The following is a 115,343-nucleotide window of genomic DNA, read 5'->3' as shown; positions in this document are numbered from 1 at the left end:
AAGATTCTCCTACTACTTCAATATCGCGTTTAAATTTTGTAAAAACTTGACTACCATTATTTATATAATAAAGTAAATCTGCTGTTTCTGTTTTTGCTGAAGCTACTATATCCATATCTCCATCATCATCTAAATCTATAGCAAATACACTATGTAGCGTATTTACATCAGCACTAGAATCAATAATATTTGCTGTAAAATTTTGATTTCCATCATTTTCATACCACATTAATTTGTTTCCTAGGTCTAAAGCTCCTAAAATATCCAAATCACCATCGCCATCTAAATCTATAGTATAGATAGATTTTAAACCACCAGTATTAACACCGCTTGCAATAGTGGTTTTAATAGGCGTTGTTGGTAAATTATAATAATCTATAGCTGCTGTACCTACTGTAAATTGAATAGTATAAGCACTTGATAAGGGCTCATTAGTAGCTAAAGACTGTAAACCAGTTAACAATGTTATAGTAATTAATTCACCTGGTTTAAATTCTGCTGAGGGAATAATGGTTAATTGTGCTGTGTCTTCTCCACTAAAAGTTGCAGCTAAATTACCTGTTTGACTTCCACTAATTTTAATGTTTGTTGCATCTATAGTTCCAGAAGAAATTGCTTCACTAAAGTTAAGTACAACATTTGCACTTTTTGAAATGCCAGTTGCTCCATTTTCGGGTATTGAAGAAACAAAATTTGGTGATCCAAAAGACGCGTTTTTAACTTTTTTAATTGAGGTAACTTCTATTAAACCAAGAGTCGATCCTGATACATTGTGACTAGCAAAAACCCCAGAAAAGGTAAGTAAGCACAATACTAAAGCAGTTGAATACCACCTATTTTTTTTACGCGTGTAATTAATCATTTTTTTAAATTAATTGGTTAGAAATAAAATGGCGGAAATAGTTGTATTTATTTAACAGATTCACCTTATAAATAAACATCTGGCAATGGTACAATAATTTTATTGCTTTTTAGCTAAAATAAAAACAAATCGCAAACAACTGAATATCAACAAATAAACTTTTTACCTATTAAAAAATAAAGAACTTTATTTTAAGAAAAAGCTCTAACATTTTAACTATAAATAATATTTTTTTTTTAAAAAGTAATTTAAAACATCAAAAAATCAATTGTTAAAAACAAGTCCAACTTCCATGAGAGCGTTTTCTTTTTTATATATTGTTGCCAAATTCAAATTCAATAAATCTTACACAATGAGAAAACTACTCACCTTACTTTTTTTATGCACTTCTACCCTATTCTTTTCACAAGAATTTTCTATGGATTTAGTCAAAAACATGAAACCAAGAAATATTGGTCCTGGAGGAATGTCTGGACGTGTAACATCTATAGATGTTGTAGAATCTAACCCAGAAATTATGTACGTTGGTACAGCTTCTGGTGGAATCTGGAAATCTACTTCTGGTGGAGTAAAATGGGAACCAATTTTCGAAAAAGAATTAACAGCTTCCATTGGTGCTGTTGCCATTCAACAATCGAACCCAAGTGTAATTTGGGCAGGAACTGGAGAAGGAAACCCAAGAAATAGTTTAAATGGTGGTTTTGGAATTTATAAATCTTTAGATGCTGGAAAAACATGGACAGCAATGGGTTTAGAAAAAACTAGACACATTCACAGAGTAATTATTCACCCAACAAATCCTGATATTGTATATGTTGGCGCTATTGGAAGTCCTTGGGGACAACACAAAGAACGTGGCGTTTATAAAACTACAGATGGTGGAAAAACGTGGAAACAAATTTTATATAATAATGATAAAACAGGTGCTGCAGATTTAATTATGGATCCAAAAAATCCGAATAAAATTATTGCTGCAATGTGGGAACACAAACGTGATCCTTGGTTTTTTAAATCTGGTGGAGAAGGAAGTGGTTTATATATTACACATGATGGAGGAGATACTTGGAAAGAAATTACAGAAAAAGAAGGTTTTCCAAAAGGCGAATTAGGTAGAATTGGGGTTGCAATTGCACCTAACAATCCAGATGTAATTTATGCTTTGGTTGAAGCTAAAAAAAATGCACTTTATAAAAGTGAAGATGGTGGTTTTAAATGGACAAAGATAAACGAAAAACCAGGAATTGGAAATCGTCCTTTTTACTATTCAGAAATTTATGTAGATCCACAGAATGAAAACAGATTATATACCGTTTTTACATATATTAATGTTTCAAATGATGGAGGAAAAAACTTTACTGAATTAATGCCTGCTTATGGTGTAGATAATGGTGTGCATCCAGATCATCATGCTTGGTGGATTCATCCAACCAATGGAAAATTTATGATTGATGGTAATGATGGAGGTTTAAATATTACAAGAGATGGAGGAAAATCTTGGCGATTTATTGGCAATATTCCTGTTGCTCAATTTTATCATATTAATGTAGATAACGAATTTCCATATAATGTGTATGGAGGAATGCAGGATAATGGTTCTTGGAGAGGTCCAGCGTATGTTTGGAAATCGCAAGGAATTAGAAATTCTTATTGGCAAGAAATTAGTTTTGGAGATGGTTTTGATGTAGTTCCAGATAAAGACAATTCTAGATATGGTTGGTCTATGAGCCAACAAGGATCTGTTTCTAGATTCGATTATGTAACTGGAAATAATTATTCTGTTCAGCCAACGCATAAAGATCCAAATGTAGAATTACGTTTCAACTGGAACTCTGCCATAAATATAGATCCTTTTGATAATAATACCTTGTATTTTGGAAGTCAGTTTGTACATAAATCTACAGACAAAGGGTTAACTTGGGAAGTTATTTCGCCAGATTTATCTACCAACAATCCAGAAAAATTAAAACAATCAGAAAGTGGTGGTTTAACAATGGATGCTACTGGTGCTGAAAATCACTGTACAGTTTTGGTTATTGAACCATCACTTTTAGAAAAAGATGTTTTATGGGCAGCAACAGATGATGGTCAAGTTCACATCACTAAAAATGGTGGAGAAAATTGGACAAATGTTGCCAATAATATTAAAGGTTTGCCAGCATTTAGTTGGATAACGCAAATTAAAGCATCAAACAAAAACAAGGGAGAAGCACTTTTAATAGCAAATGATTATAGACGTTTTAACTATACTCCTTATGCTTATAGAACTAAAAATTACGGAAAAACTTGGGAACGTATTGTAGATGAAAATGATGTACAATCTTACACATTATCTATTATTGAAGATCCAGAAAATGAAAATTTATTATTTTTAGGTACAGATGATGGTTTGTATATTTCTTTGGATGCAGGAAACAAATGGACAAAATGGACTAATGGTTTCCCAACAGTTCCTGTAAAAGATTTGGTAATTCACCCAAGAGAACACGATTTAGTAATTGGTACTTTTGGAAGAGCAGCTTGGGTTTTAGATGATATTAGACCTTTAAGAGCTTTGGCAAACAAAAATGCAACTGCTAAAAAATTACATTTATTTGAACCTCCAACAGCATATCAAGCAGCAACACAACAACCAACAGGAAGTAGATTTGGTGCAGATGCAACGTATCAAGGTGAAAACAAAAAAGGTGGCGCAATTATTTCTTATTATGTTGATGTTCCTAAAGCTGATAAAAAAGAGGAAAAAGGAGACAAGAAACAAGAGGATGCTGATGATGAAACTCTGAAACAAGTTCAGAGTGACAAGAACAAAATTAAATTTGATTCTATTACATTAGAAATATATGATGGTGCAAGACAAATTAGAACGCTAAAGTTTAAAACACCAAAAGAAAGTGGAGTTCATAAAACTACTTGGTATTTAAGAGAAAAAGGCGTTGATAGAGCTTCAAGAAGCATTCGAAAATCTACAAGAGAACCTGGAGGAGTTTCTGTAAAACCAGGCACTTATCAATTAAAAATGACTTTTGGAGATGTTGTTTCTGAACAAACCATAAAAGTTGAATTCGATCCTAGATTACAAATTTCTGAGGAAGCTATCAATCAAAAATATAATGCAAGTAAAGAGCTTGAAAAATATCAAGAGAAAATTGCTGCAATTGTAAAACAATTAGTGGAAAGTAAAAATTCTGCGACAGCAATTAAAGCTGATTTATCTAAAGAAGATAAAGTTAAATATAAAGAGGAAATAAAGTCATCAACTAAAATTATTAAAAAAGTTGATAGTTTAATGGCAATGTATTTGGGCACAATCGATAAAAGACAAGGAATTACTAGAAATCCAGAAATAACCGTTAATCAACGTTTTGGACAGGCAAGTAGATATATTCGTTCACGTTTTGGAGAGCAAACAGCAACAGAGCAAATATTAATGAATCAGTTTGTCGAAGAATTTAAAAAAGCAGTTTCAGAAACAAATACTTTTTTTAATAATGATTGGATTGCTTTTAAAAAGTCTGTAGAAAATATTAATATTTCTCCTTTTAAGGAAACTAAAATTTATAGTGCGAACTAAAACAACGAAATGAAAAAAATAGGAATTCTATTTATTTTAATTCTTATATGTTTAAAAACAAATGCCCAAAGTGCTGCAGAAGATAAATTAGGAGCTTGGTATATGTATAATGGTTCTCATAAATTAACCGAAAAATATTCGCTGCAAACTATGGCGCATTTTAGGTATTATGAGGTTACTAGCAATTTTCAGCAAGAGATTTATAGATTAGGTGTTAATTACAAGTTTAATCCTAAAATGAACCTTACTTTGGGCGCCAGTTATGCAACAGGAGATTTGGCTTATAATGTTTCTTCTCCACATTTATACGAATGGCGTTTGTACGAAGATTTCAACATCAACAGTAAATGGAGGGAATTTAAAGTAAGACATCGTTTGCGTTTAGAACACAGATTTATACATAAAAATATAGATACAGATGAAACTCAAAATTGGTTTCGTTATGATTTAAATGTAAACTATCCAATAACGGATTCTTGGAGTGTGTATGTTTTTAATGAAATTTTCTTAAATTTAGATAGAAGTGAAGTTTTTGCTCAAAATTGGATAGGTGCTGGTTTTCTTCGAAAAATAAATAAAAACTTAAAAATAAAATTTGGCTATTTTCAAATTAAACAAAATAGCCAAACTTTAAAAAGAGTAAGAATTGGCTTACTTTTAAACACAGATTTCTTTTAAAATTATTATATATGTCTCAACCCTTATTTACAAATGATGCCATTGTTTTTGGTGTTTTAATGATTTCTTTAGGATTTGTTTTTTACACAGAAAGTAAAACTTCTGGTTTTTGGTTCAAATTTTATAAAATTGTACCAGGCTTATTTATGGCGTATTTTATTCCTGCAATTTTTACGACAATTGGTGTAATTTCTCCTGAATGGGAATCTGAAAATACTTTGGGGGAAGTTGTTAAAAATGAATCGCAATTGTATTATGTTGCAAGCCGATTTTTATTGCCTGCAGCTTTGGTTTTAATGACGTTAAGTATCGATTTAAAAGCTATTTTTAATTTAGGTTCTAAAGCCTTAATTATGTTTTTTACAGGAACTGTGGGGATTATTATTGGTGGGCCAATTGCTATTCTATTAATTTCAATTTTTTCACCAGAAACAGTTGGTGGTTCAGATTTTGATGCTGTTTGGAGAGGACTTTCCACACTTGCAGGAAGTTGGATTGGTGGTGGAGCCAACCAAACTGCCATGTTAGAAATTTACAAATTCAATCCTGCAAAATATGGTGCTATGGTTTTTGTTGATATTGTAATCGCCAATATTTGGATGGCAATCATATTAATAGGAATTGGTAAAAAAGATAAAATTGATAAATGGCTTGGAGCTGACACTTCTGCCATTGAAGATTTAAAACAAAAAGTAATTCTTTTTTCTGAGAAAGTAAAAAGAAACCCAAGCTTAACAGATTTAATGATTATGCTAGCAATTGCTTTTGGAACAGTTGGTTTTGGACATTTTGCTTCAAAATATCTTGGTGCTTTTTTTAGTGATTTTGTTGCTTCGATTGCATCACAAACTTGGCGAAATATTTTCTCCTTTTTAGGTTCAGGTTTTTTCTGGTTGATAAGTATCTCAACAATTGTCGCTATTATTTTATCATTTACAAAAGCTAAAAATTACGAAGGTGCAGGTGCTAGTAAATTAGGAAGCATTTTTATTTATATTTTGGTAGCCACTATTGGTATGAAAATGGATTTATTAATGATTTTAGACAATGTTGGTTTAATTGCCATTGGTTTAGTTTGGATGTCTATCCACGCAGGTTTATTAATTTTGGTTGCAAAATTAATAAAAGCTCCTTACTTCTTTTTAGCAGTTGGTAGTCAAGCCAATGTTGGTGGTGCAGCCTCTGCTCCTATTGTTGCACAAGCTTTTCATCCATCATTAGCTACTGTTGGAGTTTTATTGGCCGTTTTTGGCTATGCAATAGGAACAATTGGAGCAATTGCTTGTACTATTTTGATGGAATTATCAGCAACTTTATAAAAAAAAATCAGCATATTTGCACTCGAAAAATAAACAATAAATGAAAAAAATTCTTGCAGTTTTAGCAATCTCTATCATTCTGTATTCTTGTTCATCAAAAAAAGATGGGAATATGATTGTAGAAGGACAAATTAAAGGTCTTAAAAAAGGAAAATTATATTTACAGAAAATGGTAGACACTGTTTTAGTTTCTGTAGATTCTGTTGCATTATTAGGTACAGATACTTTTAGATTGACTGACAATGTAGATTCGCCTGTTTTATATTATTTAACTTTTGATGGAAATACTACTGATAAAAGAATTCTTTTCTTTGGTGAAGCAGGAACAATTACTATAAATGATAAAGTAGAATTGTTTGGATTTAATCCAGAAATTAAGGGTTCAAAAAATCAAGAACTTTTAGATAAATACAATTTGGTTAGTAAAAAATTCCAAAGTCAACGTTTAGAATTTATCAAAAAAGATTTTGATGCAAAAAAAGCAAATGATAAAGATTTAATTCAAAAACTAGAAGCGGATTATCAAAAAATGGTAAAAAGAAGAGTTTTATACACTACTAATTTTGCCCTTTCTAACGCAGATACTGAAGTTGCTCCTTACATTGCTCTTACAGAAATGTATGATGCTAGTTTACAAATGTTAGACACTGTAAATAATAAATTGTCTCCAAGAGTTAAAGAATCTGATTATGGAAAACGTTTTCAAGAATATTTAGACAATATTAAGGCGAATCAAGAAAAGTAGATTCCTTTTTTTTTAAAGATAAAAACGAGGAAGTAATTCAATATTACTTCCTCATTTTTTTTGTTTTAAAGTTATTGATGTTGATAATATTATTATGTAATAATATCTTTTATTGTTTTTAAATGATGTTTAAGTTGCTTGGTTATTATTCATAAGATTTTTAAAGTGAGCTATTGATTAAGTTTTAGGCATCTTTCAAAAATCAAGATAAAAAAGACTTTGATAAAACTAAAAAACCGAACATTGCTGTTCGGTTTTTGAATTCTAAAAATATACTTTTAATACTTATTGCTTGATAAATTTAGCAGTACCTGTTGTGTTACCAACATTGTATTTCACTAAATAAATACCAGAAGATAAGTTAGAAACATCAATTGAAGCTTTTGTATCATTCACATTAACACTCATTACTTTTTTACCTAATACATTAAATACATCTGCATTCTGAATAGTTTCTTTTGCAGAGATGTTTAATTTATTAGTTGCTGGGTTTGGATACATTGAGAAACCTAATAATTCATTATTTTCTACACTTGCAGTTGCTGCTCTGTAAATATATAAATTATCATACCAAACTTGATTTTTAAGATTATCAGCAGTTATACCAAATTCTTTAAAATTTGCCATTGTAGATAAATTCACAGGAATATCGATACTTAACCAAGTACCAGCAACTAAAGCTGGAGAAGAACCTGCATTAAATGGATATTCTACAAAGATTGAACTTGGTACACCTACGAATTTTAAATTAAATACTTTAGAGGTAACATCTACAGTTTCATCAATATAAACATCTACGTGGATGTGAGTAAAACCAGTTACATCTACTGCATCATCTAAAACGATTCCTTGGCAATTATTTCCTTTAAAAGCAACAATATTATCACCAGCTACTTGAATTGTTTCAACAGAATTATTACCACACCAACCAGCATCAAAATTAAGAGCAGTATTTGTATAAGCATCACTGTAAAGTGAAACAACATCCCAAGCATTTCTGGCTGGTGGTGTTGGGGCTGCTGTTGTAGGAGCTTTATCTAATTCAAAAGAAACAGTATATGTTTTTGTTGAAGTCCCATTTCCAGCAGTTACTAAAATAGTAGTATTACCAGGTATTGAAGTTGCAGCAGTAACCACAGCAATCGCTGATGCCTCTGTTACTGTAGCAGTTACAACTGGAACCGAACCTCCTTGTACTACTCTATATGCATAAGTATCTGTAGCTGAAGAAAATCCAGACACAGTAGTTCCATCAATTTTAATATCGCTTAACGTAGCAACAGTATTCGCTGCAACTTTTGGTCCAGAAATATTATCAATCATAAAAGTTCTTTCATCTTTAGTAACATCACCGAAAACAGTTGCATTTTCAGCCCAATAAGCATGAAGAACAAAATTATTATATTGACCATTGGCAGCAGCAGCTTTATTATCTTTTGCAGAGTTAAAAGTAAAAGATAAAGTCTGCCAAGTTCCATCTCCATTATGAGTAACTTCTGCAGCTGCTTCAGGAGCTCCATTTAAACCACCATTAACTTTTACTAAAAAAGTAATTGCTGTAGATGATTTTACATCGATAGTCATTGTTTGAGTATTTGTCAAATCAACAATCTGAGATAAAGTAAAATTAGTCCCTTGCCAAACTTCTGTTGCTGAATTACCAACTACCTGTAAAACTTGAGATGTATTTGATCCTGTTCCAGTTACAACTGTTGGTTTTGCCATCCCTCCAAATGGGTCTCCTAATAAACCTCCACTTTCTCCAGTTTCAAAACCTATTAAAAGATCTTGCGAAAAACCAATTGAACTAATCAATAAGGCTAATAATAAAGTAATTTTTTTCATAATTATGTATTTAAAAGATTATGAAACAATATTAACCTTAATGTGTACAATATTATCATTTTACACCTCAACAAAAAACATACAGCCCTCAAAAAAATCAAGTATTATTGATAAAACTACAGAAATACCTTCTGAAAGTAAGAGATTCAAAAAAAAATATAAGTTATTAATTATTAATTAATTAGCAGTATTTTTTTTCTTGTATGGGTAATGTATGGTTGTAAAAAACAATGTTAAGTTGCTGTAAATGATAGTATAGTTTTAAAAAAAAGAAAACTCTATAAATAGCCAGTATTTATAGAGTTTAAAAAAATTAATGTAGTAAGTAATCTAGAATTTCACTTTTTCGTTTTTATCCCACAAGCCCCAATAAGCACCAACAATTCCTTCTGCTCCAACTTTCCAAGACTCATCAAAAGAAGAAAAATAAAAGGTTTCTATATTATTTTTATTTGCCCAAGTTTGTGTATTTATAAAATATTTCATGGCATTTTCCTCAGTAGAATGTGCCCCTTTTAAACTTTCGCCTTTGCTTGGCCAACCTGTTTCAGTAATAATTACTTTTTTTCCATTTCCAGCAGCACTTGCTTGTCCAAACATATTTTGCATGTGGTTTAAAGAATGCTCTATACTACAACCTTCCCAATAAGGATAGCAGTTAGACAAAATAACATCACAAACCTCAGTAATGTTTGGTCTATGAGAAAATTCATAATACGCATCTACATAACCTACAGGAATATCCATTCCTTTTAAAGCATCTTTTACTCTATGTATGTATGTTAATAATTGCTCTTCTGTTAAATCTTTACGATACATTACTTCGTTACCAACAGCTGCAATATCTACACAACCTTCTTTAGCTAATTGAATTAAACCTGCTATTTCTAGTTCGTTTTTTTCCATGTCATCTCCTAACCAAGCACCAACCATATTTTTAATTCCATGCTTTTTTGCCATTCTTGGAATGTGTTCATTTCCTTCAATACAAGAAAAAGAACGAATCCATTTTGTGTAAGGTTTTAGAATTTTAATTCTTCTTTCTACCTGTTCTTCTGTAATTGTGTCTCCTGGTTCTTGGCCATCTTCATACATACTAAAACAAATTCCATGCATTCCTTGCTTTAAAGTAGTGTTCCAAAGTTTCGCTAAATCTTCAGTTTCTTCGTATTTGGTAAAATCTACTCCAACGCTTTCTTTAAAATCTGGACTGCTAGCATTAGTTTCTAAATTCTGAAACGAAAATTTACGTTCTTCTCTATATGACATTGTGTTTGGTTTTATTGTGTAATTCTGATATTATTAATAGTATTTCATTTTTTCATCTTTATCCCAAATACCCCATCTTGCACCTAATTCTCCTTCTATTTTAACTTTCCAAGATTCATCAAAAGAAGAAAAGTGAAATAGTGTAATATTTTCTTTTTGCGCCCATTCTTGAGTTTCAATAAAATACTTCATCGCATTTAATTTTGTTGGGTTTGCTTTCTGAACAGTTTCTCCTTGACTTGGCCAACCAGTTTCTGTAATAATTATTTCTTTTCCGTTTGCTATTTTTTGAGTAATCGCGTGAATTTGCCTTAATTGAAACAACGAATCTTCGATGCTTGCTCCTTCCCAAAATGGGTAACAGTTTGTTAGAATAATGTCTGAAGCTGCTACCAAATTAGGTCTTTTAGAATATTCATAATAGGTATCTACATAACAAACAGGAATATTTAAACCTTCTAATTCCTTTTTAACTCTGCTGATGTAGGCAATAATTTCTATTTCTGATAAATCTCCTCTTAATAAAACTTCATTACCAACAGCTGCAATGTCTACAGAACCTGTTTTCGCTAAACGAATTAAACCTTCTATTTCTTTTTCATTTCTTTTTTTATCTTTTCCTATCCAAGCACCCACTAATGTTTTTAATCCTTTTTGCTTTGCTATTTGTGGAATTAATTCATTACCATTTGTACAAGAAAAAGAACGAATGGAAGTTGTATAGGGTTTTATAATATCCATTCTTCTACTAATTTGAAGCTCGCTCAAAACATCATTTGCATCTTGCCCATCTGTATAAGGACTAAAACATAATCCTCTTAATCCGTTATTTAGTGTTTTAGAAAACAAGTTGGTAATTTCTGCTTCTGAAAGGTTTGAAAAATCTACACCTTGATACTCTTTTAAAACAATATTGTTTGCCAATGATGTTAAATTTCCTGCTCCATAACCAGATGACGTTTTAGGCGCATTTTTTAGTTGTTTTCTTTTTGATAACTCTGCACTAATTTCTAAAGATCTTTCTTCTGTTAAATTATAACCTCTCATAATCAACATAGCTCCAAGCGTTCCTAAAATTGGTAAACCTGAATAAAATAAACGGATTCCTGTAATGGAAGCATCTGTATTTACTGTGTCTGGAACAAAACCAACCAAAGTCATAATTGCACCTGTTAATAGACCTGCAATTGCAAAACCAAATTTCACCATCCACCAATAAATTGCTCCAAAAACACCTTCTCTTCTCTTTCCTGTGTTTAATTCATCAATATCAATTACATCAGAAGTCATGGACATCATTAATGTAAATAAACTACCAATACCAAAAGAGAAAAATGGCAAAGCAAACAAAAACAAATAAGGTTTACCTGGTACAAATAAGAACCAAAGCATTACATACCCCAAAACAGAAATTCCTTGCGAAACCATAAATGCTTTCTTTTTACCTATAGTTCTAGATAATTTTGCAACAATAGGAATCACTAAAAAAGTGGTTGATAATGCACCAATACTTCCTAATAATGTTGGCCAAAGACCAGCTGCTCCAGCATCTCCATTAAATAAATAATAAACTACTATAAAAAATGAAAAACCAGCAACTACATTAAAAGCATTGTAAATTAAAAAAGTCGAAAAACATAGTTTCCTAAATTGTTCAATTTTGAAAGCTTCTTTAAAGTTTTCAATGATTTCTTTTAAACTCCCTCCAATTGTTTTTAACGTTAAAGGAGTTAAACTATCATCATCTTTTGTAGATTTACTTTTGATAAAAAAAGCTGGCACCATTGCTAAAACGGCAAAAACAACACCTACCCAAATACCTAAAGATCTTGTAGTTTCTGTGGTAGTTCCAAACCAATTATCATCATACATTACCACCCAAAACCAAGGTGCAATTACCCAAGCCCACTGACCAATCCATTGTGCAGTTGCCATAATATTTGTTCGTTCATGAAAATCATCACTCATTTCATAACCCATGGCAACATAAGGAACAGAAAAAATAGTTAGTCCTAAATAGAAAATTAAAGACCAAATTAAGAAATACGTGAAATTATAACTTACCCCATCAATTATATACATTTGCCATAATAATGAAAAGGAAATCCCCATTATTAATGCTCCTAAAAGCACATATTGTCTTCTTCTTCCCCAAATTGATTTTGTATTATCAGAAATAAAACCCATGATTGGATCTGTAATAGAATCGAAAATACGAGGAAGAAAAAATAAGATTCCCCACATCCAAGTTGGGAACTCATAATTCTGAATTAAAACAACCATAAAAATCCCCAAAGCTGCTGGAAACATTTGATTTGCAAGCATTCCTAATCCAAAAGCAATTTTTTGTCCCATAGGTACTTTGCCAGATTTTGTTTGATTGTTACTCATAATTTTATGGTTAAGTTTATTTAATTAGTTTGTAATTACAAGTGTTTGAATTGCTTGTCCTTGAATTTGTATTGCTACATTTTTATCATTTAGAGATAAACTGATGTTTTTTGAAGTTGTTCCCTCATTAAAAAGAACAACTGCAATGGTTCCATCTAAATTTTCTGCTGCTGTTACCAGTAAATCTTTATCAGAATTTTCTAAATTGATAACTTTTGCTTCTGGTCTAATAAATTTACTGAAGTGTGCTAATGTGTAATAAATTGGTGTAAAATAAACTTCGTCATTTTCTTCATCAACAATTATTGGAGCCACACACCAGTTTTTAAACCAATTTGGACCTCCTTGCTTGTTTAAAACCATATTCCAATCGATCCAACCATCCACATAATTGTTTAGACAACCAATAATATCTCTTGCATATCTGTTTACAGGTGCATATTTTGGGTGAAAATGTTTGTCTTGTTCTGGAGCCCAATCCCAACCCCAATCTGTTGCTTCTTTTTTCCAATACCAAGCATCATCTTTCCATTTTGGAACTTCAGAATCTACACAAGCTTCTGATTGAATTAAATATTTATTAGGTGCTTTGTTATAAGCATATTGAAGTTCTTCTGGAAAAATTTCATACGTACTTGCATACCAATGAATGGCTGTTCCATCAAAATATTTTGAAGTTTCTTCGTTTTTATATTGAGAATCTATCCATTCTTTTAAATGTTCCCTATTTTGATCGTATCCTAAAATTTTTACTTCAGGATGTGTTTTTTCTAATTGAGGCCCTAAATGATTTTGAACGAAATTGGTCATTTCATCAGGTGTATAATGCATACTCTCCCAATTATTACCATTTCCTAAAGGTTCGTTTTCTACTGTAAAACCCCAAATATCGATTCCTTCTGCTTTATAAGCATCTACGTATTTAGAGAAAAACAATGCCCAAGTATCATAATATTCTGGTAATAATTTACCTCCAACCCATTCTTTATTATCTTTCATCCAAGGTGAAGCTGTCCAAGGAGAAGACAATATTTTAAAACCGTCTTTAGATACTTTCATAGCATCTTTAATCATCGGAATTATATCGTCTTTATCTTCATCAATTGAAAAATGTTTTAGTTCTTTATCACCTTCAACAGGTGCATACGAATACTGACTCAATGAAAAATCAGAGGAATTCATGTGCGTTCTTGACAACGAATATTTTGCACCACTTTCTCCAAAATAGGCTTCAATTATGGAGTCTCTATTTTTTTTACTGATTTTATTTAACAAATACGCAGAAGATTCTGTAAACGAACCTCCAAAACCAGTAATCGTTTGTCTTTTTTCTGATGGTAATAGTTTTATTTTAACGACCTCTTCTTGATTTTCATCCGAAGAAAAATTAGTTAGTTTGGTTAAATTATTTCCACTTGCAGAGGTTTCGTAAACCTCTACATTTAATTGGTTTTGTTTCGAATTGCAATTGATCATTGTAAAAAGTAAAACTAGATAGATAAAATTTTTAATGATTTTCATAATTTATTATCTTGGATATTCTGTATTCGGCACTAAAACTGTATTCATTAAAGCATCTTTATTTCCGTTAAAAGTTTTAATTATTGGATTTCCACCTCTTTTTAAATCTTTAAAAACGCCATCATCAACTAAATTCCATAAAGCATATTTAGCTTCACCTTTTAATGTGAATAATCCAAAGTGATTTTCTGAACCTTCAGGATTTCCTGCATCTTTCCATTGCTCATCAAAAGCTTCAAAATAGAAACACGAAATGCCTGCTTCTTTGGTCCATTCTCTTAAATGTTTGTAGTATAAACCTTGTTTATATTCATCACTAGCTCTAGAACCTGGCACTCCATATTGTCCATCAGAAATAGATGCCCAACCAGTTTCACCAATATGAATTGTTTTAGTTGAATCGATACTTTTTACATAATTAGACACATTTTTATATTGTGTTTTTGCAAAATTCAAAGAACGAATCATCGCAAAATCTATTTTTTCTTGGTCAGATAATCCTTGTTCATATGCTGGAACTCCCCAAAATTCTGAATTGTAATGTGTATTATGATATGCATATGTGTGCATAGAAACATAATCTACAGCTCTAATTAAAGCTTCTAAATCTTTAACTCTATAACTTGGGTCTCCTCCTCCCCAAGAAGCAAAATCGTCTGAACTTGTAATCCATAAATCTTTAGAAAGTTTACCTTCCTTTTTAAGATTTTGCAAATGATTTACCCATTTTAAAATTACATTTGGTTGCACATAATAACTTTCTGCCCAACGAATCATGGCTTCATTACCAACAGCAATTATCTTTACTATATCTGGGTATTTATTAGCCAATGCAACAGCTCTTTCAATTTCCCCTTCATTTTGAGCGCTTTCAACTTCGTGATTTGGTGCTTTGTCTGTCCAAGCATTTAAACAATCTATCCAAGCACCTAACATTACATACATTTTAAAAGTTGCATCTTCTTTTTTAAGTTGATGAATTGCTTCTAAAACATTTTTTGCATGAGGTAATTTTGGTTGCACATTATAGGTTCTAATAATTCGAATTCCCATAGCATGCATCAATTTTAAATCTTCTTTTAATTGTGCTATTGTGGGTTGTGCTTCTCTTGATTTTTCTCTATAACCTCCATAAGAAATTGCTACATATGCTGGATTTCCAAGAATATCTTTTGCTGTTAATTCTTTCTTCATTACTGTCTTATCTGCTGTTTTAACTTCTTTTTTTGAATTACACCCCATACAAAACATCAATATTATAACTGTAACTATATTTCTTATTGTTGATGTCATTTTATGAATGTTTTAAATAATTTTATCTTTTTTAATATGATAAACCAAACCCAAAAGGAAATAGTGGTTTTATGGAATCATCCCAAAAATTAGGTCCATATTTTCCTTTATAATCTTCAGTTGATGTTGGCCAAGAATGAGGCAATTTTCCTTTAAAATTATAATCTCCAAACAAAACTTCTGCAACTCCATCTCCTTCTGAACCCAACAACCAAGCTGCCACAAAAGCATCTGATTTTTCAATTTGTTCTGTTACTACCAAAGGTCTTCCAGAAACTAAAACTACAATCGTTTTTACTCCTTTCTCTTGATATGTTTTTATGTATTGTTGATGTTCTTTTGTTAACATTAACTCTAACTGATTCGATTCGTGACCAATATCTCCAAAGAATTCTGCATACGGATTTTCGCCAACCACAATAATGGCAACATCTGCATCAAACTGCTGTTTTGTGGCCTTTTCATCGAAGACAACTTCGCCCTTTGCGTGTTGTTTAATTCCGTCTAAAATAGTAGTTGCTCCCTTGTAATTCTCTTTGGTTCCTTGCCAATGAATCGTCCATCCTCCAGATTGTAAACCAGCTGAATTTGCATGCTCACCAACTACCACAATTTTCTTTGTTTCTTTTGATAAAGGCAAAATTTGCGTCTGATTTTTTAACAAAACCAACGATTCTCTAACTGCTTGTTTTGCAATTTCTCTATGTTTTTTGGTTCCAATTTCTTTTACTAAATCTGCATTTGGAAAAGGATTTTCAAATAAACCCAATCTAAATTTCTGGCGTAAAACTCGTTTTACAGCATCATTAATTCGAGAAATCTCAACAGATCTGTTTTTAATTCCCGCTTTTAGACCTTTATGAAAACTCCCTAAATCGCCATCAACAGCCATTACCACATCAATTCCTGCATTTATAATATCATTTCCACCAAAACGTGAATACGCTTTCCAATCAGAAACTAGAATTCCATCGAAATTCATCCCAACTTTTAAAGTATCTGTTAATAATGCTTTGTTAGCATGCATTGATATTCCTGTAATTGTATTAAAAGAAGCCATTATTGCACCAATATTTTCTTTTACAGCAACTTTATAAGGTGCCAATAAACGCTCTTGTATTTCTTTGGTTGATAATGATGTTTCTCCACCTTCAACACCAAAATTGGTTGCACCATCACCAATAAAATGTTTGGCAGTTGCCATGACCGTTTTTGGATCTGATAAATTTCCTTGATGTCCATTTACTGATGCTTTGGTTAATTTTTCTGTCAATTCTGTACTTTCTGAAAATGCTTCATAAACTCGTCCCCATTTATCATTATAAGGAATTGCAATACAAGGCGAAAAAACCCAATTAAAACCTGTTGCAGCACTTTCTAACGCTGTAATTTTTGCAATTTCCTCAACTAAAGCTGCATTTTGAGTGGCACCTAATCCAATATTATGTGGAAAAATAGTAGCACCTTCAAACGTATTTTGACCATGAACAGCATCAACAGCAAATAATAAAGGAATGCCCAATCTTGTAGACAATGCCTTCTTTTGTAATTCTGTAAATCTTTTTTGCCAATCCAAAGCCGTTTTTCCTGGAGTTGGTCCTTCTGTATGAATGATAGAACCAATATATTTTGAAGTAATATGAACGTCTGCATCTTCTTCAAAATGCCTAATTTGAGACATTTGCCCTATTTTCTCTTCTAAAGTCATTAACTTTAGAAGAGCATCTACTTTTTTTTCTATTTGTTCATTTTTACTCAAACTAACTTCTTCTTTACATGAAAAATTCATCAATAAAAAACAACAAACTAAAGATTTAAAAGTGCTGTTTTTCATCAATCTTATTTTATAATTGAAACTTTTATATGGTTCACTTTATCAGTTCTATCAAATAATAATGAACTTGTTGCTTTGTCTAATTCTAACGATTCAAAACTTTTAGTTGAGCCATCGTTAAAAACAACTTCTACCTTTTCTGTTTTTGATAGATTATAAATAACTGGAACTTGACAATATGTAAAACACAGTTGATTTTTATCAATCTTTATTTCTTGATTTTGGCTGTTAACAGTAACATATTTAAAAACTTGCGGATTTTCTAAAAACTCCGATTTCTTTAACAAACGAGGTTTAAAAATAACTTTACCTTCTTTTACAAAAACACCTAATTCACCAAATCTGGAAACCAAATCTTCTTTAACTTGACCTGTCATTCCTGGTTGTTGTGCGCCTTTTCCTGCTGGTGTATGAGAATAGGCATCTGTTGGAAAAGCACCATACAATTTTGGAGATTTGTGAACACCAACTCCTGCATTTATTTCGTAATAATGGTCAAATAAGCGACCAATAATTTCCTCACTTTCGTTTGTATTTACTGCCAATAAACAGTTTTCTTGAACTGCAACTAATAATTTAGAAACCATGTGCCAATAAATAGATCCTAAACCTTCATATCCAAAGAAAGTTCCTGAACGACCTGTAAAAGATTTATGATCAAAAATATCTTCGAAAATTTCTAAAACCTTTTTGGTGTCTTTTTCTACTAAAGTTTTATACTCATCAGAAAGATTTTCCAACGCTTTTTTAACGCTCTCTGCATTGTTGAAATTTCCATTAAAATGATAATTCCCTAAAACGTCTTTTTCAACAACTGTATTATTTCCGTTATTTATTAATTTTTGTAATAATTCAGAGCTTTCAACTTTGGCTGAAGCAATGTTATTTTTATCCGTAAATCTTGGTAAATTTTTATTCGGATATAAAATATAACTGTATTGATCAGGTCTAAATAATGCTGATGCTTTTAAACCATCCATTAAAGCTAACGCTTGTTTTGGCGTTAAATAGCCAGAACTTAATGCAGAAACTTGCCCTTCTAACATTTCTGATAAATAAGAAATAGAAACTTCCTCCTTATTTTCAATCGTCATTAAATTATAAGCATGATACATATTATCTTCACGCTTATTCGCTCTAATACTATGCTCTAAGTAATTTTTGGTGATGGCAAAAAAGTGTAATAATGCTGTTTTAGAAACTGCCGATTTTTTAGTTGAAAATCCGGTTTTATAGATAAATTCTCTATACTCGCTTGCAGGTTTTCCCAAACCATCTAAAACCGTTTTTCTATTTTTATTGGATACTTTGTTTGATAAAATTGCTGCATTTGTATCCAACGTTTTTAAAATATCGTTGAATAAAGTTGCTACTTCATCAGAAATTTCAATCGAATTGATATCTGCATTTTTTACAATACCTTCAAAGAAATTAATAAATCTTCGCAAATAATATAAGGTTACCATAGAAACGCCATTCCCAACTAAAGCATTGTTGGCATCATTCCATTCTGGCCTTTGTGTGTTTAACCAAATGCCACCTTCTGGAATAAAATTAGAAACTTTCGCTAAAACAGTTACTAATAACTTTTCGATTAAATTTACTTTGTAAGGATTGTTATTTTTATCTCTTAACAAAGATCCATCTGCACCTACTTTTGCTCTTCTTTCTTCAATTTTTGCTTGTAGTTGATGATCAAAATCGATGGTATCTTTTGAGTTTTTTAGAATATCAGCATAACTCTTTATTTTATAAGGCACATTTGCATACACAAAAATATCGTCATTAAATAATGCTGCTAATTTAGATGGATAATGTTTTTCGATAAATTCTAAAAACTTCAACAAATAAATAATTTGATGATCTCCCCAATAACCAATATAGCTCCAAGGATCATGTTCTTCGATTACTTCCCAATCAAAACCATCTTTGGTAACTCTGTAAGGATTGTACCCCTCAAAAGTAGTTGCGTTTAAAAATTTATGAATCATACTCTCAATAAATTGAGGATATGAATGTGCTAGAACTTCCCAATTCTGGAAAATATCTCTCCAGTTTCCTTCGTAATCTAAAATTTTAGAACCATCAATTTCGCTTTTTGTGTTGATAGAAAACTTGTTCCAAGGTCTACTTGGATCTCCATGTCTTCTGCTAAATTTTAATGGTAAATATTCTAAACACAAACGTTTAAAGTCTTTGTTTGCATCTTTATCTGCTAATTCTTTAATAAAATCTAACGTGAATTTTTCTGGTAATTTTGCTAAAGATTCCTTTTTATCAGCAAATAATTGTTTGTTTGCTTTTGATACATAAGTTACAAAATCGTCTTTTTCAATCGTGTAATTATGATCAAAAATTCCACCTCTCATAATATTGAAAAGTGTGTTCGAGAAATGTCTTGTATTGATTAATTTATCATTCGATAATTGCAAACCATCAGAAGAAGCAACTAATTCAATTAACTTTTCTGTACCAATTTCGATACTTTTATTTAGCTTTTCTTCTAAATTATCGTTGGTTTTTATCATTTCTGATAAACGTGCAACATCAGAAACTGTTTGATTTACGTTGGCAACTTGTAACCAAGATTTCTGTTCTTTGGATGATAAATGAATAGTTGCATTTAAAAGATAGGCTCCTTTTTCTGCTTTTACATCTATTTCTTGATGCAAATCAATTCCTCTTCTAAAATTATTAATTTGTGCAGAAGACAATAAATAGGTAGGATTTTCCAACCCTAAAGACCAAACTAAGTTTGCTTTTAAAGCTTCACTTGGTTCAGCTTTATCAACAATAATGGCACTTAACGCATAAATACCTAAACCAGAAGTTGCTTCTAATTCGCATTTTTTATAAGCATCTACTAAATTACTACGAATTCCTTGAATGTCTGAACCTACTCCATAAGGCAATAAATCTTGAAAGCCATCCAACAATGAAATTTCCAAATTTTCATCAGAATTGTTTATTAAGGTTGCTTTTCTTACAAAACCAAACTCATCACTAGAATTCCATTGATAGGTAAAAGTGATGTTTAAATCTTCGTTTACTTCTTCAAAAATAATTTTGTTTCCGTAAATATTCTTGTATAAATTTCTTTTGATATTGTATAAACCAGCTTGTCTTTCAGAAAATGGTTCCCACAATTGTGTTTTATTATCTTTCGTAATTCTAAAAATAGATTTACAACCTGTAGTTTCTGCTAACGCTGTAATTTTATCATCTGTATAATAAGGAAAAAGAGAAAATTCTGCATTTTTTCTCCCAGCAGTTAAACCTCCATTACTTGATATAAACATCCAATGGTTTGAATCTGAAACAATCGTCATAAAAAAAGGACGCATTGTATGGCTGTTGGAAATCTTGTAAAAAGACTCGTTGTTGATCGTTACTAATTCTCCTTTAACCTCTACAGCTGGATTCTTTGCAATAGTATTACTCATTCTAAAATAATTCTAAAAACATATCTAGAGATATGAAAAACAATGTTTTTATTTTTAAATTTTAATGTTGGTTTTACCTAAGGTTAGAACGTTTAAGTAAAAAGTGTTTGAATTAAATTAAGCTGAGAATTCTTATTAAGAAAACTCAACCTATTTTTTTTTATTCTTGCGTGATATCATCAAAATAATAGACATCTCCATCACAAACTCCATTTCTTTCAAAATAGATCACCATATTTTTAAAAGTACCTGAGTTTACATCAGAAAAATCGAAGGATAATTCTTGCCATTTACCAATTTCTGTAATTGTTGCAACTCGTTGAATGAATGGATTGTTGTTAGGAAACGGATTTTCCTCTAATAGCAACGTTACTTCTGTAACTTGGTTTTCTGCTAAAACTTTTATTTTAAATATTTTATTTTGAATCGTTGCAAAATTTAAAGGTGTATTTAAAACAGCGCCTGCACCAGACCAAGTTTCACAGCCTGTAGCTTTTGTATACGCAAAAACATTGCAGCTAGAGTTTACTGCATCTAAAACTGGATTGTTAACAATACCTCCACCAATATTTCCAAAAGCGTCAAAAGAAGCATTCCCATTTTCATTGAAAAATGTCCAATTTAAGCTTCCATTTGCTGGGTCAATATTTTCTGATGTTTCATCTACACAGCCATCAATAATAAAAGAATCGCTAAAAGTACTTGATTCTCCATTTGTGTTTTTAGCGGTTAATGAAACTGTGTAATTCCCATTTAAATAGGTTTTTACAGGGTTTATTAATGTTGATGTTGTACTATCTCCAAAATCCCAAACATAAGAAGTAGCATTTTCTGATATGTTGATAAAAGTTATTGTTTTAGCGTTTATAGTTCTTGTAAACCTTGCTACTAATGTTTGATCTACTGTTTCAACATCATTATCACCTTCACAAGAAGCAAACACTAATGAGAAAATCACTAAAGAAAAGATGCTTATTTTTTTTATTAAATGTTTCATATTCTTTTTTTTTAGTTATAAACTCTTACATAATCGACTAACATTCTTTGAGGAAAAACAGTGTTTTCATTTGGTGAACCTGGTAAATTACCACCAACAGCAATGTTTAAAATGATATAAAAAGGTCTGTTATAAACCCATTCTCCTGTTCCATTTGTTTTTTCTCTTACTGTTTCAGGTGTTATGGATTGATATAAATCGCCATCTACATAATAATTAATTGCATTAGGACTCCATTCAATTCCAAAAACGTGAAAACCATTATCAAACCTATCATTTAGAATTTCGTATTCTTTAGTAATTGCATTAGCTCCAGAATAATTGGGTCCATGAATAGTTCCCAAAACTACAGTTGGTGCATCTCCTAGGTATTCCATAATATCAATTTCACCAACTTGTGGCCAAGAAAGTGTTCCATTTTCATTATCTCCTAAAAGCCAAAAAGCTGGCCAAATACCTTTACCAGTTGGTAATTTTATTCGAGCTTCAAACCTACCATATTGTTGTTGGAACAAACCTTTAGTTGTAAGTCTTGCTGAAGTATATCCAGAACCTTGATACGATTCTTTATCTGCAGTTATAATTAAAACTCCATTTTGTACAGTTACATTTTCTGCTCTGGCAGTGTAAGTCTGTAATTCGTTATTTCCCCAACCAGGAATTCCTTCTGCAGTTCCATCACCTTCTACTAAATTCCACATTGTTGGGTCTGGAGTTCCATTCACATCAAATTCGTCTTGCATTATTAATTTAGTAAGTGTAGTCACAGTTTGAGTTTCATCTGAATCGCAACTTGTAAAACCCACTGAACTTAAAAAAAGTAAGATTAGAAGCTGTGATTTTCGTTTATATATATGTTTCATCTTTTCTTATTTTATGTTGTTAGTTTGTATAAAAATATACGTTATCTACCCAAATATCTGCTACAGTATTGTCTGATATAAAGAACAATTGTCCTAAATTAGTTCTGCTATTAAAACCGGGGAAACTTGACAAAGGAATGTCTAAACTTACCCAGCCATTTGCGTCAGCATTTCTTAAGGCAGTTGCATTTATAGTGAAAGAACCTCCTGAAGTAGCACCTGAACCTGTACCACTTTCTAATTCAATTCTTATAAAATCTCCATTATCGATATTTTCTCTAACATTTATATCTATATGTAAGGTATTTGAAGCGCTAACATCGATATTAGACACAGCTTCATACATACCTATACTAACAAAATTAAGTTTCGTATAATTTATAATATTATCTAAATCTCCATTTGCAAAAGGCGCTTGAATATCAACATTATTTGGATCTGCACCTGCACCACCTTCTGTGGTTTGATAAGGTGCAAAAAAACCATTATAATGTCTTACAGGAACATTTGAATACACATCACTAAAAATAGACACCACATTATTTGTAGCAGTTGGAATTGGTGCATGAGGAAAATCTCCTTGTCCGTTTATTATTAAAGATCCTTTAGCAAGCACATTTGCAACTTCTGCTGAAACTGTAGCTGCACCTTGACCTATAATTGTTGTAACAACTTCTCCTGCCTCATTTAAACCAAATACACTTGTTACATTCGAATTATCAGAATTAAAATCGAAATAATTTGGAGATATTGTTATTGTTTGTGATTGACCATTTGCTAAATCATAAATAGCGCCTAAACCTGTAATTCTTTGATTAACTCCAGTAAAAACATTTACTTCAACATCATTTCCATTTTGGATAAAATACTTCTGTAATTTTAGGGTTCCTAGTTTTTCAAATTTAATTTCATCAATCCAAAAAGTAAAACCAACTCCTCCTGTACTTTCTGTACCTGCAGAAAAAACAAACATTCCTTTTTCTTGCGTTAATCTAGAAGAATCAGGAATTGGAATAATTACTTTTCTCCAATCTGTAGAGAGTTGTTTATTTGCGATACTAACTGGAAATTTATCTTCCATAAAATCTGTTCCAAAACCTAGTAAACTCACTGAAGCTGTTGTAGAACCTTTCATCCAAAAAGTTAAAGCATCATACCCAGATAAATCTCTACCTTCTCCACGATCTCTAAAAATTCCACCTATAAAACCTCCATTTGGATCGTTAGGTGCTGGTACATCAATTCTTATAGAACTTGTACCTTGATAAGCTTCATTATCATCTGTACCAAAACCCTCTGTGTTTGCTCCTTCTGCAGGATTAAAAGAGATAAAAAATTCATCTGTAAGCCCAGCAGGAGCATCCATAAAAACGTCTGGATTTGTTTGAAATGTTGCTAAATTATTTTGGTCCGTTATTTCTCTTTCACAACTTGCTATTGTTATCATTAAAACAAATAGGAAAGTAATTTTACAATAAGTATATATTTTTGTTTTCATCTTTTTATGGTATTATTTTCCAATATTAATATGAATGTATGTTCTAATTTCCCACTCTGAACCATTAGGAAAACCTACTGGACTTAAAATTGGTGCAGTTGCAAACTCGTTGGCTGTTTCGTTTGGAGAATATCTTGGTGAATATTCATTTAGTGATCTCCAAGTTCCTCTTAAACCAACTTTAGTATCTGGTAAAATAAACCAACTTGGTTTTCCTATTGATGTTGATACATCTAACATTAACTGTAAAGGATATGTCAAGTTAAAATCTCTATGATAATCAAAAGGTCCCCAGTCGTTTACTTTAACCATTCCTGTAATTTTCATTTTATTTAAGATCATTCTTAAATCCGCTCCACCTCTATAAATAAGTCTTTCACTATCTCCATTTGCTTGACCTGTTCCATAGTACAAATTGGCAATTAAACCTAAATCTGGATGTACTTTAGATACAATTCTCGAATTTACTTCCCATAAATCTTGTGCTGGTGCAGATTTTTCGAAAGGGAAAAAAGTACGATCTGCTAAGAAACCAATTGCTGCATCTTGAGTTGTTGGTAAACTTCTATATACAAAACCTAAATTCATTGCAAACTTTGCATCTTCTGCTCTATCATTATCAAACTCATACATATATGTTGCAGGAGTAGGATCGTACGTAAAAAGAATTTCTCCTGCAGTCATTTCTCTATTTCCTGCTCTTACAGCAAATGGATCATCAATAACATTTCTTAATCTTCCAGGAGCATCAACACCATTTGGCATTGCAGCAATTAGTGGTTTTTGATATAAAAAATTTGGTGCAATTTGAAATTTACCTCCAAAATTATAAGCAATACCCGTTAAAAAATTGGTCATGTTTCCACTACCAGAATCTTTCAATTTCCAACCTGTAAAAACTAATGTTGGGTCTCCTCCTCCATTTGCAACTAATCCCATAACAGAACCTTGTGCATAGAAATTAAAACCACCATCAGTAAAAGTTAATTTTGCTTTTCCACCCCAATTATCTTTAGACTGGATTTTATCATTTACAACTTGACCATTGTCATTTATATCTTGATAACTTCTACCATTTAAAGGTTTACCACCCCACATTGCGCCTAATGTTATTCCAAATTTATTTAGTTTTCTTTCGATAGCAAAAGTTGCTCTTTCTGTTGGTAATGGAGGTATAACACCTGATCTTGATTGTTCTGGATCTAAAATTCTACTTCCTGTAGCATCAATTCCACTTCCTTGAACAATATCTTTATGATAAATTGCTGATAAACCATAGCTACCAACTTGTTTTTGATATTTTAAAAATACTGCTGGATTTGCTCCCCAAAAAAGTTGTGGTCCAAATGCAGCTTTTAATCCTTCTAAAGCTCCTTTACCATCAACTTCAACACCTAGAATTTCTCCATTATAGATATCTAAATTTGGTCCATAATAAGCTTCTGGATAAAGATTAAAGAAATCTCCTTCATAACTCCAATGATAATGCCCAGTTCTATAAAAACCTCTCATATCAAAATCTTTGGCATTCCATTCAAATTCTGCGTTATAAACTCTTAATCGATTGTTATCTGTAATTGTTGTAGTACCATTTGGAGTTTCTACTTGTATTGGTCTCCCTACATTTTCATAGAAAATATCATCAATTGGGTTACCTGCAACATTTCCTAAAATGTTAAAATTAACTTCAGCTTTCATGTTTGCAGAAGGCTGTCCTTTTACCCCAACATAATAAGATTGCATGTGATCAAAACCTCGTCTGTCTGGAATTGTTTGACCTGTACCATCTGAAAATTTAGGCGTTGTTAACAAAGTTCCACCTGTATTAAAAGTTGTAAATTCTGCTCTTAAATTGGTTAGTTGAATTTTATCTGTACTACCCATAGATGCTTTATCTCCTCTTGCCCTTAAAACAGCATCCATTAGATTGATGTTTTTAAAGTGATTTTCAACGGTTATTGGTGTACTTTCAAACACATTTAATTGATGCGCTTCTTTTAAAGCGTAATAAGATGCTCTTGGGTATAATGTATAAAGACCTCTAATATCTGTTGGACCTTTTGCAGCGATTCCAAACCATTCTTCATTCATGTTTTTATCATTTGCTGCTGCTTGATCTCTGCTATATCCATTACTTGGCCAAGATGCTTTTGTATCATGTACTTCTGCATTTTTACGTTCATCAAAACCTGCTTTGAACCAACCATCACTAGATTGAAAAGTAAAACCTCCAATAGAATTTTCTGCTTTCCCTAAACCATATCCATTTTCATAAATTTCTTTCCAATTATTAACCATATAATAGGCTTGCATTAATTGGTCTTCTTTATTATCTTTTGCGTTAAAAGCATCAGCACCAAATTCTGTAAATAAAATAGGTTTGTTAAATTCTTTATCAACTCTAGAAAAAGCATCAGAAAAGGATACTCCTCTATACATATTGGTTCCATAGATATCTATATCTTTACATTCATCTGCAACAATATCTAAATACAATAAATCTCCATTACAAATACCAATTGGATGAGAGGTATCCACTTTTTTCATTGCGATAGCAGCATCGTTAAATGTTTTATACATGGCTCTAGCCTCATTTTGTTTTGCAACATCATCATCATTAATAATAATGCCTTCATCAGTTTCAGAACCTTCCCATGTTAAGTGATAATTATTTTCATTCCCCAACATAAAAAGTAACAATCCAGGAGTGTCTTTGTATAGGTTTAACATATTTACTGCTTCATCAATAAGATGTTTACGAACCTTTGGATCTGAATATTGTGTTTTTGGATTATACACACCATTTATTGTAGTTCCATAAGCTCCAAATTGATGATTTATCATTGTATAAATTCCGAAATTCTCATAGATATAAGTAATCCATTTTGGAGGCATTCCAATATATGTTCTTATGGCATTAACACCCATATTTTGCCATACAGGCATTTCTTCATCTAAACCAGCTTTAATAGTTGCATCTGATTTTTCCCAAAATTTTGCATCTAAAACATTGTAGCCAATTGGCACATAATCCCAATTAATTCCATTTACCATAAATGGCTCTCCATCAACAGTTAGCATCATTCCTTTGGCATCGTTTACAATGGATACTTTTTGGGTTTGAGAATACAAACTTATAGTGAATAAGAAAAGTAACAATCTTAAAAAAATATTCTTCATAATTTTCTTTTTTAAATTAAGATTGTGCTTTATTGTTAAGAAGTAAGAAAAGCAAAATCAATTATATTAGTTGAATTATTAGTGATTCATAAATTTAAAGATTTTTTTTTGTCAATTTGATAAAATAAACCTTAACAAAAAGTATACATGATAATATTTACAATGAATCCTTACAGATTAAAGGCTTTAAAGCTGCATAAAAAACTTATTGAATAATCGTTATTTTAGGAATGTTGTGGTATTGTATTGTAAAATAACTGAATGATGTGGTCTTTTTTTTTAATTCTATTCTTGGTTGCAATCAAAACTGAACAAAAAACATGTTAAAAAGTTAAAATTATAATTTAAACGTTAACAATTTTAACTTTTGATTTTTATCACTAATTAACGAATAGAACTATTTTACCTATCATTAATGCTCAAATTTTTATTACTTTATAAATTTCAACATCTAAAAGAACACATTACTGAAACACTTTTACGTAATCAATTTCCATTGTAGATTCTGTGAAATTTTCATCTATTGCTCCACCAAAACTTCCTCCCATTGCTACATTTAAAATGATGAAAAAATCGTGATTAAAAGGCACATTACCATTATTTGAAAATGAGTGAATTTCAGTTCCATCCACAGTAAAAAGTATGGTGTCTTTATCCCAAACTACTTCGTAAACATGAAATTCAGAAGATACATTTGCAACAGGAATACTGTTTCCATTACCATTTCCACCAAAATTATTAGGGTAATGTAATGTTGAATGAATTTTATTTTGATCATTCCCAACATGTTCCATAATATCTATTTCACCACAAGCAGGCCAAGGAGCTGTTTCGAAATTGGCACCTAACATCCATATTGCAGGCCAAGTACCTTTCCCAGTTGGTAATTTTGCTCTTACTTCTACTGTTCCATAAGTGAAATCGAATTTTCCTTTAGACAATAATCTTGACGATGTATAATTAGCGCCTTGAAAACTTTCTTTTTTCGCTGTAATTTTTAAAAGTCCGTTTTCTACAATTACATTATTGGAACTATTTGTATAATATTGAGACTCTCCATTTCCCCAACCATTATTTCCAGTTCCAATATCATAGCCCCAATTATCTGGATTTGGTGCACCATCAACATTAAATTCATCAGACCAAACTAATGCTTGTCCATTTTGTGAAATAAATATGTCTATTTTCTTAAAATCTCCAATTGAATTTTCTGTGCTAGAATATGCAAATACTTCTATTGTAAAAGTTCTTAAACCATCAGCTATATAAGTATGTTCTGCTATTCCTGAAGTATTTGTTACCTCTTTTCCATCTCCAAATTTAATAAGATAAGAAACTGCGTTTATTGCATTCGCTGTTACTTTTATTTGCCCTGAACCATCTCCATTTAAATTGTTGGAGTCAGCTCCAATAATTGCCACTGAAATATTTAAATTTTCTGGAAATATATCTGTTGAAATTATGGTGTCTGTCCCGTTTTCTGGACTACCACAAGCAATTAGTAAAAAAAAACTAATAAAGGCAAAGAAGCCTTTATTAGTTATAAATTCTTTTATCATCATATTTTTTTTATTCTATTTCTATTGTAAACCACCAGTCAAATTCGCTATTTGCATCTGTAGTTTTTAAGATCAACTCATTAGGTGTTCCTCTGTCAAAGATTTCATATTGAAAATTACCACCAGTATAATATGCTATGAATGATTTCGAAGATAAATTAATGGTTTCTACTCCTCCAGGTGCTGTAAGTTGAAAAGAACCAACATAATCTTCATAGGCATAATTTTCTATATCTGCTCCATTTACACTTCCATCTGTATTTGGACCTAAATCATTAACAACGTAAGGATTTCTACCAAAAATATCTCCATTTGTTATGTATGTAAAAACTCCATCAGAACTAAACGTAAAACGATCATCATACATACCAACACCAGCTTTTTCATCTGGTCCAGCTCCATACCATTCTGCGTTTTTTGTTCCACCAACTGGACCTAAACCAAAATGTTTATCTTTTGATGCTTTAATTTTCCAAGTTCTTGAAGTTACTGCATTTGGTGTTGCAGGATCAAAGTTGAATAATTTTGTTTTTAACTCTTCTGGAGCTGAATACGTAGCTAAAACATCTACTTGAATCGTTTTAGTTGAAGACACACCTGCTGTTCCTGATGCAATTACACTAACAGTATATGTATTTAAACCTAAATTACTGAAAATAATATTTTGCTCTCCTGTTAATGTTACATATTCTGTTGCTCCATGAACAAATTTATATGATAAAGCATTATCTGCAGTTACCATAAATTTAACTTCTCCTGTTCCATCTCCATTAGGATTTGCAGCATCTGCTCCAGCAATTTCTGCTGTAACTTGTATATTAGATGGTGTAATAATTTCACCAAATGAATACTCATTTTCTTGACAGCCATAAAGAGCAATCATTAAAGAAAATAGAATTATATAACTATTTTTTATGTTTTTCATTTTTTATATTTTTTTAGAGTTAACTTTTATTTCAATAGCTATTTTAGTTGATTGTTAAAACAACATTATCAATATTAACTAATCCATTTTCTCCATTTAAATCAAATAAAACACGAGCATCAGTAGCTCCGAAATTTTCCGAAGATAGTGTAAGTGTATAATTTGTTTTAGTTGTTGTGATGTCTACTGGTTTTGAGTCATTTGAAAAATCTCCTCCACTTAAACCAATACCACCAATTATAGCTCTCTCCACATCTGACCAAGCATCAAAAGTTAAAGTATATGTGTTACCTTGAACAATTTCTAATTTCTGACTAACATTTACAAGATATGGTTCGTTTGGATTTGCATTTGTTACGTTTACAGAATAATACGTATTTCCTCCATCTGTTACAACAGGTGCTGAGCTAGTATCATCTACACCAACGATCCAAGAGTCGCTTCCGTTTTCAAAATCTCCATTGCTTAATAAGTTATTTACTTGTAATTTTAAAGAAACGTCATCAATATTTACCAAACCATTTTCTCCATTTAAATCGAACAAAACACGTGCATCAGCAGCTCCAAAAGATTCTGATGAAAGGATTAACTCATATTGTGATCTTGTTGTTGTAATATTTACTGGTTTTGAATCATTTGAAAAATCTCCTCCACTTAATCCAATTCCTCCAATTATAGATCTATTTACATCAGACCAAGCATCAAACGTTAAAACATATGTGTTTCCTTGAACTATATTAAGTTTTTGACTAACATTTACCAAATAAGGCTCATTTGGGTTTGCATTTGTTACATTCACAGAATAATAGGTATTTCCTCCATCTGTTACAACTGGTGCTGAACTACTGTCATCTACACCAATTAGCCAAGAATCACTTCCGTTTTCAAAATCTCCATTGGTTAGTAATCCACCATCAAAAGGTGCAGCTGCTGGTGCTTTATAAAAATAGAAATTATCAATATAAACAACGCCTGCAACTCCATCCGAATCAATTAATATTTGTGTAATTTTTTCTTTATTTGATAAATTTCCTGCATCAAAGTCTGACATATTAATTTCGATACTTTGCCAAGAGCCACCAATGGTAGTTCCCAAAGAAACTTCTGCTTCTTGCTTAGGATCTTCGGTTGTATTTACTAACTTAACAGATAATCCGTTTGTAATTCCTTCAGGTACCCAATAATCAATATGCATCATTTCCATTCCAGAAATATCGATACCAGTATCATAATTAGTAACCATTCCTAAAAAATCTAAATTTGTAAGTTTCCAAACATTATTATCATCGATAGTTGTTGCTTCAAAATTTGTAGCTGACCAATCTGTAGGCAATTCATTTAACGTTACGTTTGTATATTTATCACTAAAAATAGATACAACATCTGTTTCAACTCTATTTCTAGGAGTTGGTGCTGCTGATAAAGGCGCTAAAATTTCTGTAACTTCAAATTCTTCTGTATATTCTGTTGTAGCAATGGCACCACCTTTTACGATAACTCTAGTTGAATAAATTCCTGGAGTTTGATATTGATACTTTATAGTTTCGCCAATATTTGCTGTTGCTGCAGGCTGATTAACGCCTGTTTCTCCAGAATAAAATTCGTACATAGTTGCAAAATCTGCTGTTGCAGTAATGTTTACTTGCTTTGTTATTGCTGCATCATTTTCTAAAGTAACAACTACATTTTCTGGAGCTTTAAAAGAAACTACTAAAGGCTGAGTTATTTCAGTTTCATCTCCTTTTAAATTAGAAGCTACAATTGTTACGTTATAAGAACCTTCTTCGTAAATTTTATTAGCGTTTTCTCCAGGTAATAATGTTACTGAATCTGAATCATCTCCAAAAATAACTTTAAAACCAGCAGCACCTTCTGCACTTGGCGTAATTGTAACTGAACCTGTATTATCTTGAGTGATATTGAAGATTGCACTTACATTTTTTGGTGCTGTTATTGCATCTGTAAAAGAGGTGTCTCTTAAATCTTCCTCACAAGCTATTACTAAAAATAGTAAGAAAAAGATTTTGTAAAAGTTTTTAATTTTTTTCATTATAATATTTTTTATAAATTTTAGTAATTAGGATTTTGATCCCATCTATTTCCTGCTAATTGAATTTCTATAGCTGGTATTGGAAAAACCTCATTTTTATCAGCTTCAAAACCATCAATTTCTTGAGCTGCTTTTCCTGTTCTAACTAAATCGAAAAAACGATGCCCTTCACCTACTAGCTCCACTCTTCTTTCACTTAGTATATTATTATACAACGTAGTACCTGTTGCTGTAATGTTATTCGCTGAATTTCCAAAAGCTCTTTCTCTTACTCTATTTAGATAAGTTTGTGCTTTTGCGTCATTTGGTGTTGAACTTTTATTAAAAGCTTCTGCAGCCATTAACAATACATCTGCAAAACGAATAGCTCTATAATTGTTAGGATTCGTTAAATTTCTATCTCCTTGAGCTGAATTACTTCTTAATCTAGGAATGTATTTTCTGTTGTAATAGCCTGTGTGCTCATTTCCTGTTCCAAAAGTTGCTCCTGTACTTGTAGCCCAAGCATTAATATCTAAAATTGCAACATCTTTTCTTAAATCTCCAGCTTCAAAAGCATCTACAACTTCTTGAACTGGCACGTTAAAACTAAATCCTGATGAAAAATCTGGCCCTGAATATGCTCTAACTCCATTAAAACCTACTGCTACATTACCTTCACTACACTGTAAACAATCGAAACTTGCACCTTGACCTTCAAAATATTGAACTTCAAAAACAGACTCAATATTATTTTCTCCTGCTTCTTCGAAAATTGTATTATAATCTGCTACTAAATCATAAGGCCCATTTAGAATTAAATCATCTAAAATAGTTGCAGATTCTGTAAATTTATTTTGATATAAATATGCTTTTCCTAATAAAGCTTGTGCTGCACCTTTAGTTACTCTGCCTGGTTGAGATTGTACGTAAGGCAAATTATTAGCAGCAAATATTAAATCTGCTTCTATTTGTGCATAAACTTCTGCTTTGGGAGTTCTATCAATGGTAAATTGTTCTCCAAATAAAATTCTTTCATCAACTGATAAAGGAACATCTCCAAACCATTTTACCAACTCGAAATAATAATATGCTCTTAAAAAAGTAGCTTCTGCTATTATTTGTTCTTTACCAGCAAAATCTGTTTTATCTTTAAATTCAAGAATATAATTTGCTCTGTTTACACCAGCAAACATCCAGTTCCATATATCTCTTAATTGAGCATTTAGAGGTGTATGAATCATATCATCTACTTCTTGAATACCTGGAGTGTCTGTTGCACTTTCTCCTCCAGCTAAAGAATTGTCTGAAGCTATTTCTCCTAACATTACATTTAAATAAGTAGATTGTAACAAATCGTACGCACCAATAATTGCTTTTTCGTAATCTTCTTGAGTATTAAAGAAATCTTCTGAATTGGTAGATGTTGGTTTTACTTCAACAAAATCATCACTACAAGAAAAACTAAAACCTACTAAAAGTAATAATGTATATATTTTTATATTTATTTTTTTCATGATATTTTTTTTAAAAATTAACATTTATTCCTAATAAAAATGTCTTTGGACTTGGGTAAAAACCTTGATCTATACCTCCACCAATTGGAGATCCATTAGATGTTGTTGGGTCATACCCTTTATAATCACTTATGGTAAATAAGTTGGTTGCTGACACAAAGAATCTTACTTTATCGAACTCTAATCTATCTAAAAGGTTTTGTCCAACACTATACCCCAATTGTACACTTTGCAATCTTAAGAAAGAACCATCTTCTACATAAAAATCTGAAAATAAATTGTTGCTAGTTGCTCCAGTTGTAACTCTTGGAAAAGAATCACTTGTTCCTGCTCCAGTCCATCTATCTAAATAATAAGCTGGTCTGTTCGTTAAAGGTAAGTTTCTTTCATAATTTCTTACAATTTCATTTCCTAATGATACAAAAGCATATGCATTAAAGTCGAATCTTTTGTAATTGAAAGATAAATTTAAACCCATTGTTATATCTGCAATCGGGTCTCCAATATAAGTTCTATCATCAGGATCAATTATACCATCTCCATTCGTATCTACAAATCTTAAATCTCCAGGAGCTGCATTTGTTTGCGTTGCATGCGCATTAACTTCTGCTTGACTTTGGAATAAGCCATTCGTTTGATATCCATAGAAATAACCAATAGGAAAACCAGCTTCCATTCTTGATGGTGGTTCTTGACCAACTCCAAAACTTCCTCCTTCTATAATTCCTGTTTGATTCCCAACAAATGTTACTTCGTTTTTAAGTTTTGTAAAGTTGTAATTTACATTGTACCTAAAGTCTTCTGAAATATCATCTTTATAACCTATTGAAAATTCAAAACCTTTATTTACTACAGTTCCTGCATTTACAACTGGCACTAAAGAACCAGGAGCAGCAACTCCAATAATTCCTGATGTTTGTGCAGAAACCAATAAATCTTCTGTAGTTTTCTTAAAGTAATCCATAGTAATGTTTACTTTATTTAAAAGCTCTACATCTACTCCAAAGTTTAATGGAATTTGTTGTTCCCATTTAATCTCTGGGTTTGCAATTGGCCCTATAGCTAATCCTTGTGCTAATTGGTTGTCAAAGACATATTCTGATTCACCATTTAAAATAGAAACAAATCTAAATCCAGGAATCCTATCATTACCAATAATACCATAACTTGCTCTTAATTTTAAGAAACTTATCATATCAGAATCTCTTAAAAAATCTTCTTCTGAAGCTACCCAACCTGCAGATGCTGTTGGAAAAAATCCAAATTTATTTTCTGGGCCGAAGTTTGAAGAACCATCTCTTCTTATAACTGCAGAAAATAAATATTTACCATCATAAGCATATTGTAATCTAGCAAAATAAGAGAGTAAACGACTATCAAAACTTAAATTACTACCATTATTGTTATTGATAAAAATCTCTAAACCATTTCCATTAAGAACATCATTTCCTAAAACTACATCGTTAATATTTGTTCCTGAAGCATTGCTGGTAAGATTTTTTTCGAACCTACTTGTACTCTTAAATATAGAAGTACCAAGCATCGCCTTTACATCATGCACATCATTATATACTCTTTCATATTTAGCGAACGCATCAAAAGTGTAATCAAAATAACTTTGTTGAAAATCTGTAAACGTAGAAATATCATTATTAAAAACACTTCCATTTCCATAGTTATAAACTGGATTAAATGTGTTTGAATTTACTACAGAGTAGTTTGCTTGAAATCTAGTTTCTACTGAAAAATAATCTAAAAAACTATAATTTAAACCATAACTTCCAGAAATCTTGTTAATCCAAGTTCTGTTCTCTGCATTGTCTATTTGCGCTAAAGGGTTTGCTACTTCAATACCTGTACCAATAACTGGTGGTTGAGAAAAACTACCATTTGGATTCCTAACTGGAGTTGTTGGTGGCATGTTTACAGCATTAAACAAAATAGAACCTAGTGTATTCTCTATAAGATTTTTCTTATTTGTATTTGTATATATTGTTGATGATGTAAACTTTAAGTTGTCTAAAATATCTGTATTATAATTGAATCTTAAATTACTTCTATTAAAGTTAGCTTTATCTCCACCTACAATTCCATCTTGACTTAAAACAGACAAACCAAAAGAATAGGTAGATTTTTCTGTTCCTTTATTTAAGGTATAATCGATATTAAAAGTTGGTGCATTTTCAAAAACTTGATTTTGCCAATTTGTACCTTGACCAATTCCACTAATATTTGAAAAAGGTAAAGCTTCTCCATTTGCAGCAAAAGCTTCGTTTGCTAAAAGCGCATATTCTGTTCCATTAAGCATTGGAATTTCTCTAGTAGTTTGCTGAAAACCAATCTGCATATTTAAGATCGATTTAAAATCAGAATTTTTTCTACCCGTTTTTGTAGTTACTAGAATAACACCATTTGCAGCACGAACACCATAAATACCTGCAGAAGCATCTTTTAATATATTGATAGATTCAATATCTGATGGATTCACAACACTTAAGTCTTCAATAACTCTACCATCTAATAAAATTAATGGCCTGCTATCTCCATTTGTAGAAACTCCCCTTATTCTAATATTAGAAGCTGCACCTGGAGAACCAGAACTCTGTGTAATATTTACACCTGCAACTTGTCCTTGAAGCGCTTGCTCTATTCTTGTTGGTTTTAAATCGTCTATGGTTTGACTAGAAACTACTGCAACTGCTCCAGTAACTTCTTTTTTCTTTTGTGTACCATAACCAATTACAACTATTTCATCTAAAGCTTCTGTAGATTGCTCTAAAGAAACATTTATCATTTCAGAATCGGCTACTATAACCTCTTTTTTCTTGTATCCTAAATAGTTAAAAACTAAAATTGATCCTTTTGATATTTGAGGAAGATTATACAAACCATCAAAGTCTGTTTCTGTACCTAAAGTAGTTCCTTTAATACTTATACTTACTCCTGGTAAAACCTCTCCAGAAATGGCATCTTTAACAACTCCTTTTACATTTATTGTTTGAGCGCTTGCCAAAACAGTTATGAATGTAAATAGTAGTAATGTGATTTTTTTTCTCATAAAAAAAAGTTTAAGTTTTGTTTGTTTCACAAAAATAAAGCTTCTTATTTGTTAAAATCGCAATAAAAGACACAATAAAAAACATACAAGACAAAATATTAGCAAAAATCCTTATAAACAGTAATGTTAAAGAAAACTTAAATGCTTAAAAAAAATAGAATGTTGTGGTAATGTATGGGTCTATTTTAAATGATTTATATTTTATATCTCTAAAATATAATTTGTTAAGTTCTCATCATGAGGTAAATCCATTTTTTTTCTGAGTCTGTAACGTTTTACTTCTACACTTCTTGGTGAGATATTTAAAAGGGGTGCTATTTCTTTAGAAGCTAGGTTTAATCGAAGATAAGCACATAGTCTTAGGTCGTTTGGAGTAAGTTCTGGGTGTTTACTTTTAATTTTCTTTAAGAATTTTTTATCAGCATTATTAAAAGCTTCTTGAAACATTTTCCAATCGTCTGTATTGTTTAGATTTTTGTCAATTATTTTTACAACCTTATCAATACTGGTGTTTCCTTTTGAAATTAGTTCCGTTTTTATAGTATTTAAGAATTCATTCTTCTTAATAATACTCATTGTTGAAGTCGCTAATTCTCTGTTTTTACTTTCAATATCGCTTCTTAATTTATCATTATTTAGCTTGATAATTTTTTGTGAACTCTCAAGCTCTTTTAAGGCTAATTTTCTCTGTGTTTTTTGCAACAATTCTTCTCTTTGTCTTTTATAATAAGATTTTGAGGCGATATGTAATGTATAAAATAGTACAATTAAAGAGATGATATAAATGCCTATAAAAACATTAGACAAATACCAAGGTTTTGCTATTGTAAAAGAATATTCAGCAACATTGTCACTTAATTTATTATCTATAGAGGCTCTAACCTTAAAGGTATAATCTCCAAAAGGTAAATTCTCAAACAATAAATAATTGTTCTTAGATAATTTACTCCATTTTGAGTTTAAACCTTCTAATAAATATTGATACTGTATAGAAGACGTTTTATGGTAATTGGTAACACTATAAGAAAACTCAAAGTTATTTTCTAAGTTCGTAAAAACTTTAGGCTCAAGTAAACTTATCTTTTTTTGTGCCTTATCTGTCTCATTATTAAAGATTCTGTTAATTTGTATCACAAAATCTTTAGGTTCTACAATTTTATTTAAATCTAAAGTTAAATACCCATCTGAAGTACCAATTAAATACTTTTTATCATCTAAAGAAATCATATTCTCATAACCAGAAGCTCCTTTTTGCATGGTTCTATTGATGGGAATAATCTCTAAATCTGGTTTTTTACTAAATTTTCCTGGCGTAAAATAACGGATGTCATTTTTAGTAAAGGACCATAACTTATTGTTTTCGTTATCAAATATTAGCTTTGCCGATAAAAAAGTATCTTTTGGAATTAGTTTACTAAAAACAGAATCTTTTTGAAAACGGTCTTCTTTTTCTGAATATTTAAAAACTCCATTTTTAGAAGCATATAAAATATCATTCTTGTATTGAATTAAGCTTGAGTGAATTCCCTTTTGAACAGAGGTATCTTTAATAATTTCTGTTACATTTCTAAAATCTTCATCAACTTTTAGCTTAAAAACACCTTTATATTCGTGATTTACAAAAATATTTTTTAAATCTTTTAACACAAAATATTTACTAGACGTCGAAAAACCATCAATTTTATTTCTTAAAACCCAGGAATCATTCGTCTTTTTTAGAATATATAAACCATCATAACTACCTTGTATAATGGTATTATCATCTATTTTAGATACGCTCCAAGTTCCATCTATACCTTTTATTAAAGTAGCATTATTATCATTTACAACAAATGTTCCTGAATCATGACTACAAAATAAGGTATTGTTTACTTCTTGTAAATTCCAAACTTGACCTTGTGTGTTGTTTACAAATTCAAATTCGTCATCAGAGTTTTTTCTTTTAAAATATAATCCTTGGTTTGTGCCTAAATACAAATTATCCTCAAAAACTATTGATGCATAAATTGTACCCCAAAAATTAGTTCTTTTCACAAACGATTTAAATGGAGAATTAAAATTAATAGTGTTAATTCCATTATCTAAACCAAGCCATATATTAGAATCTACATCTTCAAAAATAGTAAGTACTGTATTATTGCTTAAGCCAGAACCTTGAGTTATATAGTAAAGAATATTTCCATCTTTATCTAATTTTATTAAACCATTGGCAATAGATCCTAAAACAATATTTCCGGTTTTAAGTTGCTTTGCACTATAAATAGTTTTCTTTGATAAAAATTCATCAGCAGTTATTTTCCATTTTTTTAATTCATTATCTGCCAAATAATAAAAACCATTCTTTTGTGTTAAAAAAAATAATTTATCATCTTTTAAAAAAAACGCGACTATTTTATTTTCTTTTAAAACTGCATCGTTAGAAATTAATTTAGGAACTCCATTTTCAATCATAAAAACACCTTTCCCTAATTCTTGAAAATAAATAATATTCTCTACTTTAGATAGTTTTGTAAGATTCTTCTCAGACTCTATTATTTTTAAATTTTTTGTTTCTAAATTATAGAGATAAATTCTCTGTAAAGATTTAAAGATCATCCATCCATCTAGTTCAGCAATTTCCCAAATTTGCTCATCTTCGATCATTTTTACACCTTTTTCTTGAGCTATAGAAGTAAATTCTAAAAAACCAAATTCGTTTTTTTCCCAAAAACCAAAATCCATATAAAAACCTGTATAGATTTTTTCTTTAAACGATTTAACTGAACGCATAATAGTTTCATTTGGAGTGGTGTATAACTGCCAATCTGCGCCATTAAATTCTAATAAACCTTTATTATTAGCAACGTAAATATATTTATTGGATGATTGAGAAATAGCCCAATTTTGATTTTCAGCACCATAATCTTCCGCAGAAAAAGTACTAATTGGTGGTACCTCTTGACTTAAAAAGAGAGGGCAAGAAATAAAAAAAGCAATAAAAAATATTGATATTTTTTTAATCATGTGTTGTTCAATTTGCTACGAATTTAGCAAAATATAAACTTGATTTGGTAAAGAATTTTAAATTTTGATAAAAAAAAAGAACTTTTTTAAAGTTAAAAAATAATATCGATACGAAAAATTTTAATTGAATTAACAATATTTTAAGATTTTTAGGAGTTTTTCAGTAAGTTTGTGAAAATAATAATTTAAAATATTAATGAAAAATTTAGGGACAGCAAACATTTTAATGTTGTTATTATGTTTACTTATTATAATTATTGCAGAATATTTGTTTTTAACAGGCGATAAATTACATGGTATTTTTATTGGGCTTTGGGCTCCTACTTTATTAGGAGTAATGATTTACCTAAAATTGATTACTAATGAGCGCAAATGATATTGTTTTTTACTTTTCCATTTTTGTAGGAATATGCGTCGTTATTTGGGCATATTTTATGATACGTGCTTTTGATAAAGCTAGTAAAGGCTAATTTTTTTTCATACTAATTGCCAATCCTCCTCCTTCTGCTAAATAAAATTTTAACTTAGAATTCTTTGTAATTTCTATAGTTTCAAATTCAATTTCTAAAGGATTTTTGTCCCAATGAGCAGCTTTTCCATCCTTATAAATTTTAGCTTCATAAGTAGTATTTTCATCTAAAAAACTAAAATCAACTTCAATTTCTCTTGAAATTTCATCAGTAATACTTCCTAAAAACCAATTTTCTGTTGTACGTTCTTTTCTTGCAATTGTAACAAATTCACCAACTTCTCCATTTAAAACTTTGGTTTCAGACCAATCTACACCAACATCTTTTATAAATTGAAGAGGTTTTGGATTTGCCTCATAATGCTCTACTAAATCTGCAGCCATTTGTACAGGACTGTAAAGAACCACATACAAAGCTAGTTGATGTGCCAATGTTGTATTTACTTGATTCTCCTTTTTAAACTCATCAAATTTGATGTTAAAGATTCCTGGTGTATAATCTATTGGACCAGCTAACATTCTTGTAAAAGCTACTATTGATAAATGTTCTGGTGGATTTCCTCCATCACTAGACCAAGCATTAAATTCTTGTCCTCGTAAACCTTCTCTAGAAATTATATTTGGATATGTTCTTCGCAAACCTGTTGCTTTAATAGGTTCGTGCGCATTTACAGCAACTTGATATTTTGCTGCTTTTATAGCTGCATTGTTATATTGGTTCACCATATATTGTCCATGATGATATTCTCCTTTTGGTAAAATCTTACCAACATAACCAGATTTTACAGCATGCATTCCGTATTTCTGCATTAAAGCATAGGCTGTATCCTGTTGTTTTTCATAGGTTTCTGTAGCTGCAGAAGTTTCATGATGCATAATAATTTGCACTCCTTTTTCTTTTGCGTATGCTGTAACTTCATCTAAATTATAATCTGGATAAGGAGTTACAAAATCGAAAACACCTTCTCTGTTTTCAAAACCAATCCAACGTTCCCAACCAGTATTCCAACCTTCTACTAAAACACCACCAATATTGTTCTTTGCAGAAAAATCGATAAAACGTTTTACATTTTCTGTGGTTGCTCCATGTTTTCCATGCGCTTTTCCTGTATCTGTCCAGACTCCATCAACCATTTCCATTCCATAATCCCAAGAAGATTTGTCTAAATGCATTTCCCACCAAACGCCTGTATATTTCATAGGTGTAAACCAAGAAACATCACCCAATTTATTTGGCTCGTTTAAATTTACAATTAAGTTAGATTGAATTAAATCTGGCGCATTTTCAGTAATCTGAATCGTTCTCCAAGGTGTATGAAATGGCAATGTTCTTTTTACTTTATACGTTGTATTTCTAGAACCTACTAAATTACTTTTAAAAGATAATTTATCTGTATCAACTTTTAAAGTCATTCCAGCATAATCTAATAAAGCAGCTTCATGAAAACTTAAATGAATGCCATTTTTACCAACTAAAGTAACTGGTGTATTTACAGCATTTTCTGGAATGTATGTTTGCCCTAAACTTGGGTGGTTTCTTTTAACAGATGCATCAATTTCTGATAACTTTGTAGTGCTATACAAATGCTCGTAAATATCCCAATCTCCAGGAATCCAAAAGGTTTTATAGTCTTCAGTTAAATTAAATTGTGTATTTTCTTCAGTTATAAAAGCTTCCGAAAAATTGTCTTGTTTTGGGAATTCATATCGAAAACCAACACCATCATTATATACTTTAAAAACAATGTTTAATTTTCTTTTTAAGTCTGATTTTTCTTGCAATTCTACTCGTAATTCATTGTAATTATTTACAACATCTAATTGTTCTCCCCAAGGCATTTGCCAAGTTTCGTTAAAGTTTTTTGTTGATGAATTTACTATTTCGAAATTATCTAAAAATGATGTAGCATTTTCAAAATCAAAACCTAAATAAGAGGTATCAATAACTGTTTCAAAATCTTTCCAAATAATATAGAAAGGTTGTCCATTTTTTGTTAAACCGAATTCAACAGATAAATTATTTTTAGGAGAGAAAACTTCTTTATTTTGTCCATCATGACATGAAAAAATAAAAATCACACAAATAACAATCAACAAAAATCTACCTTTCATACCCTATTTTTTTTCTAGTAAAACAATATCAAAATCAGATTCTAAACTTACTTTTCCGTCTTTAACTTCAACAATCTGATTTGAATAAAAGTCATTTAATTTTTGTCCGTTTTCAAAAACTGAAGCAACATTTAACTCTTTATTTCCTTTTGGTAAATTAATTCCTGCAATAACTTTATCATCATTTCTAACTCTAGAAAACACCAAACCATTTTCATCAGAAATTAATTGATGTTTTCCTGCACCAACAGCTGTATGATTTGCTCTAAACTGACCCAATTTTTGCCAATGATTTAATACTTCTTTAGTGTTTTCATCCGAAGAAATTGCATCCCAATTCATAAAAGAACGCAAAGTTGCATCTCCAACTGTACCTTCAATTGTTAAATCTCTGGTAGATTCATCACCATAATAAACCTGTGAAGTTCCTGGTGTTAACAACAACATGGTTGCTGTTTTGTAAGGCATTTTTCTTTCTTTATCAAAAGGTTGTCCATCATCATGAGAGGTCATATAATTTAAAATTCCATATCCTTTTAATTCCGTATTTAAAAGTGAATCGTATTTCGTAAAAACATCCTTTTCAGCCATTTGTTTCACATTCCATTTTAGTTCAAAATTGATTAAACTGTTAAACGCTTTATCAAAATAATTGACTTTTTTATCACCAAAATCAAATGATTTTCCATGAGAAACGGCATAATTATACACTTCTCCAACTAAATAAAAGTTGTTATTATCTAACACTTTTTCAGGATTATTTTTTTTGTAATCTGCAAAAGCCACATCACATTCTTGCTTAAATTCTTGCCAAACAAATTCTTCTGTATGTTTTACAGTATCTACTCTGTAACCATCAATTCCGAATTCTGTTATATAATCTGTTAGCCATTTCATAATATAAAAACGAGGCGCTTTTGGATGTCCTGTTTTAGTAAAAAAAGCATCTAATTCTTTTATTTCTTGCTCATATCTTCCTTCAGCTTTCCATTTTTCAATTAAATGTTTTGGCAATTCTACAGCTTCATTACTTTCGGTTTTAATATCTGGTAAATTTTCTACTAACGTACAATTTACAGTCGTTTCAAAATCTTTATAGATACAAGCAGGTTCAGTTCTAACCCAATCACTTGGCCAAACAGGATCTTTGTCTGTAACTGGCCCTGTATGATTTATAACAGCATCTAACAACACACGAATTCCGTTTTTATGTGCCAAATCTACCAGCTCTTTTAAATCTTCTTTGGTTCCATAATTTGGATCGATTTTCGTCCAATCTTTTGTCCAATATCCATGAAAACCATAAGACAAACCAGTTCCTTCATCAGTTCCTCCATGAATTTGTTCAACAACTGGTGTCATCCAAATAGCATTGATGCCTAATTTTGTAAAATACCCTTCTTTTATTTTTTGAGTGATTCCTTTAATATCTCCACCTTCAAAACCTCTTAACTTTCCAGCTTCTTTGGTTCTATCAAAATTGATGTCATTTGAAGAATCTCCATTATTAAATCTGTCTGTTAATAAAAAATAGATGTTTGCTCCTTCCCAAACAAATTCTTTTTGTTTTATCTCTGCCATTTTTTCTGAAGGTTTTTCTTGACAACTAATAATGGTTGCAAGAACGAGTAAGAAAAGTATTTTTTTCATAGTAGTTTATTGAAGTTTTAAAATAAAAGATTCTAATGGTTTTACATCTAAACGAATTTTCGCTTGCTTATTTTTTACAATTAAAGTTGATGAATATTCGTTGTATAGTTGATCTTTAAATTGATATTCCCCCTCTTTTAAATTCCATTTTTTAATAATGTTTTCTGGGATTTGTAACTCAAAACCATATTCATTTTCTGCATTAAAATTAGAAATAATTATCAATTTTTCAGTTTCAGAATAACGTACAAAAGACAACACCTTTTCAGTATATCCTTCTGTATTTTCTCTATTAAATTGATGAATATCTTGGTATTCACCCATTAGAGCATCACTTTTAATGGTAAAATTTAATAAACGTTTGTAAAAATCTCTTAATGATTTTTCTTCTTTGGTAGATTGCCCACCATCAAATTTTTTGTCATTAACCCATCTTTGCAAACTTGGCACTCCAACATAATCAAAAATTGAGGTTCTACTTGGACTCCCAAAACCAGCGTTTTCTGAGCCATCTTCGCCAAATTCTTGACCAAAATAAACCATAGTTGGTGCTGTAGAAATTGTAGTAGAAACCACCATTGCTGGTTTTCCTTTTAAAGCATTGCCAGCAAATTCTGGACTTGCGATTCTTTGCTCATCATGATTTTCTAAAAAATGCAACATGTTGTGCTCAATATCTTTTAAATCTTCTTGAATTGGAGGAATATTATCTGTTAATCCATGACCTTGCATTACATGTTTAATGGTATCATATAACTGTACTTTATCATACAAATAATCCATTTTTCCTTTTCTGATATAATCTCTATACAAACTTGGATTGTATACTTCTGCCAATAAAAAAGCTTCTGGATTTTTCATTTTTATAGCAGAATTCATAAAACTCCAAAATTCAACTGGCACCATTTCTGCCATATCAAACCTGAAACCATCAACGCCTTTTTCTAGCCAATACAAAGCGATGTCTCTGAATTTTATCCAAGAATTTGGGACTGTTTTATCTTGCCAAAATTCAAAATGTTTCTTGTAATCTTCATTTTCAAAACCTGCTGGTAGTGCATCAAAATCTTTTTTACCATCAGGAGAAATTCCGTAATTTACCTTTACTGTCTCATACCAATCATTGCTATTTGGTTTTGGAGAGCGAGAACCATTTCCTGTCCATTTTGCAGGTTTTTCATCAAACTTATGATCACTTAAAGCATTTTCTTCTCCTCCTAAAGGTTGATAATCATTTACGAAATCTGGCACTTCAAATGCTTTGTTAGGCACATAATAAAAATTATTATTCACATCATATTCCACAGAAACATCATCCTCTGCACCAAAATCTTTTATGCCTTCAGGATTTGTTAAACCCTCATAATTTCTTGCTACGTGATTTGGTACAATATCAATAATAACTTTTAAATCGTTTTTGTGAGAACGTTCAATTAATTGCTCAAATTCTTGCAATCTATTTTCAACATTTACAGCCAAATCAGGATTTACATTGTAATAATCTTTTACTGCGTAAGGAGAACCTGCTCTACCTTTTACAACATCTGGATCGTCATTTGAAATTCCGTATTTTGTATAATCTCGAATCACATCATGATGAGGAACTCCTGTGTACCAAATATGTGTAACTCCTAAATCTTTAATTTCCGATAATGCTTTGTCTGTGAAATCGTTAAATTTTCCAACGCCATTTTCCTCTAAAGTTCCCCAAGGTTTGTTGGTGGTATTTGTGTTGCCAAACAACCGTGTAAAAACTTGATAAACTACAGTTTTTTTTGCTGTATTTGTACTCTTCATGCTCACTTCTGTCTCTTTTTTTTCTGGTGTACAACCTATTAATATTGATAAAATTAAGGCTGATAAAAGGCTATATATTTTTCTCATAAGGATTGCTTATTGTAAGGTGATTTTTATTTTTAATTCTTTTTTAGGATTCCATTTTACAGGAATTGTAAGTGTATTTTCTTTTGATAAAATTCGCTTTCTTTTTCCATTAACTTTTATCTTTTTAGGATTCCAGTTGATGTTATGAATAATTAACGTAATTTCTTTTTCTGATGAAATCCAGTTCTTGCCAAGTTCTGCTTCAAAATCGATTTCTAAATAACGTTTGCTATACTCAGCTTCGAATTCTAAAATTTCATAGTTTCCTTTTTCAAAAGCATTTGCAGTCAATCCATCATCATTATAAAAAGTTCTTTTAGTGTTTTCTTTTTCATCAAAATAATAATGCAATTCTAATTTATTTGCTTTGTAATGATCTGTAGTTTGCACTAATTCACTCATCAAAATAAAAGAACCTCCTCTTACATAAGTAGGAATTGCTTTATCTTTTACTTTTACCGTTTTTGTTTGTCCACCTACTATTTTTTCTTCATTATAATAGAAATTATACCAATTTGCCGTTTTTGGAAAATAAATCTCTTTTGTTTTTACGGAATCTTTTAAAATTGGTGTGATTAAAAAATCTTTTCCCCATAAATAAGTTTCTGAATTTGTCATCAAATTTGCATCATCTTCTTCAAAGAAAATAGGACGCATTAAAGGAGTTCCTTTTTGATTATTTTCAAATGCTAAATTGTAATTATAAGGCAACATTTTATAACGCAATTCAATTGCTTTTTTAGCTAATTTTTTTGTTTTTTCGTTTCTAAAAACAGGTTCACTTGCAACATCTTCTTGAGCATGAGGTCTATAAATTGGCTGAAAAATTCCATATTGCAACCAACGTGTATACAAATTATCGTCTAAATTTGCGCCTGCAAATCCACCTAAATCTGAGTGCATATATCCTAAACCTTGCATTCCCATTTGTAGGGCAATTTCTGGTTGAGATTGCAAACCTCCCCAACTTCTGCTTACATCTCCAGACCAAGGAATCATTCCAAAACGTTGTGAACCAGAACTTCCTGCTCTCATCAATATAAATGGTCTTTCATTTGGAAATTCTTTTTGATAACCTTCAAAAATTAAACGTGCCCAATCATGTCCATAGATATTATGAATTTCATCTGCTTTCTGAGTTTCGTTAAAAGTTACCCAAGAAGGTAAAACTTCTGGTTCTCCTAAATCTCCCCAAAAACCTTTTGCACCTAAATCGTAAATTTCTTTATAAATATTCCAAAACCACTCTTTACCCTCTTTTTTGTAGATATCTACAATACCAGTATTGCCAAAATAGAAATCATATTTTGCAGAATTACCAATAGAATCTTTTGCTAAAACTTGTTTTTGATCAGCTTCTTTCCATTTTTTTGAAGTTGATAAAATAAAAGGTTCTGTAATTAAAACAGTCTTAACACCTTTATTTTTTAATTTAGAAATCATCCCTTTCATATCAGGGAAAGAATCTGTATCAACTTCTAAATTTCCCATGGTTCCTTGCACAGTTTTCCCAAACCAATACAAATCTAGAATTACAGCATCTACAGGAATATTTTCTTCCTGAAATTTTGCGATTGTTTCTTCAGTTTCTTGTTGAGAATGATATCCAAATCTACTTGAGAAATTTCCTAAAGTCCATCTTGGAGGTAAAGGTTGTTTCCCTGTTAAATCTGTATAGTTATCAATTAAATCTTCCCAAGAATCGCCAACAATTATTTGATATGTTTTGCGTCCAGAAATAGTTTCGTAGGTTAAAGAATTGTCTTTATTACTATCCAAATCTAAATATCCAATTGGAGCATTGTCAAAATGAATCATGTATTTTTTTGATGAAATTACCAGTGGAATTGTAAAATTCATTAACTCTGCATGGGTTTCATAACCATATTGAGCTCTATTATACAAAGGCAATCTGTAACCTCTCCTATTCATTCCTAAAGCTCTTGCTCCTCCTCCAAATAAAACTTCGTCTTCAGTTAAATTGAATTCAATTTTCTCGGTTTCATCAGCAACAATATTGCCTTTTACCAAATCCATTGGTATGTGTTTGGATTTAAAATAACCTTGTTTTTCTGAAGTTACTAGCTTGTCTTTATAATAATATGAAATTTGAAAAGGCGATTTCTGAATTTTTACTGAAATGCCATCAGATTTGTAAATTATTTCATTATTGTTTTTATCAATTTTAATATGTGTTGAAGTTGGTTTTAAAACGACTGCATGAGAATCATACTTTTTTACTTCACCTTTAGGATAAAAAGTAGTTTCAACTATTTTTGGATTATAAAAATTGATAAAATAAACGCCATTTGAAACCTCAACTTTAAATTGATTTTCTTGCTCAAAATTTGCGCTTTTAAAATCTCTTTTTGCGTTTTGAGCAAACGTAAAAGTCGAAATAAATAGGAATAAAAAAAGAATTTTATAGGTTTTCATAAATAGTTTTAAAATGTTCTCGATACAATTTAGATGAAAAATCGAAATCACTCGAACTGACAATTTGTATTATTTTTTCAACAAAAAAGTAAAAGGCAGCTCCAATCTTTTTTGCCAAGATTTTTCTGAATGATCTGTTCCTTCAAAATATAAATTTTTGAAATTTGTATCATCATAACCTCCATTTTTAAAAATAGCATCTACTTTTGGAGCATATTGAGGATAAAAAGCATCCAACGTTTTATTACCATAATCAAAATACATTTTATGCGTTTCTGAATCTGGTAAATTCGCTTCTAAATAGTTAAAAATTGCTCCTGGTAAAGGATTGTTTTCTTTCGGACTTCCTCCAACCCAATGTGTAGAAAAACAAGCTGCTCCTGCAAAAACTGCTGGATATTCTGCTACTGCATACATACTCATTAAACCTCCCATAGATGAACCTGCAACAAACGTATTTTCTTTATTTGTATACACAGAATAGGTAGCATCTATATAAGGTTTTAGCTCAGTAACTAGGAAAGATAGGTATTCATCTCCTTTTAAATCAACACTAAAATTACTTTTTTTAGCTTCTGCATACATCGCTTCTTTATCTTCTTTTGATAAAAAATCCATCGCTTTTTCTGGGTACAAATCTTGCCAACGAATTTTAGGAATGTTATGAATGCCAACCACTATAAAATCTTTTACAGTTCCTTCTTTCATTAATTTGGTGGCAATTTCATCTACCATCCATTCTTGTTTGTTCCAAGTGGTAGTGGCATCAAATAAATTTTGTCCATCATGCATATATAAAACTGCATATTTTTTTGCTGATGAATAATTTTCTGGCAACCAAACATCTACAGGTCTTGGAACTATATTTTTAGACGGAAAAGAATCTACTCTTATTAATTTTCCACTAGCTAAAACTGCTTTTTCTAAAACGTTTGCTTCAATTTTTGGTTGATTTTGGATTTCCTTTTTTTCCTCTTTAGTTGATGCACTTTTACAACAAATCATCAATAAAATTGAAAATAAAAACGTTATTTGTTTCATAATTGTTATTTTTAAAACTGTTCTCTTTACAATTTCGAAGAAAAATCGAAATTACTCGAACTGACAATACTGAAAATTTAATTAAAATTTTGTAGTTAAAATTAGGCTTCCTTTTTCTGATAATTGAATAGCTTCATTCCATAAAAATTCATCACCAGAAATAATATTTTTTAAGGATTTTCCTTCTAAACCAACTTCTGCATAACGTTTTAAATCGATTGTAATTGGCTCTTCATTTTTGTTGATAATATGCACAACAGTTTCATCATCTTTAATTCTGAATAAAAAATAAGTCCCCATAAATGGCGCAAAATGAATCGTTTTCCCTTCGTGAATTGCTTCACTTTCCTTACGATAGTTTAAAACTTTGCTTACAAAATTTTGCATTTCTCTTTTTTCTGCTGATAAACCTTCACCAGTAAAAGCATTTATATTATCATCTTTAAAACCTCCAGGAAAATCGGTTCTTATTAAACCATGATCTCCAGGGTTTGCTGTGTCATCCATTAAAATTTCTGTTCCGTAATAAATTTGCGGAATTCTTGGCAACATCAACATATAACTTAACCCCATTTTTGTATTTGTAGCATCTTCATTTAATGCTGTAAATACTCTGCGTTCATCATGATTGTCTAAAAAAACCATCATATCTTTTGGAGTTGTATAATGGAAATCGTTTGCCAAACCTTCATAAAGTTTCACCAAACCTGTTCCCCAAGTTTCTTCTTCTTTAATGCCTTCCACAATTGCTTTTTGCATTGGGAAATCCATCGTAGATTGTAAGTTACTTTCATAACCATCTTTATTTTTTGCGCCTTTTTGCCAATAACCAACTAATAAAGGATTGTAACTCCATTCTTCGCCAACAATAGCAAAATTAGGATATTCGTTCATAATTGCACCTGCCCAATTTGCCATAAATTGTTTGTCAGGATAAGGATACGTATCTTGGCGAATTCCTCCCAAACCTAAAGTCTCAATCCACCAAATGCTATTTTGAATAATGTATGTTGCCATAAAAGGATTACGTTGATTTAAATCTGGCATTCCAGACACAAACCAACCTTCGTTATTTCCTTTTCTGTCAGATGCTGCAGCATACAAATCTTGGTTTGTAGTTCTTCTATGATTAGAACCTATATTTTTATCATTTTCCCAAGTATCAATATTGTCTTCGTAGTTTTTTTGATTGTTTATCCAATCTTCAAAAGGCAAATCTTTCATCCACCAATGTTCTAAACCACAATGATTCGCAACTTGATCCATGATTAATTTCATGTCTTTTTCGCGCAATTTATCCGCTAAATTTTTATAATCTTCTAAGGTTCCAAAACGTGGATCTACTTGATAATAATCTGTAATTGCATAGCCATGATAAGAGCCATTTGGCATATCGTTTGTTAACACTGGAGTTGGCCAAATTGTTGTAAAACCTAACTCAGCAATGTAATCTATATGATTTGTAATTCCTTGTAAATCTCCTCCATGACGTTTGTAACCATCAGTTCTATCAATGGTCGTTTCTTTTAAATTTTGGTTGATGTCATTCGTTTCATCAGCATTTGCAAAACGATCTGGAGTAATTAAATAAATAGCATCAGAACTATCAAAACCCTTATAATCTTCAGCAGGTTTTTGTCTTTCTTTTAGTTCGTATGTATGTGTTTTTTTAGTGTCATCATCAAAAGTAAAAATGATGTCGAATTTGCCTGCTTTTGTAGTTGCATCAATATTTAAATCGATAAAAAGATAATTTTGGCTTTTTGCTTTGTGAACTTTTTCTATAGAAACTCCATCATAAGAAATTGATGGGTTTGAGTTGCCTATATTGTTTTCTTTAACTAATAATTGTAGTGAAGTATCTTTAAAATTAACCCACCAATTGGTAGGTTCTACTCTTTCTAAAGAGGTATTAGAAATAGAAACATCAGAAAGATTTGTTTTTATTTCTTCCTTTTTACATGAGAAAATAAGCATTACAGAAAGTAAGAAAAGTTGCTTTAAATATTTCAAAATGTAGATTTTTTATAAACCTCAAAAGTTTTACAACTAAAAAAATCAGCATAAAAACTTTTGAGATTTTGTTATTATATTGCTATTAAGCAGTTTGTAAATTATTTGGCGAAATTGTTGTTATTTCTCCATTTACTAAAATTTTCACTTCGTTTTTACCATCCAACTCAAAATGAGTTCCTTTTTTAGAAACTTTTACAGTAATTACTTGATTTCTAAAATTGACTTTAAACGAGTAAGAATCCCATTGATTTGGAATTTTTGGCGAAAAAGAAAGTGTATTATCTAACACTCTCATGCCTCCAAAACCTTCTACAATACTCATCCAAGTTCCAGCCATAGAGGTTATATGCAAACCTTCTTCAACTTCGTGATTATAATCATCTAAATCCAAACGTGAAGTTCTTAAATAGAATTCATATGCCTGATCCATTCTGTTTAACTTTGCTGCTTGAATACTATGTACACAAGGAGAAAGCGAACTTTCATGCACTGTAAATGGCTCATAAAAATCGAAATGACGCTCTAATTCTTCCGTAGAAAAATCATTTTCGAACATATAAAAACCTTGCAAAACATCTGCTTGTTTTATGTATGGAGAACGTAAAATTCTGTCCCAACTCCATTTCTGGTTGATAGGCCTTTGGCTTTTATCTAAATCTGCAACTGTAATTAATTCCTTATCTAAGAAACCATCTTGTTGTAAATAAACATCATGCTTTTCTGAATATGGAAAATACATATTGTCTGCTACGTCTTTAAAAGAAGCCAACTCTTCATCTGTAAAATTCGTTTTTTCTTTAATTCTGATATAATCAGAAATATGATCCACTTTTACAATTTCAATGTTTTTTAAAGTATACTCTAAACACCATTTTGCAATGTAATTTGTATACCAATTATTGTTGATGTTATTTTCATATTCATTAGGTCCAGTTACCCCTAACATTACATATTTATTTTTATCTGTAGAGAAATTTACCCTTTGATGCCAAAAACGTGCAATTCCGATTAAAACTTCCAATCCTTTTTCTGGAATGTAAGAATAATCGTCTGTAAATCTGTAATAATTAAAAATTGCAAAAGCAATGGCGCCATTTCTGTGAATTTCTTCAAAAGTGATTTCCCATTCATTATGGCATTCCTCACCATTCATAGTAACCATTGGGTATAAAGCTGCTCCGTTTTTAAAACCGAGTTTTGCTGCATTTTCAATGGCTTTTTCTAAATGATTATATCTGTATTCTAGCAAAGTTCTTGCAACAGATTGATCTTTGGTTGCCATATAAAAAGGAATACAGTACGCTTCTGTATCCCAATAAGTACTTCCTCCATATTTTTCTCCAGTAAAACCTTTTGGTCCAATATTTAAAGAAATATCAGTTCCTAAATAGGTTTGATTTAGTTGAAAAATATTAAAACGAATTCCTTGTTGTGCTTTTACATCACCATCAATAGTAATATCTGACATGTTCCAGATTTCTGCCCAAGAATTTTTCTGGGTTTCTAACATGGCTTCAAATCCAAAACTTACTGCTTTGTCTAAAATATCTTTTGCTGCAGCAACTAATTCGTCTTTCTTATGGTTTCTATCAACAACATATCCACCAAATTTATGAATTGTATAGGTTTCGTTTTTCTTGATTTCTTGTTGATAATGGCAAGCAGTATAATTTGATGTTTTGTTATTATTACAGCCTGTAATTACCTCATTATCGTTTATAAATAAACGAGATTCCATAAAAGTACACGTATGAAAATTAGTTTTCATCGTTTTTGCTTCTATATAAGATTGTTGGTTGTTTTGAGTTACTTCTAAAACATCCCAAAATTGATCATCCCAATTGGTATCTTCATTGGTAATCCCAGCATCTAAATAAGGAGAAAAAGTAATTTTACAATCTTCATTTACAGGAGTTACATTATACTCAATTGCACCAACTTCATCCAATTCTAAACTTAAAAAACGCTTAGTATCAACTTTAATTTTGATGTCGTTTTGCAAAACAGCTTCAAAACTTCTAGCCAACCAACCTTCTTTCATGTTGAGTTCTCTTTTAAAGTTCGATACAGATTTACACGCATGTAAATCTAACTCTTCTTCGTTAATTTTAACGTTAATACCAATCCAATTTGGTGCGTTTAAAACTTTTGCGAAGTATTCTGGATAACCGTTTTTCCACCAACCAACTCGTGTTTTATCAGGATAATAAACACCTGCAATATAACTTCCTTGAAAAGTTTCTCCTGTATATTTTTCTTCAAAATTAGCACGTTGACCCATGGCTCCATTACCAATACTGAATAAACTTTCTGAAGATTTAACCATTTTCGCGTCAAATCCTTCTTCTAGGATAGACCATTCATTTGGTATGATATAATCTTGATTCATAATTTATGTTTTTTCCTGCAAGGTCTTTGAAACCTTATAGGTTTGTTGTTTTTTAATTTAATATCCCTACAAGGTTTTTGAAACCTTGCAGGATATAACAAATTTTTCGATTTTCTATTTTTCTATTAACTCTTGAATAAAACTGATACTGATTTCTGTAAAATCATTAAAAATATAATCAGCTTCCTTTAAAATATTTTTTTCACCAATACCAATACTGATCATTTTTGCAGCATTTGCAGCTTCTACTCCTGCAACAGCATCTTCAAAAACAATACAATCATCAGCATTTACACCTAAATGTTTTGCTGCTAATAAAAATACTTCTGGATCTGGTTTTGCTTTTGTAACATTGTTTCCATCAACAATTGCATCAAAATAAGGTAATAAACCAACTTTTTCTAAAATTGGCTTTGCATTTTTACTTGCTGATCCTAAAGCTATTGGAATGTTATTTTCTTTTAAATATTCTAAAATTTTTGGTACATCAGGTAGTATTTCTGATGCATCCATATTTTCGATAAACTTTAAATAGTCTACATTTTTTTCGACCATCCAAGTATCAAATTCTTGTTGTGTTGCAGTTCTATTTCCAATTTCCAAAAGAATTTCTAAACAGCGTTTTCTACTAACGCCTTTAAATAATTCGTTTTGTTCTTTGGTAAATTCAAATCCTAATTCGTTTGCTAGCTTTTTCCAAGCTAAATAATGATATTTGGCTGTGTCTACTATTACACCATCCAAATCAAAAATAAATCCTTTTTTCATATACTCTTAAATCTCTTCTTCTTGATAACTAATTGCGTTTTTATTGGTAATTAACAAGTTACATAAACCTGCAATTACCAAACTAATTCCTGCTACTGTCATAGCATTTATAGCTTCTTCTCCTAATAAACTCGATACAAAATTGATTCCTCCTAAAGCTGCTATAATTTGTGGGATTACAATAAACATGTTAAAAATCCCCATAATTACGCCCATTTTCTTTGGATCTACAGAGCTAGACAACATTGCATAAGGCATAGATAAAATACTACCCCAAGCAAAACCTATTAATACAAAACAGTACTTTAAATTTTCTGGAGATGCATAACTCATTGCTAAAAAACCGATACCTCCTAATATTAATGAAAACATGTGTACATATTTTCTATTGATATTTCTTTTAGAAGTATATAAGGTAAGTAATAATGCAAATGCCATAGAAGACAAACCGTAAATACCCATTGCAGAACCAACTGAATTAGATGACTCTTGGAATTTAGTGTTTGCAACTTTAAAAGCTTCTGCTTGAAGAGCATCTGCCATATTATAAGCAGTTTCAATAGGTGCAGGTGTTGCAAAAACGTGTTCTGTTAAAGCAGGGTTTGCCAAAGACCACATTGTAAAGAATGCAAACCACGAAAAAAATTGAATAACTCCCAATTTTTTCATAGTTGTTGGCATACTTCCAATATTGTTTAGAATATCTGGAATAAAATTATTTTTCTTTGCCTTTTCACGTTCAAACTCTTCCATATCTTCTGGAGGATATTCATCTGTAGTAAAAACAGTATATAAAATACTCGCTAAAAAGACCAAAGCTCCAACTCCAAAAGCCACTTTTACAGACATTGGCACAACACCAGATGCAGCTTCATTACTAACTCCTAATTGAGAAACCATCCAAGGTAAATTACTTGCGATCCAAGTACCAATACCAATAATTAAAGTTTGAACAACAAAACCATAAGATCTTTGAGATTGTGGTAATTTATCTGCAACTAAAGCTCTAAATGGCTCCATAGAAACGTTTATAGACGCATCTAAAATCCACAGAAAACCAGCTGCAATCCATAATGCAGGAGAATGTGGCACAAAAAACAAGGCTAATGAACTAAAAACTGCACCTACTAAAAAGTAAGGCCTTCTTCTCCCCCATTTTACGCTCCAAGTTCTATCGCTCATATAACCAATAATTGGTTGTACAAGTAAACCTGTTAAAGGAGCTGCAATCCAAAGCATGGGAATCTCTTCCTTTCCTGCTCCTAAAGTTTGAAAAATTCTTGACATAAATCCACCTTGAAGGGCGAATCCAAATTGTATTCCTAGAAATCCGAAACTCATGTTCCAGATTTGCCAAAAGCTTAATTTACGCTTTTCCATTATCGAATATTATTATATAATTAATGAATATTTCGATAAGTGTTTTAGACTTATCAATGATTATAAATTGTGGAATGTAATTTATTGATAAATCGTATTAAGGGAACAAATATAAGTTTATTTTGTGAAATTGATAAAAAACAGCTATTATTTTTACGACGACGGTTTCGTAAAAAATTCGTAATTTGAATAATTTACGACGACGGTTTCGTAGATTCTCTAAGTTTTAAATCGCTAGAAATTACAATTTTTTTAGGTTTATAAGCTTCAGTTTCTTTTTCAATTTTCTCTATTAAAAGTTCTACTGCTTGTTTTCCCATCGTAAAACCATGTTGTGCCATTGTAGTAATTGTTGGCGATGAATATTCAGAAATTAAACCATCTGTAAACCCTATCACAGACAAGTCATTTGGCACGTTTAAACCTCTCTCTTTTGCTATTTTCATTGAGTTTGCTGCATAAATTTCGTTTACAGCAAAAACACCATCTATGTCTTTATCAAAAACCTTTTCAATTTGATCTTTAATATCTTGGTTTTCATCAATTTCAACAATTAAATTCGGGTCTGTTTTTATGTAGTTTTCTATTAAAGCTTTCTCATAACCTTGTCTTCTTAAAGCTCCCACATTTACATGATTAGGAGTGGTAATTAAAGCTATTTTTTTAGCACCATTATCTAACAAATATTTAGTGGCTTTATACCCTGCACCAACATCATCAACAACCACTTTATCACATAAAATTTCATCTACAACTCTATCAAAAAGCACCAATGGAATTTCTTCTGCAACCAAGTCTGTAAAATGCTTAAAGTCTTTATTTTTAAGGGTTTCATTAGCTATTGACACAATAATACCATCTACACTTCCATTAGATAAAACCTTTAAAGTTTCTACTTCTTTTTTGTAAGATTCATTAGAAAAACAAACCATAATATTATAGCCTTTTTCATTGGCTCCTTCCTCAATTCCCATAATTACTGTAGAGAAAAAATGGTGAACAATTTTTGGTAAAATAACACCAATAACTTTCGTTTTTTGGTTTCGTAATTGTAAGGCTAAATGATTGGGTTTGTAGTTGTAAAGATTTGCATACGCTTGAATTTTTTCTTTAGTATCTGAACTTATCTCATGACTATCTTTTAATGCTTTAGAAACTGTTGATGTTGATACCCCTAATTCTTTGGCAATTGTTTTTATTGTAATTTTTTGCTTCATTTTTTATGGAAAAGAAAATTAAAATTCAATTTACAGCTAATTTAATGAATTAAATACAGAAAAAGTTATTAACACGAAACCGATTTCGTAAATTTTCTATTCTATATTATCCCATATATATTCTATTTTTACATATGTGGAATGTCAATTTATTGTTAACCTAAACCAAATTTACAGTTATTATTTAACAAATTATACATGAAAAAATTTAAATTATTATTAATCGGAATTCTACTAACGTCTTCTTTTACAATGTTTGCTCAGCAAACCGTAAAAGGTGTGGTTAAAGAAAAATCATCTGGGGAACTTTTACCTGGTGTTAGTATCGTAATTAAAGGTACAGTTAGAGGAACTGAAACAGACTTTGATGGGAACTTTACAATTGAAAGAGTAAAATCTGGAGATGTGCTTGTTTTTAGATATTTAGGATTTGCAACAAAAGAAGTTGTAATTGGATCTAACTTTAACTTAAGTGTAGAGCTAGATCAATCTGCAGAACAATTAGATGAAATTGTTGTAGTTGGTTATGGTACTACAACTGTTAAAGATGCTACTGGATCTGTAGAAGCTATTACTGCTAAAGAGTTTACAAAGGGTAACATTGTTACTCCAGAAAATTTATTAAGTGGTAGAGTTGCTGGTGTAAATATTGTTACTAGTGGTGCTCCTGGTGCTGGTTCTCAAATTAGAATTCGGGGAGGTTCATCTCTTAGTGCATCAAACGATCCTTTAATTGTTATTGATGGTTTGCCTTTAACAGGTGTTAATTTATCGAGTATCAACCCAAATGACATTGAATCTTTTTCTGTTTTAAAAGATGCTTCTGCAACTGCTATATATGGTTCTAGAGGTTCAAATGGAGTTATTATTATTTCTACTAAAAAAGGGAGAAGCGAATATACTTTAGATTATGATTATCAAATAGCTTTTGGAGAAGTTAAAGATAGAATTAATGTTTTTGATGGTGATTCATTTAGAAACCTAGTGGCTGCTCAAAAACCTGGAGATGTAGGATTGTTAGGAACTGCAAATACGAATTGGCAAGATGAAATTTTGCAAAAATCGGTTTCTACACAACACAATTTAACGGCTAGAGGACAAATCTTTGGTTTTATACCAACAAGACTTTCTGTAAATTTTTCAGAAATTGAAGGAAACATTTTAACATCACAATTTGATAGGTCTAATGTATCTTTATCTATGAATCCATCATTTTTTGATGATCATTTAAAAATTGGTGTAAATTATAACAGATCTTTTATAGATACTAGAATTGCGGAGGAAAGTCAAGTAAATGCTGCTTTACGTTACGACCCTACACAACCTGTTTATGATGCAACTTCTCCTTTTGGAGGTTTTTATCAACATTTAACAAGAACACCTAATGGTATTTTGGTTGATAATGGCACTAGAAACCCAGTTGCAGCTTTATTACAAAGAAATAACAACGAAGACACTTTTAGACAATTTGGTAATTTAAAAATCGATTATAAATTACATTTTTTACCTGAAGTAACAGCTACTGTTTCAGTAGGTTTTGATAAATCTAGTCAAAAAGGTATAACTTTTAATCCCCTAAATAGTCCTGCAAGTTACAACGATTTATTTGTAGGTGAAGATGTAAATTACCTTAATGAGTATAATAACGAAAATTTAGACGCTTATTTAACCTACAACAATACATTTGGTAAGTTTAAGACAGATGCTATGGTTGGTTACAACTACCAATCTTTTGATCGTTCTGGAAATAGCACAGGGAATATAAGAAACCCAAATAACACTGGTTTTACATCTTATGTAGACACACCTGTTGTTTTAGTTGGTTTTATTGGTAGAGTAAATTTAGCATATAATGAAAAATATTTATTAACGTTAAATTACAGGAGAGATGGTACTTCTAGATTTGGTCCAAATAATAGATGGGGTAATTTTGGTGGTGCATCTTTAGCTTGGAGAGTTAGTGATGAGGATTTCTTAAAAGATAATTCTGTAATTTCTGATTTAAAATTAAGAGCTTCTTATGGTGTTAATGGACAGCAAGATATAGGTAATGCTAGCTCTTTATACTTAGATATATATCGCTTTGGAAACCTGGGTTCTAATTATATTTTTGGAGGTAATACTATTCAATCTACCATTCCATCTCCACTTAATAAAGATATTAGATGGGAAACAACTCGTACAATTGAATTTGGTGTTGATTATGGTTTATTTAACAACAAATTATCTGGTTCTTTAAATGCATTTCAAAAAAATTCAACAGATTTATTATCAAACGCACCTGTTGCTGATGGTGCTAATTTTACAAATAGAATTGAGCAAAATATTGGAGACCTACAAGTTAATGGTCTTGAATTTTCTTTAAATGCAGATGTAATTAAAACTGAAGACTTTAACTGGAACTTAAATTTTAATGCTACTTATTTAGACAGAGAAATTAAGGAGCTAGCTTTAGATCAAGACATTACTACTGGAGATATTGCAGGAGGAACAGGAAACTATATTCAGTTATTTAGTGAAGCTTTTGCTCCAAATGCATTTTTTATGTACAAACAGTTATATAATACAAATGGCAGTCCAATAGAAGGTGCTTATGCAGATTTAAATGGAGATGGTATTATAAATCAACAAGACAGGTATTTAAAAGAAGACCCTCAAGGAAATGTAACTTTTGGTTTTCAATCGAATTTTAATTACAGAAATTTTGATTTAGCTTTTAACTTAAGAGCTAGTGTTGGTAATTACGTGTATAACAACGTAAATTCTAGTTTAGCACAATATGATCTTTTAAAAGACAATGCTGTACTAGGAAACATTCCAACTTCTGTTTTAGAAACTAATTTTAATAGTACTTCAGATGTTATCCTTTCTGATATTTATTTAGAAAACGCATCTTTTTTAAGAATGGACAACATAACTTTAGGATACACTTTTGATAGACCTATCAAAAAATTTGCATCAAACAGCATTCGTTTATGGGCTGGTATGCAAAATGTTTTTATACTTTCTGACTATACTGGTTTAGATCCAGAAGTTTTTAATGGTATTGATAATAATATATACCCAAGACCAAGAACTATCTTAGTTGGTGCTAACATTAAATTTTAATTAATAAATAATTAATAATGAAAAATATATTTAAAATAGAAAAAATAGCAATCCTATTTTTGATTATGGTTGTTTCACTATCATCTTGTACAAAAGATTTAGATATTACACCACAAGATGATCAAGATTTGTTAGGAGAAGATTTTTTTACAAAAGAAACTGCTTATAAAGAATTATTAGCAGGTGTTTATGCTAATTTATCTTTAACAGGTGTAGATGGAGAAGGTTCTTCAAATATAGAGGGACTGGATGCAGGAACAAGTCAATTTGGTAGAGTATTATTATACTTACAAACATTATCTGCAGATCAAATGATTTGGTCTTATGAAAACGATCCTGGAACTCGTGAAATACAACGTAATATTTGGAATGCAGATGATCCTATCATTTATGGAATGTTTGGTAGAACGCATGTAACAATTGCGTTTGCAAACAATTTTTTAAGAGAAACTACTGAGGAAAAATTAGCGGCAAGAAATGTATCTGAGGCAACCAAAACTGAAATTGTAAAGTTTAGAGCAGAAGCTCGTTTGTTAAGAGCAATGTCTTACTACTACATGATGGATTTATTTGGTCAAGCAAATTTCACTACAGAAAATGATGCTATAAATGCACAACCTTTAGCTTATAACAGACAACAATTATTTGACTTTGTAGAGGCTGAATTAACTGCAATTGAAGCAGATTTATCAGAACCAATGAATGTTGAACATGGTAGAGCAAGCAAAGGTGTTGCTTGGATGATTTTAGCAAAAATGTACTTAAATGCAGAAGTTTATATTGGGCAACCAAAATATACTGAAGCTTTAGATAATTGTAAAAAAATTATTGCAGGTGGTTATATTTTAGCAGACAATTATCTTCATAATTTTATGGCAGATAATAATACAAATTCAGCTGTAAACGAGATTATTTTTCCAATAATTTCTGATGGACAAATTACTAAGAATTATGGACCAACAACAATAATGATTAATGGTTCTGTTGGTAGTACTGAAGATAATGGTGTAGCTTTAGGAGTTGGCGCTGATGGTTGGGGAGGCGCTTTGCGTTTAAGAAAGCAATTTGTACAATTATTTGATGCTAGTATTTATAATAATGATACAAGAAATACCATTATTTCTGAAGGTAGAGATATAGAAATAACAGACATTTCTAATCAAGATCAAGGTTATCTTTTAGAAAAATACTCAAATGCAACTTCTACAGGTGGTTTTGGAGTAGATCAAACTTTGGTTGATACTGATTTCCCATTATTTAGATTAGCAGATGTTTACTTAATGTATGCAGAAGCACATTTAAGAGGTGGTACTGGAGCAAATCCTGCAGATTTAACTTCTTACATAAATGCTTTAAGAACTAGAGCAAATAACCCACAAAATAATTTAACAATTTCTGACATCGACTTAGATTTTATTATTGATGAAAGAGCTAGAGAATTACATTGGGAAGCACATAGAAGACAAGATTTAATTCGTTTTGGAAGATTTACAGGTGGTTCTTACAACTGGGCTTGGAAAGGAAATGGAACTAATGGTATTGCATTACCAGCTCATTTAAATCTATATCCAATTCCTGCTGCTAGTTTAGCTTCTAACCCAAGTTTAACTCAAAATGTTGGTTACTAATCTTAAAAATAAATTACAAATGATGAAAAATATAAAACGATTTTCAGCAGTTGCATTCATAGGTGTATTTTTATTAATACTGAATTCTTGTGATGATAATTCTGAATTATTTACAATATCAGATCCAACTGCACCAACTTTGGTAGAACTTAGTTTTACTGATCTAGAGTTAGATGCAGTAAACACGAATAACCCAGCAATTACTTTAAACTGGGGAGAAGCAAATTATGAACAACAAGCTTCTATAAATTATGCTATTCAGTTTTCTAAAGATGAGACTTTTACAGCTCCTATTGTTGCAGCAACTACAACTGGTAGAACTACAATAACATTATCGGTAAGTGAGGTTAATGCTGCTGCAGGTAATGCAGGTTTAAACCCTTTTGAATGGGCTAAATTATATGCTAGAGTAGTTTCTTCTTTGGGAACTCAAAATAGTGTAACCTCAGCTTCTAATACTATTGAGTTTAATGTGTACCCTTATTTCAATTATACTTTAGATGATTACTTTTTAGTAGGAAATGGAGTTGCTCCAGGTTGGGATAATGCTAGTGCAAATCAAAATCCGCCTTTGTTTAGAGATGAATCTGATAGTAATATATTTTATTATACTGGGTTAATTAAAAATGACGACCCAACAAATGCAGATAAAAGTGGAGGTAGATTTAAAGTTTTAGAATCTACAGGTAACTGGCAACCTCAATGGGGTGATTCTAGAGATGAAGGTAGTGATGCATACAGTGAAAGTGGAGATATTGCTGGAAATCCAGGAACCCAATCTGGAGATCCAGGTAGATTTGGTGTTGCTACTACAGGTTTTTATACATTCACTATAGATTTTGCAGCAAAAAAATACACCTTAGTTCCTTTTGATGCAACAGGTATAACCAGTCCTAGTTCTTTAACAATTCAAGGATCTAGTACTGCAGATGTTGCAATGAATCAATTAAGTTTTGATGGACATTTATGGTATGCTAAAAGTGTAAGATTAATTCCTGGAGATGTTAAGTTTACTACAGGTGCTGGCGCAAGTTGGGGAAGTTCTTCTTCTTTTTCTGGTGTAGCAACAGCTGGTGGAGACGCAATTCCTGTAATTGTAGAAGATGATTACGATGTTTGGTTTAATGATTTAACAAACCGTTATATTTTAATTCCAATAAACTTATAATATCAACTTAATTTTAAAATATAAAAAATGAAAAATTATATAAAAAAATTAAGCTATTTATTCTTATCCTTAACCTTATTATTAGGTGCTTGTGATGTAGAAGAAAGCTTAACAATTACAAGTCCAGAACCTGAATTTGTTTTAAACACGCCAGGTATTAGCAATATCTTTTTAAACTTTGCTTTACCAAACAACCCAGCATTTACAGTAAATTGGGTTGATGAAATTAATGCACCTGCAACGTATACTGTAGAAATGTCTACAGATGCAGAATTCACAAATCCTATTTCTTTAGGTAGTACAGATAAGAATAATTTTTCAATGTCTGTTTCAGAATTTAATAATGTTTTAGACAATGCTGGTGTGCAATCTTTTTCTGCAACTGCTGTATATATGAGAATAAGTACAGGTTCAGCTGTTTCTAACGTAGTTTTATTTCAAGTATCTAAATTTGCAGTTCAAATTCCAAGCATTACAAGTCCTAATTCAGGAGATGCTTTTACACTTTCTGATGTAGATCCAGATGCTGTTGCAATGACAGTTACTTGGGATGATCCAGAAATTACTTCAACATCAACTGTAAATGTAACGTATCAATTAGAGGTTACAGAAACTGGTTCAGATTTTACAAACGCTACTTCTTTAGGAGAAACTCAAGAAAACACTTTAGAAATTAAGCATGGTGAATTAAATAGCTATATTTTAGATAATGGTGGTGTTGCTGGTACTGCAATCAATTTCGATTTTAGAATTAGAGCAATTGCTGCAACAGCTGCTGGAGATTTGTTCAGATCTTCAGAAAGTATAAACTTATCTGTAACTCCTTACAGTGTTGACTTACCTCCTGCTCTTTATGTTGTAGGTGCTGGTGCTGTAGATGCTGGTTGGGGCTGGGATTCTCCAATTGAATTATTATTACAAGGAAAAACATATTCAGGAAACATAAACTTATCACCAGAAAATGGAGGTAATTTTAGATTATTCATTGACAAAGCATTAGAATGGGCTTCACCTAGCTATAATTTCCCATATTATGTAGATAGAGGTTATACGATTGATAGCAATTTTGAAGATGCTATGGATGGTGATAATAACTTTTTATTTACAGGAACAGCTGGAGAATATTTTATCGAAATAAACACAGTTGCTAAAACGATTACATTAGGCCCTGCAGTTTATGGTCCAAATTGTAATTACGATCAACTTTGGGTAGTTGGTGCTGGTGCAAATGGTTGGAACTGGGATAATCCTGTTCAGATTGCTTGTACAGGAACTGGAGTTTACGAAGGGAATATCGACTTAAAAAATGATGCTTTTAGATTCTTTACAGATACAGCAACTCAATGGGGTTCTACAAACTTCAATTACCTATATTATGAAGATGCAGGGTATACAATAGATGCGAATCTTGAAAATGCAGATGATGGTGACAAAAACTTTAAGTTTGTTGGTACACCAGGTGTTTATTTTTTACAAATAGATGACATCAATAAAACAATTACTTTAGGACCAGAGCAATCACAATGTACTTTAGATCAGCTATGGTTAGTTGGTGCAGGTGTTCCTGATGCTGGTTGGGGATGGGATTCTCCTGTTGCTTTACCTTGTACAGGTGCAGGAATTTATTCTGGTGAAGTTACTTTTGCAAATGATGCATTTAGATTCTTTTTAGATAAATCTTTAGAATGGGGTTCTCCAAGTTATAACTATCCATATTTTGAAAATGAAGGTTATACTATAGATGCTAATTTTGAAAATGCTGATGATGGTGATAAAAACTTAAAGTTTACAGGTACTCCAGGTACATATACACTTACAGTAAACACATCAAACAAAACAATTTCTATAAACTAAATATTAATTTAAAGGCTATAAGTAAAAACTTATAGCCTTTTTTTTTTGAAAAAATATATTTTATGAAAAAAACACTACTTTTTTTAAACCTTTTTCTACTTTCTTTTATAGTAAATGCTCAAGTAACATTAAGTGTAAACGCTATAGAAGTAGATAAACCTGTTACAATTACTGTAGACATTAATTCTACCAGTACTTGTAATGGAATAAGCAATCCTGCAAAAGTTTATATGCATGCAGGTATTGGAGACAAAAACGATGCTTTCGGCTATAATGTTGTAGGTAATTGGGGTAAAGATGATGGTTTTGGAGAAATGACTTCTAATAATGATGGGACTTATAGCATCACTATAACTCCACAAGATTATTTTGACATCACTCCAGCCCAAATAGAAACTGCTGCACAAATTGGAATGGTATTCAGAAATGAAGATGGTTCTCAAGAACTCAAATTAAGTGAAGGTGGTTCTTGCAAAGATTTTATTTATCCAGTAGGTGTTGTTCAAGTAAATTTATCAAACCCAAAAACAGATTTAGTGGTTGTAAATTCTGGAGATAATTTGAGTGTTTCAGCTGAAATTAAATTTCAAGGTTCTACTACAGTTCAAGGTAGCATCGAAATTTTTTATAATGATGTATCTGTAGCAACAGCAAACTGTGGTTTTCCTGCTTGTAATGCTACAATTACTAATATCACAGAAAGTGGCGAAGTAAGAGTTGTAGGAACTCCACCAAACTCTACTGAAACTGGCGAAGTTAAATTTAACGTAACTGTTGTACCAACTGTTGTAAACGAAACTTTACCAGCAGGAATGGTTGATGGTATCAATTATCTAGCAGATGCAACAAAAGCTATTTTAGTTTTAAATGCACCTGGAAAAGATTTTGTTCAAGTAGCTGGTAGTTTTAACAACTACACTCCTACTGATGCTTATACCATGAAAAAAGATGCAACTTCTGGAAAATTTTGGTTAGAAATTTCTGGATTAACATCTCAAAAAATTGAAACCTATCAATATTGGGTTTTTGATCAATCTCCAGCAACCAACTCACCAAGTTTGGTAAAAACTGCAGATCCTTTTTCTACGTTGGTATTATCTCCTTTTGATGATCCTTGGATTCCAACAGCTTCCTATCCAAATATCCCTGAATATCCTTCAGGACAAGAAAGAGAAGTTACTGTTTTACAAACAGGACAAACACCTTATAATTGGACAGTTACCAATTTCGAAAAACCCAAAAAAGAAGATTTAATAGTTTACGAAGTTTTAGTTAGGGATTTTGATGCCAATAGAAATTATCAAGATTTAATTGATAAAATCGATTATTTCAAAAACTTAAACATCAATGCTATTCATTTAATGCCAGTAATGGAGTTTGAAGGAAATGAAAGTTGGGGTTACAATACCTCTTTTCATATGGCTTTAGATAAATTTTACGGTTCAGAAGCTAAATTGAAAGAATTTATAGACAAATGTCATCAAAATGGAATTGCTGTGATTTTAGATGTTGTTTTAAATCATGCTTTTGGTAGAAACCCACTAGTTAGAATGTGGATGAACGATCATGAAAATGATGGTTGGGGAGGTCCAAGTGCAGAAAACCCATATTTTAATGAAACTCCAAGGCATGCTTATAATGTTGGTGACGATTTTAACCATCAAAGTGCATTAACGCAAGAATATACTAAAAGAGTTATCAAACATTGGGTTGAAGATTTTAAAATTGATGGTTTTAGATGGGATTTAACAAAAGGATTCACTCAAAACTGTTCTGCTTCAGATGATGGTTGTACAAACAATTATCAACAAGATAGAGTTGATGTTTTAAAATCTTATGCAGATTATTCTTGGTCTTTAGATGCAAATCACTATGTAATTTTTGAACATTTAGGTTCTGATAATGAAGAACAACAATGGGCAAACCATAGAGAAAATGAAGGTAAAGGAATTATGCTTTGGGGAAAAATGACTGAAGAATATAGTGAACTTGCAATGGCACAAACTGGTAATAAAAACATTAACAGAATGGGTCATAAAAGTAGAGGGTTTACAAAACCAAGGTTAATGGGGTATGCAGAAAGTCATGATGAAGAACGAGTAATGTACAAAACAGTAACCTTTGGTAACAGTGCTATTAGTGCTCATGATGTAAAAGATTTAAATACTGCATTATCTAGAATGTCTGCAATTGGAGCAGTAACCTTAACAATTCCTGGTCCAAAAATGATTTGGCATTTTGGAGATCTAGGAATGGAAAATTCAATTTTTACTTGTGATGATGGAAGTTATGAAAATGATGGTTGTAAACTAGCGACTAAACCTCAACCTCAATGGACAAACAACTGGTTAACAACTGCAATCAGAAAAAGTATTTATGATGACTGGGCAAGAATTAATGCATTAAAAATAAATGAAGATGTTTTTGAAGGAGATTATACCATAACCTCTGGTTCTTTAACACCAAGAATTGATATTTTTAATACGTCAATTCCAGAATCTGAACTAAGAAATGTAATTGTTTTAGCAAATTTTGATGTTGTTGCACAAACTGTAAACACGAACTTTCCTATTGCAGGTGCTTGGATAGATTTAATGGATGCTTCAAATAGCACAACCTATTCTGCAAGTACTATAACTCTACAACCTGGTCAATTTAAGATATTCGGAAATAAAGCAGCAACATTATCTAATGATGATATTACTTTAGAAAACAATATTTTACAACTGTATCCAAACCCAACATCTACAGCTTTTTATTTATCAAAAGAAGCGTTAGATGTAAAAGTCTATGATATCACAGGAAAACAAGTAAAACAGTTTACTAAAAGCGTTATTAAAAATAATACGTTTTCGGTAACTGATTTAAATACGGGAATTTATTTTGTTAGAATTAAAGAAAATGACAACAAAATAAGTACCAAAAAATTAATTATCAACTAACCTAAATTTTAAATTATGAAAAAAAATTATTTTTTAATGATGCTAATGGTTTTTGCATCACTTGGGGCTTTTGCTCAATTAGGAACTGATGTTTACACATTAGGTCTAGATAATGCAAATAATTACGGGGGAACATGGAATGCTACCAATGAAGGATCTGGATTTAGTGATTGGACTTTTGATACAGGAACTCCGAATGGTGGTTTTGCAGGCAGATTTACAGGATCTTTTTCAACAGAATTAGATGTAAGTGGTAATTCGTTTGGACTTTTTGCAAATAGTGGAAATGCTGCCTCATCTGGAGCAGCTACTACTTTTCCAAAAACATTTCAAGAAGGAGATTCATTTCAAATTGCTGTAGGTGTTAATTTTAGAGATGGTAATAAAGGTTTCGATCTTCGAGATTCATCAAATGGAACTATTATAAATTTTAATGTGAGTAATGATGAATATAATTTAACTGGTACTTCAGGACTATTTAGTAATATTTATGATTCAAATACTGTAATTACATTTACTTTTACTCAAAATGCAACGAATGTTAGTTGGACAGCAGCAAGAACTGGTGGAAGAACAGAGAGTGAATCAGGAACAATAGCTGCAATTACTCCTAGTACAATAACTAATATAAGACTTTACAATGTTAGTGCTGGTACTAATGGTGATGGTGGTTCTGGTCAGAGAAACTTATTTTTTAACTCTTTAGAATTTAAAAGTTTATACTCTATTAATAATACCTCTTCTGTAACAGTTAGTACAACTGCAACTGTTCCTTACTTAAGTATTGAAACAGGTAGCTCTGTAACAGTAAATAGTGGAATAGGTTTAACAGTTTCTGGTGATTTAAATGTTAGTGGTTCTTTAAATGTAAGTTCAGGTTCTTCTTTAATCGTAAATGGAACTTCAACTGGAAATATCACTTACAACAGAACTTTAGCTACAGACAATTGGTATTTAATTTCGTCTCCAGTAGTTGGACAAGATATAGATACTTTTGCTGCTGCAGAAGGTTTAGCTGTTGGAAGTACTCCAATTACCAATAGAGGTTTAGGAGATTATAACAACAGCACTCCAGGATGGGAATATTACCAAGTTGGAGCAACAGGAACTGGTAATTTTATTTCTGGTGATGCTAGAGCTATAAAATTGGCGACTGCAGGAGATATTGCTTTTACAGGAACTATGCCTGATACAAATGCTTCTATAGCTATTAATTCAAATACAAATGGGTTCAATTTAATTGGAAATCCATATACATCTTATTTAGCTTTAAACATTAATGCTAGTGCTCCAGATGATTTATTAGAGCAAAATAGTAGTAGTTTAACAGAAACTACGGCTTGGTTATTTAACCAAGCAACAGGTTCTTATGATGAAGTTAATTCAGCTACTCCTGCTTTTTATTTAGCTCCTGGGCAAGGTTTCTTTGTTAGTTCTAATGGAAATAACACATTTTTATTTGGTAATGCTCAAAAATCTCACCAAAATGCGGATTCTTTTCAAAAAACAGCGACTATAAGACCAGAAATAAATTTAGTCGTTAATAACGGAACTGATACTCGTGATACAGATATTTTTTATATTGATGGAACTACAACTGGTTTCGATAATGGTTATGATAGTTCTATTTTTGGAGGAAATTTTTCAGAAAACAAATTAACTGTTTACACACACGAAGTTACAAACGGAAATGGTAAGAAATTAGGAATCCAATCTTTACCAAATTCAGATTTAGAAACAATGGTAATTCCTGTGGGTATTATTGCAGAAGCAAATAAAGAAATCACTTTTTCTGCAAATGTTGCAAACTTACCTGCTGGTTTAAAAGTATTTTTAGAAGATAGAAATACAAACACATTCACACGTTTAGATGAATTAAATTCTAACTATAAAGTTACTTTAACAGAAGCTACAAATGGAATTGGAAGATTTTATTTACATACAAAATCGTCTGCTTTAAGCACTGAAACTGTTGCTTTAGAAAATGTAAGTATTTATAATGCTGATAAATCTACTTTAAGAATTGTTGGGTTGTCTCAAGGGAAATCTACTATTAAAATGTTTAATGTCTTAGGAAAACAAGTATTGAATGCTACTTTTAATTCTAATGGTGTTTCTGAAATTAATGTACCTCAACTTTCTACTGGAGTTTATATTGTTCAGTTAGAAAATGAAGCTGGTTCATTAAACAAGAAAATAGTTTTAGAATAAATTCTCATCCTTTAAATTTAGACATATCATGAACAACAATATAAAAAGTACACAAAATAAAAAAGAAGAAATTACGCGTAAAGACGCGATTAAAAAAATAGGAAATTATGGTAAATATGCTGCATTAACTGCATTAGGAACCTATATGATTTTAAACCCACAGAAAGCACAAGCTGCATCTGCTCCTTCTGATCCAGGAACTGGTTTTTAATTAGAATAATCATAAAATTTTAAAAGAGCTACATAAAGTAGCTCTTTTTTTTTGGGTTAAAGTTGATGGAATTTACTCCGCTTTTATTTTTGTGTAGTTTTGTAGATATCCAATTTTTTCTCCACACAGTTTTGTCATTTCGTAAAAATCCCACATAATGCTTTTTAGAATATGAACTCTTACCCAATTTTGTAGTTCAGTAGAAATTCCTCAGCATAGTTTTCAATGCGTGAGATGTTTACAGCATAACAAAGTGTATAAATAAAATAGACATTATAGTAATTTTTTGAGTTTTGAAACTGTTATATCAACCTCTTCTTTAGTCGTAAATTTCGAAAATGAAAAACGCACAGAAGTTTTATCAGCATCACTTTCATTTAAAATTTCTGCTAAAACATGAGAACCTTTATTGCTTCCACTTTGGCAAGCAGAACCTCCAGACACTGCAATTCCTGCCATATCTAAACTAAACAATAGCATAGCATTCATTACAGGAAAACGTACGTTTAAAATAGTAAAACTACTTTTATCTAAATTGGATGAAAGTCCATTAAATTGAATTTTTTCTGATAGATTTTTTAATTCAGAAATAAAGTACAACTTTAAACTTTCTATATAATTTCTATCTTTTTCTAAATGATTCATGGCAATTGAAAGCGCCTTTTCCATGCCTAAAATGCTATGTACATTTTCTGTGCTAGACCTTGCTCCTCTTTCTTGATCTCCTCCATGCAACATTGGTAAAATTCCAAATCCTTTTTTAAAATAAGCAAACCCAACACCTTTTGGTCCATGAAATTTATGTGCACTTGCCACCATAAAATCGATGGGAGTTTCTTTTAAATCTATTTTATAATGACCAATAACCTGTACAGTATCTGAATGAAATAAAGCATCGTATTTTTTACAAATTGCACTTATTTCATCAACATTTAAAATATTACCAATTTCGTTATTGATGTGCATTAAACTTACCAAAGTTTTGGTATTTGAGGTTGATAATAACTCCTCTAAATGAACTAAATCAATACTTCCAAATTCATCAACATTTACAAAATCTAACGTTATATGTTGTGATTTTTCTAAAAATTCACACGTATGTAGAACAGCATGATGTTCTATTTTAGAAGTAATAATTCTTTGAACTCCTAAATTTAAAACTGCGTTATTAAGGATTAAATTATCTGCTTCTGTACCACCTGCAGTAAATACAATTTCGGTTGCAGAAACGTTAAAATGTTTGGCTATATTTTTTCTGGCAGTTTCTACAGCAGCTTTTGCTTTTCTACCAAATTGATGTGTAGAAGAAGGATTTCCGAAGTTTTCTTGCATAGTAGAAACCATCAAACTTAAAACCTCTTCGTCTATTTTTGTGGTTGCAGCATTGTCTAAATAAATAGCTTTCATTGTGCAAAAATACGTTTTATTGATAGAACTTTTTGTAACGAATTTAAAGGATTCTAATAAGTAATTTTGCCTTTTATTTGTGTTGTAAATCCAACTTCAACCTTCCTACTTCACACTTCACACTTCAACCTTACTCATCAGAATTCTGAAAAACATACACTTCTGTAGCACCCAAACCATATTTTTTATAGGAAGCATCATAGTATCTTACAGGATATTTATTTAACAAACTATTCAATTCAGATTTTAAAACACCCTCTCCTACTCCATGAATAAAGACAATTTTTGAAATTCGTCTGCTAATTACAAACTCTATTTTTCTTTTTGCAGTTTCTAATTGCAGGTTTAACATATCGTAATTATCTAAACCTCTGGTAGATTTTACTAATTGATTTATATGCAAATCAACTTCTAAGACTACTTCATTTTTAGTTTTTGTAAAAAAACTTTTCTTTGTTTTTTGTGATGCTTTTTTTTCTTGTAAAAACGGATTGTTAATATCAGAATATTTAGATAGTTGATGTTGGTCTTTGCCAATCTTCACCAATTCTGATGCGTCGAATTTAAAAATCATACCATCTTCAGTTTCAACAGAAATTTCCTTGCCATTTACAGCTGTTACAATTCCTTTTAAAACATCATCTAAAACTGCTACTTTATTTCCAATTTCTAAACGCATTCTTAACTTTCTCTTAAATAAAATAAACTCTTTATTGTCTTATTTTTGTGGTAAAAATAATTAATGATTTCGAGGACTTCTAATGTTTCTGCAAAAAATTTCTTTTTAAATTCCTCTAAAAAAATTGTTCTTTTAGAGGATAGAAAAGTAGTATTGTTAAAAATTGCAAAGGCTATTGCTTTTGAATATTCTAAAAAAGAAGTTGTAAACCTTAATTTTATCTGCACACATAATTCAAGAAGGAGCCAATTAGGGCAAATCTGGAGCTTTTTTGCTGCCCATTATTTTAATTTAAATATCAATGCTTTTTCTGGAGGAACTGAGGTAACTGCATTTCATAGAAATACTGTTATAACCTTACAGAAAGTAGGTTTCGATTTTCAGTTGGAGAATTTTTCTCATCAAAATCCTACCTATCTAATTTCTTTTGAAGCCACAAAAAATAGTGTGTTAGGGTTTTCTAAATTATATGACAATCCTATAAATATTGAACCTTTTATGGCAATTACAACGTGTAGTAATGCTGATAAAAATTGCCCAATTATTTCAAGTGCAAGCCATCGTTTTCATATGCCTTTTGCAGATCCAAAAGCTTCTGATGGAACTGAAAAACAAGAAGAAACCTATTTAAAAACGAATCAACAAATAGCTGCAGAAATCTATTTTATTTTTGATACTGTAAAGAAATTACTTTCTTAATTATTTTTATCCGAAGAAAATAGAGGTTTTTTTGAAACATTTTAATTGCAAATCTTTGTCTATAATTATATTTCGCTTCTATGAAGCTTTAAAATTATGATTATTTCTTTATTATTAATATTTCGCTTCTTTGAAGCTTTAAAATAACTAGGTTATTATTAATAGTACCTTTTTAGGAGAATAATACTTTAGTCTTAAGTCATTATTTCACGAATAAGATTGTTCAAAAATAGACAAAGAATAATTTCATAAATAAAAACGAAGACTTTTAAATTAGTGAAATTTTCAAATGATTCTTGTAGTAAAATTCGTGCATTCGTGGCTAATTTTGACATGAAAGTCACAAAATAAAAAATATGATTTTTGCCTTGAATAAATATCTTATCAATTAAGTTTTAGAAGAATTATATGTTGACTTTAATTAACCCTAAAAATCAGAACTTTTTTAGTCTCAACATTCAAAAGTGATTAAAAATAGCATTTGTTGTGTCTTAACCATCTTGAATTTCTTTCAAAATCTAAGTCGATATGTAAAATAAATTCGTGCGTATTTAAATTACCAGGAATACTAATTGTTTTATAATCATATGCATAACCAATTCTATATTTTTCGTTGATCAGCAAAGTAAATAAAGCACTTATAGAACTTTGATGACGATAAGAAAGTCCTGCTTCTATAACTTCATTGTATAAAAAATTTGCGTTTACATCAATAGAAATTGGTTGATTGGTTGTATATCTTACCATGGTTGATGGTTTGAACATGATACTTTCTGACAACTCAAATAAGGCTCCTGTAGATAAAAATACATTTGGATTTGTTGCCAAACTTGCTGCTTTAAATCGATCTTGAATGTAAAATTGAGGAGTTTCTAACAAATAAGGTACAGATAAACCTACGTAAAAATCTCGATTGTAATACAAAGCTCCAAAACCAACATTCGGAAAATTGCCACTTGTAGAGGCATAACTTTCATTATCTGGTGTAATTCCATCAAATAAATTGTTGTTGAAAAATGTTATTCCTCCTTTTAAACCTAAAGATAATCTGCTAGCATCAGAAATAACTAAGGTATAAGAAGCATCTAAATTTACGTTTGTAGTTTCTGTTAAACCAATTTTATCGTTTACAACTGTAGCTCCAATTCCTAAACCTCTACTGGTTCTTCCATTAATGGAAAAAGTTCTTGTAGTTGGTGCACCTTCTAAACCAACCCATTGATTTCGAGATAAAACTGACATACTCAAATCTGCTCTATATCCTACAAAAGCTGGATTTATAATCTGCATATTGTACAAATATTGCGTGTAATTTGGCACTTGTTGTGCGTTTGTTTTTAAGGTTAATAAAAAAATCATCAACATAAAAAACAAACAATATGTTTTACTCTTCCCCATTTTTGATACAATTTTAGCGTTCATTTTCATTATCTAATTAATTGTATAAAATTCTTGATTGGTTTTTTTACACCATCGTTAAAATCTAACGTGTAAAAATATACGCCTGTTGGTGCTGGTTTATCATTGTAAGTTCCATCCCACCAAACAGGATTTAAATTGCCATTATTGCTATATTTATAGACTTCATTTCCTTGTCTATTAAAAATAATCAATACAAAATTTGGATATTCTTCTAACCCCGACAATTTAAAAACATCACTTACACCGTCATTATTTGGTGAGAATAAATTCGGATAATCATTATCGATAATTGCACCAATTCCTAAAGGTGAGGACGTGTTTGAAACTGTTGTAAAATCTAAGTTTAACTGTAAAAATAATGTTTCTAGTTTTTCATTTAATTTATCATTAATCGTTTTTACAGCTTGTTTTATGGCTGATGTAAAAGCAGGAATTGTAATTTGTGTAGATAAAGATTGGTAATCTAGATTTGCAGTTGTTGTATCATCTATCGTTTCTGCATTTATATTGATAGGAATATAATTCTGCATCAATTCGTCATTATCATTTAAAAGACTGATTGTAAACTCTAAATCATTTCCTTCTTCTGCTTCAGTATTGTCTATTTCTACAATCGGATTTGGATCAATGTCTATAATTGTGGCTGTTTTTGCCAAATCTTGATTTCCAAGATTGTTTGTTAACCCAACTCCAACAACACTTATTTCTTCTTCATCTAATTCATTTAAATTGTCTAAAAGAGAAGTAATTGTAAACGAAACTTCTGTATTTGCATTGTTTGGATCTGTAGTGCCATCAATTGTAAAATTCTCAAAAACACGATTATAATCTTCTGGACTTATGGCTGTTCTATCTCTGGTAACAATTTCTACAGTAATAGATGTTGATGCAGGATTACTAATGGTAATTCTGTGCAACAAATCTACGCCTTCTAATTCACGAGAATTATTCATGGTAATTGATGGAGCAACATCATTGTCTAAAATTGAGCCAATTCCAGTAATATTTTCATTTAAAGTATTATCAGAAGTTATGGTTCCATTAAACGTAAAAAGTTCAGTAAACTCAAAAATAGGATCTTCTAAAGAAGTTATTACAAATTGAGCTGTAGTTGTAAATGGAGCAATTGTAAACGTTGTATTTGATACACTAATATAATCGAAAGGTGCAATTGCAACATCATAAATATCGGTTGAAGTTGTGCCATCTAAAGTTGAAAAAGTAAAATCGATTGGTGATGCACTTTCTACTAAAATAGCATGATCATTCTTAGTTACCAATTGAATTGTAAACATAAAATCGGTTCCTTCTGGTTGTGAAATAGTATCAATTAAAACAAAAATGGCAATTATTTCTCTCCAATCTCTTTCTGGAGTATCTTCATCATCAAAATTAGGAAAACTTAATGGAGTTTGTCCATTTGTGGGATTTATTTGAGTATCATTTACATCAAATGCATCATCTAAACCATCATTATCTGCATCAGCATTTAGTGGCAACGTTTCTGGAGTTCCATCACTATTTGCATCCCAACCTTCAATAATATCATCTCTAATATCATTATCTGAATTGATGTCTATATAATCTGGAATTCCATCATTTTCTGTATCCACAGGATTTAATCCATTTGGATATGCAGAATTGATTCCTCTTAACGAAACTGAAGTATTTAAAGTGATGTAATTATCAGTTGGTTGCGCTTCTATATTATCTACAATTCCATCTCCATCTGCATCAATATCTATAAAATTTGCATTTCCATTAGCATCTGTATTTGGAATTATATAATTGATTGATGTAAAAATAGTATCTCCATTTTCCTTAGTGTTATCCAAACCATTTACACCAACAACATTATTTGTACTACCATTATTATTGGTATCATCAGTTGCATTTCCTGCTTCTACAATGTCTAGAATTCCATCATTATCACTATCTAAATCAAAATGATTTGGAACACCATCTAGATCAAAATCAAAAATATCTACAATTCCATCTGCATTTGTATCTGCTCCAAAATCTGTGTCTCTATAATTAGGAATAAAATCTGCATCATCATCTTCTAAAGGATTTAAACCATTGTATTCTGCAATATCTGGAATGGTATCATTATCATCATCAATATCAATATCATTTGTAATTCCATCATTATCTGTATCCGTAGAAATATTTACATTTGTTGAGTTTGATGATGGCACATTTCTTCCTAAAGGATCTCTTGCAGAAAATACAGCTGTGTTTGTATTAAAACATGTTTCATTGAAAAGAACCGTAAATTCTACTGTGATAGTTTCATTTATTTTTAATAATCCAGAAGAGCCATCAAATAAATTTATATCTGATGTACCATTATAACCTGCATTTAAAGTAGGATTTGTAGTAGCTGTTGAACTAGAAATTATTGGAGTACTTACAGAAAGTACTTGTCCATTACAAGTATTATTTAAATTATCTTGTAACTGTAATTGTGTTAATTGTACAGACTCACTTGTGTTTTCTATGGTAATTTGAAACGTAACTTCTTCATGTTCTAAAATACCATTAGGAGCTTCGTTTACAGCAGAGATTATTTTATTTGTACGTGAAGAAGCACTAAATATAAAACGCATTCCTGCAACAGTACAACTACAATATAATGCTGATGAAATAGCTGCAGTTGCTGAATCTGCAAAATAATAACGATCTAAATGATCTCCTAAACCATCTGACCATGTTACAAAAGAATATCTAGTTTTGTTTGCTGCACTAGTTGCATCAAAACCATCTGCATCTCCTTGTGTTTGAGATAAACCTGTTTGTTCAAAAAAACTATAACTGGAACTATCTATGGGCCCAATTAAATAAAAAACTTCTAAAGTGATGGTTTCTCCAGCTGGAAGAGAATTGTTGGGCAATAATAAAGTTGTATTATCATCTCCATTAAAATCTGGATTAACAGTAACTGCTGGTCCTGATACTTGCGTAATTATAATATCATTGAAAGAGACTCTGCTTAAAAAATCTTCTAAACCCATATTAAAATTAATGTTTTGGGCTGCAGAAGCTCCTTCATTGGTAATAATTACAGTGTTTATATAATCGAAAGTTCCATCAGAATTTACAACTCCTGGAGGTGTTAAAGATTGATTGTTAAATTCTGGCACATACAAACCCGCAGAAACAACTGCTTCTGTGGTATGAAAATCTGTTAAAGTTATAGAATCTGTGGCATTATTTCCTTTATCTGTATTTGCAGTCATTGTATTTGTAAAATCGATACCAGAACCTGCAGGAGTTGGATTTGAACGACCATCACAAAATGCGTTTATTGTTACACAAAAGCTAATAAATATAGATTGTCTTGGATATAAAATTAAATCTGAAATTGCAGAAGTATTAAAAAAAGAACTTGAATTACCATTTGTAAATGCTGGATTAAAAGCATCTACTGTAAATTCTCTTGGAAAAAATGTGTTTTCAGCAATGTTTTGTACAGCATCATTTCTTATGCTAACTTGGTCTACATTCACCAAACAACCAACTCCAAATGTGTCTTGCAAATTATTAATTAAATCGATGTTTCTTATTAAAGCAGCTTCATGCCTATCTCTTGCATTATTTCTATTTGTAAGCTGAACACTGTATACAATTTTATATTCTCCATTTGATTTAAAACCTTGGTTACAACTACCCAAATTATTTATTTCTAGTAAATCTTCTGTAAACTCTACAGTTAATAAAAGATTTGCAGAACTTGTAAAAGTACCATCAGAAATGGTGTAATTAATTGTGGGTACAATTCCTGTATAATCTGTTGTAGGAATAAAAATATAACTTCCATCTGCTGCAATTGTTATTGTTCCTTCAGCTAAAATTGCTGTTGTACCTGCAGTATAATTCATTCCATTTACTGAAAATTGGGTAACATTTAAATCATCTTCCTCATTGGCATCTGTATCATTTATAAATACTCCTGGAGCAGGAACATTTAAGGTGGTGTTAATATCTACAGTATCATAATCGGTTCTAGCAGCTGGTGGTTCTGGAGGTAACTTAACAGTAATATTTAAGTTTGCAGTGCTTGTAAAAGTTCCATCTGTAACTGTGTAAATTATATCAGAAACAGTTCCAAGAAAATTTGGACTTGGTGTAAAACTATAACTCCCATCTGCTAAAATTAGGATAGATCCTTCTGTGAAACTTGCATTTTCACCAGCAGTAAAAGTAGTTCCGTTAATTAAAAATTCGGTAATTGTAAGGACATCTCCATTTGCATCTGTATCATTTATTAAAAGTCCAGGTGCATTTTCAGTTAAAGGTGTATTAATAAATGTTATTTTTTCATCATTGTTGGCAACCGGTGGTTCTGGAGGTAGTGTAACTGTAATATTTAAATTTGCATTGCTTGTAAAAGTTCCATCTGAAACTGTATAGTTTATTTCAGATACAGTTCCTAGAAAATCTAGATTTGGATCGAAATTAAAACTCCCATCTGCTGAAATTACAATAGATCCTTCTGAGAAACTTGCATTTTCGCCAGCTGTAAAAGTAGTTCCGTTAATTAAAAATTCGGTAATTGTAAGCGAATCTCCATCTGCATCTGTATCATTTATTAAAAGCCCAGGTGTATTTTCAGTTAATGACGTATTTATTAAAGTTGTTTTTACATCATTGTTCGCTACTGGTGTAACTTGAGCAACTAAAAACTGCGCAACAAACAAAAGCAGGAACACACATAATATGGGGGATTTTTTTATCATAATTAAAAGTAGGTTTTAGAAAACCTAAAAAATTAAATTTCTAAATCTTTATCATAAGGAATACTTTTTAAAACATGATTTATCACATTTACACGAGCTTCTGTTTTTCTATTAGCTCTTATAATTTTCCATGGTGAAATTGTGGTATTCGTTTTTTCGAACATCGCATTTTTATATTCTGTGTATTGCTCCCATAAATATTGCGCTTTCTCATCTAACTTTGTCATTTTCCATTGTTTTAATGGATCGCTTTTAATATCTGCAAAACGTTTTGCTTGTTCTTTTTTGGAGATAGACATATAAATTTTAACTAAATGAATTCCCGATTCTAAAATCATTCTTTCGAAATCATTTACTTGATTCATAAAAATTTCATATTCTTCTTGCGTACAAAATCCATTTACAGGTTCTACAACTGCTCTGTTATACCAACTTCTATCAAAAAAAACCATTTCACCAGCTTTTGGAAATTGCTCTACATATCTTTGAAAATACCATTGAGAATTTTCATCTTCAGTAGGTTTTGGCAAAGCCACAATACGCATGTGTCTTGGATTAATACGTTCTGTTATTCTTCTAATTGCACCACCTTTTCCAGCTGCATCTCTTCCTTGGAAAACAACAATAATTCGTTCGTTATTTTTAATAGCCCAAGTTTGCATTCTTATTAATTCTATCTGTAACTTTATCAGTCTTTTTTTATAATCAACATATCTTAAAGCCTTATCTACACTTAAAGGTTCTTTTGATAATAATGCTAATAATCCTTTTTTAGAATTCAGCTTTTTTAAATCTGATGGACTTATTTTTCTACTCATAAAGCTTAATCTATTTGATTGATATTTGATCTATAATAACGCATTACAACATTAGGATCTGGACTTAAAATAGTATTTGCTTCCGATTTTCCTTCATAATTAAATCGAGATAAAACGTGTCTTATAGCTTCTAATCTTGCCACTTTTTTATCGTTCGTTTTTATAATCATCCAAGGACTATAAGTTGTATGTGTTTTGGTAAACATTTCAGATTTATAATACGTGTACTTATCCCAAAGAATTTGCCCTTGTTTATCTACAGGACTAAATTTCCATCTTTTTAATGGGTTTTCTTTCCTAGCATCAAAACGTTTGGCTTGTTCTTCTTTTGTAATCGACAACCAAAATTTTATAATAATTACGCCATCTTCATACATCATATGTTCAAATTCTGGCACTTGCACCAAAAAATCTTCATATTGTTTGGTGGAGCAAAAACCCATAACAGGTTCTACAACAGCTCTATTATACCAGCTTCTATCAAAAAAAACAATTTCACCAGGATTTGGTAATTCTTTAATATATCTCTGAAAATACCATTGTCCTTTTTCTACTTCTGTTGGTTTATTTAAAGCAACTAATCTACTAGAACGTGGGTTTAAGTGTTCCATAAACCTACGAATATTACCACCTTTTCCTGCTGCATCTCTACCTTCAAAAATAATAGCAACTCTTTTATTTTGGCTAGATACATAGTTTTGTAGTTTCACTAGTTCAATCTGTAATAAACGAAGTTCTTTATCGTAAAGAAGTGTTTTTTTTACTTTGGAAAAAGAAACATTTTTCTCTTCTATAAGTGATAGTAATTCTTTAGTATTGCTAATATTTTTAAAATCCTCTTCACTTAAAGTCCCTTTTGTTTTCATGCATGTAATTTAATACGTCTAAAATAAAAACTTTTTTATAAATGAGTTAAAAAAATATCATTTTAAATTGATATTAATATATTTGCCTATGTTTAAAAATCGATTACTTTTTTGTTTGCTATTGGTTCCTTTTAGCATAATTGCTCAGCAAAAGTTTTCTAAAGAAATTAGCTTTACTACAGATAACGATTTGTATGTTTCTTTTGATAGAGATCGTTATTATACCAATGGTATGTTTTTAAATTACAGATACATTACCAAAAATGAAAATATAACGTTAGAAAAAAAGATTTTTGAATGGGAAATTGGGCATGAAATGTTTACCCCAAACAAATCTATAGTGCAAACTATTGATGAACATGACAGACCTTTTGCAGCATATTTATATGGAAGTTTTGGCGTTAAAAACGTTTATAAAAACAATAAAATTTTAAATTATAATTTGCAAGTTGGCGTTCTTGGACCAAACGCTTTTGGAAAAGAATTACAAGATTTTATTCACGGCATTTATGGTTTTAAAAAAGCTACAGGTTGGCAATTTCAAATAAAAAATGCATTTGCTTTCAATTTTGATGTTGACTACATTCGTTTTTTAGGTAAGAACAACAAAAATACTATTGATGTTTCTTGGGTAAATACTGCAAAATTGGGAACTATTTACACCAATGTTAGTTCTGGTTTTTATGTAAGGTTTGGTTTAAATCCTTTGGAGAAAATTATAAATTCAATCGCTTTTAACACGAATTTAAATGATGATACAACAAATTCCACAAGAGCTATAGAATCTTTTATTTTTGTAAAACCAACTTTAAGATATGCTTTTTACGATGCAACATTAGAGGGAAGTTTTCTAAACTCAACAAGCTTGGTTACCAAAGAAATAATACCTGTAGTTTTTAATCTTGAAATAGGCTTAAAGTTTACTGCAAATCGATTTAATTTCGGATATATTTTTAACTACAACACAAGCAAATCTAAAGGTTTAAGATATACGTATGGAAATAAATATGGCACTTTAAATATAAATTATTTACTGCATTAATCTACAAAAAAATCATCTTTAAAACCTATTAAATACAAGTTTTCTTGGGCTCTTGTTATAGCTGTATATAACCATCTAAAATATTCTTTAGAAACACCATCTGGCAAATAAGGTTGTTCTATAAAAACGGTTTTCCATTGCCCACCTTGAGATTTATGACAGGTCATTGCATATGAAAACTTTACTTGCAAAGCATTAAAATAAATGTTCTTTTTAATAGCTAAAAACTGCTTAAATTTCGATTTTTCATCAGCATAATCTTCTTTAACTGCTTGGTATAATTTGTTTGATTCTTCATAGGTTAAAGACGGACTTTCACTTGTTAACGTATCTAACAATAAAACCGTTTCAAAGGGTTGCATGTCTGGATAATCAATCATTTTTAACTCTACTTCTGCGAATTTAAAACCATACAATTCTTTGATGGAAAATATTTTTAAAACCTGACAAATATCACCATTCGCAATAAAACCTGCAGTTGAATTTTCTTTTAACCAATAATAATTATTTTTTACAACCATTACAAAATCACCAGCAGAAATTTCATTTTCTTGTCCTCGAATTTGCATTCTAATTTGTTGGTTGTATTGATTCGCTCTTTTATTAGAACGTACAATAAAAGCAGTATCCTCTACTCCATCATTATCATAAGCTGCCACCAAAGCATCTTCTATATCATAACCATCAATTAATCTTTTGATGTCAGGAAACTTAATATTAAATTTAAAAGCATCGCTTTCGTTTTGCATTTGCAACCTTAGTTGTGTTGCATTTGCTAAAATTCCAGAATTTTCATGTTGACGCATTACTTCATCCAACTCGATTTCTGTAACATTTTTATGATAATCGTATTGTAAAGTATCTTCTTCTAAAGCAGGACTTATTGTTAATTTTACTGGTGGAAGTTGAGCTGTATCTCCAATAAAAACTAATTTACAATTGTGTCCTGAATACACATATTTTATTAAATCGTCTAACAAAGAACCAGTTTCAAACAATTTTTGATTTTGTCTGCTATCAGGAATCATAGAAGCTTCATCAACAATAAAAATAGTATTTCTATGTTTGTTTGTTTGCAAAACAAAATCTACACCTCCATTTGCTTGTTTTTTGGGGAAATATATTTTTTTATGAATAGTAAACGCTGGTCTTTTAGAATATACTGCAATTACCTTTGCTGCTCTACCTGTTGGCGCTAACAAAACTGCTTTTTTACCTGCAGAAGCAAGCGCATTTACAAACGTGCTTATAGTTGTTGTTTTACCTGTACCTGCATAACCTTTCAGTAAAAAAATGGCATCCTTATCATCATTAAATATAAATTTACTTAATAAATTTAGTAATTGGCTTTGTTTTTGTGTTGGTAAATGTGGAAACTTTTTAGTAAGTTCGTTATAAAAATCAGCAGGTATTTTAATCATATAGAAAATAAAATATCAAAGATACATTGATTTGTAAAGAAAAATTTTTATCATTGAAAAAAAATTGTAGATTTGCGTTAATACTATTAAAAAAAACAAAATAAAAATGAGTTTATTACTAATGATTTTCGGAGCTGTATTAGTCGCTTTTCTAATAGCTTTTGTTATAGTTAAATATTTACCTTTAAAACTAAGATGGTTACCATCAATTATACTATTGGTAGCAGCAATCTTTTTAGGTATTAAAATATATGATGGTATTATGGAGCCAATTGTATTTAACAAGGAGAAAGTTAAAAAATATCAACCTGTTGTAAATAGCTTAAAAATTATTAGAGATGCACAAGTAAAATATTACGAAGTTAATGGTACCTACAATGATAATAAAGCTGGTTTAATAAGATTTGTAGATACTGCAAGATTGGCGTTAACTGAAACTAAAACAGTTGTAGAAAGAGTTAACACAGGTACAAAATACAACCCTATTTATGTAGATCAAGAAGTAAGAGTTACAGATACAATTGGGTATGAACCTGTTTTAAAGTACTTTAAAGATAGAGACTATAAAAACATGTTTAAAGTTCCTGGTGTTGAAGGTAAGGAATTTGAAATTGAAGTAGGTTCTATTGAAAAAATACCTGGTTTAGTGGTTTCTACATTTAGAGTTAGAACTCCTAAAGCTGATATTTTAAAAGGAATGAACGAGTCTTTAATAAAACAAGAACTAGAAGTGAAAGAAACGAACCAAATTAGAGGTGAATATGTTTCTGTAGGTTCTTTAGAAGAAATTAGTACTGGTGGTAACTGGCCTCCATCTTATGACAAATCTAAAGGTGCAAAAAAACAATAGTACAATTTCCAAAACGGAATCAAAAAATATAGCATTATCCATCCAATTTAGTTTGGATGGATTTTCTTTTTGTGTAGTAAACTCTTTAAAAAATAATATTGTTTACTTTAAAGAGTATCAATTTAAAGAAACACAAAACTCTCCAGAAAGTTTATTAGAAGAAATAAAAGTTATTTTTAAAAATGATGCCAATCTTCAACTTGAATATAATAATGTTACAGTAATTCATGAAAATAACTTAGCGGCACTTGTACCTAATCAATTTTTTAATGAAGATTCTTTAGCAAATTATTTAAGCTTAAACATAAAAACTTTAAAAAACGATTTTATTACATTTGATGAAATCGATATAATTGATGCAAAAAATGTATACATTCCTTATGTAAACATTAATAATTATTTGTTTCAAAATTTCGGAGAATTTGAATACAAACATCACAATACCATTCTATTAGAAAAACTTTTAAAAGTAAATACTTCTGATAAAAAAGTAATGTACATTAACGTTTCTAAAAATACTTTTGATTTAATTGTTTTAGAGAACAACAAACTTATTTTATCGAATTCATTTTCGTATATTTCTAAAGAAGATTTTATCTATTATGTTTTGTTTACAGCAGAGCAATTGCAATTAGATACCATGGATTTTCAACTCTATTTTATGGGTAACATTACTAAATTAGATGCTATTTATAAAATAACATACAAATACATTAAAAACGTATTCTTTTTAGAAAGCAACAATTCAATTTTTAAGGAATTAAAGATAGCCAATCATTCAAATTATATACTGTTAGGAACATGAGAATTATATCAGGGAAATTAAAAGGAAGACGTTTAAGAGCTCCAAAAAACTTACCTGTTAGACCAACAACAGATATGGCAAAAGAAGCGTTGTTTAACATTTTAAACAACCAATATTACTTTGATAGCATTGCAGTTATAGATTTGTTTGCAGGCACTGGAAACATTAGCTACGAATTTGCTTCTAGAGGCACAAAAACAGTGTTTGCTATTGATGCAAATTACAACTGTATAAGATACATCCATACTACAGCAAAAGAGCTAGATTTAGACATTAGTACTTATAAAAGTGATGTTTACAAATATTTAGAAACAACTTCTTTACAAGCTGATATTATTTTTGCAGATCCTCCTTACGATTTTGAAGAAGAAAAATTTTTAGCAATTGTAGATTTAGTTTTTGAAAAAAACTTACTAAAAGAAGATGGTGTTTTAATTATAGAACATTCGAAACACACCAAATTAGCGAACCACAAAAACCATAGTTATGACAAACGTTATGGAGGAAATGTGTTTAGTTTCTTTGAGTTGGTTTCTGATGAAAATTCTGATGAAGAAGAATAATTTTTGTTAAAAATTACAAATTCGTATTTCTTAAAATATTTTCACAAAATTATAGAGTATTTTACTGTTGATAGAAAATCTTACTATAATAAAGATTCAATAATATCAGTAATACTAACACCTTCTGCTTCTGCTTTGTAATTCTTTACTATTCTATGAGATAAAATAGGAATTGCAACTGCTTTTACATCTTCGATATCTGGAGAATATTTTCCATGAACAGCTGCATACGCTTTTGCTGCTAAAATTAAGTTTTGAGAAGCTCTTGGTCCTGCTCCCCAATCCAAATAATTTTTCACCATTTCTGTGGCAGCAGAAGATTTTGGTCTTGTTTTGCCAACTAAAGTAACTGCATATTCAATAACATTATCGGTTACAGGAATTTTACGAATCAAATTTTGAATCGCAATAATTTCATCACCAGAAAGAATAGCGTTTACTTTTTGAAAAATATTACTTGTTGTACTTTTTACAACGGCTACTTCTTCTTTAAAACTTGGGTATTCCAAATTGATAGAAAACATAAACCTGTCTAATTGTGCTTCTGGTAAAGGATAGGTTCCTTCTTGCTCAATTGGATTCTGAGTCGCTAACACAAAAAATGGCAATTCTAATTTATAATGATTTCCAGAGACTGTTACAGAACGTTCTTGCATCGCTTCTAACAAAGCTGCTTGCGTTTTTGGTGGAGTTCTGTTAATTTCATCAGCCAAAATAATATTTGAGAAAATTGGCCCTTTTATAAATTTAAACTTTCTGTTCTCATCTAATATTTCACTTCCTAAAATGTCTGAAGGCATTAAATCTGGAGTAAACTGAATTCTATTGAATTTTAAACCCAACACATCAGAAACTGTATTTACTAAAAGCGTTTTTGCTAAACCTGGCACACCAATTAACAATGAATGTCCTCCACAAAAAATGGATAATAACACAAAATTAACGGCTTCTTCTTGCCCAATAATTATTTTACTAATCTCGGTTTTTAATGATTTATGTTTTAAGACTAAATCATTTACAGCTTTTACATCAGACATTATTTACCTGTTTCTTTTTTCCAGTTTTTTTCGAAAGTACATTTTCTGTGATCATCTGCCATTTTAATGTAGGTATCTTTAATCTTCTCTTTTGCCCACTTTGTAACGGTTTCTTCTTTCTTTTTTGTTAAAGCTAATTCTTGAATTTTTACATAATCGTTCACAATATCTGCAGTATGAGTATCTGTTCTATCTCTCATAATCATGAATTTGTACATTTTCTCTCCACTTCTATTTTGGTCGAAAAACACTTCTGTTAATTCACCTTTTTTTAATTCTGCAACTCTTGCATACAAAGCTGGGTCCATTCCTGTTAAATCGAATGTAGATTCTCCTGTATAAGGATTAAGAATTAAACCTCCGTTATTTTTTGTTTCATCATCATCCGAATATTTTTTTACAGCTTCTTCAAAAGTAATTTTACCATCATTAATATCTGCAATTAATTTTTCAGCAATTTCTCTTGTTTCTGTAAGTTTTGCATCAGGAATTTCTGGTTGCATTAAAATATGAGAAACAACTCTTGCGTTTCCTTTAATTTCGTGCAATTTTATAATGTGGTATCCAAAATCCGTTTTAAAAGGTTTCGAAATTTGATTTGGATCTAAAGAAAAAGCCATTTCTTTAAACTCTTTAATAAAATTAGTTTCTTTAGTAATTTCTCCTAAGTTTCCACCATTTTGAGCTACTGAAGGATCATCAGAATTAATAATCGCTTTCATTTTAAAATTAGCACCATCTTCAATTTCCTTTTTTAATTCTGCTAATTTGTTTAAAATTCTTTCAGTTTCTGCATCTGTTGGTTTCGCTGTTATAACAATTTGCGCCAATTCTATTTCTGCAGAAAATTCTGGTAATTCTCCTTTTTCTTTTAATCCGTTATAAAAAATACGAACCTCTTCTGGAGTTACATCTATCTTTTCAGTAATTTTTTGTTGTTCTTTTTCTATAAGAAGGTTTTCTGTTTGTACAGAATGTAATTCCTTTTTTAAATCATCTAAATCATTAAAACCATAGGCTTTAATTACTTTATCTACAGAACCATATTGTTGTGTAAAATACTGCACACTCCTATCTACTCTAGCAGCAATTTCTGGATCAGAAACTAAAACACTATCAATAACTGCATGATGTGCCAATAGTTTTTGTTCCATCAACTCTTCTAACATTTCACAATCAGAAATTTTAATTTTATTTTCAGATCTTATTTCAATTTCCTGCTTAAATTTATCGATATCAGAATCTAGCACAATATTTTTTCCAACCACAACTGCAACACCATCAATTTTAATTTTTTGTGCAAAGGTTGAAAAGCTCATCAACCCGAAAAGAGCTGCGAAAAGTGTAAGTTTAGTATATTTTGAAATTGTTGTTTTTTGTTGCATCTTTTACTAGTATTTTTTCTATATCTCTAATTAATTCAATTTTACGTCTGTGTAAAATCATTTGTTTTACGGTAGGTTCTATATAGCTTAATGGTGCTGTATCATTCCTAACCAAAACATCGTTTACGGCCACCAAATATAAACCTAATGAATCTTGTTTTTGGAGGAATTTTGTTTTATTTAACAGATTTTCTTTAGAAAAAGGCAGTTTTAACAAAACCTTATCTAATTGTGTCCAAATTGAATCGTTAAATTGGTAATATTTAAAACTTAATTGTTGTTTTTCTAACGCTTCTAAATCTTCAATTTTATCAGATTGAAAAAGTTTTATAAATTCTTTTTTATTGATAATATTGTTATCAAAATGAAGATATTTAATCTTTAATAATTCTTCATTCAACTTAAAATTTTCTTTGTTATCTGCGTAAAAATTTTCTATTTCACTTTCGCTAATAACAGTATCTAATTGTTGATTTATAAGCCTTTCTTTATAACTATTAATTAGTAAACTTTCTTTGTAATCTTTTACTAAGGAGTTAATTTCTGTAACTTCTTCTAAAGAACTATTGCTCTCTGCATTACTTAATAATAATTGTTTTACTGCCCAATCGTTTATAAAGCCTTTTACCAAAACAATACTATCTTCTTTGCTGGTATTATTTGGCACAACATTCACTAAATCTTCTCTAAAAAGTTTTTCGGTATTTACAATCGCTACAATTTCTGATGTTGTATTTTCTTTTTCTTCTACTTGAAGATATTCGCAAGAAGCAAATACACAAAAGATTAAAAAAAGCACTGTAAATTTCCTCATTAGTCTTTTTTATAAAATTTAATTAATTTTTTAAGTTCTCTATTATTTACTTCAATAGTACTTTTATTTCTCAAATCTGCAATCCATTTTTCCTCTAAAATATTCTGGTAATCGTTCATTACCTCTCCTTTTATTTTATTGAATTCTTTATTTTGAAATTTAGATAAATTGGCTTTATAATGGTTTTTTAATCCTAAAGTATCTTTAGATGATTTTTCCCATATTTTTTGTTGCATCAATTCAAATAACAACAAACCATCTCTATATTCTTGCAATGTATTAGCAAACTCTGGTTCGGTTTTTTCTAAATTTTCTTTGTAATAACTTAAAATCTCTTTGTCTTTAAACTCGTTAAAAAGTTCGTAAATAGGAGTATTACCTCTGTTTTTAAGATATTTTACGAAAGCTTCTTGTTTTATTTCTAACTCATTAATTGTCAACAGAACAGCCTGTAAAGAATCTTGAGCGATATTTCTTATATTTTTATGCTCAAAAATAGCTTTTGCACTTTCGTTTTCAGAAATTGTATATTTTTTCTTTAATTTATCAATAACTGCTTTTTCAGATAATTGAGCTCTATCACCAGATTTTACTTTGCTTTTAAGTTCATCTTGTAGTTCACTAAAAGGTTGTACAGGATGTTTTTTTATCAACTGTATAATATGCCAACCAAAAGGCGTTTTAAAAGGTTTAGAATATTCACCTTCTTTTTGCAAATTAAATGCTACATCTTCAAAAGGCTTTACCATTACTCCAGTGCCAAATTGTCTTAATTTTCCACCCTTAGATTTTGAGCCTGAATCTTCAGAAAATTTTCTTGCAAGTGTTTTAAATTGCACATCTTTTTCTAATTGATTGTAAAGAGAATCAATTAGTTTTTTTGCATTTTTGTTTTGATTATTTATCAAAATATGCGCAACTTCTACTTCTCCTTTTGATGCTCTTAAAGAATCTATTTTTAAAATATGATATCCAAAACGAGTTTTAAAGGGTTCTGAAACTTCACCAACTTTAGTATTGTAAGCTGCATCTTCAAAAGGGTACACCATTTTAAAAGCAGAAAAATAACCTAAATTTCCTTTGTTTGCCTTTCGTCCACTTTTTTCATCATCTCTTGCAGATGGATCTTCTGATGTTTCTTCTGCAACCGCTTCAAAATCTTCTCCTTTTAAGATTCTAGCTCTAATATTCATTATTTTTTGATACGCCTCTAACGTATCTTTTGGAGTGGCGTCTTTTGGTGTTCTTATTAATATATGCTTTGCTTTTACTTCGTTTTTAGTTCTAAAATATGCATCTTTTACTAATTTATTAATAAAAACGGTATCTTGCATATAAGGTGCAGAAAGCTGATTTCTATAGCCTTCAATCTCTTTTTTATAAGAAGGTAATGTATCTAATTTTATATTATATGCTTCTTTTACTTTTAACTTATAATTGATAAAAAGATCTAGATTTTTCTGAACATCTTTTGCTTCTTCATTATCTATAGCATCTAAATTTTTCTCGTAAATTCTTTTAAAATCTCCAACTGAAATTTCTTCGCCATCAATAGTTATTAAAATTTTATCATTTCTTTGCCCAAAAATAATGCTTGACACTCCTAAAAACAGTACTAAAACTAATTTTCTCATAAATTTATAACGATATAATTCCCTTAATCTTTTCAACCTTTTTGTAATAACTAATAATTTCATCAGCAGAATTTAACTTTAAAACGATAGTAATACTAACATATTTCCCAGTTTTAGAATTTTTTGTGGTAATAACTGCTCCTTTATTATCAAACAAACTTTCTACTTCTGCTAATTGATTACCATCTGTGGGCACAATAAACTTATACATATAATCTGCAGGAAAATCGGTGGTGTCTTCTAACTGACCTTTAAGCTTGATATAGAACTCTTTTTTATCACTCATAATTGAAAATTTATTGTATTCTTTACAAATAACAAGCCACAAAATTACATTAAAAATTAGTTTTATAAAACGAATGATTTATTTTTGTGGAATTGATTTATGAAAAGAAAATCAAAAATAATAATTCTAACACGAAAAAGTTGCAAGAAAATCAGCAAAAAATAGTTTTAATTGGTGGTCCAGGTACAGGAAAAACAACCGTTTTAAATGCTTTAAAAGACAAAGGTTTTTGTTGTTTTGACGAAGTTTCTAGAGCTGTTACTTTAAAAGCTCAAAAAGATGGAATTGAACAACTGTTTTTAACAGAACCTCTGCTGTTTAGCGAAATGTTATTAAAAGGTAGAGAAGAACAGTTTTTAAATGCTAATAAAAGAAAAGAACAAATTGTTTTTTTTGACAGAGGAATTCCTGATGTTCATGCCTATATGAACTATTTTAAGACAGCATATCCTGATTTATATTTAGAAAAAAGTAAAGCCTACAAATACACTAAAATTTTTCATTTTTCTCCTTGGGAAGAAATTCATACAACTGATAATGAACGTTATGAAACTTTTGAAGAATCGCTAACTATCGATCAGTTTTTAATAGAAGCCTATTCAGATTTGGGGTACAATATTATAAATGTTCCTTTTGGCGCTATTGAAGAACGAACTAATTTTATTCTTAATTCGCTTTCTTGCGATTTATGATATCCCCAAAAAACATATTAAAAGAATACTGGAATTACACCACTTTTAGAGAACCACAAGAGGAAATTATACAAGCTGTTTTAGATCAAAAAGACACGATTGCTTTATTACCAACTGGAGGTGGAAAATCGATTTGCTTTCAAGTACCTGCCTTGGTTAAAGAAGGCGTTTGCGTAGTAATTTCGCCATTAATTGCGTTAATGCAAGACCAAGTAGAAAATTTAAAAAAACGCAATATAAAAGCAACACTTATAAAATCTGGTTCTTCTCAAGATGATATGATTGCTCTTTTTGATAACATTAAATTCGGCAATTATAAATTTTTATACATTTCTCCAGAAAGATTGCAGTCCTTATTTATTCAGCAAAAATTAAAAGAACTCAACATTAGTTTTATTGCTATTGATGAAGCACATTGTATTTCTGAATGGGGTCATGATTTTAGACCAAGTTACAGGAATATTAAGATTTTAAAAGAACTAATTCCGAACACAAATTTTATTGCATTAACTGCAACTGCCAACCAAAGAGTTTTAGAGGACATTGCCAAAAATCTTGATTTAAAAAAAACTACAGTTTTTAAAAAATCTTTTTACAGAGAAAATTTAGCCTATCAAATTTTTAATGTGGAAGATAAATTATTAAGGTTGATTCAAATTTTTACCAAGACAAAAACGCCAGCAATTGTGTATGTAAGTTCAAGAAAAAGAACGGAAGAAATTGCACGTTTTTTAACTGCTAATAATTTTAAAAGTAGTTTTTATCATGGTGGATTATCTGCCAAAGAAAAACAAAATGCGTACCAAAATTGGATGACTGAAAAGACAAAAATCATGGTAGCAACGAATGCTTTTGGAATGGGAATTGACAAACCAAATGTGGGGGTTGTAATTCATTTTGATTTCCCTTTTTCGCTCGAAAATTATATTCAAGAATCTGGAAGAGCAGGTAGAAACGAAAAAAAATCTTTTGCAGTTTTATTAAAAAATGAAAACGATATTTTAAAATATAAAGAACTTGTAAAAAAAGGCTTACCAACAATTTTAGAAGTGAAAGAAATTCACAAAAAATTATATCAATATTTTAGAATTTCTACAGGCGAAATTTCGGAAGAATTGTTTCAATTTCAGCTTTCTGAATTCAGTAAAAAGTATCAATTATCTCAAAAAAAAGTAGAAGCTGTTTTAAAAATTTTAGCCAATAATGGCATCATAGAAATCACAAATACATTCAATCAAAAATCGACTGTAATTTTTAATACAAGTAGTAAAAATGTTATTTCTTACGCTATCAATAATATTGATACTAAGATATTTATTGACTCACTATTAAGAACTTACACAGGGTTATTTAAACAAGAAGTTAAAGTAGATGAATTTCTACTAGCAAAGAAAAGCAAAACTACTTCTAGACACATAATTGCCAATTTGCAACGTTTGCATGAAGATAAAATCTTAGAATATCGTCGTGTAAAAACGGACTCAGAAATTCAATTTTTAGTTCCAAGAGAAGATGATAGAACTATTAACAGATGCTCTAAAGAAATTGTTCAATTCTTAAAACAGAAAGAGAAAAAATCAGAAGATTTTTTAGCCTATATTTCGAATCAAAACGTATGTAGAAGTATTCAAATATTAGATTATTTTGATGAAAAATCAACTCAAAAATGTGGTATTTGTGATGTTTGTTTATCAGATAAAAGAGCAAAAAAAGAAGATTTATCTTTACATATTTTAGCTCTTTTAAACAAAAAAACGAGTTTAACCTCGCAAGAAATTAGGCAACAATTACAGGCAAATGAAAAGGACATTTTAATACATTTGCGAACCTTATTATCTGAAAATAAAGTGCAGATAAATCATCAAAATAAATACCAAATAAAATAAAAAATTATGAAAGATATACGAATCGTTTTTATGGGAACTCCAGATTTTGCAGTCACCATTTTAAAACATTTAGTAGACAATAATTATAACGTTGTTGGTGTAATTACTGCTGCAGATAAACCTGCTGGAAGAGGAAGAAAATTAAACGAATCTGCTGTAAAAAAATATGCGTTAACTCAAAATTTAAAAATTTTACAACCTACAAATTTAAAAAACGAAGTGTTTCTTGAAGACTTAAAAAGCCTAAATGCCAATTTACAAATTGTAGTTGCTTTTAGAATGTTACCAAAATTAGTTTGGCAAATGCCAAAATTTGGCACATTTAATTTACATGCTTCATTACTTCCAGATTATAGAGGAGCTGCACCAATTCATTGGGCAATTATTAATGGAGAAACAAAAACAGGTGTTTCCACATTTTTCATTGATGATAAAATTGATACTGGTGAAATTATTTTGCAAGAAGAAATTCCTGTTTTAAATGATGAAACTGTAGGAACTTTACACGATAAACTAATGTTTTTGGGTGCAGAGTTGGTTGCTAAAACTGTAAATTTAATTGCTGATGGAAACATCAAAACTAAAAAACAACCTGAATTAGAAGAAAAATCGGCACCAAAACTTCATACTGAAAACACCAAAATTGATTGGTCATTATCTTTAGACACTATATACAATAAAATTAGAGGCTTGAACCCTTTTCCATCTGCTTGGACAATTCTTTTAAATAATGAAGAAGAAATTTCCGCTAAAATATATGAGGTAGAAAAAATCGAAGAATCACATAATTTGGAAGCTGGAACAATCATCACATCAAAAAAAGAAATAAAAGTTGCTGTTGCAAATGGGTTTATTAATATTAAAGGAATAAAATTAGCTGGAAAGAAAAAAATGGATGCAACAAGTTTGCTAAATGGTTTCAATTTTGCAGCCAATTCTAAAATGATATAAAACCTTTATTGGTAAGCTTTTTAGCGTTTTTTGTGTTTTTAGAGTTTTTCATCTTAGGTTTATTAACAATTTGCATCTATTTATTAACAAAACACTGTTTTTTTAGGGTCCTAATTTGCGCAAACCCTTAATACGTCTATATTTGTTAAGCTATTATAGCACAAAAAACTTATAATTAATTTAAAAATTTATTTATTATGAACAAGTCTGATTTAATTGACGCAATGGCTGCTGATGCAGGAATATCTAAAGTAGCTGCGAAAGCAGCATTAGAATCTTTTACAGATAACGTAACTTCTGCTTTAAAAGGAGGAGATAAAGTTGCATTAGTTGGTTTTGGAACTTTTTCAGTTTCTAACAGAGCTGCAAGAACAGGAAGAAATCCTCAAACAGGAAAAACTATCCAAATTGCTGCTAAAAATGTAGCGAAATTTAAAGCTGGAGCTGGATTAAGTGATGCTGTAAACTAATTTACTGCAATACAAATTATAATTAAACTCTCTTTTTTAAGAGAGTTTTTTTATTTATAATATTTTGTATATATTTACTTATGTTGTATTTAAAACCACATAAAGGCAGATTGTTAATTGCTGAACCTTCTATTTTAAATGACAGTTCTTTTAATAGAGCTATTATTTTAATTACAGAGCATACAGAAATTAACTCTGTTGGTTTTATATTAAATAGACCTTTAGATTACACATTAAGCGATTTATTACCTGATATTAGTTCTGATTTTACAGTATATCAAGGGGGGCCTGTTGAGCAAGATAATTTGTATTTTGTACATATGGTTCCAGAATTAATTCCTGATAGTATAGAAGTTGATAATGGTATTTTTTGGGGAGGAAATTTTGAAGCTTTAAAACAACTATTAAATGAGGGTTCTCTAAAAAAATCTGATATTCGTTTTTTCTTAGGATATTCTGGTTGGGGAAAAAATCAACTAGCAGATGAATTAAATATTAATTCATGGTTTATTTCAGAAAATGATCTTCAAAATATTTTTTCTGAAGATGAAACTTCTCTTTGGAAAGATAAAATACTTCAAAAAGGTGGTGATTATAAACTTTGGGCAAATGCTCCAAGTGACATCAACTTAAATTAGGCAGAAGTAACTTCTAAAACTTTTAGACTTTTTGCAATTTTACTAGAAAAATCTACGGTAAATTTTTTCTTTTTATAATTTGTAATTGGCTGAACACCCATAATTGCATTGGTTATAAAAACCTCGTCTGCTTTTTGAATTTCGAAAGGTGAAATAGTTGTTTGCTCTAAAGTAAACTCTTTATTTTTAGCAATAATTTCAATAACTTTTTGTCTAGCAATTCCCTTTATACAACCTTCTGTTAAGGCTGGTGTTTTTATAATATTTCCTTTTAGAACGAAGATATTTCCATTAGCAACTTCTACTACTCCTTTTCTCTCATTAATTAAAACACAGTTGTCTAAATCATTCTCTTTAGCAAAAATACTTGCTAACGTGTTTAACATCCTGTTATTTGTTTTAATGGTTGATAATAAACCAGAATAATTATAAAAGTCTTTAAAAACATCAACAGTATAAACTTCTTTAGTTTTATAGGTATTTTCTTTTACTTCAATTAAATAATCGATTTTGTTTGTTTTTGGCGTGTACAAACCACCATCTTTTCGATATACATTTAAACGAACTCTAAAAGAAGCAGCTTCACTTTGCACTGCAACTGTTTTTAAAATTTCTTGTTCTAAAAATTCCAAGGTAAATTCCATTGGAATTTTCATACGCAACATTCTCATAGAAGCCATTAATCTAAAATAATGATCTTCCCAAAAAACGACCTTTTTATTGACAATTTTTATAGTTTCAAAAATTCCATCTCCATATTTAAAACCTCTATTATGTATAGAAAGTTTTATATTTTCTTCATGTACTAATTCACCATTAAAATTAATCATCTATAAAATTGTTTTGGAGGTGCAAAATTAAGGTTTTGTTATAAATGAAGCACAAAAAAACCCAACCAAAAGTTGAGTTTTTTAAAAGTTTATATAAATTATACTTTAGGCACCAATTGTTTGTTTCAATTCATCAATTTGATTTTCCCAAAGCTGCTTAGATTCTTCTACTTCATCTTCATCATCAGCAAAATCAGTAATAATCAAAGAAACATCTTTTGTTAAGGCATCTACTTGAATTTTTATTTCAAAATAACTTTCGTCATCTTCACTCTCTAACCATTTCCAACGAACTCTATCCTCTGCTCTTTTTGTGATTAACTCTGCTTGTTCAATAGTTCCATCCCATTCAAAAGTAAATGTTTTACCTCTAGAGTTTACTTTGTCTGCAAACCATTCTTGCAAATTAGAAGGTGATGAAATGTATTGGTATAACATGTTTGGGGAAGCATGAATTGGTATTTCAAGCTCGTATTTTACTTTATCCATTTTTTATCTAACTTAGGTTGACAAGATAAGTATTAATTCTATTTAAAAAAAATTAAAAAGAGATGTTGCTAATCTCTAAAAAGTATTTATATTTGCACTCTCAAAAACAAAAAATGGCGAGGTAGCTCAGTTGGTTAGAGCGCAGGATTCATAACCCTGAGGTCTCGGGTTCAAATCCCGATTTCGCTACAAGTTTTTAGTAAAAAGCCGAGAATGTAAATTCTCGGTTTTTTTTATGGTTTAAATTTATTTTATTTTTAGTTAGTACTCTATATTATTACGTTTTTAAATAACTGAAAAGAGAAATATATTTATTTGTAATAATATTAATTAAATTAGTTCTTTAATTTTTTTATATAAAGGTGATGGAAAAAACATCTATTTTTTAAATAAAAGAACTAAAAGTTTGACAAATTTTTAAATCAGAAAAAAAATAATATTTTTAATAATAATTTCTTGCAGAACTCAAAAATGATTCTATATTTGCATCTCTTTACCAAGCGAAAGTAGCTCAGTTGGTAGAGCGTCAGCCTTCCAAGCTGAATGTCGCCAGTTCGAACCTGGTCTTTCGCTCAAAAGACTTAATTAGAAATAATTAGGTCTTTTTTTATGCTTTAAATTTAATGAAATTCACAAAAATAAGGTGAGAAGTTTATATCGAGCGAAGACGAGATGAACCTGGTCTTTCGCTCAAAAGACTTAATTAGCAATAATTAGGTCTTTTTTTATGCTTAAAATTTAATGACCTTTTGAGAAAAACAAATAAAATTATCTAATTGAAGTTTAATTGATTATGTTATAAACTCTTTAATTTATCACCAAAAAGTAATAACAAAATAATTGGTACCGCCAATAAAACAACAAGTATTGTATTTGTGGTAAATAATATAGGAGTCAATAATAATGTGAATGCGAACCCACCTATAGTTCCTCCTAAATGCGCTGCATGTCCAATATTACCTACTTGTTTTTTCATTCCATAAATAGAATATAATAAATAACCAACAGCAAAAATATATCCTGGAATTGGTATTGGAATAAAAAACAAATACAATTCCATGCCTGGCACTAATAAAATTGATGCATATAAAATACCAGAAACAGCTCCTGAAGCACCAACTGCACTATAATAAGGTTCGTCTTTATGATAATGTAACGTATATAAGCTACCAGCTAATAAACTTCCAAAATAAATGATTAAAAAATAAGCGCCTCCAAGTTTATGAGCAACCATGTCTCCAAACATATATAAAACATACATATTTAAAATTAGATGCATCCAATCTACATGTAAAAAACCAGAAGTTAACATTCTAATTTTTTCATCGCCTTTTACCCTACCAACTTGAAACTTAAATTTATCTAAAAAGGTATAATCATCAAAGCCTTTCATAGAGAAAAGAACATTGGCTACGATTACGAGAATTACTATAGGGCTTGTACCATTTAACATTCTACAAACATAATAAAATCTCTTTGGTTTTACATTTCATTTTAAATATAAATAGTGATATTTGTTTATCAAAATAAATGTATGCAATTTTTAATTTTTGCTTTGGTATATCCTTTTATTTGGTTGCTTTCCAAATTACCAATGCGTTTTTTATATATAATTTCTGATGTGCTTTACATCTTTGTTTATCACGTGTTTAAATATCGTAAAACAGTCGTTTTTAATAACTTGAATTTAGTATTTCCAGAAAAATCATCCGAAGAAAAAAAACAGATTGCCAAAAAGTTCTTTCAGCATTTTACAGATTTATTTATGGAAACGATCAAAGCAATTTCCATCAGCAAAAAAGAAATCTTAAAACGATATCAATATAAAAATCCTGAAGTAGCTCAAAAATTTATCAAAGAAGGAAGAAGTATTGCTTTTGTAAGCGCACACCAAGCAAATTGGGAATGGTTCGCAAATGCGCCATTATTGGTTAACTGCAGAGCAAGAGGAGCATACACGAGTTTAGGAAACAAATATTTTGACAAAGTTGTTAGAGAATCTAGAGAGCGTTTTGGGTTTGTTTGCTATGAATCTTCAAAAACGGTAAAAGCTTTTTACGAAGATTATAAAAAGCAAATTCAAAGTATTTATTTACTAATTAGTGATCAATCTCCTCAGTTAGAACACACTTTATATTGGCAGGAATTTTTCGGAATTAAAGTCCCTTTTCATGTGGGTGCAGAATCGCTTGCTAAAAAGTTTGATTTAGTAGTTATATTTTGTGCAACAAAAAAAATAAAAAGAGGGGTTTATGAAACTGAATTTATTTTGATTTCTGAAAACCCAAAAGAGCTTAAAAATTACGAAATAACAGATACATACATTCAACTTTCTGAACAACTTATTAAAGAACAACCAGAATTTTATTTATGGTCTCACAAACGCTTTAAACACAGAAATAAGTTCGAGAAATGGAAGAAAATGAAAAAGATTAAGGATTAGTTCGTGGTTCGTGGCTCGTGGTTCGTGGTTCGTGGTTTAAAATCAATAATCATATCAGAATTACACATTATATCTTACTACATTTACTTTTTTATCTTTCTTAATTTTTAATCCGATATTTGCATTTAAATTATAATTAATGAATCAAATCGTTTTTTACTTAACATATCCTTTAATTTGGCTGATTTCTAGATTGCCAATGTTTATTTTATATTTAATTTCAGATTTTTTCTACGTCCTTTTATATTATGTGTTTGGCTATAGAAAAGCAGTTGTATTAAAAAATATCTCTTATGCTTTTCCAGGAAAATCCGAAGAAGAAAAGCAAAAAATTGCTAAAAAATTCTACAAACATTTTACTGACATTATGATTGAGAGTATAAAATCTTTCTCAATATCAGAAAAAGAAATTCTAAAACGTTACAAATATAAAAACCCTGAATTGGTAAATAAATATGCTAAAGAAGGAAAAAGTATTGCTTTGGTAAGCGCACATCTTGCCAATTGGGAATGGTCTATAAGTACTCCTTTAGTTTTGAATATAGATATTTTTGGTGCGTATAATAAATTGAGAAATGAAACTTTTGAGAAGACCTTAAGAGAAAACAGAGAAAAATTTGGAATAAAAGGTGCAACTACTGCAAACTTTATAAAGTTGATAAAGCACAATTTTGAGAACAATGTTCAAGGTGCTTATATTTTGTTAAGTGATCAATCTCCACACATAGAAAAAACGTTTCATTGGGGAACATTTTTTGGTGTTAAAGTACCTGTACATACAGGTGCAGAAATGCTTGCTAAAAAAAACGATTTGGTTGTAATCAATTATAGAGCAAAAAAAATAAAAAGAGGCTATTATGAAACTGATTTCGAATTAATTACAGAAAACCCGAAAGACTATAAAGATTATGAAATTACTGATAAATTCTTACGAATTACAGAACGAAATATTACAGAACAACCCGAATTTTATTTATGGTCGCATAAAAGATTTAAGCATAAAGACAAATATGACGAATGGCTTAAACTTCAAGAAACTAAACAGCAAACCAAGAGCTAACTAACTCTTTTTCAATTGGCGTTATTGTTTTGTGCACATAATCGTTTTTAATAGTATCGTATTTGTAATCTTTAGCCCAATCTGCTATATTTTCTGATAATTTTTGCAAAGATTCACAAACAAAATCAAGCTCAGTAGTTGTAATTGTTGGGTGTAAAGACATACGAACCCAACCTGGTTTTTGAGTGTTACAACCAGATAAAATTTCACCTTTAATTCTATTAGAAGTTTCTTGATTTACATTCAATAGAAAATGCCCATAAGTTCCTGCACAAGAACAACCACCTCTAGTTTGCAATCCGAATCTATCGTTTAATAATTTTACCACTAAATTAAAGTGATATTTTTCAAAATAGAAAGAAAAAATGCTTAATCTTTTCTTTTGGTTTGGTGCTAATATTTTAACTCCTGGAAGATTTTCTAAGGTTTTAAAAACAACTTCATTAATTTCATCTTCTCTTTTTCTGATGTTTTCAGTGCCCATTTTTTCTTTCAACTGAATAGAAAGTGCAATTTTTATAGTTTGTAAAAAACCTGGTGTTCCACCATCTTCTCTAGTTTCTACGTCATCAAAATAATCATGTTGTCCCCAAGGATTTGTGTAACTCACTGTTCCTCCTCCTGGATTATCTGGAACTGTATTTTTATATAATTTTTTATTAAAAATTAAAACACCTGAACTTCCAGGACCTCCTAAAAATTTATGTGGAGAAAAGAAAATAGCATCTAAATACTCCTCTTCTACTTCAGGATGCATATCAATATCTACATAAGGTGCACAACATGCAAAATCTACAAAACACAATCCATTATAACTATGTATTAATTTTGCAACTTTATGATATGCTGTTTTTATACCAGTAACATTAGAGCAAGAAGTTATCGAAGCAATTTTTATTTTACGATATTCGTGTTTTTGAATGCACTTTTCAAATTCTTTTAAGCACAATAAACCATCATTATCACAAGGTACAACTACTACATCTGCAATAGTTTCTAACCAAGAAGTTTGGTTTGAATGATGTTCCATATGAGAAACAAAAACAATTGGTTTTAAATCTTCTGGAATTGAGGTATAATCCTTTAAATTTTCAGCAACTTTTATACCTAAAATTCGTTGAAATTTATTCACAACACCTGTCATTCCTGAACCTGTTGTTATTAAAACATCATTTTCATTTGCATTTACATGGCGTTTAATAATTTTTCTAGCTTCATGATAAGCCAATGTCATAGCTGCTCCAGAAGTAGATGTTTCTGTATGCGTATTTGCTACAAAAGGCCCAAATTGATTCGATATTTTTTCTTCAATTGGTCTGTATAATCTTCCACTTGCAGTCCAATCACAGTACACCAAATTTTGTTCTCCATAAGGAGAAGTAAATGTTTGGTTAATTCCAATAATATGATTTCTAAATTGCGAAAAATACTGCTCTAAGTTATCCATTATAATCTAAATTTACCTCCAATTAAAATATTGTTCTGAAGAAAGAAAAAATCTTGAGAAGCACTATCTGATGCATTTGTGCTAATTTTTACATTTGGCATATTTATATAACCTGCCTTTAAATCTGCTTGAATAAAGAAATGTTTTAAAAACGTAATATTTAAACCAGCACCAGCAGAAAGACCAAAACCAGAAATGTGATAATCATCATGTCTTTCTTGCCCTAAAAGTGTTGTATCAGTCTTTGGATATAAAATACCAGCTCCAAAACCTTCTGTTAGATTTATCTGAAAACTTTCTGAATATAAACCAAACCATCTGCTTATATCATCAAAACGATATAACTGAACATTTATATAGTTTAAACCATCTGTGTGTTCTAGTCTTAAAAAATCTTCCGTTAATTGAACTTCTTGCCCTGTATAAACACCATTATAGGTATTATTTCCAAGTGAAATTTCTCCATCAATATTTACAAATTGATCATTGTTAACCACATATTTCATGTGATCTACACCAATAGAAATCGTATAATTTTCTTTAAAAAAATACCCTATTCTTGCATTTGTTTGTGGTTTTGTTAAATTGGTAATTCCAAAATATTTACTAAATGAAAATTTAGAAGGTGTATCTTGTGCTTGTACATCTCTCAATGTAAAATCGTAATTATTACCTTTAAAATGAATATCTGAACCAGAATAACTTGACCAATTCCAACCCCAGTAAACAAAAAACTTCCCTTTATTCACTACCTTTTTTTGTGTATCTTCTTGAGAGAAAACCGCTATTGACATGAATAATGATAGGAGTAATACTGATTTTATTTTCAAAATATTAAGCTATTATTTCTTTAATTTCATTGATAAATCTTACTGCTAAAGCATCTGCAGCCTCTTGACTTTTTGCTTCTGTATAAATTCTAATAATTGGTTCTGTGTTCGATTTTCTTAAATGAATCCATTCTTCAGCAAAATCAATTTTTACACCATCTATGGTATTTACATCTTCGTTTTTATAAGTTGATGCCATTGTTTCTAAAATATTATCAACATCGATTTCTGGTGTTAATTGAATTTTATTTTTACTCATAAAGTAACTTGGATACGAATCTCTCAAAGTTTTACAAGATACTTTTTGATGTGCTAAATGCGATAAAAATAAAGCAACACCTACCAAAGAATCACGTCCATAATGTGAAGCAGGATAAATAATTCCTCCATTTCCTTCACCACCAATTACAGTGTTCGTTTCTTTCATTTTAATCACCACATTTACTTCACCAACTGCTGATGCTGTATACGTTCCACCATGTTTTTCTGTAACATCTCTTAAGGCTCTAGAGGACGATAAGTTAGAAACTGTATTTCCACCTTTTAATCTTCCTAAAACATAATCTGCACAAGCCACTAACGTATATTCTTCACCAAACATAGAACCATCTTCAGAAACAATTGCCAATCTATCCACATCTGGATCTACCACAATTCCGAAATCTGCTTCTTCTTTAACTACCAACTCAGAAATATCTGTTAAATGTTCTTTTAAAGGTTCTGGATTGTGAGGAAACTGACCATTTGGAGTACAATATAGTTCTATACACTCTACATTTAATTCTTTTAATAAAGCAGGAATAAAAATACCTCCAGTAGAATTTACACCATCAACAACCACTTTAAAATTTGCTTGTTGAATTGCTTCAACATCTACCAATTCAAGATTTAAAACTTCTTGAATATGTTTGTGTAAATATGTTTTGTTTTTTGAATACGTTCCTAAATCATCAACTTCTGCAAACGAAAAATCTTCGCTTTCTGCTAATGTTAATATTTCCTCACCTTCTGCTCCATTTAGGAATTCTCCTTTTTCATTTAACAATTTTAAAGCATTCCATTGTTTTGGATTATGAGATGCTGTTAAAATAATTCCTCCATCTGCATTTTCTAAAGGCACAGCAACTTCTACAGTTGGTGTGGTTGATAAACCTAAATCTACAACATTAATACCTAAACCAATTAAAGTGTTTGCAACTAAACTCGATATCATTTTACCAGAAATACGTGCATCTCTCCCAACAACTACAGTAATTTTTTCTTTGTTTGGATTTCTACTTTTGATAAATGCTCCATAAGCAGAAGCAAATTTTACTGCATCTATTGGTGTTAAATTATCAGCAGTTTTTCCGCCAATTGTACCTCTAATTCCTGATATTGATTTTATTAATGTCATAGTTTCATTTTTACGAAACAAAGATAAAATATTCTAAACAATTAGTGTTTTATATACCAACTCTTTTTTATTTGAAATAAGACTATAACTTATTTCTGTAATCTTTTGGAGACTCTTTATAAGAGCGTTTAAATGCAGCACTAAAATGAGTAGCATTTTTATAACCAACTTCCTCTGCTATCTCATAAATTGGCAGTTGTGTTATTTTTAATAATTCTTTAGCCTTTTTCATTTTTGCTTCCAAATAAAATTGATGAATTGTAGAATCAAAAAGTTTTTTAAACTTAGTTTTTAATAAGTTTTCATTCAATCCAAACTCACGTGACAATTGGTTTATTGAATAGTTTTTATCTAAATTATTTTTTAAAAATTGCCTAACTTTATAAAGCACTTTAAGAGATTTATCACTTTTAATCTTTAACTGATTTAAATTTATATTTTTATAATTATTTATTTGGATTGCCAAAATCTCAAGTACTTTAGCTTCTAATAAAATTTTAGATGAAATCTCTTTTGTATACTCTAATTCTAGGTTAGAAAATACCATAAGTAAATCTTCAGTAATCGGAATTATTAAATTACTGTCTGTAATTTTATTGAAATTTATTCCTTTTTCTAATCCATGTTGAAATAAAAATTCTCTTGAAAATTTTATCTTTATTTCTCTAAAAGGCTGGTTTCCTGTTATTTTATTAAACCCATTATAACCTTCTATAAATGCCATGTAAGATTCTTGACTCTCATATAATATGTCTACAGATTCATTTTTTAGATGGATTATCTTTTCTCCTTCTATTAAAAAAGATAGTTGTAACCAATTTTCATCACTTTCATCAAGTTGTAAAATATCAGAATTAAGAATAAATTTACTTATAGATATTGTTATACAGTTAAAACAAATCTCTATAATAGACCCTTCTCCAAACTTTGGTATAACAGTATATTCTGTGTATAAAAACCCATTTTCTTCAATCTTTATTTTTTCTTTTGCAACTTTATTTTTAAAGCTTGTTTTTAAAGCTATTAAATCTAAAGTCTTACAGTTTTCAAAATCACGTCTTTTTTTATTCGTCATGCGTCTTTTTAGATTCAATTGCTTTCTTAAATTTGCGGTAAATTTATTTAGACTAAATATAAATAGCAAACAAAAATGATAAAAAGATTATTATTACTAACAATTATTTTTTCAGCATCAATAATAAATGCTCAAGAAGGAACAATTTCAGGGAGAATTGTAACACAAAAAAACAACCCTATTTCAAATGTAAATGTATTAATCAAAAACACAGATAAAGGAATAATAAGCAATCGCTTTGGAGAGTTTAAAATACAAAATGTACAACCAGGTAATTATACGTTATCAATTACATTTATTGGGTACAAATCAAAATCAATTCCGTTTACAATTAATAATGGACAAAAACTAAGACTACCAAAAATTGTTTTAGTAGAAAATCAAGAGCAACTAACTGAAATAGTTGTTAATGGATTTAAGAAAAATAAGTTTTCGAAAAAGACAAGTCAATTTGTTTCAAAAATGCCTTTAGCAAAATTAGAAAATCCACAAGTTTACAATAGTATTTCTAATGAATTATTAAAAGAACAAGTAGTTACCAATGTAAATGATGCATTAAAAAATGCAACTGGTATTTCTCGTTTATGGGAATCTACAGGAAGAGCAAGTGATGGTGCAGAATTCTATTCTCTACGTGGTTTTGCTGTTCAGCCAACATTAATTAATGGCTTACCAGGTTTAAATAATGGTGGTTTAGATCCTTCTAATATAGAATCTATAGAAGTAATAAAAGGACCTTCTGGTACACTTTTTGGAAGTAGTTTAATTTCTTATGGTGGTTTAATAAATGTAACTACTAAAAAACCTTATGAGTCATTTGGAGGTGAAATTTCATATACAACAGGAACTTATGGACTTAACAGAGTTACTGCAGATATAAACACTCCTATTGGAACAAATGATGATACTTTTTTAAGAATTAACACTGCATATCATACACAAAATAGTTTTCAAGATGCAGGATTAAATAAATCAATTTATGTTGCTCCTTCATTAAAGTTTATTGCTAATGAGAAATTAACTTTTTTAGTAAACACAGAAATTTTAGAAAAAACATCTGTGAATACACCAATGTTATTTTTGAATAGAAATGTACCATTGTCTTTTAATAGCTTAGACCTTTTTGAAAAAAACTATTACAATTCATTTACTAGTGATAATTTATCAATTGATAATCCAATTTTTAATTTTCAAGCACAAGCCTTATATAATATTTCTGATAATTGGACTTCACAAACGTTAGTATCTTCAGGAAATGCAAAAACCAGTGGCTTTTATTCATATTTATGGGATTCTGGTGATGGTGATTCATTTACACATTATGCTGCTAAAATTAACGCTGAAACAAGAACTACAGATATACAACAAAACTTTATTGGAAAATTTAACTTAGGTAAATTAAAAAATAGAATTGTAATTGGTTTTGATTATTTCAGTATTTTCAAAAAGGATAACAGTACAGGTTGGTCTGGTATAGGTACAGTAACTTTGAGTAATAGTACTACAACCTCTGTTTTATCTAATGCTGCTGTAGATGCTATTTTAGCAGATACAAATGTTAGTAATTCTAGTGCAACACAAGAAACTTACAGTGCTTATGTTTCTGATGTAGTGAATTTTACACCTACTCTTTCTGCAATGTTAAGCTTAAGAATAGATCAATTTGGTGGTGACAAATCTGATGATGATGACAATCAAACTGCTTTTTCTCCAAAATTTGGTTTAGTATATCAACCTATAAAAGACAAAGTATCAATTTTCACTAATTACATGAATGGTTTTACAAATGTTGCTCCAACTTCAGTTTCAGATGTAGATGGTTCAAATCCAAGAATTAAAACCTTTGAAGCTGAAAAAGCAAATCAATTTGAGTTTGGTGTAAAAACAAACTTATTTGACGAAAAACTAGATTTAACAGCTAGCTATTATAACATAAATGTTTCTAACAAATTAATGACAGATCCTACCAATGTAAACAACTCTATACAAGGTGGTGAAGTAGAAAGTAGTGGCGTAGAAATTAGTTTAATTGCAAACCCTATTATTGGTTGGAATATTATTGCTGGTTATAGCAATATTGATTCTGAAGTTTTAGTAGATACAGCAAATTCTGGTTATTTAGGTTTAAGAACAGAAAGCGCTGGACCAAAAGACTTATTTAACTTCTGGACAAGCTATAACTTTCAATCTGAGACTTTAAAAGGATTTGGAATTGGTTTAGGTGGTAATTATGCAAGTGAATTTAATACTTTAAATAGAAGTACAACAGGTTCTTTTACATTACCTAGCTATACCATATTAAACAGCTCTATAAGTTATTCTCAAGAAAAGTTTATGGTCATTTTAAAAGTAGACAATATTGCTAATACAAAATATTATTCTGGTTGGTCTACAGTGTCTCCTCAAAAATTAAGAACTGTTTCAGCTAATTTTACTTACAGATTTTAAAAACAACTAAATTATTAAATATGAAAAAATCAATAATAACTATTATTCTACTTGTATTTGTAGCAACTCAATCTTTTGCTCATTACTTATGGATTGAAACAAATCCTACAGGAAAAATAGACCAAGAACAAGAAGTAAAGGTTTTTTACGGAGAATATACTTACGGAGTTATAGAAAAAGTAAATGGGGATGCTTTTCCTAAAGTTAAAGACTTTACACTTTGGATTGTAGATGCAAATGGAATAAAAAAACAACTAAAAGTTACAGCTAAAGAAAATCATTATTTAGCACATTTTATTCCTAAAAAAAACGGAACATATACTGTTGTTTTAGATAATTATAAAATTGATATTATAGATTATACACAATATGATTTCGGAATTTTTAAAACACATTACAACTCAAGTGCAAAAATACAAGTAGGTGAAAAAATTTCTGAAACTATTGCAAATAACAAAAATGGAATTACCATAAAAGATATTTCTAAAACTGTTGATGAAATTAAACTACAAGTTTTATATAAAGGAAAAGCTTTAAAAGAAAACGAAGTAAAAATTTACGTTGCAGATTTATGGTCTAAAACATTATATACAGATAAAGATGGTTTTATATCATTTAAACTTCCTTGGAAATCTAAATATATTTTAGAAACTACATTTAACGAAAAAGTTCCAGGAAAATTTAGAGGAAAAGAGTACCAGTTTATATGGCATTGTGCAACATATTGTATTTAATAATAAATTTTGAATTAAACATTACAACTCTGAACACTAATTGTTCAGAGTTGTTTTAATTATAAAAAACATGGTTTCTGTAACTATCTTCATTGTATTTATATCATTTTATTTTTTTTACAATACCTCTAAAAAAACAGTAAAACACAATTATAATAAGTTAGAAAACTGGATAGATGAAAACATTCAATTAACAAAAATAATAGCAACTATATTATTAATTATTTCATTAATATTAAACATCTATGTATTTGGTTTTGGAGCAGGAAGCTTATTATTTTTTATCGTTTTTATGACAATAGGAAGCTTAACAACCATATTAACTCCATTAAAACTAATCCGTTATAAAAGTGTTCTTCTACTATTTATAATCTCACTTTTATTTGAACTTTTCATCTTTTAAATTATGCCAGCTAATCCTAAATATTTATCTTCTAACTGGCAAAGATTTGCTAAAATTACTGCCGGTTTTTTAGGTGGCTATTTTGTTACCATATCATTTCATTTAGCAATCTCTTTTTTTTTTAATCACGTTAATGTTATGATTACTTCAACGTACTCAGGATTTATTCTTTGGGCAGTTCTTATGATTCTAGCTTTTATCGCTAAAAACGGATGGAAAATTTGGGCAATTTATTTGCTAATAACATTTCTATTTTCAATCATCATTTATTTTGGTAAAATCTATAACCCTATTATTTCTTAATAATGAAAAACAGAACTTATAATATAATTTTTCATACACATACTGTTAGTGGTATTGTAATAAGTGTTGTGCTATACATTATCTTTTTTGCTGGTTCATTTTCATTTTTTAGAGATGAAATTGTAAACTGGGAACGAAATCAATCTGTAGAAATTACTGATGATATTCAACTAGACTTTGATAAAACTTTAGATTCTATACATCAGAATTATAATCTCTTTGGAAGAGATGTTGAACTTAAAAAATACTATATAGAACAACGTGTTGCAGTTTCTATGTCTGCTTCAAAAGATTCCATAACTGCTAATAAAACAGAAGGGTCTAAATTTTTCTATTTAGACACAAAAAACAACACAGAGCATACATATGATGATTCATATAGTCTAGGTGAGTTTTTATATCGATTGCATTTTTTGGCTCAAGTTTATTACCCAATTGGCTATTATCTATCAGGCTTTGTTGCTTTCTTTTTCTTATTTGCAATTATTACTGGAGTAATAATTCATTGGAAAAAAATTATCTCTAATTTTTATGTTTTTAGACCTTTAGCAAAATTAAAAGTAATGTGGACAGATGCACACACGACGCTTGGTCTTATTGGTTTACCCTTTCAGTTTGTATATGCTGTAACTGGTGTTTTTTTTATGATTAAACTATTATTAGTTGCTCCTAGTGTGTTGTTTTTATATGGAGGAAATGATGCGAAATTATATGAAGATTTAGAATATACACATCCTCAATATCAATTTGAAAACAATGCAATTTCTTCTAATTTTAGTGTGAACTCTTATGTAGCATCAACTAAAAAATTATGGAATGACTTTGAAGTTATAGAAATTCACATTTTTAATTATGGTGATGAAAATATGCATGTTTTAGTAAATGGGCATTTAAATTATGGTTCTAAATTTAACGGATCTGGAGAAACTATTTTTAATGTAAAAACCGGAGAAATCGTTTCTAAAAAAAGTCCGATTACAAAAACATCATATTTAGATGGTGTTAAAAATGTATTGTATAGAATTCATTATGGTGATTATGGTGGTTACCCTTTAAAAATAATTAGTTTTATACTGGGTTTAATCTCTTGTTTTGTAATCATTTCTGGGGTAATGATTTGGCTGGTAGCAAGAGATAAAAAAAATATTCCTGAGAAAAAACGTCGTTTTAACGAACGTGTTGTAAGAATTTATTTGGCAATTTGTTTAAGCATGTATCCTATTACAGCATTATCTTTTATTGCTGTAAAAGTGATTCAACCTGCAAATTCTTCTTTTATTTATTACTTCTATTTTATTGGTTGGTTATTGTTATCGCTCTTCTTTATGTTAAAGAAGGATTTACATTTTATTAATAAATACACGTTACTTTCTGGAAGTATTATTGGTTTCTTTATCCCAATTTCTAATGGAATAATGACTGGTAACTGGGTTTGGGAAGCATTTATCAATCAACAATATCAAATTTTATTTGTAGATCTTTTTTGGATTGTTTTAGCTTCAATAACACTTTGGGTGTCATTTAAATTAAAACAAGTTCATAAAAAATAAATATTACTAATCTTTAGAACTTCTATTATCTAGTAAGTAGTTTGCGTTAAGGATTGTAGTGGAAATCCTTTTTATGCAAGTTTTAAAATACCTTGAATTTATTTTTATTGATATTATTAATTTAAAAGTAAAAAAACTTGAATAATTTCAGCATAAAAAGATTGAAACGTAAAGCCTGACCAAGCTTTTTTGCTTGGGAACGCCCTAATTTAAAAATATAATTTTAGGATTTAAAGTTTCAGATCTTAAAAGATTCTGAATTAAGTTAAGCACAAAAAAAACCGTTACAAAAAATTGTAACGGTTTTAAATATTTAAGAATTACTGTTTAAAAAAGAAATTATTTCTTCTTTTTTGCTCCAGCTTCCATTTTTTCTTTTAATGCTGCAAGACCTCCAATATCACCTAAAGTAGTTTTCTCTGCATCTGCAGATTTATTTACTTGAGCTTTGATATTTTTACGCTCTTGCTCTTTAAAGATAGATGTATGAGATACAACTACTCTTCTGTATTCTTTAGAGAATTCTAATACGATAAATTTCAAAGTTTCACCTTTGTTTAATTTAGTACCATCTTCTTTTTCTAAGAATCTACTTGGTGCAAAACCTTCTACTCCATCAGAGAAAGTTACAACTGCTCCTTTATCATTCTTGTCTTTTACAAGACCTTCGTGAATAGAACCAATTTCGTAAGTTTCTTCATGACCATCCCAAGGATTGTCTTGAGTTTGCTTATGACCTAAGTTTAATTTTCTGTTTTCTACATCTAATTCAAGAACTTGAACTTCTAATTGCTGACCAACAGTTACAAAATCTGATGGATGCTTCACTTTCTTAGTCCAAGATAAATCAGAGATATAAACTAAACCATCAATTCCTTCTTCTAACTCAACAAAAACACCAAAGTTTGTGTAATTTCTTACAGTACCTGTATGTGTTGAACCAACTGGGAATTTAGTGGTAATATCTGTCCAAGGATCTGGATGTAATTGTTTGATACCAAGAGACATTTTTCTGTCTTCTCTATCTAAAGTTAAAATTTGAGCTTCAACTTTATCACCAACTTTTACGAAATCTTGTGCAGAACGTAAATGAGTTGACCAAGACATTTCAGAAACGTGAATTAATCCTTCTACTCCTTGTTCTACCTCTACAAATGCACCATAATCTGCAATTACTACAACTTCTCCAGTTACTTTATCACCGATTTTTAAATCGCTGTTTAAAGCTTCCCAAGGATGAGCAGATAATTGTTTTAAACCTAATTGGATTCTAGATTTGTTATCATCAAAATCTAAAATTACAACGTTTAATTTTTGATCTAATTCAACAACCTCATTTGGATGATTAATTCTAGACCAAGATAAATCTGTAATATGTACTAAACCATCTACACCACCTAAATCTACAAACACACCATAAGAAGTAATGTTTTTAACAACACCTTCTAATACTTGTCCTTTTTCTAGTTGACCAATGATTTCTTTTTTCTGTAATTCAATATCAGCTTCAATAAGAGCTTTATGAGATACAACAACGTTTTTAAATTCGTGGTTGATTTTAACAACTTTAAATTCCATTGTTTTCTCTACATACTGATCGTAATCTCTAATTGGCTTCACATCAATTTGAGAACCTGGTAAAAATGCTTCGATTCCGAAAACATCTACAATCATACCACCTCTAGTTCTGCATTTAACGAATCCGTTAACTACTTCACCAGTTTCGTGAGCATTGTTTACTCTTTCCCAAGCTTTAATTACTCTTGCTTTTCTGTGAGATAATACTAATTGACCAGAAGAATCTTCTCTTTTGTCAACCAATACTTCTACAGTATCTCCTTCTTTTAAACCTTGATTGTAACGAAATTCGTTTAAAGAAATAACGCCTTCAGATTTTGAATTGATATCGATAATTGCGTCTCTGTCAGTAATTCTTACTACAGTTCCTTCAATTACATCGCTTTCATTTACAAAACCGATAGTTCCTTTTAAAGCTTCTTCAAACTCTTTTAATTTTTCTTCATCAACTTCATCAATACCTTGTTCGTATTTATGCCAGTTAAAATCCGCTAAAAATTGTTTAGGATCTTTTTTTGTTTCAACAGCTGGAGTTGCTGTTTCTTGTACTTCTGTAGCAACTACTTGCTCTTCAGTGTTTTTTGTTTCTTCAGACATTCCTGAAAATAATTTTTGTATCTTATTGTTTTACAGATTCTTAACAATTAAAACAGTAAGAGATGTTTTTATATAATTTTGTTTATTTTTCCTTTTACGAATCTGTTACTGTAAAAAGGAGTGCAAATTTACAAAAAATCATTGATTAATAACTACTTACACATAAAATATTTACCTTTTATTCTAATTATATTTGTACTGAAAATCAAAACCTTATGAAAATAACAATAAAATTTATAATTTTCTTATTATTAATTTTCGTCTATGGATGTCAAAATGAATCTAAATCGATCGTAAAACACCATAAATCACATGACCAAACTAGACAAAATTTGCCTTTTTCGGATGCTGTTCAAGTTGATAATTTATACTTTTTAACTGGGCAAATTGGTAAAGATCATACTTCAGGAAAATTAGTAGAAGGTGGTATTGAAGCTGAAACCAAGCAAACGATTTTAAATATAGAAGCTGTTTTAAAACATCATAATTTAAGGTTAAAAGATGTTGTAAAATGTACAGTAATTTTAGCTGATATAGATGATTTCTCTAAAATGAATGCAATTTATCGCTCTTTTTTCAAGGAAAATCTACCTGCAAGAACTACATTTGCAGCCAATTTGGTGGCAGACGCAAAAATTGAAATTGAAGTAGTTGCTGCAAGAAAGTAGATGATGGATAAAAATACACAAAATTTAGTTGATAAAGGAATAATGCTTCCGTTAATGGAAGAATTTTACACAATACAAGGTGAAGGTTCTCACACAGGAACCGCTGCTTATTTTATTAGAGTTGGTGGTTGTGATGTAGGTTGCCATTGGTGTGATGTTAAAGAAAGTTGGAACGCAGATTTACACCCACCAACGTTGGCAGATACTATTGTAGAAAATGTGAAAAAATTCGCAAAAACTGTTGTTATTACTGGTGGTGAGCCCTTAATGTGGTCTATGGATTATATTACTGAATTGCTTCAAAAAAATTATATTAAAACGCATATTGAAACTTCTGGAGCTTATTCTTTTTCTGGAAAATGGGACTGGTTTTGTCTTTCGCCAAAGAAAACAAAATTACCTTTAGAAGAAAATTATAGAGAAGCAGATGAATTAAAAATGATTATTCATAATCAATCTGATTTTATTTTTGCAGAAGAACAAGCTGCAAAAGTGGGTAAAAAATGTCAATTATTTTTACAACCAGAATGGAGTAAAAAAGAAAAAATGACAGAACAAATTGTTGAATATGTGATGAAAAATCCGAAATGGAAAATTTCTTTACAGACACACAAATATTTGAATATTCCTTAAGAATAATGTTTCTAAACTAATATTCGTATAAATTATTTAGTATAATTTCTATTTGAAGCTATTTCCTGCTTTCACTACTCGCTTTTTTTATGTTGTAGTATTTAAAAAGCAGGAAATAGCTATATATAAATTTGCTTTGATAAAATATTTTTAAGATTAACACAATCATAAAAAAGAGCTCAGACAAGTCGTTCAATCAGGGCTAAGCGAATTTATAAACTATTAGCGTTTAAGAAATCTTTCTATCTACTAAAGTGCAAATTCTCTCAAATTGTTCATCAATTCCCATATCAGAATTATTAAATTCAATAGCATCATCAGCCTTTATTAAGGGAGAATCTTCTCTTGTAGAATCTATTCTATCTCGTTCTTCTACATTAAATAAAATCTCTTCAAAAGTTACTTTATCACCTTTATCAAGTAGTTCTTTATAACGTCTTGTAGCTCTTTTATCTGCAGAAGCTGTCATAAATAATTTTAATTCAGCATTCGGAAAAACTACAGTTCCAATATCTCTTCCATCCATAACAATTCCACCTTTGGCTCCCATTTGTTGTTGTTCAGCAACTAATTTCCTTCTAACTTCAGAAATGGTTGCAACTTTACTAACTAATTGAGAAACTTCTAAAGTTCTTATTTCTTGCTCAACATTTTTATCATTTAAAAACATTTCAGCGAAACCTAAATCCTCATTAAATTTAAAAGAAAGTGAAATGTCATTAAGATTAGAAATTAATTTTTCTTTATCTAAAAAATCATTTCCTACAAAGTTATGCTGTTTAGCAAATAAGCTTACAGCTCTATACATTGCTCCAGTATCAACATAAATATAATTATATTTTTTAGCTATCAATTTAGCAATTGTACTTTTTCCTGTAGATGAAAATCCATCAATTGCAATTGTAATTTTTTTATTCATTATCTTCTATTTAAATCCATTTCTAAACTAAAAGTGCTCGCATTTGTAGCAGTATGAAATTTAGAATACGCATAATTAAATTTAAATCTATTCATTTTTATTCCAAAACCAAATGAAATACCACCAAAAGTTCTAATATTTTGTAATTTTAATTCTGCAGCCCTTCTCACATTATAACCTACCCTTAAATTGATAGCACTTTCAGGAAATAACTCTGCACCAACAACAAAATGTCTTAAAGCATTACCAATAAAACCAATTTCTTGTTCAGTTACATTACCTTCTAAATCTGTTGTTTGTTCAGAAGGATTTGGCTCAGAAACATCCCATTGTTGTAAATTATCTAAAGTTAAATACCATTTTAAAGGTACATATTCCAATTGATATGAGGCTCCAAAGGCAATTTTAAAAGGTAGTTCCTCATTGGTTCCATTAAAACTTTTAATTTGAGCACCTGCATTTCTAGCTACTAATGTAAAGGAGTAAGGTTTATATGGACTATTGTAAAGTATTCCAAAATCTGCTGCTACCCCAAAAGAAGTAAAATTTTGTATATTAGAATTAATTAATTTAACATTAGCTCCAAAAAAAAAATTAGTCCAAGGTAAATTTAAAGCATATCCAACTGAAATTGCTAAATCATTAGCACCAAAATTTCCAGTTTCATTTCCTTGTTCGTCTGCGCCAATTAATGTTCCATAATCTAAATAATTAATACTTGCATGTATCGTTCCAAAGTGTCTAGATATTTCTCTGGCATAAGATATTGAGCCAATATTAATACCTGCTAAAAAGCTAGCGTAATTTGCAGAGATTTTATGATCGATTTCATTACTTATTACAGCAGGATTCCAAATAGGTTGATTCACATCATCAGTAAGCGTTAATACTTCACCCCCTAAAGCAATTTGTCTTGCAGAAGAAGATAAATTTAAAAATTGATATATGTTTT

General features: G+C 30.2%; 80 protein-coding genes and 2 tRNA genes (2 of these 82 only partly in view). 32 read left to right on the top strand and 50 right to left on the bottom strand.

Annotation, left to right across the window (positions count from 1 at the left end):
• Nucleotides 1–862, bottom strand: partial view of an FG-GAP-like repeat-containing protein gene (locus tag LPB03_RS00515; protein ID WP_065318435.1) — the 5' end (the start) only. Its footprint begins 2,354 nt before the window's first position; the window shows 862 of its 3,216 coding nt (coding positions 1–862); its start codon is at nt 860–862; the stop codon falls past the left edge of the window.
• Between the two features lie 352 nt (nt 863–1,214).
• Between LPB03_RS00515 and LPB03_RS00510 the strand changes: the two genes are divergently transcribed.
• The 4 genes from LPB03_RS00510 to LPB03_RS00495 are packed head-to-tail and all read left to right on the top strand — an operon-like array spanning nt 1,215 to nt 7,175.
• The gene (locus LPB03_RS00510; protein ID WP_065318506.1) at nt 1,215–4,433 is read left to right on the top strand and encodes a WD40/YVTN/BNR-like repeat-containing protein; all 3,219 of its coding nucleotides are present in this window, start codon (nt 1,215–1,217) and stop codon (nt 4,431–4,433) included.
• Between the two features lie 9 nt (nt 4,434–4,442).
• Complete coding sequence (locus LPB03_RS00505) at nt 4,443–5,111, top strand: DUF2490 domain-containing protein (RefSeq protein WP_065318436.1); 669 nt, start codon at nt 4,443–4,445, stop codon at nt 5,109–5,111.
• An 11-nt stretch (nt 5,112–5,122) separates the two neighbouring features.
• Complete coding sequence (locus LPB03_RS00500) at nt 5,123–6,430, top strand: DUF819 family protein (RefSeq protein ID WP_065318437.1); 1,308 nt, start codon at nt 5,123–5,125, stop codon at nt 6,428–6,430.
• A 40-nt stretch (nt 6,431–6,470) separates the two neighbouring features.
• Nucleotides 6,471–7,175: a DUF4369 domain-containing protein gene (locus LPB03_RS00495; RefSeq protein WP_065318438.1), complete on the top strand. Its 705-nt coding sequence runs from the start codon at nt 6,471–6,473 to the stop codon at nt 7,173–7,175.
• Nucleotides 7,176–7,460: 285 nt separating this feature from the next.
• On the opposite strand, the gene LPB03_RS00490 is transcribed toward LPB03_RS00495, so the two are convergent.
• The 17 genes from LPB03_RS00490 to LPB03_RS00410 form a co-directional block, all read right to left on the bottom strand.
• The gene (locus tag LPB03_RS00490; protein ID WP_065318439.1) at nt 7,461–9,020 is read right to left on the bottom strand and encodes a T9SS type A sorting domain-containing protein; all 1,560 of its coding nucleotides are present in this window, start codon (nt 9,018–9,020) and stop codon (nt 7,461–7,463) included.
• A 330-nt stretch (nt 9,021–9,350) separates the two neighbouring features.
• Complete coding sequence (locus LPB03_RS00485) at nt 9,351–10,289, bottom strand: glycoside hydrolase family 17 protein (RefSeq protein ID WP_065318440.1); 939 nt, start codon at nt 10,287–10,289, stop codon at nt 9,351–9,353.
• A gap of 33 nt (nt 10,290–10,322) precedes the next feature.
• Nucleotides 10,323–12,680, bottom strand: coding sequence for an MFS transporter (locus tag LPB03_RS00480; protein ID WP_065318441.1), 2,358 nt, complete (start codon nt 12,678–12,680; stop codon nt 10,323–10,325).
• A 24-nt stretch (nt 12,681–12,704) separates the two neighbouring features.
• On the bottom strand, nt 12,705–14,201 hold the full coding sequence (locus LPB03_RS00475) for a glycoside hydrolase family 30 protein (RefSeq protein ID WP_065318442.1): 1,497 nt from the start codon (nt 14,199–14,201) through the stop codon (nt 12,705–12,707).
• A gap of 6 nt (nt 14,202–14,207) precedes the next feature.
• A complete protein-coding gene (locus LPB03_RS00470) occupies nt 14,208–15,494 on the bottom strand; it encodes a glycosyl hydrolase family 17 protein (protein WP_065318443.1) in 1,287 nt (428 codons plus the stop codon).
• A gap of 31 nt (nt 15,495–15,525) precedes the next feature.
• Entirely contained in the window at nt 15,526–17,328 is a 1,803-nt protein-coding gene (locus LPB03_RS00465; RefSeq protein ID WP_065318444.1) for a glycoside hydrolase family 3 protein, read from the bottom strand.
• A gap of 5 nt (nt 17,329–17,333) precedes the next feature.
• Nucleotides 17,334–20,771: a 1,3-beta-D-glucan phosphorylase, GH149 family gene (locus LPB03_RS00460; RefSeq protein WP_065318445.1), complete on the bottom strand. Its 3,438-nt coding sequence runs from the start codon at nt 20,769–20,771 to the stop codon at nt 17,334–17,336.
• Nucleotides 20,772–20,931: 160 nt separating this feature from the next.
• Nucleotides 20,932–21,768: a PKD domain-containing protein gene (locus LPB03_RS00455; RefSeq protein WP_065318446.1), complete on the bottom strand. Its 837-nt coding sequence runs from the start codon at nt 21,766–21,768 to the stop codon at nt 20,932–20,934.
• A gap of 11 nt (nt 21,769–21,779) precedes the next feature.
• A complete protein-coding gene (locus LPB03_RS00450; protein ID WP_065318447.1) occupies nt 21,780–22,631 on the bottom strand; it encodes a glycoside hydrolase family 16 protein in 852 nt (283 codons plus the stop codon).
• Nucleotides 22,632–22,650: 19 nt separating this feature from the next.
• Entirely contained in the window at nt 22,651–24,129 is a 1,479-nt protein-coding gene (locus LPB03_RS00445) for a CIA30 family protein (protein WP_065318448.1), read from the bottom strand.
• 12 nt (nt 24,130–24,141) lie between these two features.
• A complete protein-coding gene (locus tag LPB03_RS00440) occupies nt 24,142–27,309 on the bottom strand; it encodes a glycoside hydrolase family 2 TIM barrel-domain containing protein (RefSeq protein WP_065318449.1) in 3,168 nt (1,055 codons plus the stop codon).
• Between the two features lie 464 nt (nt 27,310–27,773).
• A complete protein-coding gene (locus LPB03_RS00435) occupies nt 27,774–28,871 on the bottom strand; it encodes a glycoside hydrolase family 16 protein (protein ID WP_065318450.1) in 1,098 nt (365 codons plus the stop codon).
• Nucleotides 28,872–28,878: 7 nt separating this feature from the next.
• Complete coding sequence (locus LPB03_RS00430) at nt 28,879–29,793, bottom strand: glucan endo-1,3-beta-D-glucosidase (protein WP_065318451.1); 915 nt, start codon at nt 29,791–29,793, stop codon at nt 28,879–28,881.
• Nucleotides 29,794–29,836: 43 nt separating this feature from the next.
• Nucleotides 29,837–31,843: a carbohydrate binding domain-containing protein gene (locus tag LPB03_RS16805; RefSeq protein ID WP_065318452.1), complete on the bottom strand. Its 2,007-nt coding sequence runs from the start codon at nt 31,841–31,843 to the stop codon at nt 29,837–29,839.
• A 20-nt stretch (nt 31,844–31,863) separates the two neighbouring features.
• On the bottom strand, nt 31,864–33,339 hold the full coding sequence (locus LPB03_RS00420) for a RagB/SusD family nutrient uptake outer membrane protein (RefSeq protein WP_065318507.1): 1,476 nt from the start codon (nt 33,337–33,339) through the stop codon (nt 31,864–31,866).
• A 10-nt stretch (nt 33,340–33,349) separates the two neighbouring features.
• Nucleotides 33,350–36,397, bottom strand: a complete 3,048-nt coding sequence (locus LPB03_RS00415) for a SusC/RagA family TonB-linked outer membrane protein (RefSeq protein ID WP_065318453.1) — start codon at nt 36,395–36,397, stop codon at nt 33,350–33,352.
• A 201-nt stretch (nt 36,398–36,598) separates the two neighbouring features.
• Nucleotides 36,599–39,400, bottom strand: a complete 2,802-nt coding sequence (locus tag LPB03_RS00410; protein WP_065318454.1) for a helix-turn-helix and ligand-binding sensor domain-containing protein — start codon at nt 39,398–39,400, stop codon at nt 36,599–36,601.
• A gap of 196 nt (nt 39,401–39,596) precedes the next feature.
• On the opposite strand from LPB03_RS00410, the gene LPB03_RS00405 reads away from it, so the two are divergent.
• Entirely contained in the window at nt 39,597–39,776 is a 180-nt protein-coding gene (locus LPB03_RS00405; protein WP_065318455.1) for a hypothetical protein, read from the top strand.
• Between the two features lie 90 nt (nt 39,777–39,866).
• Here the strand turns inward: LPB03_RS00405 and LPB03_RS00400 are convergent, their stop codons facing one another.
• The 10 genes from LPB03_RS00400 to LPB03_RS00355 form a co-directional block, all read right to left on the bottom strand.
• Complete coding sequence (locus tag LPB03_RS00400; RefSeq protein ID WP_065318456.1) at nt 39,867–41,981, bottom strand: glycoside hydrolase family 97 protein; 2,115 nt, start codon at nt 41,979–41,981, stop codon at nt 39,867–39,869.
• A gap of 3 nt (nt 41,982–41,984) precedes the next feature.
• Nucleotides 41,985–43,631, bottom strand: coding sequence for an alpha-amylase family glycosyl hydrolase (locus LPB03_RS00395; protein WP_065318457.1), 1,647 nt, complete (start codon nt 43,629–43,631; stop codon nt 41,985–41,987).
• A 6-nt stretch (nt 43,632–43,637) separates the two neighbouring features.
• Entirely contained in the window at nt 43,638–45,515 is a 1,878-nt protein-coding gene (locus LPB03_RS00390) for an alpha-amylase family protein (protein WP_065318458.1), read from the bottom strand.
• Nucleotides 45,516–45,524: 9 nt separating this feature from the next.
• On the bottom strand, nt 45,525–47,951 hold the full coding sequence (locus LPB03_RS00385) for a glycoside hydrolase family 31 protein (protein WP_065318459.1): 2,427 nt from the start codon (nt 47,949–47,951) through the stop codon (nt 45,525–45,527).
• A 69-nt stretch (nt 47,952–48,020) separates the two neighbouring features.
• Nucleotides 48,021–48,992, bottom strand: coding sequence for an alpha/beta hydrolase (locus tag LPB03_RS00380; protein ID WP_065318460.1), 972 nt, complete (start codon nt 48,990–48,992; stop codon nt 48,021–48,023).
• Between the two features lie 81 nt (nt 48,993–49,073).
• Nucleotides 49,074–50,969, bottom strand: coding sequence for a glycoside hydrolase family 13 protein (locus LPB03_RS00375; RefSeq protein WP_065318461.1), 1,896 nt, complete (start codon nt 50,967–50,969; stop codon nt 49,074–49,076).
• Between the two features lie 121 nt (nt 50,970–51,090).
• Nucleotides 51,091–53,397 carry a maltose phosphorylase MdxK gene (locus tag LPB03_RS00370; protein ID WP_065318462.1) on the bottom strand — a complete coding sequence of 769 codons (2,307 nt, stop codon included), beginning with the start codon at nt 53,395–53,397 and terminating at the stop codon, nt 51,091–51,093.
• Between the two features lie 114 nt (nt 53,398–53,511).
• On the bottom strand, nt 53,512–54,165 hold the full coding sequence (pgmB, locus tag LPB03_RS00365) for a beta-phosphoglucomutase (protein WP_065318463.1): 654 nt from the start codon (nt 54,163–54,165) through the stop codon (nt 53,512–53,514).
• 6 nt (nt 54,166–54,171) lie between these two features.
• Nucleotides 54,172–55,545: an MFS transporter gene (locus LPB03_RS00360; RefSeq protein WP_065318464.1), complete on the bottom strand. Its 1,374-nt coding sequence runs from the start codon at nt 55,543–55,545 to the stop codon at nt 54,172–54,174.
• Between the two features lie 194 nt (nt 55,546–55,739).
• A complete protein-coding gene (locus LPB03_RS00355) occupies nt 55,740–56,762 on the bottom strand; it encodes a LacI family DNA-binding transcriptional regulator (protein WP_065318465.1) in 1,023 nt (340 codons plus the stop codon).
• A gap of 198 nt (nt 56,763–56,960) precedes the next feature.
• Between LPB03_RS00355 and LPB03_RS00350 the strand changes: the two genes are divergently transcribed.
• The 7 genes from LPB03_RS00350 to LPB03_RS00320 all read left to right on the top strand — a co-directional run bounded on the left by LPB03_RS00350 (nt 56,961) and on the right by LPB03_RS00320 (nt 69,884).
• The gene (locus LPB03_RS00350) at nt 56,961–59,870 is read left to right on the top strand and encodes a SusC/RagA family TonB-linked outer membrane protein (protein WP_065318466.1); all 2,910 of its coding nucleotides are present in this window, start codon (nt 56,961–56,963) and stop codon (nt 59,868–59,870) included.
• 17 nt (nt 59,871–59,887) lie between these two features.
• Entirely contained in the window at nt 59,888–61,498 is a 1,611-nt protein-coding gene (locus LPB03_RS00345; RefSeq protein WP_083187017.1) for a RagB/SusD family nutrient uptake outer membrane protein, read from the top strand.
• 19 nt (nt 61,499–61,517) lie between these two features.
• The gene (locus LPB03_RS00340; RefSeq protein ID WP_231953121.1) at nt 61,518–62,666 is read left to right on the top strand and encodes a SusE domain-containing protein; all 1,149 of its coding nucleotides are present in this window, start codon (nt 61,518–61,520) and stop codon (nt 62,664–62,666) included.
• 27 nt (nt 62,667–62,693) lie between these two features.
• Nucleotides 62,694–64,520, top strand: coding sequence for a SusE domain-containing protein (locus LPB03_RS00335; protein ID WP_065318469.1), 1,827 nt, complete (start codon nt 62,694–62,696; stop codon nt 64,518–64,520).
• Nucleotides 64,521–64,582: 62 nt separating this feature from the next.
• Nucleotides 64,583–67,462 (top strand): alpha-amylase family glycosyl hydrolase, encoded by a 2,880-nt coding sequence (locus LPB03_RS00330; RefSeq protein WP_065318470.1) that lies wholly within the window; start codon nt 64,583–64,585, stop codon nt 67,460–67,462.
• Nucleotides 67,463–67,477: 15 nt separating this feature from the next.
• Nucleotides 67,478–69,673 carry a T9SS type A sorting domain-containing protein gene (locus tag LPB03_RS00325; RefSeq protein WP_065318471.1) on the top strand — a complete coding sequence of 732 codons (2,196 nt, stop codon included), beginning with the start codon at nt 67,478–67,480 and terminating at the stop codon, nt 69,671–69,673.
• A gap of 28 nt (nt 69,674–69,701) precedes the next feature.
• Complete coding sequence (locus LPB03_RS00320; protein ID WP_065318472.1) at nt 69,702–69,884, top strand: hypothetical protein; 183 nt, start codon at nt 69,702–69,704, stop codon at nt 69,882–69,884.
• Nucleotides 69,885–70,157: 273 nt separating this feature from the next.
• Here LPB03_RS00320 and LPB03_RS00315 read toward each other — a convergent pair whose 3' ends face one another.
• Both LPB03_RS00315 and LPB03_RS00310 read right to left on the bottom strand, forming a co-directional pair.
• Nucleotides 70,158–71,291: a cysteine desulfurase family protein gene (locus LPB03_RS00315; protein WP_065318473.1), complete on the bottom strand. Its 1,134-nt coding sequence runs from the start codon at nt 71,289–71,291 to the stop codon at nt 70,158–70,160.
• 130 nt (nt 71,292–71,421) lie between these two features.
• Nucleotides 71,422–71,970, bottom strand: a complete 549-nt coding sequence (locus LPB03_RS00310; RefSeq protein WP_065318474.1) for a DUF8465 domain-containing protein — start codon at nt 71,968–71,970, stop codon at nt 71,422–71,424.
• Between the two features lie 63 nt (nt 71,971–72,033).
• On the opposite strand from LPB03_RS00310, the gene LPB03_RS00305 reads away from it, so the two are divergent.
• The gene (locus LPB03_RS00305) at nt 72,034–72,669 is read left to right on the top strand and encodes a low molecular weight phosphatase family protein (protein WP_231953120.1); all 636 of its coding nucleotides are present in this window, start codon (nt 72,034–72,036) and stop codon (nt 72,667–72,669) included.
• A gap of 468 nt (nt 72,670–73,137) precedes the next feature.
• Here the strand turns inward: LPB03_RS00305 and LPB03_RS00300 are convergent, their stop codons facing one another.
• From LPB03_RS00300 to ppk2 (LPB03_RS00285), 4 genes are read right to left on the bottom strand one after another with little or no spacing between them, the layout of a single operon-like run.
• A complete protein-coding gene (locus LPB03_RS00300) occupies nt 73,138–74,067 on the bottom strand; it encodes a PorP/SprF family type IX secretion system membrane protein (protein WP_231953119.1) in 930 nt (309 codons plus the stop codon).
• 29 nt (nt 74,068–74,096) lie between these two features.
• Nucleotides 74,097–78,830, bottom strand: a complete 4,734-nt coding sequence (locus LPB03_RS00295; protein ID WP_083187020.1) for a cadherin-like domain-containing protein — start codon at nt 78,828–78,830, stop codon at nt 74,097–74,099.
• A 32-nt stretch (nt 78,831–78,862) separates the two neighbouring features.
• Complete coding sequence (ppk2, locus tag LPB03_RS00290) at nt 78,863–79,648, bottom strand: polyphosphate kinase 2 (RefSeq protein ID WP_065318476.1); 786 nt, start codon at nt 79,646–79,648, stop codon at nt 78,863–78,865.
• 5 nt (nt 79,649–79,653) lie between these two features.
• Nucleotides 79,654–80,514 (bottom strand): polyphosphate kinase 2, encoded by an 861-nt coding sequence (ppk2, locus tag LPB03_RS00285; RefSeq protein WP_065318477.1) that lies wholly within the window; start codon nt 80,512–80,514, stop codon nt 79,654–79,656.
• Between the two features lie 88 nt (nt 80,515–80,602).
• Here ppk2 (LPB03_RS00285) and LPB03_RS00280 point away from each other — a divergent pair, with 88 nt between their 5' ends.
• Nucleotides 80,603–81,556 carry a lipid A deacylase LpxR family protein gene (locus LPB03_RS00280; RefSeq protein WP_065318478.1) on the top strand — a complete coding sequence of 318 codons (954 nt, stop codon included), beginning with the start codon at nt 80,603–80,605 and terminating at the stop codon, nt 81,554–81,556.
• Here the strand turns inward: LPB03_RS00280 and LPB03_RS00275 are convergent.
• On the bottom strand, nt 81,553–82,977 hold the full coding sequence (locus LPB03_RS00275; RefSeq protein ID WP_065318479.1) for an ATP-dependent DNA helicase: 1,425 nt from the start codon (nt 82,975–82,977) through the stop codon (nt 81,553–81,555). The genes LPB03_RS00280 and LPB03_RS00275 overlap by 4 nt on opposite strands.
• 106 nt (nt 82,978–83,083) lie before the next feature.
• Between LPB03_RS00275 and LPB03_RS00270 the strand changes: the two genes are divergently transcribed.
• The 3 genes from LPB03_RS00270 to LPB03_RS00260 are packed head-to-tail and all read left to right on the top strand — an operon-like array spanning nt 83,084 to nt 85,195.
• Complete coding sequence (locus LPB03_RS00270; RefSeq protein ID WP_065318480.1) at nt 83,084–83,827, top strand: PrgI family protein; 744 nt, start codon at nt 83,084–83,086, stop codon at nt 83,825–83,827.
• Nucleotides 83,796–84,632 carry a DUF3822 family protein gene (locus tag LPB03_RS00265; protein WP_083187023.1) on the top strand — a complete coding sequence of 279 codons (837 nt, stop codon included), beginning with the start codon at nt 83,796–83,798 and terminating at the stop codon, nt 84,630–84,632. Before LPB03_RS00270 ends, LPB03_RS00265 begins: the two co-directional genes overlap by 32 nt.
• Nucleotides 84,629–85,195, top strand: coding sequence for an RsmD family RNA methyltransferase (locus LPB03_RS00260; RefSeq protein WP_065318481.1), 567 nt, complete (start codon nt 84,629–84,631; stop codon nt 85,193–85,195). The genes LPB03_RS00265 and LPB03_RS00260 overlap by 4 nt, the downstream gene beginning before the upstream one ends.
• 83 nt (nt 85,196–85,278) lie before the next feature.
• Here LPB03_RS00260 and LPB03_RS00255 read toward each other — a convergent pair whose 3' ends face one another.
• Genes LPB03_RS00255 through LPB03_RS00235 form a run of 5 tightly spaced genes read right to left on the bottom strand, consistent with a single transcriptional unit; the run spans nt 85,279 to nt 90,351 of the window.
• Nucleotides 85,279–86,232, bottom strand: coding sequence for an AAA family ATPase (locus LPB03_RS00255; protein WP_065318482.1), 954 nt, complete (start codon nt 86,230–86,232; stop codon nt 85,279–85,281).
• Complete coding sequence (locus LPB03_RS00250) at nt 86,232–87,617, bottom strand: peptidylprolyl isomerase (RefSeq protein WP_065318483.1); 1,386 nt, start codon at nt 87,615–87,617, stop codon at nt 86,232–86,234. The genes LPB03_RS00255 and LPB03_RS00250 overlap by 1 nt, the downstream gene beginning before the upstream one ends.
• Nucleotides 87,583–88,431, bottom strand: coding sequence for a hypothetical protein (locus tag LPB03_RS00245; RefSeq protein ID WP_065318484.1), 849 nt, complete (start codon nt 88,429–88,431; stop codon nt 87,583–87,585). The genes LPB03_RS00250 and LPB03_RS00245 overlap by 35 nt, the downstream gene beginning before the upstream one ends.
• Nucleotides 88,431–90,065 (bottom strand): peptidylprolyl isomerase, encoded by a 1,635-nt coding sequence (locus LPB03_RS00240; protein ID WP_065318511.1) that lies wholly within the window; start codon nt 90,063–90,065, stop codon nt 88,431–88,433. The genes LPB03_RS00245 and LPB03_RS00240 overlap by 1 nt, the downstream gene beginning before the upstream one ends.
• A 4-nt stretch (nt 90,066–90,069) precedes the next feature.
• Nucleotides 90,070–90,351, bottom strand: coding sequence for a DUF493 family protein (locus LPB03_RS00235; RefSeq protein WP_065318485.1), 282 nt, complete (start codon nt 90,349–90,351; stop codon nt 90,070–90,072).
• Nucleotides 90,352–90,491: 140 nt separating this feature from the next.
• Between LPB03_RS00235 and LPB03_RS00230 the strand changes: the two genes are divergently transcribed.
• From LPB03_RS00230 to LPB03_RS00210, 5 genes are all read left to right on the top strand, one after another.
• On the top strand, nt 90,492–91,043 hold the full coding sequence (locus tag LPB03_RS00230) for an AAA family ATPase (protein WP_065318512.1): 552 nt from the start codon (nt 90,492–90,494) through the stop codon (nt 91,041–91,043).
• Nucleotides 91,040–92,929, top strand: coding sequence for a RecQ family ATP-dependent DNA helicase (locus LPB03_RS00225; RefSeq protein WP_065318486.1), 1,890 nt, complete (start codon nt 91,040–91,042; stop codon nt 92,927–92,929). Before LPB03_RS00230 ends, LPB03_RS00225 begins: the two co-directional genes overlap by 4 nt.
• 6 nt (nt 92,930–92,935) lie before the next feature.
• Nucleotides 92,936–93,880, top strand: coding sequence for a methionyl-tRNA formyltransferase (fmt, locus tag LPB03_RS00220; protein WP_170324192.1), 945 nt, complete (start codon nt 92,936–92,938; stop codon nt 93,878–93,880).
• 197 nt (nt 93,881–94,077) lie between these two features.
• On the top strand, nt 94,078–94,350 hold the full coding sequence (locus tag LPB03_RS00215; protein WP_026778202.1) for an HU family DNA-binding protein: 273 nt from the start codon (nt 94,078–94,080) through the stop codon (nt 94,348–94,350).
• An 80-nt stretch (nt 94,351–94,430) separates the two neighbouring features.
• Nucleotides 94,431–94,988 (top strand): YqgE/AlgH family protein, encoded by a 558-nt coding sequence (locus LPB03_RS00210; RefSeq protein WP_065318488.1) that lies wholly within the window; start codon nt 94,431–94,433, stop codon nt 94,986–94,988.
• Here the strand turns inward: LPB03_RS00210 and LPB03_RS00205 are convergent.
• Both LPB03_RS00205 and LPB03_RS00200 read right to left on the bottom strand, forming a co-directional pair.
• Nucleotides 94,985–95,818, bottom strand: coding sequence for an aminotransferase class IV (locus tag LPB03_RS00205; RefSeq protein ID WP_065318489.1), 834 nt, complete (start codon nt 95,816–95,818; stop codon nt 94,985–94,987). The two genes, LPB03_RS00210 and LPB03_RS00205, sit on opposite strands and share 4 nt — an antisense overlap.
• Before the next feature lie 105 nt (nt 95,819–95,923).
• The gene (locus LPB03_RS00200) at nt 95,924–96,307 is read right to left on the bottom strand and encodes an START-like domain-containing protein (protein ID WP_065318490.1); all 384 of its coding nucleotides are present in this window, start codon (nt 96,305–96,307) and stop codon (nt 95,924–95,926) included.
• A gap of 115 nt (nt 96,308–96,422) precedes the next feature.
• On the opposite strand from LPB03_RS00200, the gene LPB03_RS00195 reads away from it, so the two are divergent.
• Both LPB03_RS00195 and LPB03_RS00190 read left to right on the top strand, forming a co-directional pair.
• Nucleotides 96,423–96,496 (top strand) — tRNA-Met (locus tag LPB03_RS00195).
• A gap of 311 nt (nt 96,497–96,807) precedes the next feature.
• Nucleotides 96,808–96,880, top strand: a tRNA-Gly gene (locus LPB03_RS00190).
• A gap of 223 nt (nt 96,881–97,103) precedes the next feature.
• Here the strand turns inward: LPB03_RS00190 and LPB03_RS00185 are convergent.
• The gene (locus LPB03_RS00185; RefSeq protein ID WP_231953118.1) at nt 97,104–97,700 is read right to left on the bottom strand and encodes a rhomboid family intramembrane serine protease; all 597 of its coding nucleotides are present in this window, start codon (nt 97,698–97,700) and stop codon (nt 97,104–97,106) included.
• A gap of 141 nt (nt 97,701–97,841) precedes the next feature.
• Between LPB03_RS00185 and LPB03_RS00180 the strand changes: the two genes are divergently transcribed.
• Both LPB03_RS00180 and LPB03_RS00175 read left to right on the top strand, forming a co-directional pair.
• Entirely contained in the window at nt 97,842–98,750 is a 909-nt protein-coding gene (locus LPB03_RS00180; protein ID WP_065318492.1) for a lysophospholipid acyltransferase family protein, read from the top strand.
• 139 nt (nt 98,751–98,889) lie between these two features.
• Nucleotides 98,890–99,810 carry a lysophospholipid acyltransferase family protein gene (locus LPB03_RS00175; protein ID WP_065318493.1) on the top strand — a complete coding sequence of 307 codons (921 nt, stop codon included), beginning with the start codon at nt 98,890–98,892 and terminating at the stop codon, nt 99,808–99,810.
• Here the strand turns inward: LPB03_RS00175 and LPB03_RS00170 are convergent.
• From LPB03_RS00170 to LPB03_RS00155, 4 genes are all read right to left on the bottom strand, one after another.
• On the bottom strand, nt 99,788–101,257 hold the full coding sequence (locus LPB03_RS00170; RefSeq protein WP_065318494.1) for an aminotransferase class V-fold PLP-dependent enzyme: 1,470 nt from the start codon (nt 101,255–101,257) through the stop codon (nt 99,788–99,790). The genes LPB03_RS00175 and LPB03_RS00170 overlap by 23 nt on opposite strands.
• Nucleotides 101,257–102,087 (bottom strand): hypothetical protein, encoded by an 831-nt coding sequence (locus LPB03_RS00165; RefSeq protein ID WP_317039003.1) that lies wholly within the window; start codon nt 102,085–102,087, stop codon nt 101,257–101,259. The genes LPB03_RS00170 and LPB03_RS00165 overlap by 1 nt, the downstream gene beginning before the upstream one ends.
• Before the next feature lie 4 nt (nt 102,088–102,091).
• Nucleotides 102,092–103,483 (bottom strand): phosphoglucosamine mutase, encoded by a 1,392-nt coding sequence (glmM, locus tag LPB03_RS00160; protein ID WP_065318496.1) that lies wholly within the window; start codon nt 103,481–103,483, stop codon nt 102,092–102,094.
• Nucleotides 103,484–103,565: 82 nt separating this feature from the next.
• Nucleotides 103,566–104,627 carry a helix-turn-helix domain-containing protein gene (locus LPB03_RS00155; RefSeq protein ID WP_139058934.1) on the bottom strand — a complete coding sequence of 354 codons (1,062 nt, stop codon included), beginning with the start codon at nt 104,625–104,627 and terminating at the stop codon, nt 103,566–103,568.
• Between the two features lie 6 nt (nt 104,628–104,633).
• Here LPB03_RS00155 and LPB03_RS00150 point away from each other — a divergent pair, with 6 nt between their 5' ends.
• From LPB03_RS00150 to LPB03_RS00135, 4 genes are all read left to right on the top strand, one after another.
• A complete protein-coding gene (locus tag LPB03_RS00150) occupies nt 104,634–107,006 on the top strand; it encodes a TonB-dependent receptor (protein ID WP_065318498.1) in 2,373 nt (790 codons plus the stop codon).
• 20 nt (nt 107,007–107,026) lie between these two features.
• Nucleotides 107,027–107,740 (top strand): DUF4198 domain-containing protein, encoded by a 714-nt coding sequence (locus tag LPB03_RS00145; RefSeq protein WP_065318499.1) that lies wholly within the window; start codon nt 107,027–107,029, stop codon nt 107,738–107,740.
• Between the two features lie 406 nt (nt 107,741–108,146).
• Nucleotides 108,147–108,446 (top strand): hypothetical protein, encoded by a 300-nt coding sequence (locus tag LPB03_RS00140; protein WP_065318500.1) that lies wholly within the window; start codon nt 108,147–108,149, stop codon nt 108,444–108,446.
• A gap of 2 nt (nt 108,447–108,448) precedes the next feature.
• Entirely contained in the window at nt 108,449–109,996 is a 1,548-nt protein-coding gene (locus LPB03_RS00135) for a PepSY-associated TM helix domain-containing protein (RefSeq protein WP_065318501.1), read from the top strand.
• 339 nt (nt 109,997–110,335) lie between these two features.
• Here the strand turns inward: LPB03_RS00135 and rpsA are convergent, their stop codons facing one another.
• Nucleotides 110,336–112,171 carry a 30S ribosomal protein S1 gene (gene rpsA / locus LPB03_RS00130; RefSeq protein ID WP_065318502.1) on the bottom strand — a complete coding sequence of 612 codons (1,836 nt, stop codon included), beginning with the start codon at nt 112,169–112,171 and terminating at the stop codon, nt 110,336–110,338.
• 215 nt (nt 112,172–112,386) lie between these two features.
• Here rpsA and LPB03_RS00125 point away from each other — a divergent pair, with 215 nt between their 5' ends.
• Complete coding sequence (locus tag LPB03_RS00125) at nt 112,387–112,839, top strand: RidA family protein (protein WP_065318503.1); 453 nt, start codon at nt 112,387–112,389, stop codon at nt 112,837–112,839.
• Entirely contained in the window at nt 112,840–113,472 is a 633-nt protein-coding gene (locus LPB03_RS00120) for a 7-carboxy-7-deazaguanine synthase QueE (RefSeq protein ID WP_394364928.1), read from the top strand.
• 229 nt (nt 113,473–113,701) lie between these two features.
• On the opposite strand, the gene cmk is transcribed toward LPB03_RS00120, so the two are convergent.
• Nucleotides 113,702–114,391 (bottom strand): (d)CMP kinase, encoded by a 690-nt coding sequence (gene cmk / locus LPB03_RS00115; protein WP_065318504.1) that lies wholly within the window; start codon nt 114,389–114,391, stop codon nt 113,702–113,704.
• On the bottom strand, nt 114,391–115,343 hold the 3' portion of the coding sequence (gene porQ, locus LPB03_RS00110) for a type IX secretion system protein PorQ (RefSeq protein WP_065318505.1). 70 nt of this gene lie beyond the right edge of the window; only the last 953 of its 1,023 coding nucleotides appear in the window; its start codon lies off the right edge, out of view; its stop codon occupies nt 114,391–114,393. Before porQ ends, cmk begins: the two co-directional genes overlap by 1 nt.

The organism is Polaribacter vadi, assembly GCF_001761365.1.
Lineage (GTDB): Bacteria > Bacteroidota > Bacteroidia > Flavobacteriales > Flavobacteriaceae > Polaribacter > Polaribacter vadi.
This window is presented reverse-complemented; position numbering and strand designations above follow the sequence as displayed.

What these genes read in the sequence shown, in the direction of transcription:
- LPB03_RS00510 (WP_065318506.1), top strand. Translation starts at nt 1,215, where the DNA reads ATGAGAAAACTACTCACCTTACTTTTTTTATGCACTTCTACCCTATTC.
- LPB03_RS00505 (WP_065318436.1), top strand. Translation starts at nt 4,443, where the DNA reads ATGAAAAAAATAGGAATTCTATTTATTTTAATTCTTATATGTTTAAAA.
- LPB03_RS00500 (WP_065318437.1), top strand. Translation starts at nt 5,123, where the DNA reads ATGTCTCAACCCTTATTTACAAATGATGCCATTGTTTTTGGTGTTTTA.
- LPB03_RS00495 (WP_065318438.1), top strand. Translation starts at nt 6,471, where the DNA reads ATGAAAAAAATTCTTGCAGTTTTAGCAATCTCTATCATTCTGTATTCT.
- LPB03_RS00490 (WP_065318439.1), bottom strand. Translation starts at nt 9,020, where the DNA reads ATGAAAAAAATTACTTTATTATTAGCCTTATTGATTAGTTCAATTGGT.
- LPB03_RS00485 (WP_065318440.1), bottom strand. Translation starts at nt 10,289, where the DNA reads ATGTCATATAGAGAAGAACGTAAATTTTCGTTTCAGAATTTAGAAACT.
- LPB03_RS00480 (WP_065318441.1), bottom strand. Translation starts at nt 12,680, where the DNA reads ATGAGTAACAATCAAACAAAATCTGGCAAAGTACCTATGGGACAAAAA.
- LPB03_RS00475 (WP_065318442.1), bottom strand. Translation starts at nt 14,201, where the DNA reads ATGAAAATCATTAAAAATTTTATCTATCTAGTTTTACTTTTTACAATG.
- LPB03_RS00470 (WP_065318443.1), bottom strand. Translation starts at nt 15,494, where the DNA reads ATGACATCAACAATAAGAAATATAGTTACAGTTATAATATTGATGTTT.
- LPB03_RS00465 (WP_065318444.1), bottom strand. Translation starts at nt 17,328, where the DNA reads ATGAAAAACAGCACTTTTAAATCTTTAGTTTGTTGTTTTTTATTGATG.
- LPB03_RS00460 (WP_065318445.1), bottom strand. Translation starts at nt 20,771, where the DNA reads ATGAGTAATACTATTGCAAAGAATCCAGCTGTAGAGGTTAAAGGAGAA.
- LPB03_RS00455 (WP_065318446.1), bottom strand. Translation starts at nt 21,768, where the DNA reads ATGAAACATTTAATAAAAAAAATAAGCATCTTTTCTTTAGTGATTTTC.
- LPB03_RS00450 (WP_065318447.1), bottom strand. Translation starts at nt 22,631, where the DNA reads ATGAAACATATATATAAACGAAAATCACAGCTTCTAATCTTACTTTTT.
- LPB03_RS00445 (WP_065318448.1), bottom strand. Translation starts at nt 24,129, where the DNA reads ATGAAAACAAAAATATATACTTATTGTAAAATTACTTTCCTATTTGTT.
- LPB03_RS00440 (WP_065318449.1), bottom strand. Translation starts at nt 27,309, where the DNA reads ATGAAGAATATTTTTTTAAGATTGTTACTTTTCTTATTCACTATAAGT.
- LPB03_RS00435 (WP_065318450.1), bottom strand. Translation starts at nt 28,871, where the DNA reads ATGATGATAAAAGAATTTATAACTAATAAAGGCTTCTTTGCCTTTATT.
- LPB03_RS00430 (WP_065318451.1), bottom strand. Translation starts at nt 29,793, where the DNA reads ATGAAAAACATAAAAAATAGTTATATAATTCTATTTTCTTTAATGATT.
- LPB03_RS16805 (WP_065318452.1), bottom strand. Translation starts at nt 31,843, where the DNA reads ATGAAAAAAATTAAAAACTTTTACAAAATCTTTTTCTTACTATTTTTA.
- LPB03_RS00420 (WP_065318507.1), bottom strand. Translation starts at nt 33,339, where the DNA reads ATGAAAAAAATAAATATAAAAATATATACATTATTACTTTTAGTAGGT.
- LPB03_RS00415 (WP_065318453.1), bottom strand. Translation starts at nt 36,397, where the DNA reads ATGAGAAAAAAAATCACATTACTACTATTTACATTCATAACTGTTTTG.
- LPB03_RS00410 (WP_065318454.1), bottom strand. Translation starts at nt 39,400, where the DNA reads ATGATTAAAAAAATATCAATATTTTTTATTGCTTTTTTTATTTCTTGC.
- LPB03_RS00405 (WP_065318455.1), top strand. Translation starts at nt 39,597, where the DNA reads ATGAAAAATTTAGGGACAGCAAACATTTTAATGTTGTTATTATGTTTA.
- LPB03_RS00400 (WP_065318456.1), bottom strand. Translation starts at nt 41,981, where the DNA reads ATGAAAGGTAGATTTTTGTTGATTGTTATTTGTGTGATTTTTATTTTT.
- LPB03_RS00395 (WP_065318457.1), bottom strand. Translation starts at nt 43,631, where the DNA reads ATGAAAAAAATACTTTTCTTACTCGTTCTTGCAACCATTATTAGTTGT.
- LPB03_RS00390 (WP_065318458.1), bottom strand. Translation starts at nt 45,515, where the DNA reads ATGAGAAAAATATATAGCCTTTTATCAGCCTTAATTTTATCAATATTA.
- LPB03_RS00385 (WP_065318459.1), bottom strand. Translation starts at nt 47,951, where the DNA reads ATGAAAACCTATAAAATTCTTTTTTTATTCCTATTTATTTCGACTTTT.
- LPB03_RS00380 (WP_065318460.1), bottom strand. Translation starts at nt 48,992, where the DNA reads ATGAAACAAATAACGTTTTTATTTTCAATTTTATTGATGATTTGTTGT.
- LPB03_RS00375 (WP_065318461.1), bottom strand. Translation starts at nt 50,969, where the DNA reads ATGCTTATTTTCTCATGTAAAAAGGAAGAAATAAAAACAAATCTTTCT.
- LPB03_RS00370 (WP_065318462.1), bottom strand. Translation starts at nt 53,397, where the DNA reads ATGAATCAAGATTATATCATACCAAATGAATGGTCTATCCTAGAAGAA.
- pgmB (WP_065318463.1), bottom strand. Translation starts at nt 54,165, where the DNA reads ATGAAAAAAGGATTTATTTTTGATTTGGATGGTGTAATAGTAGACACA.
- LPB03_RS00360 (WP_065318464.1), bottom strand. Translation starts at nt 55,545, where the DNA reads ATGGAAAAGCGTAAATTAAGCTTTTGGCAAATCTGGAACATGAGTTTC.
- LPB03_RS00355 (WP_065318465.1), bottom strand. Translation starts at nt 56,762, where the DNA reads ATGAAGCAAAAAATTACAATAAAAACAATTGCCAAAGAATTAGGGGTA.
- LPB03_RS00350 (WP_065318466.1), top strand. Translation starts at nt 56,961, where the DNA reads ATGAAAAAATTTAAATTATTATTAATCGGAATTCTACTAACGTCTTCT.
- LPB03_RS00345 (WP_083187017.1), top strand. Translation starts at nt 59,888, where the DNA reads ATGAAAAATATATTTAAAATAGAAAAAATAGCAATCCTATTTTTGATT.
- LPB03_RS00340 (WP_231953121.1), top strand. Translation starts at nt 61,518, where the DNA reads ATGATGAAAAATATAAAACGATTTTCAGCAGTTGCATTCATAGGTGTA.
- LPB03_RS00335 (WP_065318469.1), top strand. Translation starts at nt 62,694, where the DNA reads ATGAAAAATTATATAAAAAAATTAAGCTATTTATTCTTATCCTTAACC.
- LPB03_RS00330 (WP_065318470.1), top strand. Translation starts at nt 64,583, where the DNA reads ATGAAAAAAACACTACTTTTTTTAAACCTTTTTCTACTTTCTTTTATA.
- LPB03_RS00325 (WP_065318471.1), top strand. Translation starts at nt 67,478, where the DNA reads ATGAAAAAAAATTATTTTTTAATGATGCTAATGGTTTTTGCATCACTT.
- LPB03_RS00320 (WP_065318472.1), top strand. Translation starts at nt 69,702, where the DNA reads ATGAACAACAATATAAAAAGTACACAAAATAAAAAAGAAGAAATTACG.
- LPB03_RS00315 (WP_065318473.1), bottom strand. Translation starts at nt 71,291, where the DNA reads ATGAAAGCTATTTATTTAGACAATGCTGCAACCACAAAAATAGACGAA.
- LPB03_RS00310 (WP_065318474.1), bottom strand. Translation starts at nt 71,970, where the DNA reads ATGCGTTTAGAAATTGGAAATAAAGTAGCAGTTTTAGATGATGTTTTA.
- LPB03_RS00305 (WP_231953120.1), top strand. Translation starts at nt 72,034, where the DNA reads ATGATTTCGAGGACTTCTAATGTTTCTGCAAAAAATTTCTTTTTAAAT.
- LPB03_RS00300 (WP_231953119.1), bottom strand. Translation starts at nt 74,067, where the DNA reads ATGGGGAAGAGTAAAACATATTGTTTGTTTTTTATGTTGATGATTTTT.
- LPB03_RS00295 (WP_083187020.1), bottom strand. Translation starts at nt 78,830, where the DNA reads ATGATAAAAAAATCCCCCATATTATGTGTGTTCCTGCTTTTGTTTGTT.
- ppk2 (WP_065318476.1), bottom strand. Translation starts at nt 79,648, where the DNA reads ATGAGTAGAAAAATAAGTCCATCAGATTTAAAAAAGCTGAATTCTAAA.
- ppk2 (WP_065318477.1), bottom strand. Translation starts at nt 80,514, where the DNA reads ATGAAAACAAAAGGGACTTTAAGTGAAGAGGATTTTAAAAATATTAGC.
- LPB03_RS00280 (WP_065318478.1), top strand. Translation starts at nt 80,603, where the DNA reads ATGTTTAAAAATCGATTACTTTTTTGTTTGCTATTGGTTCCTTTTAGC.
- LPB03_RS00275 (WP_065318479.1), bottom strand. Translation starts at nt 82,977, where the DNA reads ATGATTAAAATACCTGCTGATTTTTATAACGAACTTACTAAAAAGTTT.
- LPB03_RS00270 (WP_065318480.1), top strand. Translation starts at nt 83,084, where the DNA reads ATGAGTTTATTACTAATGATTTTCGGAGCTGTATTAGTCGCTTTTCTA.
- LPB03_RS00265 (WP_083187023.1), top strand. Translation starts at nt 83,796, where the DNA reads ATGACAAATCTAAAGGTGCAAAAAAACAATAGTACAATTTCCAAAACG.
- LPB03_RS00260 (WP_065318481.1), top strand. Translation starts at nt 84,629, where the DNA reads ATGAGAATTATATCAGGGAAATTAAAAGGAAGACGTTTAAGAGCTCCA.
- LPB03_RS00255 (WP_065318482.1), bottom strand. Translation starts at nt 86,232, where the DNA reads ATGTCTGATGTAAAAGCTGTAAATGATTTAGTCTTAAAACATAAATCA.
- LPB03_RS00250 (WP_065318483.1), bottom strand. Translation starts at nt 87,617, where the DNA reads ATGCAACAAAAAACAACAATTTCAAAATATACTAAACTTACACTTTTC.
- LPB03_RS00245 (WP_065318484.1), bottom strand. Translation starts at nt 88,431, where the DNA reads ATGAGGAAATTTACAGTGCTTTTTTTAATCTTTTGTGTATTTGCTTCT.
- LPB03_RS00240 (WP_065318511.1), bottom strand. Translation starts at nt 90,065, where the DNA reads ATGAGAAAATTAGTTTTAGTACTGTTTTTAGGAGTGTCAAGCATTATT.
- LPB03_RS00235 (WP_065318485.1), bottom strand. Translation starts at nt 90,351, where the DNA reads ATGAGTGATAAAAAAGAGTTCTATATCAAGCTTAAAGGTCAGTTAGAA.
- LPB03_RS00225 (WP_065318486.1), top strand. Translation starts at nt 91,040, where the DNA reads ATGATATCCCCAAAAAACATATTAAAAGAATACTGGAATTACACCACT.
- fmt (WP_170324192.1), top strand. Translation starts at nt 92,936, where the DNA reads ATGAAAGATATACGAATCGTTTTTATGGGAACTCCAGATTTTGCAGTC.
- LPB03_RS00215 (WP_026778202.1), top strand. Translation starts at nt 94,078, where the DNA reads ATGAACAAGTCTGATTTAATTGACGCAATGGCTGCTGATGCAGGAATA.
- LPB03_RS00210 (WP_065318488.1), top strand. Translation starts at nt 94,431, where the DNA reads ATGTTGTATTTAAAACCACATAAAGGCAGATTGTTAATTGCTGAACCT.
- LPB03_RS00205 (WP_065318489.1), bottom strand. Translation starts at nt 95,818, where the DNA reads ATGATTAATTTTAATGGTGAATTAGTACATGAAGAAAATATAAAACTT.
- LPB03_RS00200 (WP_065318490.1), bottom strand. Translation starts at nt 96,307, where the DNA reads ATGGATAAAGTAAAATACGAGCTTGAAATACCAATTCATGCTTCCCCA.
- LPB03_RS00185 (WP_231953118.1), bottom strand. Translation starts at nt 97,700, where the DNA reads ATGAAAGGCTTTGATGATTATACCTTTTTAGATAAATTTAAGTTTCAA.
- LPB03_RS00180 (WP_065318492.1), top strand. Translation starts at nt 97,842, where the DNA reads ATGCAATTTTTAATTTTTGCTTTGGTATATCCTTTTATTTGGTTGCTT.
- LPB03_RS00175 (WP_065318493.1), top strand. Translation starts at nt 98,890, where the DNA reads ATGAATCAAATCGTTTTTTACTTAACATATCCTTTAATTTGGCTGATT.
- LPB03_RS00170 (WP_065318494.1), bottom strand. Translation starts at nt 101,257, where the DNA reads ATGGATAACTTAGAGCAGTATTTTTCGCAATTTAGAAATCATATTATT.
- glmM (WP_065318496.1), bottom strand. Translation starts at nt 103,483, where the DNA reads ATGACATTAATAAAATCAATATCAGGAATTAGAGGTACAATTGGCGGA.
- LPB03_RS00150 (WP_065318498.1), top strand. Translation starts at nt 104,634, where the DNA reads ATGATAAAAAGATTATTATTACTAACAATTATTTTTTCAGCATCAATA.
- LPB03_RS00145 (WP_065318499.1), top strand. Translation starts at nt 107,027, where the DNA reads ATGAAAAAATCAATAATAACTATTATTCTACTTGTATTTGTAGCAACT.
- LPB03_RS00140 (WP_065318500.1), top strand. Translation starts at nt 108,147, where the DNA reads ATGCCAGCTAATCCTAAATATTTATCTTCTAACTGGCAAAGATTTGCT.
- LPB03_RS00135 (WP_065318501.1), top strand. Translation starts at nt 108,449, where the DNA reads ATGAAAAACAGAACTTATAATATAATTTTTCATACACATACTGTTAGT.
- rpsA (WP_065318502.1), bottom strand. Translation starts at nt 112,171, where the DNA reads ATGTCTGAAGAAACAAAAAACACTGAAGAGCAAGTAGTTGCTACAGAA.
- LPB03_RS00125 (WP_065318503.1), top strand. Translation starts at nt 112,387, where the DNA reads ATGAAAATAACAATAAAATTTATAATTTTCTTATTATTAATTTTCGTC.
- LPB03_RS00120 (WP_394364928.1), top strand. Translation starts at nt 112,840, where the DNA reads ATGATGGATAAAAATACACAAAATTTAGTTGATAAAGGAATAATGCTT.
- cmk (WP_065318504.1), bottom strand. Translation starts at nt 114,391, where the DNA reads ATGAATAAAAAAATTACAATTGCAATTGATGGATTTTCATCTACAGGA.